We start from the raw sequence: 111,608 nt of genomic DNA on the forward strand, positions 1-111,608 counted from the left end.
CTGAATACATAGGGTGTAAGAAGCGAACGCAGGGAACTGAAACATCTAAGTACCTGCAGGAAAGGACATCAACCGAGACTCCGTAAGTAGTGGCGAGCGAACGCGGACCAGGCCAGTGGCAATGATGAATAAAGCGGAACGATTTGGAAAGGTCGGCCATAGCGGGTGATAGCCCCGTACGCGTAGAACAGTCATTGTCCTTGAGTAGGGCGGGACACGTGAAATCCTGTCTGAACATGGGGAGACCACTCTCCAAGCCTAAGTACTCGTGCATGACCGATAGCGAACAAGTACCGTGAGGGAAAGGTGAAAAGCACCCCGACGAGGGGAGTGAAATAGAACCTGAAACCGGATGCCTACAAACAGTCGGAGCCCGCAAGGGTGACGGCGTACCTTTTGTATAATGGGTCAACGACTTAGTGTAACGAGCAAGCTTAAGCCGGTAGGTGTAGGCGTAGCGAAAGCGAGTCTGAATAGGGCGTTCAGTTCGTTGCATTAGACCCGAAACCGAGTGATCTAGCCATGAGCAGGCTGAAGGTTGGGTAACACCAACTGGAGGGCCGAACCCATAACTGTTGCAATAGTTCGGGATGACTTGTGGCTAGGGGTGAAAGGCCAATCAAACTCGGAAATAGCTGGTTCTCCGCGAAATCTATTTAGGTAGAGCGTCGACCGAATACCCTCGGGGGTAGAGCACTGGATGGGCTATGGGGACTCACCGTCTTACTGATCCTAACCAAACTCCGAATACCGAGGAGTACTAGTCGGCAGACACACGGCGGGTGCTAACGTCCGTCGTGAAGAGGGCAACAACCCTGACCTCCAGCTAAGGTCCCCAAGTCATGGCTAAGTGGGAAAGGATGTGAGGATCCCAAAACAACCAGGATGTTGGCTTAGAAGCAGCCATCATTTAAAGAAAGCGTAACAGCTCACTGGTCTAAATAAGGGTCTTTGCGCCGAAAATGTAACGGGGCTAAAGCCATGCACCGAAGCTGAGGATACAACGTAAGTTGTGTGGTAGCGGAGCGTTCCGTAAGTCTGTGAAGGCGGACCCGTGAGGGCTGCTGGAGATATCGGAAGTGCGAATGTTGACATGAGTAACGATAAAGGGAGTGAGAGACTCCCTCGCCGAAAGACCAAGGGTTCCTGCTTAAAGTTAATCTGAGCAGGGTTAGCCGGCCCCTAAGACGAGGCGGACACGCGTAGTCGATGGGAACCACGTTAATATTCGTGGGCCTGGTGGTAGTGACGGATCTTGTGTGTTGTTCAACCTTATTGGATTGGTTGGGCGGCGAAGAGGTTCCAGGAAATAGCTCCACCGTATAGACCGTACCCGAAACCGACACAGGTGGTCAGGTAGAGTATACCAAGGCGCTTGAGAGAACTATGTTGAAGGAACTCGGCAAATTGCACGCGTAACTTCGGAAGAAGCGTGACCCTTTTGCACGCAAGTGTGATGGGGTGGCACAGACCAGGGGGTAGCGACTGTTTATCAAAAACACAGGGCTCTGCGAAGTAGCAATACGACGTATAGGGTCTGACGCCTGCCCGGTGCTGGAAGGTTAAAGGGAGAGGTGCAAGCTTTGAACTGAAGCCCCAGTAAACGGCGGCCGTAACTATAACGGTCCTAAGGTAGCGAAATTCCTTGTCGGGTAAGTTCCGACCTGCACGAATGGCGTAACGACTTCCCCGCTGTCTCCAACATAGACTCAGTGAAATTGAATTCCCCGTGAAGATGCGGGGTTCCTGCGGTCAGACGGAAAGACCCCGTGCACCTTTACTATAGCTTTACACTGGCATTCGCCAAGGCATGTGTAGGATAGGTGGTAGGCTTTGAAGCAGGGACGCCAGTTCCTGTGGAGCCATCCTTGAAATACCACCCTTATCTTCGTGGATGTCTAACCGCGGTCCGTTATCCGGATCCGGGACAGTGTATGGTGGGTAGTTTGACTGGGGCGGTCGCCTCCGAAAGAGTAACGGAGGCGCGCGATGGTTAGCTCAGACCGGTCGGAAATCGGTCGTCGAGTGCAATGGCATAAGCTAGCCTGACTGCGAGACTGACAAGTCGAGCAGAGACGAAAGTCGGTCATAGTGATCCGGTGGTCCCGTGTGGAAGGGCCATCGCTCAACGGATAAAAGGTACGCCGGGGATAACAGGCTGATGACCCCCAAGAGTCCATATCGACGGGGTTGTTTGGCACCTCGATGTCGACTCATCGCATCCTGGGGCTGGAGCAGGTCCCAAGGGTATGGCTGTTCGCCATTTAAAGCGGTACGTGAGTTGGGTTCAGAACGTCGTGAGACAGTTCGGTCCCTATCTGCCGTGGGTGTAGGAATATTGACAGGATCTGTCCCTAGTACGAGAGGACCGGGATGGACGTATCTCTGGTGGATCTGTTGTCCTGCCAAGGGCATAGCAGAGTAGCTATATACGGAATGGATAACCGCTGAAGGCATCTAAGCGGGAAACCAACCTGAAAACGAGTGTTCCCTATCAGAGCCGTGGAAGACGACCACGTCGATAGGACGGGTGTGGAAGTGCAGTAATGCATGAAGCTTACCGTTACTAATAGCTCGAGCGACTTCTTCGTTCCCATTGTTCATGCTCATCGAATAAAACTCGATCGCATCACGTGTTCATATCAAATAGAGCCAAAAGCTCTCCAGCTTCTCGATACAACAGCACATGCAAAAGCATGTGCCAGTTGCGTTTCGCCGACCTGGTGGTTATCGCGGGGCGGCTGCACCCGTTCCCATTCCGAACACGGCCGTGAAACGCCCCAGCGCCAATGGTACTCCGTCTTAAGACGCGGGAGAGTAGGTCGCTGCCAGGTCTGCTAAACGCAACTAATCTTCTCATTCACAAACATAACGGCCAAGGCCGATACCAAAGGCCGCACTCAAAGCGGCCTTTTGCAGTTCTAAAGCAATAACGCGGGGTGGAGCAGCCCACGCCGACCCGCAGAAGGCAAAAGCCTTCGAGGACCGGCAAAACAAAACAACCGGGCCTTTGCGCTGCGGTCGCTCATAATTAACGCGGGGTGGAGCAGCCCGGTAGCTCGTCAGGCTCATAACCTGAAGGCCGCAGGTTCAAATCCTGCCCCCGCAACCAAACATACGACGATCATCAAAAACCCCGCGGCTCAAAGCCGCGGGGTTTTGTCGTTTCTAGAGCAGAAATGCTTGCTTCACAGAGTTTGCAGAGTGAGATCGATCGCATCGTGTCGATCGGACCCATCAATGCGATGCTTGTTGAGTTATGCCTCGTGAGCGCTTTAAAGCTTGTGCAATTATTATAGTTCTCACGGCCCGCATTCTGGTGCGTCTGGGCTCATGAACGGCCGGGTCCGTAACTGCGCCAAACACGTAGATCGCATCGCGTTCTGGTAGCCAGGTCGGTGACACAGGTAACCTTCAATTCGCCCGGTAGTCTTCAAACTCCCAGTAACCGTATCGCCCGAGCTTGAGAGCAATATCCTGCCAGTCCGTCCCCATAGTTCTTTCACATAAAGCTGAAATAAGCTTGGAAACCGCCTGATAATCGTATTCGGCGACGATCAGCATGTGACGAGCAAAAATCGATCCGTCCGTTAATAGTTCTCTAGAAATCCATTTTGGCGTACAAACCTGAAACCCAAACACGTCGCCAGCATCCTCACCTTCAGGTCCTATAGTCGCCTGGACGTAGTAGCCGAAGTCGTCTTCTTCGTCCGGCCAATAGGTTTGCGGATCGATATCTGAGGTCATCAAGCTTTTTAGTTGAGCGCGCATCGTTAATCCGTGAAGTTCTAGTGCCGATTGTATGTCCGCTTATTCAACCGAACCCAAGGGCAAAATTTGCCTGAGTCCTTTAGATTAGTTGCGAATGTGCTGCCGGTCCATGACATCGCTTAAGATCGCGTTGCTGAAAGCGATGAATGAGGATTGGGGTTCGCCCTCATTGGATGCTTGGCGCTTGCGCCCGAATATGCAGCATGGCTTGGACGCCTATCGCTGCGGAAGCGGGGGAGTCACTCTCAGTCACCAGCACGTCGTCGGCATGGCGCGCGTATAGCTTGATTGCTAAGTTCTACCGACGTTAATGACGCGTCCAGCGCAGTCGCCCAACATCATAGCCTAACGATCGTGCTCTGTTCGCCAACATCTTCCGAGTCTGTTCCGAAGGCTTTGCCGTGCGGGTCAAAATCCATAAGTATCGGCCTGAAGGTTCACCCACAATCGACCAGGAGTAGTCGGCGGCGTGATCGAGGACCCAGTAGTCGCCATAGAACGGACCGAAGAAAGAGACTTTCAGTTTGGCGTTGCCGCTGTTGGGGACGATCTTGGCACGGCCTTCTACCGCCTTCTTGGCGCCATCAGGGCTGTCTTTGCGGCAGGTGTTGATGACCTTGATCATTCCATCGTCCCGCAGGGAATACTGAGCGGTTACGCCCTCGCAATCGGTTTCGAAAGAGTTCTCATAGCGGGCGAGTTCGAACCAGTTGCCGAGATATCGGTTTAGTTGAACGGTTTTCGTCGGTTGAGGAACTGATGTGTTGCCGACCGGGCCGACTGTGCTGCAGGCAGCAAGGAAGCCACTGGCGATGAGGGGGAGGAATGATCTGAGTTTCATCGGCGGTTAATGTGGTTGCGCACCAATAGTTCCCGTGGCGGGGGAGACTGTTCAGGTCATTTGCTGAACGTCAGCCTGCTGGTAACCTTATGTATCCAATTCCCAAAGGATGCGCGACTGAGATGAGACATCCGAGATCGAGGGGCGTTCCCGATCAGCGGCCGAAGGGCGACTCTTGGATTTGAATGAGCCACGTTGCTGAGACATACCCCTGCCTGGGCGAACTTGTACGGTTTGGCCCCCGAGCGGTCGTTCTTACCTCCAGGACCTTATCCATCCTATCGGCTGATTTGCCGATATTGTCATATGCCCTCCTGCAGCACGTTATTCAGCAATACCCTTAGAGAAGCCCGGCGAATTGGTGCCGAAGAGGTTGAAGCGGGATTTGTCCATGCCTTCCTGCTTGTATCTCACCTTGGCACCGGCAAGGGCGGACTCGAATTCCTGTCCGGCCGCGAGTTTTGCGGTGAGGTCCTTCATCGGGGTCCGGTCGCCGGTCAGCATATGGATGACGGACAAGGCCCTCTCGCTCAGGATTTGGCGGGAGAGGGGAGAACCGAAGTTGAGCTTCAGTCGAAAATAGGTCCACCGACCATCCTTGTTGCCGCGGATCTGGATGAAGAGCGAAGGGGTGCGTCCCGTCTCTGGAAATTCCAGCAAGGAGTTACATTCCCAATCCCCGTTGGGCATCTGGGTGAAGGTGGGGGCTGCTTTTTGCGATAGATCCGCAAGCGCCTTGCAGCGAGTGGCGTCAAAATTTCGGACCGGAATTCGGCCCGCCTTTGCCACGATCTGCTGGAGTGGAGCGGGCTCCGTCACGCGCGCGGTTCGGGTATCGTCCATCGTTATGCCGACAAAGGATAAGAGGGCGACGACGAGCATTCTCAAAGGCTCCGATTGAAGGGGTGTGCGGCGGAAGGTGGCTGAGCGGACCGAGACTGCGACCGTTCAAGCTGGTCGCACTCTTTCAGCTACGCTTCCTGCGCTTTCGCTCCAAGTTTCGTCGCATGCCTTTGTCAAAAAACCAACAGGAGTTTGACGAACAGGCTCCACTCTCGCCTGATCCATCCCGATCAGGGGCTGATTGGCAGGTTCAACCAACGACAATAGGCCTTTTCACGCCAGCGCCATCACCCGTGATGGAGGGCTCGCTGCAAATCGCCGATGCGTTTGACGCGTTGTCTGCGGTTCGAGCCGTCATTGTATGAGAGGGACTGGAGCATGAACTCGGTCATGGCGACGAGCTGGAGCATGCTGTCACTGCCGTTCTGGTTCAGCGGGATTGTCAGGCAGATGTCGGCGCTTTCTGGACCCCACTCATAGAAGCGGGTGGTGATGAGGACCGTTTTGTATCCGCCGCGTTTTGCCATCTTGGCAAGGCGCTGAAGGGCGGGGAGATTGCCGCCGCAGTCGATCAGGATCAGGAGCGTGCTGTCCGGCTCTTCATCCATCAGTTCGATATAGGTCGAGCCGTCGCTTTGCAGATAGTGGACCCGCTCGCGACATTCGAGCAGCTTCATATAGAAGTAGCGGCACAGGCCGAAGCTTTCCGCCGATGAGGCGATAAAGACGTTCCGGCTGTCCTGAATGGCATCGAGTGCGGTCTTCCACACGGACTGACCGGCGAGATCGTAAACGGCCTGTACGGCCTGGATCTGTTGCATCATCAGACCCGAAAGCGGGGTCTGCCGTGGCTCCTGGCTCTCGGCTTGAACGGCCGGTGATGCGGTGACGCGCTCCCGCAGATGTTCGCGAATGTCGCTCAGCTGCCGGTAGCCGAGAGATCGAAGAAACCGGCCAACCGTCATCGGGCTCAAACCCAGCTTTTCTGCCAGCGTCGCAGCCGTCTCGAAGGGAAGCTCGTTCATATGCTCCATGAGATATTTCGCGATGCGCCGCTCCGCCGGCGTGCCGGACTTCATCAACCGGGACAGATCGATCAGTAGCTTTTCCAATAACGCCTCGTTACGTTTCTATCGGACGACGATACAGAGCTTGGCAGGTGGCTGGTGGTCGCACGTGCTTCGCGACACACTGTACCCGCTTCGAGGGCAGAATACTATTTCTTCCCCGTTGTTTTTCATAGTTTAGGCATGGCTGCTATTCAAGCAAAAGATGATAGCTCACCACCATTTGCGAAAGGCCCGATCGACGGCGTTCTTGTGGAAGAAATACAGCCGCCTTATCTGTGCACCGCAGGTAACGTTCAGAAGAGGAATGGTGGTTTGATTCTTGATGCAGCAAAACGCGCCTTTGAGAACCTGTTTGCTTCGCAGACGCGTTCCGTCTTCTGGAAGGTTCTCGGTCTTACCATTCTTGTTTTGATCGGTCTGTGGTTCGCGATCCGCAGCCTGTTCATCTGGCTTGCTTTGCCATGGCTCGATTCGCTTGTGCCCGGCATGCCGGATTGGGCCGGTTGGATGAGCGTTGTTCTGGCCATTCTTGCCGGCATCGGGTTAGCGCTGGCGCTGGCACTCTTGATATCACCGGTCACGGCGGTGATTGCCGGCCTGTTTCTCGACGATGTGGCGGAGGTGATCGAGAAACAGGATTATGCCGGGGAGCCTGCCGGCCGCGCCATGCCGCTTGGTGAAGCGGTGTTGTCTTCGATCAAGTTTTTCGGCGTGGTCATTCTTGGCAATGCCATCGCACTTCTCCTGCTTCTGGTGCCGGGCGTAAACCTCATCGCCTTCTTCATGGTCAATGGTTATCTTTTGGGGCGGGAGTTCTTCGAATTTGCGGCCATGCGCTTCCGCACGCCAGAGGAGGCGCGGGCCTTTCGCTCGAAACACGCATCGACCGTGTTCATGGCGGGCCTGGTGATCGCAGCGTTTCTGGCGGTGCCCTTCCTCAACCTGCTGACGCCGCTCTTTGCCGCATCCTTCATGGTGCATCTGCACAAGTCGATCAGCCGGAAAGACCCATCCTTCGTGCTGCAATCGACCGCTCCCCGCTCAGGCACCAACCACCTGGGGCGGTAGCTCGACCAACGGGGCAGGAATGTCCCAGGTCTTTTCCGGCGACTTGCAGATGTCGGCAATGATACAGCGTTCGCATTCCGGCTTGCGGGCCTTGCAGCAATAGCGCCCATGCAGGATCAGCCAGTGGTGAGCGTGGAAGAGATAGGGTTCGGGAATGATCCTGACCAGCCGGTCTTCCACCTGGTCCGGGGTCTTGCCCGGTGCCAACAGGATGCGGTTGGCGATGCGAAAGACATGGGTGTCGACGGCCAGCGTCGGGATGCCGAACGCCATGGACATGACCACGTTGGCGGTCTTGCGGCCCACACCGGGCAGCATCATCAGCTCTTGGCGGGTTTTTGGCACCTCGCCACCAAAATTGTCGATCAGCATCTGCGACAGCGCGATGACGTTCTTGGCCTTGTTGCGATAAAGCCCAATGGTCTTGATGTAATCGATCAGCCGCTCTTCTCCGAGCGCCAGCATCTTTTGTGGCGTATCGGCAATTTCAAACAGCGCTCTCGTTGCCCGGTTGACGCCGACATCGGTGGCCTGGGCGGACAGTGCGACGGCCACGACGAGCGTGAAAGGATTGGAATGTTCCAGCTCGCCCTTCGGCTCCGGCCGCTGGATGGAAAAACGGCGGAAGATCTCGTTCAGCTCGTCTTGCGAGTAGGCGGTCTTCACGCGCTTTTGCCTGGGCTTCGCCGTCGAAATTGACTTTTTTGCTGTTTGGGTGCTGGATCGTTTCTTGTCGATTGTCATAACGGATCTACATGCGCGTTGATCAGCCGTATCGAGGAAGGCAGATGGAAATGCTCAACGATCAGCCGGTTTTTTCTGCCGAACTCATTCCCTATCGCTCGCTGGGGCGCAAGGGGTTTCGTGTCCTGCTCTTGATCTGCGCGCTCGTCGCAGTCCTCTATGGCGGCTTCTTCCTCGTCACCGGCGCGTGGCCGATCGGCTTCTTTCTGGGGCTCGATTTCCTGCTTCTCTACATTGCCTTTCGTGCAAACTATCGTGCCGCCAAGGTCAAGGAGCAGGTGGTGGTGTCTCGCACCAACCTCTCCATCCGTAAATTTTCGCAGAAGGGCGAGGTGGTTGAACATCGGTTCAACCCGTTCTGGGCGAGGTTTCGGGTGCGCCGTCACGAGGAATTCGGCATTCTTTCCATGCATGTGTCAGGCGAAGGCCGAGTGACGGATATCGGCACCTTCCTCAACCCGGATGATCGAGAAAGCTTTGCCACGGCATTTCGCAATGCGCTGGCGACGGTGAAGCTCAAAATCTGATAGGTCTTGGCAAGAAACGGGTGGAGGCAGACGTCAGGTCGTGGTCTTCTGATCGCCAAGGAGACATGCCATGAATGCCAATATCATGCTGAAGGAAGATATCACGCCCGTCGGCGCCGACTACGAGACGGTGCGCCAGGTGATCGAGATACTGACGGTGGATTACCGCGACCAGCCGTCGCTGGAGGAGATTGCCGCCAGGCTGAACCAGTCCCCCACCCAGTTGCAGAAGACCTTTACGCGCTGGGCTGGATTGTCGCCTAAAGCCTTTTTGCAGGCCGTAACGCTGGATCACGCCAAACGCCTTCTGCGCGAGGAAAATCTACCGCTTCTGGAAACGGCGATCGAAGTCGGCATGTCGGGCCCGAGCCGCCTTCACGATCTCTTCGTCACCCATGAGGCCATGTCGCCCGGCGAGTGGAAGGTGAAGGGCAGCGGACTGCAGATCCGCTACGGCTTTCACCCGTCGCCATTCGGTCTGGCGCTGGTGATGATCACCGATCGTGGGCTGGCCGGCTGCGCCTTTGCCGATGCGGGTGAGGAGACGGAATGTTTCGAGGATATGGCGCGGCGCTGGCCGAACGCCATCTATGTGGAAGACAGCGCCGCGACAGCACCCTATGCCGAGCGGATTTTTGACCCTAGCCGCTGGAACAGCGACCAGCCGCTGCGCGTCGTGCTGCTGGGCACGGATTTCCAGGTGCGCGTCTGGCAAAGCCTGTTGAAGATCCCGATGGGCAAGGCCGTTACCTATTCGCATGTGGCGCAGGATATCGGCCAGCCGACGGCGTCTCGCGCCGTGGGGGCGGCGATCGGCGCCAACCCCATCTCTTTCGTCGTTCCCTGCCACCGTGCGCTTGGCAAGAGCGGCGCGCTGACCGGCTATCACTGGGGCATTACCCGCAAGCGAGCGATGCTGGGCTGGGAAACGGGGCGGGTTTGATCGCGGCTTTTGCCATGCTGTCGTGGATGTGCGATAACGCAGGGTGACGAGAACATCGATCGAGACAGAGATGAAAAGCACTATTCAGCTTCCGGACGATATCGACAAGCGTATCGAAAAGGTCTCTGCACAAACGAATCTAACACGCAGCCAGATCGTAGAGGAAGCGCTGTCTTTTGGACGGTCTCTTGCATGGCAGGAGCAGTGGGTTGCGGGTGTCAAAGCTGGGCTTGCCGAGGCGGACCGTGATGAGTTCGCGTCTGATGAAGAGATTGCCGCCGTTCTGAGCCGATACGATCAGGCCTGAACGTGATAGAGGTGGTTTGGACGAAACGTTATCTTCGTGAACTCTCGGAGATTGCTGATTATCTCGCCGAGCGAAATCCTGGCGCCGCTGCCCGCATTGTTCGAGACATTCACAGCAAAACCAAAACATTGCTCTCAAGCAATCCGTTTATCGGTCGACCCGGAGAGATCGACGATACGCGAGAGCTGGTTCTTCCTACATCAGGTTACATCGTTGCCTATCGTGTTCGCGACGAGAGGGTCGAGGTCCTTTTCGTACAGCATGGCGCAAAGGAATGGCCGCGGGACATCAGCTAGAAAGCTGTCACTTTGGAGCGTCCTTTGATCTACACATCGTGCTTTCCGAAAATCGAGTCCGATTTTCATGCCGATGCTGTAGCGTCTCCCGAACTCAACTCCATCAGTGCCCGCGCTGCCGCCTCGTCGGTGATCAGCGTGTTGCAGCCGATGCGTTTGATGGTGGCGCGGATGGCGGTGGCGCGGTGGGCGCCGCCGGAGGCGAGAACGATGTGTTTGGCCTTTTTCAGCGTATCGAGATCGATCGACATGGCGTGATTGTTGATCGGGTGATCGACGGAGCGGCCTTCGGCATCGATGAAGTTGAACATGGTGTCGCAGACGCAGCCCGCCGCGACCAGCTCATCGAGCGTCTGTTTGGAAATGAAACCTTCCGACAGCGATGTGGAGTGCGGACCGATATCGCCGCAGCTGACGATGGCGAGATCGAGATTTTCGGCAAGCGCATAAAGCGTGCTCAGCCCGCATTTTTCGATCAGCGCCCGCTTGGTTTCGATGGAATCAACCAGGAGCGGGGCGAGAAACATGTAGCATTCCGCTCCGAGCGCGCTTGCCAGCCGCCAAGTGTAATCGAGCGGGTTGGTCTGGTGGACGGCAACAATGCCGCCGAGCAGCGAGACGACCTTGCAGTTTTCGCGCCGCGGCGGGCGGAAGCTGGAGAGCGAAGCGGTCATGGTGCGGCCCCAGCCGACACCGATGGTGGCGTTGTCCGGCACGACTTCGGAGAGGAACTGGCCAAGCGCAAGACCCACGCCCTTGGCGATATCTCCTACCTTATCCGAACCCGTGGGAATGATCACCGCCTCGTCCAGGCCATAGGCCTTTTCCAGATCGATCGAAAGCGCGACGAAATCCTCGATGCCCTCATTGATCCAGATCTGCACGTCGGAGCGCTTCATCGCCTCATCGAGCAGGCGGATGACGGTGGAGCGGCTGATGCCGAGTTTTTCGGCGACATCCTTCTGCGTCATGCCCTGATTGTAATAGAGCCACGCGGCGCGAAGCCTCAGAGAGGGCGCTTCGGAAAAGGCCGTATGGGTTTCTCTACGCAGTTTTGCCACTGTCTTTTGCCGTATCCTGGTCTGAGTATGCTTGAAAGAGGAGCCTGTCGCTCAAGGGTGCCGGGGTTGAAGGAGAGACTTTAGGGAAAGGCGCGTTTGATCGCTGCATTTTTCCGCCTGACGCATTGCCAAGCGGAGAGTTACCTTCTGCTTGTCCGGCATGACGGGATATGCCGTTTCGAAAAGCCCGGTCAGCGGCGCCAAACGGGCGTCGCACCAACTTGCTTCCATGCCGTCCAAGGCCAGCGCCTCCAGGCTGCCCACAATGACCAGGCCAATGTTCGAATAGACCTGATCACGACCTGCCGCCGCCTTTCGATTGCTCGAGAGCTCGGGCATTTCTGAAAACATTTTCTTGGTGATTGTGACCGCTGCACGACTGGACCAGAGTGTGGCGTCCAGACAGGCGCCAAGCTCCCTCATATTGTCGGTGATTGTCTTCTGCGATCTCGCCGTGGCAGGATCTTCGTAGATATTCATGACGACGATGAGCGCGCGTGTGTAGCCCACCACCGTCTTGTACTCATGGGGGGAGAGTTCATCCAGCTTTTCCGCTTCACCTGGATTGCAAAGTGTATCGAGGATTTTCGAAACTGCTGGATTTGTGGGCTTCATGGCCTCCCGGGAGTGGCGATTGCGGTCGGCGAAAGCCTGCAGGCGTTGTGCGGCGTCCTGCATCTCCTGCAATCGCTTTTCTGACGGTGCGTTCGGTGAAACGCCATCCACCGCTTGCGATGGCACTGGCGCAAAATTGAACCTGACTTCACCTTGGATACCCATGGCGGCCAGTTGCGGTTGGCAGCGCAGGACTGCTCTCATCGCCGCATTGGCGAAGGCCTGATCGATCGCCCCACTGCCCTTTTCAATGATGACGGGCGTTTTATCGAGCGAGCCGTCAGCTTCAAATGTCGCGGCAATAACCACCGCACCGGTTGCCCCCGGCGGCGGGGTGAAACATGCCTCCACTGCGCGCTGAAACTCGGACGGGCTGACGGCCTTTTGCGTCTCCGCCTGCGCTGTCTGGAAGACAAAAGCGGCTGAGGCCATGGCTGCAAAGATCATGTAAAGTCGTTTGGCTATCATGTTTGCATCCAAATTCGTTCCATCACCCCGACGTTAGGCAGCGCATTGGCTTGATCCGGCAGTATTGCAGACATGAAACTTATGTCAATTGCGATGGGCAAATGTCTTGACTTCCTCCCGTAAGCTGCGCGATACTCCCCGCGAACACAGTTCCCTTGTCGCCGTCTGTACGCTCACCCGTGCGGAACGAAATTCGATAGCGATGGTTTCCGAGACATTCACAAGGATTACACGGCATGACTTCCAAGCTTGATCAACTTCGCGCCATCACCACCGTGGTTGCCGATACCGGTGACATCGAGGCGGTGGCCCGTCTGAAGCCGGTGGATTGCACCACCAACCCTTCCATCGTCCTGAAGGCGCTCGGCACGCCTGCCTTTGCCGATACGGTGAAGGAAGCGGTGGCCTGGGGTCGCAAGCAGGGCGGTGCTTCCGAAGGCGTGATTGCCGCGGTTGCCGACCGTCTGGCGATCTCCGTCGGTGCAGCCCTTGTCGATCTCGTGCCCGGTCGCATCTCGACCGAAGTGGACGCCGACCTCTCCTTCGATACGAAGGCTTCGATCGACAAGGCGCACAGCATCATTGCCGCCTACAAGGAGCGCGGCATTGAGCGCGAGCGCATCCTCATCAAGCTGGCCTCCACCTGGGAAGGCATCAAGGCGGCGGAAGTGCTGCAGGCGGAAGGCATCGACTGCAATCTGACGCTTCTCTTCTCGCAGGCCCAGGCGATTGCCTGCGCCGAAGCGAAGGCTTTCCTCATCTCGCCCTTCGTCGGTCGTATTCTCGACTGGTACAAGAAGTCGACCGGTGAGACCTACACCGCCGAGACCGATCCGGGTGTGCTTTCGGTGCGCCAGATCTACAATTACTACAAGGCCAACGGCATCTCGACCGTCGTCATGGGCGCGTCCTTCCGTAATGTCGGCGAAATCGAAGCGCTGGCCGGTTGCGACCGCCTGACGATCAGCCCCGCACTTCTGGAAGAGCTGGACAAGGACACCGGCACGCTGGAGCGCAAGCTGTCTCCTGATCACGCCAAGGCAGAGCCGCTTCAGTCGCTGGACGAAAAGTCCTTCCGCTGGCAGCTCAACGAAGACGCCATGGCGACGGAAAAGCTGTCCGAAGGCATCCGCCTGTTTGCCAAGGATCTGGTGTCGCTGCGCGAGATCGTCAGAAAGGAACTTGCTGCCGCCTGACGAAAAACGACCGGGAACCGATTTCGCGTCCGGTCGTTTTATTATCATAAGATCTCCAGTCTTGAAGCGCGGCTGTTCCCCCTGGCAGTCGCGCTTTTTCTTTGCGTGTTTGGCGTGGGCTGCTGTGACAGCTGGGCGAGCCAGCACTGCACTTGCCGCAACGGGTTGTGACGGTCAGCATTGGAGCCGTCGAGTGGCGGGGCGAGCATGTTCTCGATCTCATCTCGCGTGCCGATCAGGTGCTCTATAGGCAAAGATGTACTGTCGCGTGCGAGTGGTTGCCGTGCGTCAAGACGATGTGAGTCCAGCCTTCACGTAACGGATAGTTCAGGCGCCTTACTGACCGGCCACGACTTCTGAGATCGCCTTAGCCGTCTCGCGGATCAGCTCCAGACAGTCATCTTCTTTTGGCGCCGCTTCGTTGAGCGAGCCGATGAAGGGACAGGTGACGACGGCAAGCGCCGTGCCGTCGAGGGTCAGGATCGGGGCGGAAATGTTGCGCACGCCTGCGGTCTGCAGGCTGTTCATGCTCTCATAGCCCTGGGCCTTCACCTGTTGCAGCCGTTCGCGCAGGTTTGCAGGCAGTTCTTTTTCCTCACCGCGCAGTTGTTCGGCAATCATCAACTCTCGCTGTGTCTCGTTCTGAAAGGCCAGAAGAACGTGGCCGGAGCCGGTATTGAACAGGCTCATCTGCGCGCCGACGCGAATGGAGAGCGCCCAATAGGTGGAAGAGTCCTGCTGCGCGATGACGACGACCGAGCCACGATCATAGACCGCCAGATGACAGGCCTGCTGCGCTTTCGCCGAGAAATCCCGCATCATCGGGGCGGCGAAGGAGACGAGGCGTCTCACGGGCTGGTGGAAGTGGGCGAGCCCGAACATTTTCAAAGTGAGGGTAAAGCGGTCGCCATCCTGCCGCTGCACATAGCCGCGGCGGACCAGCCGATCCAGCATGCGATAGAACTCGTTGGGGCTCTTGCCGAGCGCCTTGGCGATCTCCACCTGGGTCAGCCCGCCATCGGTGCGCGCCAGAAGCTCGAGAATATCCAGCCCCTTGTCCAGCGCCGGTGCGCGGTATCTGTCGCTATCGTCTTCCGTCATCGGGCCTCTATTGATTGCAAGCTGGCTTGACGGTCTGTGAATACACCGTTTACATATGAATTGTCGATGCATATTTGAGACATTGCGCCCGAAGGCGCCGGAGGAGAGCCATCATGGGCCAGGATTTTTCAGGACAGACCGTTGTCATTACCGCAGCGGCGCAGGGGATTGGCCGGGCAACGGCGGAACGCTTCATCGCGCTTGGTGCGCGCGTTATCGCCACAGACATCAATGAAGCTGCTCTCGCAACCCTTGAAAATGCCGAGACCCGCGTTCTCAACGTTCTCGATGGCGCTGCCGTTCAGGCCTTTGCCGCCGAGATCGGCTCTGCGGATGTGCTCTTCAACTGCGCAGGCTTCGTGCATGCCGGCACCATCCTCGACTGCGAGGAAAAGGACTGGGATTTCTCCTTCGATCTCAACGCCAAGGCCATGTACCGCACCTGCCGCGCCTTTTTGCCCGGCATGTTGGAAAAGGGCAAGGGCGCCATCGTCAACATGTCGTCAGTGGCCTCCAGCGTCAAAGGCGTGCCGAACCGGTTTGCCTATACGGCCTCGAAGGCGGCTGTCATTGGCCTGACGAAGTCCATCGCATCGGATTTCGTTACCAAGGGTGTTCGCTGCAATGCCATCTGCCCCGGCACCGTTGATAGCCCATCGCTGCATGAGCGCCTGCGCGCGACCGGCGATTACGAAAAGGCGCTCAGCGACTTCATCGCGCGCCAGCCCATGGGGCGCATCGCCAAGCCGGAAGAGATTGCAGCGCTGGTGACCTATCTGGCGTCGGACGAGGCCGGGTTCACCACGGGTCAGATCCATGTGATCGACGGTGGCTGGACGGCCTGACAGGGCCGCTTTTCAGCCCGCGCTGCGGCAGCGCAGTCACGTCCCGTCATCCCGCGGGTGACGGCGGAGGGACTTAAGCTTCTGTCGTCGACGTGGTCCGTCGTCGTTGCCAAGCAGGTCATCGATATGACCAAACAAAAACGGCCGGGGAGGCCCGACCGTTTCTGCATTCCAAGCTTCTGTAATCCTTAGAGGATCGCCTGACCCGCCATCACTGCCAGCACCAGGAAGATGAGGAAGACGACCACGGCGATGAAGAACAGGATCCGGGCAATGCCGGAGGCCGCCGCCGAAATGCCTGTAAAGCCGAAAACGCCGGCGATGATCGAGATCACGAAAAATATTAGAGCCCACTTCAGCATGGTCGGTCCTCTTGCGTCAGATTTGAAACGGGCAAACGCTTAAGGTCCTGGACCCACTCGTTTGTCTCTCAGTGTTTGTTCAGCCAAGCCCTTGGCGCGCAATAATCTTCACGCGCGCGGGCATGCAGTAATGACGCAAAAGTGAGGGAAGAGGTTCCAGGGTACCGAAAATCTTTTTCGAGACCCGGCCCTTGCGATGGGTCACGCGGTCGCGGTGGCGGAGGTTTTCCTGGCTTTCATCGTCGTGCGGAGGAAGGCCAGGATGAAGATCCCGCTCATGATGAGCACGATGGTGGGCGCCGGTGCGCTGTCGATCAGGAAGCTCAGCCAGATGCCAAGGGTGGTAGAGAAGAGCGCCACGCAGACGGCGGCAATCAGCATGGCGGAGAAGCGCCGCGTAACAAGGAAGGCGATAGCGCCAGGTGCCACCAGCATGGCGACCGACAGGATGATGCCGATTGCCTGTAGCGCGCCGACGACGGTGAGCGACAGGACGGCAAGCAGGCCGTAATGCAGGATGCGGACCGGCAGGCCGATGGCCTTGGCGTGTTGCGGATCGAAGGCGTGCACCAGCAGATCCTTGCGCAGGATGGCGAGGAAGAGCGTGGCGGCAAGCGCAATCAGGCCGGTCTGGATGACATCGGCCATCGAAACGCCGAGCATATCGCCGAAGAGGATATGATCGAGATGCACGTCGCTCTGCACCTTTACGTAAAGCACCAGCCCCAGGCCGAACATGCCGGAAAAGACGATGCCAAGCACCGTGTCTTCCTTGATGCGGCTGTTTTCCTTCAGAAAACCGGTGCCGAGCGCGCAGATCATGCCAGCGATGAAGGCGCCGATGGAGAAGGGGATGTTGACGATATAGGCGATGACGACGCCGGGCAGCACCGCATGCGAGACCGCATCGCCCATCAGCGACCAGCCTTTCAACACCAGCAGACAGGAAAGCATGGCCATCGGCACGGCGATCATCAGCGTGATGATGAAGGCATATTGCATGAAGGGAAGCTGGAAGGGCAGGAGCGCCAGTTCGAGATATTCGCTCATGCGGGCTCCTCAAGGGCGGCGCGGGCCTTGGCGCGCGAGGCGAGATAGCCGTGTTTGGGCGCAAACAGGAAAGCGGTCAGGAAGATCAGCGTTTGTAGCACGACGATGATACCGCCGGTCGCGCCATCGAGGAAATAGCTCAGGTAAGCACCGAGGAAGCTCGTTGCGGCGCCGATGCCGAAGCTCGTGCCGATCAGCCGCTCGAAACGGTCCGTCAGCAGATAGGCGGTGGCGCCGGGCGTCACCACCATGGCGACGACCAGAAAGGCGCCGACGGTCTGCAGAGCTGCGACAGTGGAGGCGGCGAGCAGGGTGAAGAAGATGACCTTCAGCACGTCCGGCTTCAGACCGATGGTGCGGGCGTGGTTCTCATCGAAGAAGACGACCATGAAGTCCCGCCATTTCAGCGAGAGGACCAGCAAGCTGATGCCGCCGATCAGCGCCAGCTGGATGGTGTCTTCGGGGGTGATGGCGAGGATGTTGCCGAGAACGATGGTCTGAATGTTGATGGAGGTGGGCGAGAGCGACACCATGAAAAGGCCGAGACCAAAGAAGGAGGTGAAGATCAGGCCGATAATGGCGTCTTCCTTCAGCCTTGTCTTCTGGTTGAGAAACAGCATCGATGCCGCCGCAAGCCCGCCGGAGAAAAACGCGCCGAGTGCGAAAGGAAGACCCAGCATATAGGCGCCCGCGACGCCCGGCACGATGGCGTGGGAGAGGGCATCGCCGATCAGCGACCAGCCCTTCAGCATCAGATAGGCGGAGAGAAAGCCGCAGACGCCGCCGACCAGTGCGCTGACCCAGATGGCATTCAGCATGTAGGAGTAGGTGAAGGGCTCAAGCAGGGTGGAGATCATCGCTCCGTGTCCCCCACCTTCGCCGCATCGCCCCGCGTCTCATGGCCATTCTGGCCGTAGATGACGAAGGGGCGCTCGTCATCGGTGATCACTTTCAGATGCCGCGGGTCGGCATCGTCATGCAGGTCGGCGCCGCCCAGGATGAAGTGGCGAAGGCTTCCGCCAAAGGCCGCCTGAAGATTGGCTTCGGTGAAGGTGTCTTTCGTCTTGCCCGAGGCAAGCACCGTGCCCTTGACGAAGACGGCGCGGTCGCAGAAATCCGGCACGCTGCCGAGATTGTGGGTGGAGACCAGCATGATGCGGCCTTCGTCGCGCAGGGACTTTAAAAGCGCAATGATCTGCTCTTCGGTCGTCACGTCGACGCCGGTAAAGGGCTCGTCGAGCAGAATGACCTTGCCCTCCTGCGCCAGCGCGCGGGCGAGAAAGACGCGTTTCTTCTGCCCGCCGGAAAGCTCGCCGATCTGGCGCTTGCGGTAATCCAGCATGTTGACGCGTGCGAGCGCCTCTTCCACCATCAGGTGGTCGCGTTTGGTGGGAATGCGAAAGAAGTTCATGTGGCCGTAACGGCCCATCATCACCACATCCTCGACGAGAACGGGAAAGCTCCAATCCACCTCTTCGGCCTGCGGCACATAGGCGACGAGGTTCTTTTTCAGCGCGGTGGAAGCCGGCTCGCCGAAGATCGAGACGGTGCCGGCCGACAGCGGCACGAAGCCCATGATGGCCTTGAAGATGGTGGATTTGCCCGCACCATTGACGCCGACAAGGGCAGTGATAGTGCCTTTGGGGATCGAGAAGCTTGCGCGGCGCAATGCCGTGTGGCCGTTGCGATAGGTGACCGTCACATCATCGACGGTCAATCCATCCTGACCAGGCTTCGGCTTCGCAGCGCTTCTCGTTTTCCCCATCATCATTGGCTGAGACCCTTCACGATCGTGGCTGTTGTGGTGCGCAGAAGATCGAGATAGGTCGGCACGGGGCCGTTCGCCTCACTCAAAGAATCCACATAGAGAATGCCGCCATAGGCAGCGCCCGTTTCCTTCGCCACCTGCTTTGCTGGATCGGGCGACACGGTGCTTTCGCTGAAGATGACGTGGACATTGTTGGCGCGCATCGCGTCGATGACGCCGCGCACCTGCTGCGGTGTGCCCTGGCTATCGGCATTGACCGGCCAGAGGAACAGTTCCTTCAGGCCGAAATCGCGCGCCAGATAGGAGAAGGCCCCTTCGCTCGTCACCAGCCAGCGCTTGTTTTCCGGCAGTGCTGCGATGGCATCGCGCATCGGCTGGATTTCCTGTCGGATCTTGTCCGAATAGGCCTTGGCATTGGCGGCATAGACATCCGCGTGGTCGGGATCGATTTGCGTGAGCGCCTTGCGGATGTTCTCGACGTAGATCAGCGCATTGTCCGGCGACATCCAGGCATGCGGGTTGGGCTTGCCGCTATAGGCGCCGCCGCTGATCGAAATCGGCGTCACGCCATCACTGACAACGACATTCGGAACGCCGGAGAGATTGGCGAGAAACTTCTGAAACCAGAGTTCGAGGTTCAGCCCGTTCCACAAGACGAGGTTGGCATCGCGGGCTTTGAGAATATCGCGCGGGGTCGGCTGGTAGTTATGGATCTCGGCCCCGGGCTTGGTGATGCTCTCGACATCAGCGGCGTCGCCCGCAACGTTGCGGGCCATATCGGCAATGATTGTGAAGGTGGTGATCACCTTGGGCTTTTCCGCAGCAAAAGCGGAGAAGGGCAGGAAGGCTGCGGCGCAGAGAGCGATAAACGTCGAGCGGGTCAACTTCATGAGAACGATAAAACCTCTTTTGCGATTAATTCGCAATAGCAATGTGGGAGACATCGGAAAGATTGTCAATGCTATTGCAAATCATTCGCATTAAGAACGGCTGCAACTGGATATTGTTCCAAATTCTCCTGTGCAACGGTGTGCTGCGTGCCTGATTGCGCGCGCGGAGGCCTGCTGTCAGCGGCAAGCCCTTCCGGCGAAGTCTTTCTTTGTGCGATAGAGAGACACCGTCCGCCCATCAGTGAGGGATCGCCCGTTGCATGTCTTGCTTGGAAAAAGCGTCGGTAATCTTACAGCGTGTTTCGCCCGGTAGCCTGGGCAAGAGCGGGGTGATGAGCCTCGGCGATCCAGCCCAAAAAACGTCCGGAAACAAACGTTTTTCCTGCCTAATTAAGTCTTCTTCAATGAGAAGCCATCAAGATCAATGGCTGCACGGATGTGGTCTATCACCATCCGGCCTTTTCCACTCCGGTTGCGCAACGAGGCGCGACGGGAGACGAAGGCGTTAGACGAGGTTGTCTATGTCGGGACGTTTGACGTGAAAGCAGTGTTCAAAAGAATACGGTTTTCCCGCAAAGTGGTATTGATTGGCGGTGGCATCCTCCTTCTGGGTGGTGCCTCCGGCGTTGCTGCCATTGTCGTCGGCAGGGATCAGCTCTTCGGTAATTCGGAGGTCGTGCAGAACGGCCTGGAATGCAAGACGGCGCAGACAGTCAAGATCAAGAAGAACGGCTCGGTCTGGATCCGCAAATTCGTCCGCACGGAAGGTGGCGATGGCCCCGAGCGCATGAAGACGGCGCTGCGCGTGGCCAAGGCCATCTACGACAAGGACCATCCCGATCTCGTCCAGGTCTCGGTGCTGGATGCCAAGGGACCGCAGATGCGCGCCGACATGCGCGGCCGATCGATCGCGGCGCAGGCAATCTACATCGCCGATCCGAGCAAGCTGCCGGAAGGCGCTGCTTCTCAGAGTTATTCCGCCTATTACTATGATGGTGCTGCTGCCGATGACGGCCAGTTTTACGGATTGCGCATCGATCTTCCTGTCGAAGACGCCAAGGCGATGACCGCTTCGCTCACCGAATTTGCCGATTGCGTCGATCCGGTCGCGGCCACTGCCGGCGACGGACATGGCGCTCCGGCGGGTGGCCATGGCGCGCCTGCCGGTCACGGTGCCGAGGCTTCGGGCGGGCACGGCGAAAGCAAGGGATCGGATGGCCACGGCGCTGAAGGCGATGGACATGGCGGTGGCGACAAGCCCGCCGAAGGCGGCCACGATGCGCCTGCCAATGCCGATGGCGGTGGTCACGGTTCTGCCGAACCGCTTTTGACTTCGACGCCGGACAAGAGCGAAAGCATGTTCAGCTTCGGCTACATCAAGTCGCTGCTGTTCGGCAAGGGCGAGACGACGGCGGTTGCGGCCGAGCAGCCAGCGGCAGAAGGCCATGGTGAGCCGGCAGCGGCTGGCGACCATGGCAGCGCCCCGGCTTCAGACGGTGGGAATGAAGCGGCGGGTCACAGCGCCCCCGCCGTGGCGGAAGAGCCTGCCGCACAGGGCAGTGCAGTATCCGGCGCGGCGGCTGGTGGACACGATGCGCCTGCGGCCGAGGCGCCGGGACATGATGCTGCTGCTGGCAGCGACCACGCCGCAGAGGCTCCGAAGCCCGAGCACTGATTGGGTTGCTTTGTGCGAGATGAGCGGCTTAGTTACCGCCTCGTGCATGTGAGTATGTCGCCAGTTCTGCACCGTCGCGAGCAGGGGCATCGAAAGTTGCCACCGAAGGCATGAACCCTTCCACGTCCCTGTGCTGATCCTCGGATCAAGGACAGGTGAGGTAGGATGATAAGGCCGAACCAATAGCCGCTTATCTCGGACCGCCGCTCGTCGCGACGGTCCTTTGCAGTTCTTAAACCTCAGTCGGCCTTCTGGCGGCGGGCTGGGAAGAGGATGACGTCGCGGATGGATGGGGCGTTGGTGAGCAGCATGACCAGGCGGTCGACGCCGATGCCGAGGCCGCCAGCGGGGGGCATGCCCTGGTCGATGGCGTCGAGGAATTCGTCGTCCAGCTGCTTGTCCTTTTCGCCACGGGCATGGGCCTGTTCCAGCTGTTCCACCATGCGGCGGCGCTGTTCTTCGGGGTCGTTCAACTCGGAGAAGGCATTGCCCACTTCCCAGGCGTTGCAGTAGCTCTCGAAGCGCTCAACCAGACGCGGCTCGCCCGGCACTTCCTTGGCGAAGGGCGAGATGTCCTTGGGGAAATGGGTCACGTGGCTTGGCTGGATCAGCGTGCCTTCGACCTTTTCCTCGAAGATGAAGGCGAGGCATTCGCCCCAGGTCCAGTCCTTCTCGACTTCGAAGCCGGCGGCCTTGGCGGCAGCGCGGGCTTCCTCGTCGGTCTTGATCGCCAGGAAGTCGATGCCGGTTGCTTCCTTGACGGCATCGGGCATCGGCACGCGCTTGAACGGACCCTTGAAGGAAATTTTCTGGCCCTGGAAATCAAGCTCGGTGGTGCCGTGGATGGCAATGGCCAGTGTTTCGAACATGCGCTCCACGAGGCTCATAATGTCCTCATAGTCGGCATAGGCCCAGTAGCATTCCAGCATGGTGAATTCGGGATTGTGCCGTGTCGACACGCCCTCATTGCGGAAGTTGCGGTTGACCTCGAAGACCTTGTCAGAAAGGCCCGACACCAGCGTGCGCTTCAAGAACAGTTCCGGCGCGATGCGCAGATACATGTCCATCTTCAGCGTGTTGTGGAAGGTCTTGAACGGATCGGCGGTGGCGCCGCCATAGACCGTCTGCAGCATCGGGGTCTCGACTTCGAGGAAGCCTTCGGCCTCCATGAAGCGGCGGATGCCGGAAATGATCTTGGAGCGCTGCTGGAAGCGCAGCTTGGATTCCTCATTGGAGAGGATGTCGAGATGGCGCTTGCGATAGCGGATTTCGACGTCAGAAATACCGTTCCACTTCTCCGGCATCGGCAGAAGCGACTTGGTGAGCATGGTGATCTCTTCGGCATTGATCGTCAGCTCGCCGCGCTTGGTGCGGCGCACCTTGCCGGTAACGCCGATGATGTCGCCGATGTCGATCATCGGCAGCATCTCGCGGGCCGCTTCCGGCGTCGTATCCTTGTGGGAAAAGATCTGCACCTTGCCGGACGCATCATGGATATCCATGAACATGCCGGAATTGCGCGAGGAGTAGACGCGACCGGCAACCGTGACCGTATCGCCCGTTTCGACATCCGGCTCGATATCGGCATATTTTTCCGCAAGCTCGGCATTGGTCAGCGTGCGGTGGAAATGCGCCGGATAGACGTCGCCGATCTTGTCGCGCAAAAGCGCCAGCTTCTGGCGGCGCACTTCGGTGGCGTCGGAGGACAGGGCAGTCGTTTCGGTCGTCTTGGTGTCGGTCATGGTCTTGAAGCCTTTTTCGGGCGAGTTGTTCTTGTGTCTGTGGCGGCTAAGGCCGCGTTCTTCCGTATCGGTAGCGCTGAAAGGCTTAACCCCTCTCGGCGTCATCCTCGGGCTTGACCCGAGGATCTATGGCGTAGCGCTTGTCCACCCGTGGCCTTCGAGGCTTTGGCGTGGATCCTCGGGTCAAGCCCGAGGGTGACGGAGGGTGGGGTGGCGTTGCCGCCTACCCTGAGCCCCTCAGACCCGGCGCGACCTTATCGACCTTAGCCCGCAGCGCCAACCATCGTCGTGACGACGGTGATGGCGGCCTTCAGGCGCTGGCGCACGACGGAGCGGCCGAGCAGCGCCATGGAATCGAAGAGCGGCAGCGAGCGCGAGGAGCCGGACATGGCGACGAAAAGCGGCGGCGTGACGACGCGCAGCTTCTTGCCTGTGCGCTCGGCCACATCGCGCAGTTCCGCTTCGATGGCTTCGACGTTCCAGTCCGGCATCTTTTCCAGATCGGTAGCAACGGTCGTCAGGATCTCGAGGATCTCTTCCGGCTTGCTCTTCAGCCCGGCAAAGGAGGCCGGTGTCAGGCCCACGTCGCCAGAGAGAAGGAAGCCTGCGAGATTAGGCAGTTCGCCAAGCTTGGAGACACGGCTCTGGGAGAGCTTCAGGCCTTCGGTCAGGCGCTGGTTCTCCATCGCCCATTCCAGCGTGCGGGCAATGAATTCTTCCGGCGAAAGCTTTTCGCGCAGCCAGCGACCGTTCAGCCAGTCGAGCTTCTGAATGTCGAAGATCGCGCCGGCCTTGGAAAGCGCGTCCGGATCGAATTTCGCAGCCAGTTCGTCCATCGACAGCAGCTCTTCGCCTTCGGCGATCTGGATGAAGAACAGGCCAAGGAAGTTCATCAGCGCTTCCGGCAGATAGCCGAGCGCGGAATAGTAGGAGATCGAGGTCGGGTTCTTGCGCTTGGAAAGCTTCGACTTGTCGGCGTTGCGCATCAGGGAGAGATGCATGAACACCGGCTCCTGCCAGCCGAAATAGCGATAGAGCAGAATGTGCTTTGGCACCGATGCCAGCCACTCTTCGCCGCGCGCCACATGGGTGATCTTCATCAGATGGTCGTCGATGACGTTTGCCATGTGATAGGTCGGCATGCCGTCGGCCTTGATTAGCACCTGCATGTCGACCGATTCCCACGGGATCGAGACATCGCCATAGACGCCGTCATGGAAATCGCAGGAGCCTTCGGTCGGGATCTTCATGCGCACGACGGAAGGCTCGCCCGCAGCCATCTTGGCGGTGACTTCTTCCGCCTTCAGGTGAAGGCAAAGACCATCATAGCCCGGCGGCTTGCCGGCAGCGCGCTGTGCCTCGCGCATTTCTTCCAGGCGCTGCGGGGTGCAGAAACAGCGGAAGGCGTGGCCCTTGTCGAGCAGCTCCTCAGCGTAGGGCCAGTACATGTCCTTGCGCTCGGACTGGCGGTAGGGGCCGTAGGGGCCACCGACATCCGGGCCTTCCGACCAGGTCAGGCCGGTCCATTTCAGCGCTTCCAGAACCTTCTCTTCATATTCGCGCGTGGAGCGCGTGGCATCGGTATCTTCGATGCGCAGAATGAACTCGCCGCCGTGTTTCTTGGCGAAGAGATAGTTGAAGAGCGCGATATAGGCCGTGCCGACATGCGGCTCGCCGGTGGGGGAAGGGGCAATACGGACGCGGACGCCGGAAGTGGTCATTGAAATTCACTCGTCGTGACGTTGCAGCGACGCAAGGCTGAAATCAGCCTGTTGTCAGCGAAATTGACGTTGGATGCGGCAGGATTGGCAAAAACAGGCGTTGGATCAAGCGCCATTTCACACCATCCCATTGGGCATGGCTTAGGCCACATTCCGCCGCAGGCGTCAAGAAAAGACTGTTGTGCTGTCTTGCCGGTGGTGCCGGGGTCAGGCCCCTCAGGACACCGGCCAGACGTACAGCAGCATGGGAATGCTGACGATGACGATGATGAAGGAGAGCGGAAGGCCAAGGCGCGGATAATCGCTGAAACGGTAACCCCCCGGTCCCATGACAAGCGTGTTGCACTGGTGGCCGATGGGGGTGAGGAAGTCGCAACCGGCACCGATGGCGACGGCCATCAGGAAGGCTTCGGGTCGAAAGCCGAGCGTGGTGGCAAAGCCTGCTGCAATCGGCGCCATCACCAGAACGGTGGCGGCATTGTTCAGGAAGGGCGTCACCGCCATTGCGGTGAGCAGGATCATGCCAAGTGCGGCAAAGGGCGGAAGACCATGGGCGACGCTGCCAAGCCAGTGGGCAATCAACTCGCTGGCGCCTGTGGTTCTCAGGCTGTCGCTGACGGGAATGAGGGCGGCGAGCATGACCAGGATCGGGCCATCCACGGACTTGTAGACTTCCGTCAGCGGGATGGCGCCGACCACGATCATCAGGAAGGCAGCGGCGAAGAAGGCAACCGAGACCGGCACCAAGCCGCTGCCGGCGGCAATCATGGCGGCGGCGAGCACGATCAGCGGCATGAAGGCGCGGCGCTTGACGCCAAGCAGGATTTCGCGCTGGGCAAGCGGCAGCAGCGAAAACTCCTGCAGCATCAGCGGCACGTTCTTGCGGCTGCCCTGCAACAACAGCACGTCTCCCGCCTTCAGCGTCAGATCGCTCAGGCGTTCGCTGACACGCTGACCGCGCCGTGACACGGCAATCAGATTGACGCCGCGCGTATAGGAAAGCGCCAGTTCGCGTGCCGACATGCCGTTCAGGTGGGAATCGTTGCTGATGACGGCTTCCATGGAGATGAGATCGACGACCTTTTCGCCCTTGTCGGTGAGCGGCTTGCCCGAGAGTATGAGGTTTGCCTGCGACACCATCCGGTCGAGGCCTTCCGGGCTGCCTTCCAGCATCACGGTGTCGCCAGCCTTCAACGTCACATCGGGAAAGGGCGAGATGCGACGGGGGCCACGCAGAATGGTTCTGGCAATCACGTCCCCGTCGCCAAGACGCAGGAGTTCGCGCAGCGGCTTGTCGACGAGCACGCTGTCGGGCGAAAGTGTGGCTTCGGCGGTGTAGCTTGCCTGGTCGAGAATATCTTCCACAGAGGCCTGCTGCTTTGCCCGCACCGGCAGAAGACGATAGCCGACGGTGAGGAAGAGAATGCCGACGACCGTCAGCGCAAGGCCGACGGGGGTGAAATCGAACATGCTGAAGCTTTGGCCGGTCATCTCCTCGCGAAGGCGCGACACGACGATGTTGGGCGAGGTGCCGATCTGCGTCATCAAGCCGCCGAGAAGGGCGGAAAAGGCCATCGGCATCAGATAGAAAGAGACGGGGCTGCCGGACTTGCGGGCAAACTGGAAGGCGACCGGCATCATGATGGCGAGCGCGCCGATGTTCTTGATGAAGGCCGACATGATGGCAACGGTCACCATGAGAAAAGCCAGTTGCAGGCCCTTGGAGCGCATTTCCGGCAAATAGCGCTTGATGATGAAATCGACGATGCCGGAACGCGCCACAGCGGAACTGACGATCAGCGCGCTGCCGACGATGATGACGATATCGTCGGAGAAGCCAGAAAAGGCCTTGTCGAAGGGAACGACACCGACGGCAACAGCCACCAGAAGCGCGCTACAGGCCACCACGTCGTAGCGGAACCTGTCCCACATGAAGGCCACCATCATCCCGGCAATCACGGTGAAGGCCAGGATCTGCTCTGTGGTCATGCGGGGGTACTTTCAGGAGGGCATTGCCATTGGACAATGCGGGGATGACCCGGGAAGGGTGCATCAAGAACGCGGGCGCTGTGCCACTTGTTCCTGCCGGTTTTGCGGGTTTTGCGGGCGTGCGGTGAACGCGGCGCCGTGCATGCTGTATCCGGGCGTGCCCTTGGACAAGTCTTTGAGGTTGCTTGTCTCTCAGCCTTGAGGCGCGAGCGCCGTGTTCAGCCTTGAGTTTAAGCTGGAGCCCGCAGCGGGTGCGGGCTCCAGGGATGTCTTCACAGCATCAATGCAGGGTGCTGCTCTTCTTGCGCTTGGAATTGCGGGAGACGATGTTGAGCACTTCCACCAGCGCCGAAAACGCCATGGCGGCATAGACGTAGCCCTTCGGCACATGGAAGCCCATGCCTTCGGCAATCAGCGTCGTGCCGATCATCAGCAGGAAGGCGAGCGCCAGCATGACGACCGTCGGGTTGCGCTCGATGAAGTTGGCAAGCGGGGTTGCGGCGAGCAGCATGACGGTGACGGCAAAGACGACGGCAACGACCATGATCGGCACGTGAGGGGTCATGCCGACTGCGGTGATGATGCTGTCCACCGAGAAAACCAGGTCGAGAAGCAGGATCTGGACGATGGCAGACGAGAAGCTGGTGATGGCAACCTTGCCGCCAACCATGTCTTCCTTGTGATCGATCGGGTCCACGTTGTGGTGGATTTCCTTGGTGGCCTTCCAGACGAGGAAGAGACCGCCGACGATGAGAATGATGTCCTTCCAGGAGAAGGGCTGGCCGAAGACTTCGAAGACCGGCTCTGTGAGCTGCACGATCCAGGCGACGGTGCCGAGCAGTCCAAGACGCATGACGAGCGCCAGACCGATACCGATGCGCCGTGCCTTTTCCCGCTGGTTTTCCGGCAGCTTGTTGGTCAGGATCGAGATGAAGATCAGGTTGTCGATACCCAGCACCACCTCCATGACGATGAGGGTGACGAGCGCCACCCATGCGGTGGGATCTGACAAGAGAGGGACGATGGACTCCATCGGGCCGGACTTCCTTTCAACTGAAGGTTATTATTCGACGGTGATAACGCAGATAATGGGCAATCTATAACGAATAAGTTGCGACGCAAGCATGTCAAAAGCGCCGTCAGGAGAGGTTCCCGGCGGCGCTTTAGACTAACTCGGAAGGATGAATGGCTTCAGGCGGCTTTTGTTCCGTAAGCGGCCATGAAGACGCGGATGGCGCTGGAGATCACGCGCTCCAACTCTTCGTCGGGAACGGGGCCTTCGAGTTCACCAAACAGGCGATATTTAAAGAACGTGCCGGTGGAAAGTTCGATGAACTGGCGCGCGGCCAATTCCACATCGTCAACCTGGAGGCTGCCGTTTTCAATATGATGGCGGATGAACTCTTCCAGAACGATCCTGATATTGTTGGGCGCGGAACTGAAGAACCGTCGCGAAAGCTTGGGCATACGGTCGATGACGCCAAGCAGTGAGCGCATGGCAGGGATCATGTCAGTGCATACCAGACGGTTCGCAAAGGCCGTTCCAAACTGCCTCAGGCCATCGCGCACCTCTTCGGTCCCGGCCAGAATGTCGCGCATGGAGTCAGCAAATTCGCTGCGATGGCGGTCGATCAAAGCGGCGAACAACTCTTCCTTATTGGCGAAGTAAACGTAGATCGTCCCCTTGGAAACGCCAGCTTCCCGGGTAATATCGTTCATGCTGGCGGCGTCGAAGCCCTTTTGCTTGAACATGCGCCACGCGCCATCGAGGATCTGTTCACGCTTGGACGGGTCTTCACCCGCAGCAAAGCGCCCACCTGAAGCGGTGGTCGAACTTGCATCCTCGATTACCTTGTCTGTCATCGTCTTTCGTCCGATTGCGGTTAACCCCCGGTTCAACATATCGAACCGGGCGGTTCGATGCCACTTGATATGTGGTGTAAAAGCGATTATGTCAATCGAACCGAACGGTTCAGTTCAATTAATTTCGTATAACCAGGTGTCTACCATGTCGTCTCAAAAGAGTGGCGCTGTCCGGGCGATCAATACGTCGGAAGAAGCAGAAGTCCAGACCGCAGCTCAGGCTGAAGCCCGCACTGAAGAAAACCGTCCGGCAGAGGCCCCCAAGGCCGCAGCGCCCGTGCAGCCGCCGGTGCAGAAGAAGAAGGGCAAGTCCTTCCTTCTGCCGATCTTCGGTATTGCGCTTCTGGCCGGTGCCGCCTGGTATGGCTACGACTACTGGACGACCGGCCGCTTCATGGTGTCGACCGACGACGCCTATGTGCATGGCGATATTGCGGTCATATCTCCCAAGGTATCCGGCTATGTGGCGAAGGTGGATGTCGTCGCCAACCAGCAGGTAAAGGCGGGCGATCCGCTGGTGACGCTGGATGACGGCGATTATCGCCTGGCGCTGGAGCAGGCCGAGGCGCAGCTTGCCACTCAGCAGCTTTCGCTGAACCGCATCGACGCGCAGATCGCAGGCGGCGAGGCGGCTCTTGCCCAGGCCTCTGCCCAGAAGGGCGCGCTCGACGCAGCCCTGCAGGGTGCCGAGATCAACAACAAGCGTGCTACCGAGCTGCAGTCCAAGGATGTCGGCACCGCCGCATCCGCCGACAATGCCCGCATTTCGCTTGAGCAGGCCAAGGCCAATCTTGCTGCCGGTCAGGCGAATGTGGTTGCGGCCGAGGCCAATATCCAGCTCCTGAAGGCGCAGCGCAAAGAGGCCGAAGGCTCGATCAAGCAGCTGGAACTGGCGCGTGACAAGGCAGCCCGCGATCTTTCCTTCACCGTTCTTCGCGCGCCCTATGATGGCGTGATCGGCAATCTTTCGGTGCAGACGGGCGATCTCGTCTCTGCGGGCAAGCGCCTGGCATCGCTCGTGCCGATGAACGAGCTCTATGTCGATGCCAACTTCAAGGAAACGCAGCTCGCACGCGTCGTGCCCGGTTCCAAGGTGAAGGTGCATGTGGATGCGTTCGATGATGACGCCATCGAAGGCACGGTGCAGTCGATCTCGCCGGCATCCGGCTCGGTCTTCTCCATGCTGCCGCCGGAAAACGCCACGGGCAACTTCACCAAGGTGATCCAGCGCGTGCCGGTGCGTGTCGTTCTTTCCAAGGAAGATATCGACAAGCATCACCTGCGTGCGGGCCTGAGCGTCGTCGTCGATGTCGACACGCGCACGGCACCAAAGCCGGCCGACACCCAGGCAGCCCAGAACCAGTCCAAGTAACCGGCAGCCCGGATCAAGGTAGGGACAAGCATTATGGCGGCTACAGCCAGCATGAGCGGCGGCACCACGGCCGCCGTCGATCCGCCGATGGACCGCAGACGCCTGATCGCGTTCTTCGCCATGGTCTTCGGCATGTTCATGTCGATCCTCGACATTCAGATCGTTTCGGCCTCGCTTGCCGAAATCCAGGCCGGCCTCGGTGCCGGTTCGGATGAAATCGCCTGGGTGCAGACATCCTACCTGATTGCGGAAGTCATCATGATTCCGCTGTCTGGGACGCTGGCGCGCATCCTCTCCACACGCGTGCTGTTTGCCACCTGTGCGGCGGGCTTTACGCTCTCCAGTGCGCTTTGCGCGACCGCGACGAATATCGACCAGATGATCGTCTATCGTGCCATTCAGGGCTTTATCGGCGGCGGCATGATCCCGTCGGTCTTTGCCGCGGCCTTTACCATCTTCCCGCCCTCCAAGCGCCCGATCGTGTCGCCGATCATCGGCCTTGTCGCAACGCTTGCGCCCACCATCGGGCCGACGGTTGGCGGTTATCTCTCCAATGCCTTTTCCTGGCACTGGCTGTTCCTCGTCAACATCATTCCCGGCATCATCGTCACCATCGTGACCTGGACGTTCATCGACTTCGACAAGCCGGAGGCCTCGCTGTGGAAGAAGTTCGACTGGTGGGGTCTGATCTCCATGGGCGTCTTCCTCGGTTCGCTGGAATATGTGCTGGAAGAGGGCAACAATAACGACTGGTTCAATGACGAGAATATCGTCATTGCGGCGATTGCCATGACGATCGGTGCGGTGGTGTTCTTCTGGCGGGCCTTCAAGGTGGATTTCCCGGTGGTGGATCTGCGCGCCTTTGCCGACCGAAACTTCTCCATCGGCTCGCTGTTTTCCTTCGTCATGGGTATCGGCCTTTACGGCTTGACCTATCTCTATCCGCTCTATCTGGGGCGCGTGCGCGGCTATGATGCGCTGATGATCGGCGAGACGATGTTCGTTTCGGGTCTGACCATGTTCTTCACCGCACCGATTGCAGGGCGGCTTTCGGCCAAGCTCGATCCGCGGGTGATGATGGCGATCGGTTTCATCAGCTTTGCGGCGGGCACCTGGATCATGACGCATGTGACGGCCGACTGGGATTTCAACGAGCTTCTGATCCCGCAAATCCTGCGCGGTTTCGGCCTCATGATGTGCATGGTGCCGATCAACAACATCGCGCTCGGCACGCTTCCGCCCGCCCGCATCAAGAACGCATCCGGTCTCTTCAACCTCACGCGTAACTTGGGCGGTGCGGTCGGTCTTGCCATCATCAATACCGTGCTCAGCCAGCGCACCGACGACCACTATGTCCGCATTGCCGAGCATGTGAATTACGGCAATCCGGCAGCCCTCGACTGGCTGAACAATGTCGGCGGCAATTACGACTCCTACGGCCTCGACGGCGCGTCGGTGGCGATCAAGAAGCTTGTCGGCGTGGTGTCGCAGCAGGCGTGGATCCTGGCCTTTGCCGATGTGTTCCTGCTTTTGACCTTCCTGTTCACCGGGCTGATCTTCCTGACGGTGCTGATCAAAAAGCCGAAGGCGGCCCCGCCGCCCGATGCCGCCCACTGAGTTTCACCTATCCACCGCAGCGCATGTGGGGTCACCGGAAACGGTGGCCCCTTTTTGTTTGGGTTGGGAGTGTTTTCTTCGGGGACAATGACACGCCTTAGATGTTGTCGCGGGTCTGTCACGACGAGCGTTCCACACTCTGCCGTGATCCTCGGGCTTGACCCGAGGATCCATGGTTCCCAACAGTTTCAATGGCTTGTGGATCCTCGGGTCAAGCACGAGGATGACGCAGAGTGTATGGCGGGCTGCCTGCAACGAACCGAAACACAGCAGAACAAAGAACGCCGACCGCTCAAGCGACCAATCCGTAACCCATTCATGAGGTACGTACATCATTTTCTGATTTACGTACCTCAGAAACTCCTCTATGACGGTGCGCGGGAGGAAACATGAAGCCGACAGTTCACGATATTGCGTCAAAGGCCGGGGTCAGTCTCGCCACCGTCGACCGGGTGATCAACCTGCGTCCGGGCGTGCATCAGCTGACCCGCGCCAAGGTGGAGGCGGCGATTTCCGAGCTTGGCTATGTGCGCGATATCGCAGCCGCCAACCTCGCCAAGGGGCGCAGCTATGCGCTGGTCTTCATTCTTCCCAACAACGACAATTCCTTCATGGCGGGGCTTCGCAACGAGGTGAGGTGTGCGGCCTCGCGCTCCTATGTGGAGCGCACCTCGATCCGCATCATCGAGGTACCGCCCTTCGATGCGGCGGCACTCACCCAGGCGCTGGATGTGGCCCGGCTGGAAAAGCCTTCGGGCGTCGCCTTTGTCGCGATCGATTCCGAGGACGTGGTCGAGGCGACGGATCGTTTGGCTGACAGCGGTATTGCCGTCGTGACGTTGGTGTCGGATCTGACGGGCTCCAAGCGCGACCATTTCGCCGGTGTCGACAATGCCGCGGCAGGCCGCACGGCGGCAAGCCTGATGGGTCGCTTCCTGCCAAGAGAGACGGCAGAGATCGCGGTTCTGGCGGGCTCCATGCTGGTGAAGGATCACCGCGAGCGTCTGACCGGCTTCGAAGGTGTGATCGAGGCGGAGTTTCCGCATCTTTCCATCCGTCCGGTTCTGGAGGGGCGCGACGATGCCGAAAGGGTGGACGCGCTGGTCGCAGACACTCTGCGCGACAATCCGAGGCTTGCCGGGCTCTATAGCCTCGGTGCCGGCAATCGTGGTCTGATCCGGGCGCTGAAGGCCCATGATGGCTTCCGGCCGTGCGTCATTGCCCATGAGCTGAACGACACGACCGCGGCAGCACTTCGCGACGGCGTGCTGGATGCCGTGCTGAACCAGGATGCCGGCCACGAGGTGCGCAGCGCGATCCGCGTGCTGAAAGCCCGCGCCGATGGGCTTACCGTCATCGAGGCGCAGGAGCGTATCCGTATCGACATATTCCTGAGGGACAATCTCCCTTGAGCACTCTTTGTTTGAACCCGTTTCGGGCGCGGCCCGGCTTCAACTGTGCCAGCCCCATCACATCCCATCTTGGAGGACGATATGTATCTCGGTCTTGATCTTGGAACATCCGGCGTCAAGGCGCTGCTGATCGATGGCGATCAGACGGTCATCGGTTCGGCCAATGGCGCGCTGGACATTTCGCGTCCGCATCACGGCTGGTCGGAGCAGGATCCGGCCCACTGGATCAAGGCGACCGAAACGGCGATCGCCGGGCTGAAGGCGAAATTTCCCGCCGAGCTTTCGGCGGTCAAGGGCATCGGTCTTTCCGGCCAGATGCATGGCGCGACGCTGATCGATGCGAGTGGTGACGTTCTTCGCCCCTCGATCCTGTGGAACGATACGCGCTCTTACGCCGAAGCTGCGAAGCTCGATGCGGACCCCCGCTTTCGCCAGATTACCGGCAATATCGTCTTTCCGGGCTTCACCGCGCCGAAGCTCGTCTGGGTGAAGAACAACGAGCCGGAGATTTTTGCCAAGGTCGCTAAGGTGCTGCTGCCGAAGGATTATCTGCGCCTGTGGCTGACGGGCGAGTACATCTCGGAAATGTCGGACTCCGCCGGCACCTCCTGGCTGGATACGGGCGCGCGCAAGTGGTCGTCCGAGCTGCTGGCGGCTACCGATCTGGATGAGAAGCATATGCCGTCTCTGGTGGAGGGCACCGATGAGGCGGGCGTGCTTCGCTCCGAGCTTGCCTCCGCCTGGGGTATTTCCGGCAAGGTCGTCGTGGCCGGTGGCGCTGGCGACAATGCCGCATCCGCCTGCGGCATGGGCACGGTTGCCGAAGGCCATGCCTTTGTGTCTCTCGGCACCTCGGGCGTGCTCTTTGCTGCCAATGCCTCCTATCTGCCGAAGCCGGAGAGCGCGGTTCACGCCTTCTGCCACGCGCTGCCCAACACCTGGCACCAGATGGGCGTGATCCTGTCGGCCACCGATGCGCTCAACTGGTACTCCGGCATTGCCGGCAAATCCGCGTCCGAACTTTCCAGCGAGTTGGGCGACGACCTGCAAGCGCCAACCGGCGTCACCTTCGCGCCCTATCTCTCGGGCGAACGCACCCCGCACAATGACGCGGCCATTCGCGGCTCCTTCATCGGCCTTTCGCATGAAAGCGACCGCAAGGCGCTGACGCAGGCCGTACTTGAAGGCGTGACCTTTGCGATCCGCGACAATCTCGAGGCGCTGAAATCGGCTGGCACCTCGATCTCGCGCGTCACCGCCATCGGCGGCGGATCGCGTTCGCGCTATTGGCTGGCCTCGATTGCCACCTCGCTCGGCGTGCCGGTCGACATTCCGGCGGAAGGCGATTTCGGCGCGGCCTTTGGCGCCGCCCGTCTCGGCCTGATTGCGGCGACGGGGGCTGATCCGGTTGCCGTCTGCACGCAGCCGGAAACGGAAGAAACCATCGAGCCGGTGGCAGCGCTGTCAGGCGCCTATGAAGAGGCTTATGCGCGGTACCGCGCGCTCTATCCGGCGATCAAGCCGCTGTCGCATTAGGCGTAGAAAGGGGGGTGAACCACACCCTTCAACGCCGCTAACCACACACCACCAAGGGAGAAGCAACGATGAGCACTGGATTTTTCGGCGATATCGCCAAGGTCAAATATGAAGGCCCGGACAGCACCAATCCGCTGGCCTTCCGCCACTACAACCCCGATGAGATCGTCGCCGGCAAGCGCATGGAAGACCATCTGCGCTTTGCGGTCGCCTACTGGCATTCCTTTGCCTGGGAGGGCAGCGATCCCTTCGGCGGACGCACCTTCGACCGCCCATGGTTTGGCGATGACATGCAGAAGGCCAAGCTGAAGGCCGATGTGGCGTTCGAAATGTTCAGCCTGCTCGGCGCGCCCTATTACTGCTTCCACGATGCGGATGCGCGTCCGGAAGGCAAGACCTTTGCGGAAAGCACCAAGAACCTCAACGAGATCGTCGACTACCTGCAGAAGAAGCAGGAAGAGACCGGCGTCAAGCTTCTCTGGGGCACGGCGAACCTCTTCTCCAACCGCCGCTTCATGTCCGGCGCCTCCACCAATCCGGATCCGGATGTGTTTGCCTATTCGGCAGCCACCATCAAGACCTGCATGGACGCCACGATGAAGCTCGGCGGCGAGAACTATGTCCTGTGGGGCGGCCGCGAAGGTTACGAGACGCTGCTCAACACCGACCTCTCCAGAGAGTTCGACCAGATGGCGCGCATGCTGCACATGGTCGTGGAATACAAGTACAAGATCGGCTTCAAGGGCACGATCCTGGTCGAGCCGAAGCCGCAGGAGCCGACCAAGCACCAGTATGATTACGACGTCGCGACCGTCTATGGCTTCCTGAAGAAGTATGGCCTCGAAAACGAAGTGAAGATGAATATCGAGCAGGGCCACGCGATCCTTGCCGGCCACACTTTCGAGCATGAGCTGGCGCTTGCAAACACGCTCGGCATCTTCGGCTCCATCGATATGAACCGCAACGACTACCAGTCCGGTTGGGATACCGACCAGTTCCCCAACAACGTCCCGGAGATGGCGCTGGCCTATTACCAGGTCCTGCAGGCCGGCGGCTTCACCACCGGCGGCACCAACTTCGACTCCAAGCTGCGTCGCCAGTCGCTCGATCCGGAAGATCTGCTGATCGGCCATATCGGCGGCATGGATTGCTGCGCGCGTGGCCTGAAGGCTGCGGCGAAGATGGTGGAAGACGGCGCGCTCTCCAAGCCGCTTGCTGAGCGCTACGCCAAGTGGGACCAGCCGGAAGCCCAGAAGATGCTGCGCGGCGAAATGAAGCTGGACGAGATTGCGGCCAAGGTGGAGCGGGAAAACATCAACCCCGAGCCGAAATCCGGCCGCCAGGAATATCTCGAAAACGTTGTCAACCGCTACGTCTGAGGCGTTGTGCCGGTGAGAGCCGGCTGTTGCGATTGTTTCACCCCGGACGTGCGTTCGGGGTGAAGCCGTTGATGCGCTTTCTCCTCCTCATTCCTGTGCTTGTCACAGGAATCCAGCCGACGCGCGTCTGCGCGGCGAAAAGAGGCCCTTCCAGACCAAAGACTTGGTCTGACTGGATTCCTGTGACAAGCACAGGAATGAGGGTCGATTCTTCAGACCAACTCTTCCGCACGCGCCTCCAATAGCGCGAGGATCTCAAACCCGCACATCCCCCCGATAGACATTCGGCGTCGTCCCCGTCAGCCGTCCGAAAATCTTGCGAAAGGCGGCGGGGTCGGTGTAGCCGACGGACCAGGCGATGGATTCGATGGAGCCGTTGGTGGTTTCGAGCAGTTGCCGCGCCTTCATGATGCGGACATTCTGGTGATACTCGGTGAGCTTCAGTTTCGTGGCGCGGAAGAAGCGGCGTTGCAGGGTGCGCTCCGAGAGGTTCACGCCGTCTGCCAGTTCGCCAACGCTCTTTTGCAATTCCGGGGTGGCGTGGAACTGGTGCTGGATCTGCAGCACCTCGCGATCGCCATGGTCGAAGCGTGGCAGGAAGGCCTTGTAGCGAGCCTGGCTGGCGCGCGGCGGATCGACGATGAGAAAGCGGGCGGTCTCCAGCATCACCGTCTGGCCGAGAAGTTTTTCGACGAGCAGCAGGCCGAGATCGGCCCAGGCGAGAATGCCGCCTGCGGTGATCACGTCGCCGTCGTCGATGATCATGTTGTCGGGCGCTACATCGATGCCGGGAAAGCGCTCTGACAGCCTGTCGGCAAAGGCCCAGTGGGTGGTGGCGCGGCGTCCATTGATGAGGCCGGTTCCGGCCAGCACAAAAGCGCCGGCACAGACCGAGCAGACCGTCACGCCTTCGGCATGTTGCGCTGACAGCCACTGCGAGGCGGGCGTCATGCTCTGCATCTTCTCCGGCATGACGATGCTGGGCGGCGCGATGACGTAGCGCAGCGCATGGGGCTCGCCCGGATGCGAGTCCCAGATGCACGAGACCGTGTCGCTTTCCATCTTCCAATGGCTGATGCGGATGCCGGTTTCACCCGCGCGACCTTCCAGCGCCATCGCCCAGCTGGAGGCGAGGCTGAAGAGATCGGTCAGCCCGTAGATCGCAGCCAGCTGACAGTCGGGATAGATGAGTAGCGCAATTTCGATAGTGCTGATATTCGTATCGACGGTCTTCGGGACGTCCGTCTCGACACCTTTTTCCAGCATTTGCACCATTGTCACTTTTGCCTTCTATAAAGTCGTTTGCGCCACGTGTTTTGTGTAGAGCAAGGCGCTAGCTTGTTCAAGTCAACAGCAACCAGACAGGCACCGACAGGAGAGCGCGATGACGGAACCAGGGACAACCAATGACGCCAACCGCTTTTTCGTGTCGAGGCGCAGTGTCTTGATCGGAGGTGCCGCCCTTGCAGGCGCCGCACTCTCGCCACTCGATTTTTCATCCGCCTCTGCAGCAACCAATTCAGCACAAGGAGATATCAACATGGGTTACGTTACCACCAAAGACGGCGTGCAGATCTTCTACAAGGACTGGGGTCCAAAGGACGCGCAGCCGGTTGTCTTCCACCACGGCTGGCCGCTGTCTTCCGACGACTGGGACGCGCAGATGCTGTTCTTTCTTGCCAACGGCTACCGCGTCGTTGCCCATGACCGCCGTGGACATGGCCGCTCGGAGCAGGTGTCCGAAGGTCACGACATGGACCATTACGCCGCCGACGCCTTTGCCGTAGTCGAGGCGCTGGACCTGAAGAATGCCATCCATATCGGCCACTCCACCGGCGGTGGCGAAGTTGCCCGCTATGTGGCCAAGCATGGCGAACCGGCAGGGCGCGTTGCCAAGGCGGTTCTGGTCTCCGCCGTTCCGCCGCTGATGCTGAAGACCGAGGCCAATCCGGAAGGTCTGCCGATCGAAGTCTTCGACGGTTTCCGTTCCGCACTTGCCGCCAACCGCGCACAGTTCTTCCGTGATGTTCCGGCTGGCCCCTTCTATGGCTTCAATCGCGATGGTGCGACGGTGTATGAAGGCGTGATCCAGAATTGGTGGCGTCAGGGCATGATGGGCGGCGCGAAGGCCCATTACGATGGCATCAAGGCGTTTTCCGAAACCGACCAAACGGACGACCTGAAGGCGATTGGCGTTCCGACGCTGGTGCTGCATGGCGAAGACGACCAGATCGTTCCGATCGCAGACTCCGCTCAGAAGTCGATCAAGCTTCTGAAGAATGGTGAGTTGAAGACCTATCCGGGCTTCTCCCACGGCATGCTGACGGTAAACGCCGACGTGCTGAACGCCGATCTTCTGGCCTTCGCCAAGAAGTAAAAACCTAAACGAAGGGCCGCTGGCGGGGCAAATGCTCTGCCAGCGGCCCTTCGTCGTTTTAACGTTGGCGCATCACGAAACTGTGATGGTGACGAGCGCTGCAATTTCTGATGTTTAGCAGTCTCTTCCATTGGAGATTGCCCATGCCCGCATATGCCATTCTCGCCCTTGCTGTGATCAGCGAAGTCGTCGCGACCATGTCGCTCAAGGCATCGAAAGGGTTCACCGTCCTCGTCCCCTCCATCGCCGTCGTCATCGGCTATGGCGCTGCCTTCTTCTTCCTGTCGATGATCCTCGATCGCATTCCGGTGGGTGTGGCTTACGCCATCTGGGCCGGTGGCGGGATCCTCTTGACGGCGACACTTGGATGGTTCGTCTTCGGCCAGCGCGTAGATTTCTGGGGCTTTGTCGGCATGGCATTCATCCTCGCCGGTGTGCTCATCCTCAATCTGCTGTCGAAATCATCCGTGCATTGAGCGGCCACAAACGCTTGTAAATTCGCATGGTTACATTTCTGTGCCTTCTTGTGTGCGGCGCAACAGACCCTATCTGTATCTGCGTTTCAAAGGGCTTCAGACCGCGCATTGACGCGCATGGCTGGCCCGCCAAGGAGTTTCTATGCTGATCGATAAACTGAACTGGCGTTATGCCACGAAGAAGATGGACCCTGCCAAGGCTGTGTCCGAGGACAAGGTGGACCGCATCATCGAGGCGGCGCGTCTGGCTCCGACGTCAAGCGGCCTTCAGCCCTTCGAAATCATCGTCGTCACCAATCCTGAGGTTCGTGCCAAGATCCAGGAGATCGCCTGGAACCAGGCACAGATCACCGATGGTTCGCATCTCCTGGTGTTCGCCGCCTGGGACAATTACACCCCAGAGCGCATCAACCACATGTTTGACCTGACGAACGAAGAACGCGGCTTCAAGAACGAGGGCTGGGAAAAGTACCGCCAGTTCCTGCTTGGCATGTACCCGGATCGTGATCCGAAAGAAAACTTCGAGCACGCCGCCCGCCAGGCCTATATCGCCTTCGGCATGGCTGTGGCTCAAGCCGCCTTCGAAGGTGTGGATGCAACGCCGATGGAAGGTTTCGAGCCTGCCAAGCTGGACGATATTCTCGGCCTTCGCGAGAAGGGCCTGCGTTCGGTGACGATCCTGCCGCTCGGCTATCGTCAGGAAGAGGGCGACTGGCTGGCCAATCTGAAGAAGATCCGCCGCCCGCTGGATCAGTTCGTTACCAAGGTCGAGTGACGACAACCGTCGCTCTTCGGGCAGATTTTTCCGTCATTCGCGGATAATTGAAATATCCTGCCTATAAATCGGTATCGCATACGGGCATGTATGCGATACACAGATGGCCGAAACGTCCTAGCAACGGCGTGAAAGCCATCGTCTTCAGAAAGTCGACCATGCTCTCAGATGTCTTTCATTGTCGAATGTGCCGGATGGCGGCATGAACGGTTGTGGCCTGACGGGCCATCCGCCGGAATGAAGAGACAATTTCCTCAAGAGCAATGGCATGAATTCCGATATCAGTAAGGGCGCAGAGCGTCCGATCCCGACCTCGACAGCCGACCCGATGGTGGCCTTCGAGGCAGTGACGAAAACCTTTGGCGGCAATGGCAAAGAGCCGGCCTTCACCGCGCTTGCCGGCGTGGATTTCGTTGTCCCACGCGGCGGCATATCCGGCATCATCGGCCGCTCGGGTGCCGGCAAATCCACCATGATCCGGCTCGTCAACGGGCTGGAGCGGCCGACATCCGGCAAGGTGGTGGTGGATGGCGTCGATGTCGGCGCGCTCGACGAGGGCGGCCTGCGCTCGCTTCGCCGCTCCGTCGGCATGATCTTTCAGCACTTCAATTTGCTGTCGTCGCGCACCGCTTACGACAATGTGGCGCTGCCGCTCGAAATCTCCGGTGTCTCCAAGGACGATATCAAGCGCAAGGTCGGGCCGCTGCTCGATCTCGTCGGTCTTGGCGACAAGGCCAAGCGCTATCCGGCAGAACTCTCCGGCGGCCAGAAGCAGCGTGTCGGCATTGCCCGTGCGCTTGCCACCGAGCCGAAGCTGCTGCTTTCCGACGAGGCGACGTCTGCGCTCGACCCGGAAACGACGCAATCGATCTTGGAACTGTTGAAGCGCATCAATGCCGAGCTTGGCCTGACCGTGCTTCTCATCACCCATGAGATGGAGGTGGTGAAGACCATCGCCTCGCAGGTTGCCGTCATCGACAAGGGCCTGATCGTCGAGCAGGGCTCCACCTTCGATATCTTTACCCATCCGCACCACGAAACGACGCGCAGCCTGTTGTCGTCTGCCGTCGGCGTCAAGCTGCCGCATTGGGTGACGTCTGGCTTGAAGAGCGAGCCGGCTGCCGGCGACCGTATTCTGGTGCGTCTCGTCTTCTTCGGCGATACGGCGTTCCAGCCTTTGACCGCACGTCTCGTCGCCGAGATCGGCCCAGATGTGAATATTCTGGCGGGCACCATCGAGGAAATTGCCGGTGCGCCCTTCGGTTCGCTGGTCGTCTCCTATCCGGCAACGCCGGAGGTGCTGGCGCGGGCGAAACGCGTCTATGACGAAACGGGTCTGACGACGGAGGTGCTTGGCTATGTCGCCTGATATGCTGTTCAACATTCTCCTCAAGGGGCTTATCCAGACGCTGCATATGGTGGCGGTCTCCGGCATCGTCGGTTCCGTGCTTGGCCTGCCGATCGGCATCTTCCTTGCCACCAGTGGCAAGGGCGAGCTGTTCGAGGCACCGGTGACGAACCGCATTATCGGCTTCATCGTCAACGCCGCGCGCTCCACGCCCTTTATCATTCTTGTGGTGGCGATCATTCCCTTCACTCGTCTTGTTGCCGGAACCTCGATCGGCACAAATGCGGCCATCGTGCCGCTGACGGTGGCGACCGTTCCCTTCATTGCAAGGCTGGTGGAAGCGGCGATCCGCGAGGTGGACAAGGGGCTGATCGAGGCCGCGCGCGCCATGGGCGCGACACCGCTTCAGATCGTCACCAAGGTGCTTCTGGCCGAAGCCAAGCCCGGCATCACGCTGGCGCTCACACTCACGCTCGTCAGCCTCATCGGCTATTCGGCGATGGTTGGTGCCGTCGGCGGCGGTGGGCTGGGAGACCTCGGCATTCGCTATGGCTATCAGCGCTTCATGCCGGATGTGATGCTGGCGGTGGTCATCGTCCTCATCGTGCTGGTGCAACTGGTGCAGAGCGCCGGTGACGCGCTGGCCCGCAGCTTCGACAAGCGCAATCGCAAGAATTGAATTCAACTGCGCGGTTTTTCCCGCGCGCAGAGATAACAACGTCAAGGAGACACCCATGAAAAAGCTCATTATCGCTGCTTCTCTCGCAGCCCTCTTTGCCGGCAGCGCGCTGGCTGAAACCATCAAGGTCGGCGTGACCCCTGCCGAACATGCGCAGATCATGGAGCAGGTGAAGAAGGTTGCCGCGACCAAGGGCCTCGATATCGAAATCCTCGATTTCTCCGATTACGTCGTGCCGAACCAGGCGCTGGCCGATGGCGAGCTGCAGGCCAACTCCTTCCAGCACCAGCCTTATCTCGACAACCAGATTGCCGACCGCAAGTTCGATATCGTCAGCGTCGGCACCACCATCACCACGCCAATGGGTGTCTACTCCAAGAAGGTGAAGAGCCTGGACGAGCTGAAGGATGGCGCAACCGTCGGCATTCCGAACGACCCCACCAATGGTGGCCGCGCGCTTCTGGTGCTGGCCTCCAAGGGCGTGCTGAAGGTGAACGAGGCTGTCGGCCTCAAGGTCACGCCAGCCGACATCACCGAGAACCCGAAGAACATCCAGATCGTCGAACTCGACGCCGCACAACTGCCGCGTTCGCTGGATGATACCGATGCGTCGGTGATCAACACCAATTATGCAACCGCGGCCGGCCTCAACCCGAAGAAGGATGCAATCGCCATTGAAAGCGAAAAGTCTCCCTATGCGAATGTGATCGCGGTTCGCACGGAAGACAAGGACAAGCCCTGGGTAAAGACGCTGGTTGAATCCTATCACAGCCCGGAAGTGAAAAACTTCATCCTCGAGAAGTATAACGGCACCGTTATCCCTTCCTGGTAACAGGCTGTGCGGTTTTGCAATCTATAGATTGTAAATGGCGCGGTCGGTCTTGCGGCTGCGTGTATAACTTTCGCCTCTTCCGCAATTGCGGGAGGGGCTTTTTCTTGCAAAAGTGGCAGAATTGTACGTTTCGTACAAAATTACCGCGTGTGTTTTTAATCTCTTCTGAATGTTTCCCCGGCACGATAGCGCTTGATAAGGGCAAGTTGCATTGAGTGTGGGGCAAGGCAGAATGAGGATGATCGGTAGGAGATCTGCGGTCGCAGGTGTTCTTTTTGCCTTTGCGCTCATTGTCACCCTGATCACCGCGCTCGTTCTCTCGGCGCTGACCAATGTGACCCAGATGGCCAACCGGCTGGATGAGGAGCGTTCTCTCCAGACTGCGCGCGGCGCGCTTTCCACCTTCCAGCATCAGCTGGGCGCGACACTGAATGACTACGCCGCCTGGGACGATGCCGCCCGTTTCGTCTATGCCGAAGATGGTGCCGGCTGGATCATCAGCAATTACGGCGACATGACCGTCAATAGCGAGCTCTTCGATACCGCCGTCGTTCTGGACGATCAGGAGGGCGTGCTGCTGGCCTATCAGAATGGCGCACCGGCACCCTGGAGCGTCGGCTCCTATTTCGGTGGTTCCATATCCGAAATGATCAACCGCATCCGCAATGCCGGACCGGAGGCCACCCCGGAAACGACCGGCTTCATCCGCACGCGTGACGGCATTGCCGCCGCGGGCGTGGCGCTGGTGCGCAAGAAATCCGGCGAGCTCGACCCCTCGCTTGGCAAGCGCTATCTGGTGTTCGTTCGCCATCTGACCGATGACAAGGTCGCCAAGCTCGGCCAGACCTATCTGGTCAATGGGCTGTCGCTCGAACCCGGCCTTGCAGCCACACCCTATTATGTCGATATCGTTGATCCGCATGGCGATATTCTTGGCAAGCTGACCTGGACCTCCACCATGCCGGGCGATGTCAGCCTCAACGAGGTGCGCCCGCGGGTGCTGACCGCCTTTTCCATTGTCGGCGTCTTTTTCCTGGTGCTCTTCATCTTCGGCCTTGCCGTCATCCGCAAGCTCAGACGTGAGGAAGCGGTCATGCGCGAAGAGCTTCTGGTCGATCGCTTGAGCGGGCTGCATAATCGTCCCGGCCTGTTTCGTGGCCTGAAGCGCATGACGGAAGCGGCGAACGCGGACGGCTCCTATGTGGAACTCATCTATCTTGATCTCGATGGCTTCAAGGATGTGAACGATTCCTTCGGCCACGAGGTGGGAGATCTGCTGATCAAGGCGGTGGCCGCGGCCCTCAAGGTTCTTGCGCCGAAGGGCGCCCTGCTGGCGCGCCTTGGCGGCGACGAATTCGCAATAGCGCTGCAGGGTCCGAACGCCCGCATTGAGGGGCGCATGTTCTGCGACGCACTGCTGGAGCTCGTCTCCGAACCCTTCATGCTGGGTGACCGCGTTGCCGCAATCGGCTGCAGCATCGGCACGGCCGTCTCCAAGGGTGGCGATATCAATGGCGAGGAACTGCTGCGGCGGGCGGATATGGCCATGTATGAGGCGAAGGAAGGGGGCGGCGGCCGCTACTTCGCCTATCAGGCCGATCTCGACGCGCGCCGTGAAGAGCGCAAGCAGCTGGAAGCCGATCTGAAATACGGCATCGACAACAACGAAATCCGCGTCGCCTTCCAGCCAGTCGTTTCTACGTTGAGCCGCCGTATCATCGGAGTGGAAGCGCTTGCCCGCTGGAACCGCCCAGGCTATGGCCCGGTTTCGCCGGATGTCTTCATTGCAGCGGCGGAATCAGGCGGGCTGATCGACAAGCTCGGCATGCAGGTCATGCGCACGGCGCTCAAGGAAGCGGCCGCATGGCCGGAGCTGAAGATCGCCATCAACATCTCGCCTGTCCAGTTCCGCAACCCAGCCTTCGCCGGACATGTGGTGCAGGTGCTGGACGAAACCGGCATTGCCCCGGAGCGGGTGATGCTGGAAATGACCGAAGGCTACTTCATTCATCATCCAGAGCGCGCCCAGGCCGTCATTGAAAAGCTGCAGCAGATCGGGCTCAGCATCGCGCTTGACGATTTCGGCTCGGGCTTTGCCAGCACCGGCTATCTGCGTCGCTTCGGTTTCGATCGGATGAAGATCGACAAGTCGCTGGTCGTGGCGCTGGAAGAGGGCGGCCGTTCACTCGAAATGCTCACCGCCACCGTGGCTCTCGCCCGCTCGCTTGGCATTCCGGTGACGGCAGAGGGTATCGAAACCGAGGACCAGGCCGTCATCCTGCAGATCTGCGGCTGCGACGAACTGCAGGGCTATCTCTTCTCCAAGCCGCTACCTGCCGCAGGCATTCACGAGTTGCTGGCGCAGCAAGATGCGCCGATGGAGCAGTTGAAGGCTTCGTAATCGAAAGCACAATGCGTCGATTCAAAAAGCATTCGTTGTGCGTCCAACAGGACGCACGGCGCTTTATCGCCCCAGATGCTTTTCGCCGCGCTTCTTGGCGATATCGATCTGCTTCTGGCGGTCGCGGAAGCGTTGGCGGTCTTCTTCGGTCCGATCATTGTAACAGCTCGGGCAGGAGACGCCTTCTTCGAAGAGCGGCGACAGCCGCACCTCCTCGGTGATCGGGTTGCGGCAGGCGTGGCAAAGCTGGTGATCGCCTTCGGCAAGGCCGTGGACCACAGAGACGCGCTCGTCGAAGACGAAGCAGGCGCCTTCCCACAGGCTCTCTTCTTCCGGCACCTCTTCCAGATATTTCAGAATGCCGCCCTTCAGGTGGAAGACATCTTCAAAGCCCTGTTCCTTCATGAAGGCCGTGGCCTTTTCGCAGCGAATGCCGCCTGTGCAATACATGGCGATCTTCGGCTTGTTGTGCAGGCCGGGATTGTTCTTCACCCAATCGGGAAATTCGCGAAACGTCTTGGTCTGCGGATCGACCGCGCCCTTGAAGAGGCCGATCGCCGTCTCATAGTCATTGCGGGTATCGATGACGATCGTATCCGGATCGGAGATCAGCGCGTTCCAGTCCTTCGGATCGACATAGGTGCCGACGATCCGGTTGGGATCGATATCCGGCACGCCCATGGTGACGATTTCCTTCTTCAGCTTCACCTTCATACGCACGAAGGGCATCTTCGACGCGCGGCTTTCCTTGTGCTCCAGGCTCGCAAATTCCGGCTGGGCGCGCAGGTAGGAGAGCACGGTCTGCACGCCTGCATCGGTTCCGGCAATCGTACCATTGATGCCCTCGGCTGCCAGAAGCAGCGTGCCCTTCACACCCTGTTCCTGGCAGAGCTTGAAGAGACTATCGCGCGTGCTCTCGAACCGCGGGAAGCGGGCGAAGTGGTACAGCGCTGCCACGAGGAAATCGCCAGCGGCACCGGAAAGGGTGGAACTGGAAGACGTCGCCTCGGCGGTGGCGTCCGGGCGGAAGGGTGTCGTGCTGTCGGTCATGGGCGCTGAAATACAGCCATCCGGACGTTGTTGCAATCCTGATTGCGTTGGATTTGCGCGGTCACAGTAGATGGTTGTGGCTTAGTCACCGCGCTTTAAAACTGCGCCAGCCTGCAAATTTCGTTTCATGGTCGCGATTCCGTTTGATGAAGCATTGAGGGTGCAGTTATCTGGTCCGCAGTGAATCACTAGCCCTAACCTAATGGCAAGCGCAGTGCAGGATTGTGAGTGTATCAAGCAGCTCTTAGTCCGAATGCATAATCTTGAGACAGTTAAGAGCAGCGATAATGAAATATGAGATGTATCGGTTTATAAACCAGCTGTTCACACGCTACTCTGGCGGACCTGAGGTGCTTGATGAAGCAATCCAGTCTCACCAGAAACTCAAGGAAATCGTTCAGAGCTTGTTCGTAGGCGAACGGGCGTCTAGCTTGCCTCAAGATCTCGTTGCAGCGATAGATCGAGTAATTGATCGTCTTAGACTTACGCATCCCAGCGGCGAGAAGTATTCAGCGGATGCTTTGTCGTTGGACGTCCTAAGTATCCTCGCTAAAAAGAACGATAGACTTTTCCTCCCATACATTGCTCCTCTGCTTGCAGGTTATCGCCGTTTTGCAGCGGACGCGGTCGGCGCTGCCCAGCCGCGCGTTCAGGAAGAATTGATGAGCCTGATAAGCTGGGAAACAATCCTTTCCGCACCAGAAGGCCTCCAGTCAATTATTGCGCCAAAGCTTCAGACGCTTGAGCAGGAGGCTGACAGAAAAGCACAAGAGCTATCGGCTGCGATGTCTGGGTACCAAAAAATTCGTGACAGCCAACAACTCTGTCAGGCGCAAGCTGCCGAAGCGATCGCTAAGGCAGAAAAGCAACTTACCGGCGCAGGCCACGCATTTGAGCAAAAGGCGACTGAATTCGAGGATCGTAACCAGGAAATCGATACCACTATCCGACAGCTTCGAGCTGACCTCGATGCTCAGGTTGCGAGATTTGGCACCGAGGCGGCTAGAAAACTATGGGGCGAACGCGAAAAGCAGAGCCGTTTTGCGCTCATCGCGTCTTCGATTGCGATATTTTGTCTGATTGCCGCGCCGATCCTCGGCGCCATCTGTTTCACGCCTGAAGTTCTGCATTACCTCGCGCAGATCGTCGCGGCATCGAGCCTGCCCACCACCGACGCGAACGGACAGGTTTTGCCCACGCCCAACGATACGCAGATCACAATCGCTGCCATCGGCAGGCTGGTCATCGTCACAGTTCCTGTCTTCCTCTACATCTGGGCCATTCGCCTGGTGGTGCGCTTCAACTCCCGGTCCCTGATGTTGCTGGATGACGCGAGGTTGAGGCTCACCATGCTCGACACCTTCTTCCATTTGATCGAGAAAGAAGGAGCCGTGAAAGAGGATCGCGCGCTTGTGCTAAATGCGCTCTTCCGTCCCGGCCCTGGACATGGCGATAATGTTGATCCGCCAAACTTCACGGAGCTTGTCACGAAGGCAATGGGCTCTACGCCCGGCAAGTGAAACTAGCCGGACCTTTGTGTTGAGCCAATTCATCGGGATGTCAGGCTCATGAGCGGGACTTCACCGGGCCGCGTGCTTCCACAAAAGCGCGACGATCTCCGCCTCGCGGGCGGCCGTCTCCGCAAAGACGTTGTCGGCGAGCGCGAGGCTTTCTTCACGCAGTGCCTGTTGACGGTCGATGATGGCGTCGAGCAGCAGGGCAAGCGTTTCGCCGCCTGCGAAGCTCTCGGGTTCGCGGTCGGCGAAGGCGGCGAGTACGGAGAGGTCGTGTTCGTGGCCGAGGAGTTTGACCAGTTGCTTGGCGTCCGCCCTTTTGGCGCGCATGGCGGACGGCCAGAGCTTTTGTAACAGCGCCAGATGCATCCAGTAGACCTGGCCGCTTTTGCGCAGGTCGTGAAAATACTCGTCATGGGCTTGCCCGTGGCAGAGACCCAAGGCGTCGAGCGCCTTGCGCCGCTGTTTTTCCCAGGTCTTGCGGATCATCTTCAGCGCGGTCTTTTCGCCATGCGAGAGCGACAGGGCCGAGAGTGCGTCCCTGCCGTCTTCGCAGGACTGGATGGCCGCTTCGATCCGCTTTGGCAGGTCGCCATCCTCGTGGGTTGCGGCATCACGGCGCCTGCTCAGCACATCATGGGCGGTTGCCAAGGCTTCGCGCTCGGCATCGGAGCGGGCGAAATCTTGAAGATAGGTGATGGTTTCCACCAAGGCTGCGGCATCGCGCGCGGCTGACAGGGAGCGGGCGGTATCGCGGAAGCGGGCGTTTTCCGTCTTGCGGAACTCCGGCGCCTCCTTTTCGAGGAAGCGGTAGAGCGCGCGAATGCGCTTGAATTTCTTGCGGGTATCATGCACCGCACGGTCCGTGCCGTCCGGCTGATCCTTCAAAAGCGCGATGGCGTCGTCGATGAGTTCTCGCCCGGTATGCTTGATCTCCTCGACGAAGGAGCGGGTGGGATCAATCCTGAAGGACATGGCACAGCTCCCCGCTCAAATCTTCCAAGGCCATATGCTGGTTGGAATAGCGCCTGTCGCCGGTGACTTCCGGGCCAAGCCATGCGGGAAGTGCCGGGCGGTCGGTTTCCTGCTTCATCTCGACTTCTGCAACGACGAGACCGCGATAGATCCCGTCGAAGACATCGACCTCCCAAACGAAGCCTTCGTGATCGACGGTATAGCGGGTCTTTTCGATGACGATGCCAAGCGCTGTGGTCATCAGTTCGCGGGCGTCTTCGACCGTGATGGGATATTCGTATTCGTCGCGCACAAGCGCACTGGTGCCGATCTTGATGGTGAGCCGGGCGTCGGCACCGTCCATGATCCTGACGCGGACCGAGCGGTCCTCCATGGAGGCGACATAGGCTTGCTGGAACGATTTCCGAGACGTCGTTTCTCGCTGCCACTCATCGCTGCGGACCAGAAACTTGCGTTCGATTTCTTTTGCCATTCAACACCCTGCGCTGTTTTGTCGGGACGGTAAACCAAGTAGTTGTCATGAAAAAGCAATAAATGAGAAATCGTTGGCTCGGCCTCGACACGGCGGAATGGTCGCGGTATTTGAAAGCGCAATTTCAATCGATACAAAAGCCGGAGATAACGCCATGGCCCAGGATTCCGAAAAGCTTCTTTCCATCCTGAAACTTCAACCTGTGGTGCCCGTGCTGATCGTGGACGATCTGGCCTCTGCCGTGCCGCTGGCCCGCGCGCTGGTGGAAGGCGGTCTGAAAGCCATCGAGATCACCATGCGCACGCCCGTCGCACTCGATGCCATCCGCGCCGTTGCCGCAGAGGTGGAAGGTGCGCATGTGGGCGCCGGCACCATCTTGAACGCCAAGGATTTCGATGCCGCCGCCAAGGCCGGCTCCACCTTCATCGTGAGCCCCGGCGTCAACAAGAGCGTTCTCGATGCGGCGGAAAGCTCCAACGTGCCGCTGCTTCCAGGTGCCGCCACTGCGAGCGAAGTCATGGTGCTGCGCGATGCAGGCTACAAGGTTCTGAAATTCTTCCCCGCCGAACAGGCCGGTGGCGCGCCTTACCTGAAGGCGCTTTCCTCTCCGCTTGCCGGCACCGTGTTCTGCCCGACCGGCAGCGTCTCGCTGAAGAACGCCAAGGATTACCTGTCGCTGCCGAACGTCGTCTGCGTCGGCGGCTCCTGGGTTGCGCCGAAGGAACTGATCGCAGCGGGTGATTGGGCGGGCATTACCAAGCTTGCAGCCGAAGCCGCAGCGCTTCGCGGCTGATCGCTTGTTCATGCCGTTCACGACGGCGTGAAGATCCCTGCCATTTGTAATCGGCCGTACACTCCCTATCTCCTGTTTCGACATTGACGCAAACAGGAGATTTTGATGTTCGACGCGAAAAAGCTTCTCGACCAGTTTTTGGGTTCGCAGGTGCCTGGGCTGTCAGGAAGCGTGCGGGACCGTGCAGGCCAGGCCGCAGAGATTGCGAAGAACAATCCGATGAAGGCCGGCGCACTGGCTGCGGCCATTTTCGGCACCAAGACGGGCCGCAAGCTTGCGGGCAATGCCGCCGCCGTCGGCGGTATCGCCGCCATCGCCGGTCTTGGCTATCTCGCCTACCGCAACTATCAGTCCGGCAAGTCGCCGCAGGCAGTGACCCAGCCGCAGCCGACGCAGGAGCTTTTGCCTCCGCCGGTCGATTCCCCGTTCCACCCCCAGTCTCCCGCGCTGTCCAACAGTTTCGCGCTGACGCTGGTGCAGGCGATGATTGCCGCTGCCAAGGCTGACGGCCATATCGACGCAGGCGAGCGCGCCCATATCATGGAGAAGGTCAAGGTCTCCGGTCTCGACCATGAGGCGGAAGCCTTCATCGAGAAAGAACTGGCCGATCCGCTCGATATCGACGCGCTGGTGGCTGCGGCAACGACCGAAGAGCAGAAGGTGGAAATCTACACCGCCTCGCGCCTTACCATCGAGCCGGATAGCCGGGCTGAGCGCGGCTATCTCGATCTTCTTGCCGGTCGTCTTGGCCTGCCGGATGCGCTGGTGGAGCATATCGAAGCGACCGTGTCGGCCGCCAAGGTCTGATCGATCAATTTATTCCATATCAGAGGCCGGTTGTCTTTGATGACCGGCTGACCTATTCCTGAGCGTCGCAACGCTCAGGAGGGAAGATGCGCGATCTCAGCCAGTTCAAAGGATGTCCAGCACCGCAGCCGGTGACGCTCGAAGGCCGGTTCGTGACCGCCGTTCCCTTTGATCGGGCGGCGCACCAGCAGGCGCTGTGGGATGCGCTTGGCGGGCTCGGCACCAATGAGCTGATCAAGTACTTCCCCAACGAGCCTTTTGCCGATGCGGCCGCCTTCAGCGACTGGATCGAGGGCATGGCAACGAGCTTGCAGTGGGTAACGCTGGTCTTCATCGAAAATGTAAGCAGCGACGTCATCGGCATGGCGACCTATATGCGACCCGATCCGAAGAATGGCGTGGTCGAGGTGGGCTCGGTTGCCCATGGGCCGAAGATGCAGCGCTCGCCACTTGCCACCGAAGCTCATTATCTGATGGCGCGGCACGTCTTCGACGATCTCGGTTACCGCCGTTACGAGTGGAAGTGCCACAATGAGAACGAGCCGTCCAAGACAACCGCCAAGCGCTACGGCTTCACCTTTGAAGGCGTCTTTCGCCAGCACATGATTTCCAAGGGCAAGAACCGCGATACCGCCTGGTTCTCGATCATCGACAGCGAGTGGCCGGTGATCCGTCAGGCCTTCGAGGCATGGCTTTCGCCGGAGAACTTCAATCAAGACGGAACGCAAAAGCGCAAGCTGGAAGACATCCGTGCCGATCTTCCCGCCGGGGCTACAGCATGAGCGGCAAGGATACGACATCGGCCGCCATTGCCGCCATCGCCATCATCCTCGGCTTCGGGTTTCTGTTCTACATCGTACCGACGGTGACGCTGTGGCTTGCCAACACCTATTCGGTGTGGCTGGCGGCAGCCTTCGATGTTGCGGCGGTGCTGGCCTTCTTCCTGGTATTCTGGCTCAGGGCGCGCCACCAGCGGCGGGGTTGACTGCCTAAAGCGATGGCAATCGCGCCTGCCCAAAAATTCTGCATTTGGCCTTTTCTTGCACCTTCTTTCGGCGCAATTCCAAATGATGTATAGCGGCGGCATTTAAGATGCTGCTCTGTATATTTTGGTGACTTCATGGACTGGAATGTGGCCGAAAGGCCGTTGGAATTGACCGTTTTTGCGCCGATTGCCCCGTCGCTTCCCGTCCGAGAGGATGAACCTTACGCCCGCGACGAGATGTTGCAGGAAATTTTTGAGCAGACGGCCAGGCGCTATCCGTCCAAACTTGCGCTTCGGCTTCTGGGAAACGATCCCGAATATAGCCGCCGGACTGAGCTGACCTACGGGCAACTGGCTGAGCGCGCCATTCGCTTTGCCCGCACGCTGCAGACCATGGGGGTAAGACGTGGCGACCGTGTCGTCATCTGCCTGCCGCGCGGGCTCGATCAGTATATGGCGATCCTCGGTACGCTCTGGGCCGGCGCCTGCTACGTGCCGGTGGACTGGACCTATCCGCAGGACCGTATCGACTTCATTGCCGAAGATAGCGGCGCCACGCTGATCGTGACCGATGCCGAACGTGCCGGTGCCATGCGGGTGCAGACTCTGGTGGTCAACGAGACGCTGGGCGATCTTGCGGCACAGGATGCGCTGCCGATCACGCGGGCCGAAATCGGCGCGTCTCCCGACGATCTCGCCTATATCATCTACACCTCCGGAACGACCGGTCGCCCCAAGGGCGTGATGATCTCGCATCGCAGCGCCTGCCATTTCCTGCGGGCCGAAGGCTCGATCCTGGCGATCGAGGACACCGACAAGGTGTTCGGCGGTTTCAGCGTTGCCTTCGACATGTCGATCGAGACCATGTGGAGCGCCTTTTCCGCCGGTGCCGAACTGTTGGTTGCCAACGAAGCGCTGCACAGAGCGGGCCCGGATGTGGCGATCACGCTGGCCGAGGAAAACGTCACCGTCTGGCACGTGGTGCCATCGCTCTTCACGCTGGTGGAAACCGAGCTTCCGACGCTGCGCATCGTCAATCTCGGCGGCGAGGCCTGCCCGCCGGATCTGGTGAACCGCTGGGCGCGCCCCGGCCTTCGCATCCTCAACACCTATGGCCCGACCGAAACGACGGTGACGGCCACATGGACGGAGGTCCAACCTGGCCGCCGCGTCACCATCGGCCGGCCATTGCCTGGCTATACCGCCTGGATCGTCGACGACAAGCTCTGGCCGGTGAATGCCGGCGCCGAAGGCGAGCTTGTGATCGGCGGGCCGGGGGTCAGTTCCGGCTATGTGAACCGTCCCGATCTCACCGCAGACAAATTCGTCATGACGCCCTTCGACGGGCCGGATGGGCTTCCCGCGCGGATCTATCGCTCCGGCGATCTCGTGCGGCTCGATGCCGTCGGCGATATCGAGTTCATGGGGCGCATCGATACGCAGGTGAAGATCCGCGGTTTCCGCGTCGAGCTTGCCGAGATCGAAGCGGTAATTGCCGAGGATTCTGCCGTGGCGCAGGCCGTGGTGCATCTCTTCCGCGATGATGACGGGTCCGAACTTCTGGCCGCCTTCCTTGTGGCGCGCGGCAGTGCGGTGATCGATATCGACGCTGCCCGCAAGCGCGTTGCTGACCGGTTGCCGAACTATATGCGGCCTGCCGCCTACCAGATACTCGATGCGCTGCCGACACTGCCCGCCTCCGGCAAGGTGGACCGCAAGGCGCTTCAGCGCCCGGTGGTGGTGGCCTCCTCGGATCGCGAAGCTATCGCACCGCAGACGCCGCTCGAAATCCAGCTTCATGCCATCTGGTCGGAGGCTTTCGCGCCCCAGAAGGTTTCCGTCGAAGACGACCTCTTCGAGGATCTGGGCGGCCATTCGCTGAAGGCCGCGCGCCTGGCGTCGGCCATGCGCAAGGCGCCCGGTCTTTCCGGTGTTTCTATCCAGGATCTCTACGCCGCGCCGACCATCCGCCGGCTCGCTGCGCGCCTGGGCGAGCACGTGATGGCCGAGAGCGCAGCACTCGAGCCCTTCCACCGTGTCAGCACGTTCCAGAAGCGCCTCTGCTGGACGCTGCAGACCATCGCGCTGGTGCCGATCTATGCGGTGGCCGGGCTGCAATGGTTTTTCCCCTATCTGGCCTATACCTATCTGGTCGAAGATTTCGGCCGCCTTTCGGCGCTGCTGTTGAGCGGCTTGAGCTTCATTCTCATTCCGCCGCTCGGCATGGTCTTTGCCATCCTCGTCAAATGGCTGGTGATCGGTCGCTACAAGGCGGGCGATTATCCGCTGTGGGGAAGCTATTATCTGCGCTGGTGGTTCGTGCGCCGCCTCTCCGATATCATCGCGACACCCTATCTCAGCGGCACGCCGATGATCCGCTTCTATTACCGGCTGCTGGGTGCCAGGATCGGTCGTCGTGCCTTTATCGGCACCGTTGCCATCGACACCGCCGACCTCGTCAGCATCGGCGATGATGCGATCGTCAGCGATTATGCCATGCTCGCCACCAGTTCGGTGGAGCGCGGCCTCTTGCGCCTCGGCTCGGTCAAGATCGGCCGCAGCGCCTCCATCGGCACCATGGCGGTGGTCGGGCGCAACTGCGTGGTGGGCGATGCCGCAGCGCTCGAGGATCTGTCTTCGCTGCCGATGAACCAGTCGATCCCGGCTGGCGAAAGCTGGAACGGCTCTCCGGCCAAATGCGCCGCCACGGGCCGCGTTGCCCGGCGTGATGACGAGGCGGGCTTCCTGCGCCGCTTTCTGGTCGGCGTTGGGCTTTTCATCGCCGCTGCCCTTCTTCCCGTGGTCGCCATCCTGCCGATTGCGCCCGGTCTGATCGCGATGATCGAAATCGACTGGAACACCGATGGCTATTCCTATCTGCTGATTTCGCCATTCCTGGCACTCACCTATATCGTGCTGATGTGCGTTCTGACCGTCTTCGCCAAGCGCCTGATCCTCGGGCCGGTGCGTCCGGGACGCTACTCGATCCATAGCTGGTTCTATCTGCGCTTCTGGTTCGTCCAGCAGGTGACGGACCTGGCGCTGGCGCTGCTTCACCCGATCTATGCCACCCTTTATGTGCTGCCCTGGTATCGCGCACTGGGTGTGCGGATCGGCAAGCGTGCCGAGATTTCCACCGCCGCAAAGATCGTGCCCGATCTCGTCGATATCGGGCCGGAGAGCTTCATTGCCGATGGCGTGGTCTTTGGTGCGGCACGCCATGAGCCGGGCATCATCGAGCTTGCGCATACCAGAATTGGCCGGCGTTCCTTCATCGGCAACTCCGCGGTGCTGCCGACCGGGGCCAAGATCGCCGATGGTACGCTGATCGGCGTGCTCTCCAAGCCGCCATCGGATGGCGGGGCCGAGAAGCCGGATGGCACATGGTTCGGTTCGCCGCCGATTTCGCTGCCCGTGCGCCAGGCCGTCGGCCTGTTCGATGAGGGCGCGCGCTTCAACCCGCGTCCACGGCTGGTCGCCATGCGCCTGTCGATCGAGGCGATCCGCGTGATCCTGCCGCTCACCCTGTTTCTCGCCTTCTTCAGCATCCTGTTCTCCATCGTCGGTGATATTCAGGATTACGATGACAGCCAGACGCTGATCGCGGCCGTCTTCCCCTTCCTCTATATCGGCTTCGCGCTGGCGTCTGGTCTCTCGGTCGTGGCGCTGAAGTGGCTGGTGATGGGCCGCTACAAGCCGACGACCAAGCCGCTGTGGAGCACCTTCGTCTGGCGCACCGAATTGGTGACGGCAACTTACGAGAACCTGGCGGTGCCGAACCTTCTGCAGCCCTTGCGCGGCACGCCGTGGATCTCGGCCTATCTGCGTCTGCTCGGCTGCAAGATCGGTCGCGACTGCTTCATCGACACGACCGATGTCACCGAGCATGATCTGGTGCGCATCGGCGACGAGGTGGCGCTAAACGAGTTCTCCGGTCTGCAGACCCATCTCTTCGAAGACAGGGTGATGAAGGTCAGCAGCGTCACGGTGGGCGACCGCGCGGTGATCGGCTCCTACGCCATCGTGCTCTACGACGCCGAAATCGGCGAAGATGCCCAGCTCGGCGACCTGTCCGTCGTGATGAAGGGCGAAACGCTGCCGGCGGGCACCTCTTGGGAAGGCTCTCCGGCGCAACCCGTGCGTAACGCATGAGCGAGATCGTCTGGCTTTCCGGCGCGGACGATCTGACGATAGCCACCGGTGAGGTGCCGGTGGTGTGGCACCTGCGCCTCGACGGGCCCGAGACGGAACGGTTGGCGGGCGGAGCAACGCTCTCCGCCGCCGATCTGCAGGATCTGGCATCCAAGCCGGAGGCGGGCATGCGGGCTCTGCGCCGACGCCTTTCAAAGCTCCTGCTGGCCCGGCTCTCTGGCCTGCACCCGGATGAGATCATCATCGGCAGAAGCGCACTCGGCGCGCCGCAGGTCCTCCATCCAGAGGGCTGGCACATAAGCCTCGCTGGCCGCTTCCCCCACTGCCTGATCGGCCTCAGCCGGATCCCCATCGGAGTGGATATCGAACCGCTTGATGCCGAACCGCCGCCGGAAGACAGCTTTACCCCAACCGAACGGCTCGCCCTTCAAGGGGCCACGGAAGGAACGCTCATCACCCGCTGGACGGCAAAAGAAGCCCACGCCAAATGCCTCGGCATCGCATCGCGTATCGATGCGGCCGAGATGGAGACGGCGGCTTTCGATGAGGGGGTGCGGGTTGTTTCAAGGGAAGGGGAAACACATGTGTGCGTGCGGGCGGAGGCAGGAACCGTGCAGGCGGTTGCCAGACTGCCCGATTCCGGTTGGCGATAGTCACCGAACCAGCGCGAAACTCTCTTAAGGCTGCGCCCGAACCACGACATTTCTGCCCTGGTCCTTTGCCGAGTACAATGCCGCGTCGGCGCGCAGGAGAAGCTCTTGCAGTCGCTCGGTCGGTCGGGCCTGGGCGACGCCGAAGCTGCCGGTGATGCGCCCTTTGGGCAAGGGCTCGACCACGCGACTTTCGACAGCGTGGCGCAAACGTTCTGCCACTGTTTCCGCCGCTGCGAGGTCGGCGCCGGGCAAGACGATGCAGAACTCTTCGCCGCCCATTCTTGCAGCGTAGTCGTAAGGGCGCAGGTGATCCTTCACGGCTTCGCCGATGGCCATCAGAACATTGTCGCCGGCATCGTGGCCGTATTCATCATTGATGCGCTTGAAGTGATCGAGATCGAAGAGGATGAGAGACACGGCTTCTTCGGGCCGTGCGGCCTTGGCGCGAATGATCGGCATCTGCTCCATCAGCGCGCGGCGGTTTCCCAGCCCGGTGAGAAAATCCGTAGTTGCCTGATGTTTCAATTGCTTGGTCAAAGTCTCGACCTGCAAGAGCGTCGCGCGCGCAATATCGGTCACCGTGCCGATCTCGTCAGGCGACTTTGGATAGAGCTTCAAAATCCCCTTGTCCTCCGGATACCGCTTCATGGCATCCGCCAGCAGGTTGAGAGGCCTGAGCAGCCGCCAGATCGCAAAAAGGCACAGCGACGTGCCGACCAAGGTAGCGACGAGAATGAGAAGGAGAACCGACAACATGCTGAGCTGAAAACCCATCGACAGATAGGCGACAAGCGCAATCAGCGGCACGTGGACGCTGACGAAGCAGACAAGAAAGGTTTTCGCGACAAAGGACGATTTGATCTTGGTCACGAGCACCTCAGGCTGCGGCTTGTATTAACGCTGCCTCATTTAGTGGCATAAACATGAGAATCCTAGACCATTTTCTGGTGGGCGACATTTCGCAGCGAGTGGCTTGCATCGACACGAGAGGCGCGTACGTCCTATTGAACGATCTCGTTCAGGATGTCAGTTTTGCAAGGCGCCGCTTGTCATGCGCCACCAGCAGAGAGCGATCTGAGCGCCGAGGACAGATAGCGTTCCGTCAGTTCGAATTTTCTCGCCTTTGCCAGATCGATCGCAGCGCCAATATGCAGTTCCAATCCTTCAGCCCCGGAACTTGCGTCGCTCTCCTGTTCGACAAGCACCACACCCGAATAGACCGAAGGCACGCCATCGAAGTCCTTGGCGCATGATCCCATGCTCAGGAGAGACTTCACCTTTCCATTGGCACAGTGAATCCGATAGGGCGACACGAACGGCGTGCCACCCAGGATGACATCATGGATACGGGCGGCAAGGCGCGGACGATCTTCCTCGACGATTTTTTCGAGTATGGACTCAACGGGAATACCCTCCGCGAGCTTGTCTTGATCAATCTCGTATATTCGCGCGAAAGCCACGTCAGCTGTCAGCAGGTTCGTTGCCAATGACCAGGAATAGAATCCCGCACCTTCCAACAGGCCTTTGATCAAACGTCTCTGCATCGTTTCCATAGTGACCCCACACATTCCCCGGCTCCTATTAAAACAATGAGATGGTCTTCGCCAATGGGTTGCGCAGGCAGTCTCCCGGATGTTGACGGTATAAATTCGATCACATTTGTGTGTTCGCTTCTGCTAAAGTAAGGCGACTGCCAATTGCTGACGGAAGGGGCCGTGATACTCTTACAAGAGAGCCAATCGAAAGTTCGGAGATGCCATGACGAAAGAGCCTGTGAAAGGTCCTGCTTCCTATTTTCCGTCCATTGAAGCCAAATACGGCCGCCCCATAGCGGAATGGAAAGACCTCATCAGAAGTCAAAGCGGCAAGAAGCACATGGAGCTGGTTTCCTGGCTGAAGCAGGAGTATGGCTTGGGCCATGGTCATGCGAATGCGCTGGTTGCGGATACGCTTCGAGAGTGATCTGAAACTTCGGTTAATTGACCCGACCAGGCGCAGGACGAAACACGCCATGTGGGTTTTGACCGTTTCGTGCTAAGAATATCCGGGTCGTCATACCCGGATGTGCCGAGCAAGCGGCATCCCAGTCCATACCAGGAGAGATTACCCCATGGCCCGAAAGAACAGGGATGAGCAGGAGTCGTGGGACGAGCCGAAGCCGGAGCCGGTGATCTGTGCGCTGTGCCAGCGCGTCATACCCGACGATCAGATGGACCAGCATCATCTCGTTCCCAAGAGCAAGGGCGGGAAGCAGACCGTGTCCCTGCACCGGATCTGCCACGACCAGATCCATTCGATCTTCACCGACGCCCAACTCGCCAAGAAGTTCTCCACGATCGAGGCCATTCTGGAGGAGCCTGCTGTGCAGACATTCGTCGCATGGGTGAAAAACAAGCCTCCGGGCTTTGCGGATTCCGCCAGGGGATCACGGCAGTCCTTCGGGCGAGGGCGCTAGTCTTAAAGCATGGTCCACGCAAAAGTGTGCAGCGGTTTTGCGATGACGACATGCGACAAAACAAGGACTTAAAAGCGTAGGGAGCGAATCTGAAAGATCGCGACACGCTTTAAAGCGCCGTGCATCCTATTGGACGCACAAAGGACGCTTGTCTTATGACGATCCTTGCCTCAGACGGATAGGTCGAAGATATCCGCCTCTTCCTGGGTCGCGAAGGTGAATGTCACCAGTTCGCTGTCGTCGCTCTGGCGGATGCCGATGGCCGTCACGATCAGCCGGGCGATCTCGTCCTGCGCTTCGCTTCCCGACCTCGATGACCCCACCGCCTTTTCGATGGCGGGGGCGAAGAGTTCGCTGATGACACCGAGGCGCATATTGTAGCGCATGATGATATCGCGGTCCTCGATGATCGCGGCCTGTTCTTCCTTCGGGATATCGGCATTGTCCATGGCGGTGATCGTCGCATTTGTTGCCAGCTTGATCGGGCCTTCGGCCAGCCAGCGATCGACCATCTCATCGAACTGGCGCATGCGCTGCGCGGGGATTGTCTTCTGTACCGTGATCGACATCTGCGTTCCTTTGTTCGCTGCCATGCTTGCTGCCCCACGCTTCCCGATCAGGGGTCGGCGATCGCCAGCATCAGATCTTTTGGGAGCAGGCTTTATGGCGTCAGGCCACAAGCTTCAATGGTTTTGTGGCGAAAGCCCGCCGCCGATCAGCGTGATCTTGAGGAATGAGCGCAGCCCCCGGACAAAGCCACGCCCTCACCGACCATCTTTCGCATCGTCATAGGTTCTCGCTGCCGCGTCGATCCTGTCGCTATTTTCAGCTGCCCAGGCGCACAGGGCTTCGAATGGCTGCCGCAGGGAGTGGCCGAGCGGCGTGATGGCATATTCAACGCCGATCGGCTGCGTCGGCAGAACCGTGCGGGTGACAAGCCCATTGCGCTCCAGCCTCTTCAACGCATCGGCCAGCGCCTTGTGCGTGATGCCATCCAGACGCCGCTTGATTTCGTTGAAACGCGATGGCTTGGGGCAGATCACCGTCAGGATCAGGATCGTCCACTTGTCGGCGATCTTGTCCAGCACCGGGCGGACCTTCGGCATATCGCAGAGCGCCTGCTGAGAGAGGGTTTCCAGGTCGGTATACTCGTCCATATCTAGGCTATCCAAGGTGCGTAATTGATATCAGATATCCACCGTATATCATGGCGGGACCATTGATTGAAAGGAATTACGATGGCTCGCATGAACAACAAGGTGGCTCTGGTCGTAGGCGGCGCGAAGGGCATCGGCCTCGCCATAGCAGAGCGGCTTTCTGCCGAAGGCGCAAAGGTTTTCCTCACCAGCCGCAAGGGTGAGGAGGCCGAAAAGGCAGCCCAGAGCATCGGCAATGGCGCGGTCGGCATTGCTGCCGATGCAAGCTCTCCGGAAGACATGCTCGCGGCTGTCGAAACCGCCCGCAAAGCCCATGGCCATATCGACGCGCTGGTCTTGAATGCCGGTCTTTCCGAATATGCACAGATTGCCGAGATCACGCCGGAGCATTTCGACCGCCACTTCGACGTCAACGTGAGAGGGATGGTCTTCGGCTTTCAGGCCGCTCTGCCTGCAATGAGAGAAGGAGGCTCAGCTGTGCTTATCGGGTCGATTGCCGGTAGCGCAGGCTACGCAGGTTACGGAACCTATTGCGCCACCAAAGCGGCCGTCCGCTCCTATGCAAGAACCTGGACGGCCGAACTCGCCCCCAAAGGCATCCGCGTCAACGTAGTCGCACCCGGCCCGACGGATACGGACATGATGGCCTCAGTCGCAGACGACGTGCGCGCGGCCATCGTCGCGCCGATCCCGATGGGCCGCATGGGACGGCCCGCGGAAGTGGCCGCGGCGGCGCTGTTTCTGCTGAGCGATGAGGCGAGCTATATCGCCGGCGCCGAGCTCTGCGTCGATGGCGGGTTGCGGCAGGCTTAAGGGCGGATGGAAGATGCTGCCCGACCTTGAAGGGGTCGGGCGGCCACGATCACCATCGCGAGCCTGCGGCTCCAAGATGGTGGCGATGTGGAGCCGTCAGGCTGTCGTGTGGACTGGACGCTGCGATGTCGTCTGCCGCCGGCTGGTCAGTGTCAGGATCAGGGCGCCGCTCAAACCGGACACGAGCGATCCCATCAAAATCCCGATCTTGACGTGATCCTGCACCGCCGGATCGTCGAATGCCAGCAAGCCGATGAACAGCGACATCGTAAACCCGATGCCACAGAGAAGTGCCGTCCCTGCCACCTGTCCCCAGCTTGCCTGGGCGGGAAGTTGCGCCAGACCGAGCTTCACGAGCACGGCGACGACGCCAAATACGCCGATGAGCTTGCCGAAGAAAAGGCCTCCCGCCACACCCATTGTCAGCGGCTCGGTAAACACCGACAGGCTCAGACCCGAAAGGGAAACGCCTGCATTGGCGAAGCCGAAGATTGGCACGATGATGAAGGCAACGGGTTTGTGCAGCGCATGCTCGAGGCGATGAAGCGGCGACTCGTCCGGCGTCGCTTCCGGTGTGCCGGGCGTCAACTTGAGCGGGATCGTCAGCGCCAGCATCACGCCAGCCAGTGTTGCGTGAACGCCGGACGCAAATACGAGCACCCAGAGCACGGCGCCAAGGACGAGATAGGGCCACAGCACCTTCACCTTCATCTTGCTGAAGATGAAGAGATTGCCCCAAACGAGAGCGGCGCCGATAAGAGCGACCAGGTTCAGGTCTGCCGTATAGAACAGAGCGATGACGATGACCGCACCGAGATCGTCGATGATGGCCAGCGCTGCAAGAAAGATCTTCAGCGAGGTCGGGACGCGCGATCCGAACAGGGAGAGCACGCCAAGGGCAAAAGCGATGTCCGTCGCTGTCGGTATGGCCCATCCTTGCAAGGCGGCTGGATTGTCGCGGTTCAGCAGGACGTAGAAGAGTGCCGGAAACACCATGCCGCCCGCTGCGGCGGCACCCGGCAGAACCCTGCGGCTCCAGCTGGAGAGTTGACCGTCAAGCATTTCGCGTTTGATTTCCAAACCCACCATCAGGAAGAACACCGCCATCAGGGCGTCGTTGATCCAGTGCTGGATGCTCAGCGGTCCGATATAGACGTGGAGGATATGGAAATAGTCTTCAGCCAGAGGCGAGTTGGCCGTGATGATGGCTAGAAGTGCGACGGCCATGAGCACGAGGCCACCCGAGGCCCCGTTGTCGAGAAACTTGCGAAGTGTGGAATTGATGCGACCTGGATTTGATGTCGAAGACACAGGCTCACCCTCCCTTTGTTGGAAGTTGATCTTAGTCTCCGTCGATTTCGGGGGAACCCGCAGCGCACGCAGCACGCGCTTTCAGGTTCAATCATAGCCCAGTTTGGTGCGTTTTTCCACCAAAACCGGCATCTTGCGCGTGCGGTTTAAGGTTTTTTGCCGGGCAAGTCGACGTTTCAGCGCCGCGCTTGTTCGTCCTCCACCCGTCCGGCAAACCAGTTGGCGAGAAGTGCGCCGGATATGTTGTGCCACACGCTGAAGATGGCGCTGGGCACGGCGGCAAGTGGCGAGAAATAAGCCGTTGCAAGGGCGGCACCGAGGCCGGAATTCTGCATGCCGACCTCGATGGCAATGGCTTTGCGCTTGGCAAGCGTCAGGCCGAAGGCCTTCGCCGCAAAGAAGCCCAGCAGGTAGCCGAGGCCGTTGTGAAGGATAACGACGGCGAAGATCATCAGGCCGGATTGGACGATGGACGCCTTGGACGCGCCGACAACTGCCGAGACGATGAGGACGATGCCGATAACGCTGACGAGCGGCAGAGCAGGGACGGCGGCCTTGACGAAAGCGGGCAGAAGTTTCTGCAGGATTGCGCCGAGCGCCAGCGGTATCAGCACCACCTTGATGATGCTCATGAACATCGCCCAACCGTCGACGGGCAGGTACTGGCTGGCAAACAGCCAGACGAGGAAGGGCGTGACGATGGGAGCCACAAGCGTGGTGACCGACGTGCAGGCAACAGAGAGCGCCACGTCTCCCTTGGACAGATAGGTCATGACGTTAGAGGACGTGCCACCTGGGCAGCAGCCCACCAGGATCACGCCTGCCGCCACTTCCGGCGGCATCGGAATGAACTTGGTCAAAAGAACAGCCAGAAGCGGCATGATCAGGAATTGGCCAAGAACGCCGATCGTCACATCGAAGGGCCGCTTCACCACCTCGCGGAAGTCATCAAGCGAAAGGGTAAGACCCATGCCGAACATGATGATGGACAGCAACGTCACGATCCATGGACCGATCTGCTTGAACGTGTCGGGAAAGAAGAAGCCGAGGACCGCAAACAGCACCACCCAGGCCGCGAATGTCTTGCCAACGAACGACGATATCTGCGCCAGTGCCTTCATGATCTGTCCCTCCAAAGAAATGCAAGCGGGACGTCTAGATGCGTCAGCTTGACTGTCAAGGTCAGTTTGGCTGGGTTGTTGCGTGTCTGCTAATATTGCCGTTGCCTGCTTTCAGAAGGCATGTGGACGACAGCTGCAATCGGGGACGATGCGCTTGCACCCATCGGCGAGTTCATCCGTCGCCCAGCAGAAGACATCAAGGGCGCGCTTTTGTCAGCCTGATTTGATCGCCCTCAACCTTGATCTCGTCGCTCCAGCCAAGGTGCCGGTAGAAGCCAGCGGCGCGGCTATTTTCAGCGGTTTCCAGCCAGATTTCAGAATGGTGCCGAAACAGCTCATTCTCAGCGGCATCCACCAGCTTTGCCCCTATGCCCATCCCCTCATGTGAGGGAAGAACGAAGGCAGCGAAGAGAGATCCTTCGGCAATATCGATCATCGAGAACCCGACGACCTCATCGCCCGAAACCGCGGCCCAGGCGCAGGGTGCAGCAGAAATCATCTCGGCAATCGACGCCTCGGTGATGCCGAGACCGGCAAGTTGTTCGCGGCTCAGGTGGTTCTCACGAACGGAGGTGCGAATGTGAAACAGGGCTGGAACATCGGCGGGATTGGCGGGTCTGATCTTCGTCTTCATGTGCTCCTGCATGTTGAAGTGTTCGTTTTGACAAATACGGCTTCATGCTGACAAGGCTTTAATTGCGACGCCGATTGGATTGGCGTAGAATTGGCGATCATCTGGGGGATGTCCATGCCAAAATTGGCCCGGTTCGTACAATTCTCGAGCGGCGTCTTTGCGCTGGCCCTCATCACCTTGTTGAGAACATACGCCGCAGCCGCCGATGATCCTGGTGATCGGCCAATGAATTTTATCCTCGTCTCTGACGGGGATTGCAGCAACTCATGCGTGCAGTGGGTTTCGGCAGAGGGAGCGATAACGTACGCCACACCGACGCGGTTTGCCGCTTTTCTGTCGACGCTGAAGAACCGTAAACTTCCCATCGTCATCCAATCTGTCGGAGGTGACGTCGACGCCGCTTTGGCAATTGGCCAGATGATCCGCAACCGCAAGCTCGATACCGCTATCGGACGCACCCAACTGAACGATTGTCCAATGCTTGATCCGCGGTGCAAGGAGAAAATGGTCAAGGGCGGCTGGTCCTCTGGCACAGTGCGCAGCGGCGGGGCCTATTGCTTTTCTGCTTGTCCATTAGTCGTTGCGGGCGGCGTCAACCGTGCGGCAGCGCCTAACACATCGATCGGTCTCCACCAGATTACAAACGGCAAGAAAGACCGAAACTATGGACCTGTGAACAAGCGCAATCTCGATGCCATCTCCACCCGCAAGGACGACCGCATTAAAGAGAAGTTGGGTACTTATCTTGACGCCATGGGTGTTCAATCCAAAGACGTTTTCGCCATGATGGGACTGGCCACGCCGCATGGTCTTTACCACGTGCTGGATGAAGAGGCACTCAAAACTGGATTGATCACCAAGGTTTACTCGCTTGAGGAGGAGCCGGGGCTCGCTTTCACGCCTGAGGTGCCTAAAACGCTCGCAAAGAAGCCGAAGGCGAAGGGATAGCCTTCGCTGCAGTAATACAACGCAGTAGTTCACAACATCCAATGCGCGCTAAAAGCGTAAGAGCAGTTCTCAGGCGACAGAAGCTGTTGAGTTGAAGGAATGTCAAAAATTAAACTTTCACGCATCTTGCCCGCGGATGCGGATGCACTCATCGATGCAAACCGAAGAAGCGCTGCTTTCCATTCGCCATGGGTTAAACCCTTCGTCGATCGCGAAGGTTTTGATGCTTGGTACGGAAGAACTCTGACCGGGCCGAATCTAGGTTACGTGGTTCGAGAGGCCGAGAGCGACGCAATCGTCGGTGTCGTGAACATCAGTGAGATCGTTTGGGGCGTATTTCGAAGCGCGTATCTAAGCTATTACGGCATGGTGGATTGGTCACGCAAAGGCTTCATGACTGAGGGCGTCCGCAATGCTTGTTGTCATGTTTTTGATGATCTCGGCCTGCACAGGCTGGAGGCGAACATTCAGCCCGAAAACATTGCCTCTCTGTCGTTGATAAAACAGGTGGGCTTCAAGAAGGAAGGATTTTCAACTCAGTATTTGAAAGTCGAGGGATCGTGGCGTGACCACGAGAGGTGGGCGCTGCTCGCCAACGGTCGGCCGATGACGCCCCCGCCTGAGAATGGAAGCCTTGGCTGAGGCGCGCGGGACCGTTACGAGCTGCACCCCCCTTAACGCTATCAGAAGGTTTCTCCATTAGCATCAGCACATAATTCCGGGCAGCTTCTTTAAGGGTCTGATGGCCTCTCTGCTTTTGGTGACGGCGGCACTCCTTAGCGCTACCGTTACCGCTGCTGCCGATTCCGCCAATATCCGTGTCACCTGTTGGACTACCGCCTCGTTTTCGGAAGACCTCGTGGCGGTTGCTCGGGATGAGCAGAGGTGCTGTGCTTCAGCGCACGGAAGAAACTTTCGATCGACGCCGAGCGGGTGCTGCTTCGGTTCTATATCACAGCGGATCGTGTGCTTCCTCAATATCTGTTGTCGCGCAGAAGTGCGCTGGAGGCGGTGCATCTGCTCATGTCTATTTCCGGCGACGGAGACCTAGCCTCCCTCTATGAACGCGCCGACAGGCTGCTTTACGAGGCCAAGGATAACGGACGTAACAAGACAGAAAGTGCAGTCAGCGCCACAGCTTCACCGAAAGCTGTGAAAATCAATAAGGCGAGCAGAGCCTAGCGGGCTGCTGTCCGGCAAAGCCTCACGCCTGCAACGACGCCCCCAACAAAGCCAGTCCCATCAACAGCACCACCAGCGCGCCCGCAATCTCGATCCCATTGGCGATCCTTGAGGCGCGGCGGCTGCCGGTTCCGGCGTAGCGGATGGCGGCGTCCTTGGCGGTGACGGCGAGGATGGCGAGGAGTGAGACGGTGATGGCGGTGCCGATGGACATGGCAAGCACCGAGAGCATGCCGCCGAGCAGCAGGCCGTTCAGCATGGAAAAGCTCATGACGATGATGGCGCCGGAGCAGGGGCGCAGGCCCACCGCCACAATGGCCGACCAGGCTTCGGTGAGGCTGAAGGTGCGGGACTGGAAGAGCAGGGGGTCGGGCGCATGCGCCTTGCCGCAGGCATCGCAGAGATCGCCGCTGCCGCTTTGGGCGTGATCGGCAAAGACCGGCTGGCCCTGGAAGCGCAAGCCGCTGCCCATGCCGGTGCGGCGGGGCGCTGAGCTTGCGGTCTCCCCGAAGCCGGTCGTTCCGTTTTCGGCTGCCTTGAACGAGAGCACGGGGCTGGCGGACAGGCTGGCGCTTGTAAGAGGTGAGGCCGATGACGATGCGGCAAGGGCCGGTGCGGGCGTTTGCGGGGATGCGAGCGCGTGATGGTCAGCGCGCCGATGCAGCATGCTCCAGATCTTGCGCGCCAAGAGCCAGGCGCCGAAGAGCGCGACCATGGCAAAGCTGGCAATTTCCATCGCCTGCGTCGCCTTGGTCATTGTGATGGAGGTGCCGCGCAGCACGAAATAGGCCGCGACGACGAGGCCGATGGCGACGACGCCTTGGATCAGCGCCGAGACGAAGGAGATCAGGATGCCGCGTTTCAGCTGCGTCTCGTTGGCGATCATGTAGGAGGAGATCACCGCCTTGCCATGGCCGGGGCCGGCCGCATGGAATACGCCATAGGCAAAGGAGAGGCCGATCAGCGAGGTCAGCGCCCAGGGGTCTTCGCGCATGGCTTTCAGCGCGCCGGTCAGCGCGCGGTAGAAGCTCTGCTGGTGGACGTTGATCCACTGGAAGAAGGGTGCCAGCGGCCCGCCGACGGAAATGGAAGGTTCGGCCGAGCCGATGCCGAGCGGCGATTGGGCGTGGGCGATGCTGAGGGAGGCGAAGAGAAGGGTGAGGGTGGTGAGCGCGAGGAGAAGCTTGCTTCCCTCATTCCTGTCCTTGTGAGAGGAATCCAGTCGTCGCGCGTCTGCGCGGCGGGAGGAGTCTTGCCAACCCAATGACCTCTCCGGCGTCATGGTCACTCCCCAGGGTGACCTGACCATCCATGAGCCGTTGAAAACATGGATCCTCGGGTCAAGCCCGAGGATGACCCAAAGCGAGCGTTTCAGGGTAATCATCAATCCCTCAGCCTGCCGGGCTCCCTGTGGTGAAACGCCATCCTCTAGCATTGCAGTTCCAGTCTTGTCGCAAAGAGCTTGGTCATGTCGGTGCCGGTCGGGTCGTTGAAGAAGGCGTCGGTGAGACTGCTCTGGTTCTGGGCGATGATTTCATCCGGGTCCGGGCGCACCACCTTGTGTTTGCAGGCGGCCAGATGCGGACCCTTCACCACGATGTCGGTGTCCTTGGCAAAATCGATGGCCGTATACATGGTCGGGTCCCAGGCGCCGAAGGAGAGCTTGCCCTTCACCGGCAGCGGGTTTTTCGGCTTGACCGAGAAGAACATCAGGATCTGGCCATCCTTGTAATCCACATGGATGACGTCCGGCTTGTTGAAGTCGATGTTCTTTCCGTTCACCGCGATGAAGGTGTAATAGGAATATTCCGCCAGCGATTCATGCACCGTGTTGCCGATTTCGGCGAGCTCTTCCTTGTCGAGCTTGGCGTCGCTGTTCTTGTCGTAATCCAGCACCACGCTTGCGGAAAACATCTCGTCGAAGCGCCAGATGTTGCGCACTTCCTGCACATTGCCATCCGCGCCTTCGATGATTTCCATGCGGGCTTCGGCAAAAATATGCGGATGGGCGAAGGCGGTGAGCGGCGCAAGACAGGCGGCGGCGCAGGCGGCCATTGGCAGAAGACGTTTTTTCATGGGCCGCGTTTATCCTCGGGCGAATCTGCGGTTACTCTATAACAAATTGGGTCTGAATTTCGGCGGCCAGCCGATCAACCGTTCTTTCGGAACCAGTTGGACAGATAATCGACGAAGCTGCGCACCTTGGCCGGCAGATAGCGCCGGTGCGGATAGACCGCGTAAATGCCGCGATCGCGGGAAATATAATCATCGAAAAGCGTCACAAGCTCGCCCGACTGGATATGTGGGCGGGCGATGAAGTCCGGCACGATGGCGACGCCTAACCCAGAGCGCGCGGCGCGCAGCGTGGCCTGCGGGCTGTTAACCTCGATCGGCCCGCGCGTTGCCACCGAGTTGGTGCCGCCGCCCGGCTCGAAATAGCGGATGTGGTTCTGGAAGCGGGAATTGGTATCGATGATGCAGGGGACTTTTCCGAGATCCTGCGGGTTTTCCAGTGGCCCATGGCGGGCGACGAAATCCGGTGTCGCCACCGCGTGAACGCGAAAATCCGACAGCTTGCGGGCAATCAGGCCGGAATCCTCCAGCTTGGTGATGCGGATGGCGAGGTCGAATCCTTCTTCGATCAGATCGACGAAGCGGTCGTCGGCGACGATCTCCATGGAAAGCTCGGGGTTTTCGCGGGCGAAATCGATGAGGCTCTGGCCGACATCGGCATCGATGAAGGTGCGCGGCACCGAAAGCCTCAGCTTGCCCTTCAGATCGGAATTCTTCTCGCGTACCAGGTCGGCAAGATTGTCGATCTCTTTCAGAATGTCGGAGGCGGTGCGGTAATAGGTATGGCCGGCTTCCGTCAGCGAAAACTGCCGTGTGGTGCGGTTGAGAAGCAGCGCGCCGAGATCGTCTTCCAGCTCCCGGACATATTTGGACAGCAGCGCCTTGGAGCGTCCGGTCTTGCGTGCGGCGGCCGAAAAACCTTCCGCTTCGACCACGTCGATAAAGGCGCGAATGCGCGTCAGCGTGTCCATTCATAAACTCCTGTTCGTTCCATATAATTGAACGATTGGAATCCACTGTCCAACAGGAAAAGCACTGCCGAAAAAATTCGCGACATGCTGAAAAAATCCTCTTGATTATGACGGCGAATATTCTTATCTCCCTGTCTGCCCAAAGTCGCACGTGCCCATGTGTGTCCGCCGACCCTCGATGTGGTGAGGAGTTCGGTAAGGTACCTGGAATTAACCCCTCCAGTCGCTGTTCCGGCCAACCGGATATGCGAGGACATACGAAGCAACGACGGTGCGGGCCTTTCTGGTTCTCTGCCGGCTTTCCATCAGCCGGGGTACTGAAGAGGCACACCATCATTGCCGTAAGTGCGGTTGGGTATGATTCCCTCCAATCCCATGGCAGACAAAGCCGAATAATGCTCCTGGCAGGGCGTTGTTCATATTTGCGCCTTGAGCGTATGCGAATGAATCTGCGCCTCCACCGGCTGATTCGTCTTGCATATCTCGAGCGTTCTTTGTCCTCCGGAATTTTCCGGAGCCGGATCAAGTTAGGGAACACAACGATGACGACTGCTCGCATCCTCGACTTCATCAATACCCGCCGTCCCGAAGGTCCCTGCCTTGTGGTCGATCTCGACGTCGTGCGTGACAACTTCCATGCGTTCCGGCATGCCCTGCCGAACAGCGCGATCTATTACGCCGTCAAGGCCAACCCGGCTCCTGAAATTCTGTCGCTGCTCGCCTCCATGGGCTCCAACTTCGATTGCGCCTCCGTGGCTGAAATCCAGATGGCGCTCGATGCCGGTGCGACCTCCGACCGCATCTCCTTCGGCAACACCATCAAGAAGGAACGCGATGTTGCACGCGCTCACGCGCTCGGCATCGATCTCTTCGCCGTGGACAGCCATGAGGAAGTCGAGAAGGTTGCCCGTGCCGCTCCCGGTGCGCGCGTATTCTGCCGCGTTCTGACCGATGGCGAAGGTGCCGAATGGCCGCTGTCTCGCAAGTTCGGCTGCGTGCCGCAGATGGCTGTCGATGTTCTGGTCTATGCACACCAGCTGGGTCTGGAATCCTACGGCGTGTCCTTCCATGTCGGTTCGCAGATGATGAACCTCGACGCATGGGATGCAGCCGTTGGCGATGCCAAGCGCGTCTTCGCCTCTCTTGCCAAGCAGGGCATCCACCTGCAGATGGTCAATATGGGCGGCGGTTTTCCGACCAAGTATCTTCGCGACGTTCCCGCCGCTGAAGAATACGGCCAGGCAATCGACACGGCGCTGCGCAAGCACTTCGGCAACCAGATCCCGAAGACCATCATCGAGCCGGGCCGTGGCATGGTTGGCAATGCGGGCGTGATCAAGGCGGAAGTCGTTCTCGTCTCACGCAAGTCCGACAATGACAACCATCGCTGGGTGTTCCTGGACATCGGCAAGTTCGGCGGTCTGGCCGAAACCATGGACGAAGCCATCCGCTACCCCATCCGCACCACGCGCGATGAGGACACGATGGAGCCTTGCGTTCTGGCCGGTCCGACCTGCGACAGCGCCGATGTGCTCTACGAGAAGAACATGTACCCGCTGCCGGTCTCGCTGACCATCGGCGACGAAGTTCTGATCGAAGGAACGGGCGCCTACACGACCACCTATTCGGCGGTCGCTTTCAACGGCTTCGAGCCCTTGAAGGCCTATGTGATCTAAACCCGTCTCAGGGTTTTCTCGATCCAAAGCAATGTGATCTGCGCGAGACGCCGCCCGTTGGGGCGGATGGCGTTCTCCCGGATCTTCCCGTTCCGGCCCGGCTGACGCCCGGGCCTGGCGCACACCCTGCTTGCCAATCCTCTGTCCAGTCGAGGGATAAGCTTGCGGCGCGCGCCGGGCCGGAACGGTTCATTCCTTGTCGTTGCAAGATGGTTGCGCGACATGTTTCTGGCAGGTGCCGCTTTCGTGGGCGGCTTGGTAACGGGAGGCCGGGATGGCCGCTGTTCTCAATTCGGTTCGTGCATTCTTCACGCCGCAGACATTCTTCATCGAGACCGAAAACGCCGGCGACATCGTCGCGCGCGAAAACCTGCTGGACCGCGCCATGGGTCCCGGCCGCCGCCGCAAGTCTTCCGAGAAGCTGCGCGCCGGCCGTGTGCCTGCCGAAGGTCTGGCGCTGGTTGCCCGTGATGAGGATGCCCATGTCATCGGCACCGTGCGCCTGTGGAACGTCGAGGCGGGCGTGACCCGCGAAGGCCGCCCGGTTGCCGCCCTGCTGCTCGGACCGCTCGCCGTCGATGCCGCCCATGAGGGCAAGGGTATCGGCTCGGGGCTGATGCGCGCGGCAATCGCTGAAGCTGCCCGCCGCGGCCACGGCGCAATCCTGCTTGTGGGTGACGCGCCGTACTACGAACGCTTCGGCTTCTTCGCGAACAAGACCCAGCACCTCGTCATGCCTGGCCCCTTCGAGCGCAACCGCTTTCTGGCGCTGGAACTGAAGGCGGGTTGGCTGGATGGTGCCGCCGGCATGCTGGTGGCGAGCGGTCGTCGCTTTTCCTGATCGACAAACAGTCCCTGAGGTCTGCCATTTGACTGTGTGAAATGAGAGAGCCGTTCCCGGTATGGGGGCGGCTCTTCTTATTTGCGGGTGGGCTGCTGCTTCCCGGCCAATCCTGCAATCCACTCACGAGACGATCGGTATCCAGATTTCCACCTCGCCGCGACCGGTGCGCCCATCGGAGCGGTGATCGTAGCGTTCGAAGTCCGGGGCCTGTGCGCTCTTCAGGCCAGCGTCGGGCAGTGCCTTGTTCCAGATCGTATAGACTGTCTTGGCAAAGTCCGAGATATGGCCGCTATGGGTGAAGACGGCATATCGGTGTGCGGGGATATCGATATGCTCCATCCCGGATGTCGAGCCTTTTGCCTCTACTCCCGCGATATAGCGGAAATTGCCGGCGCCGTCCCCCATGCAGCAGACCCCGTATAAGGCTCCCGGCACGGCGTTTTCCACCTCGTTTTCGCGGGCGTTGAAGGCCTGCCAGAGTGCCGGTATCGCGCCGGTGTTGCCAAAGGCGCAGTCGATGCCAAGTCCCACCACCCGCAACGCGCCGCGTTCTTCCTGGCGGGGGGCAGCAACCGGAACAATCATATCCTTGTTCATTTCAAAAGGCTCCATGAGATCGAGAGTGGCGATGGATCGATGGCTTCGCAGAGCGCTTGGCGTGATGCCGAAGCAATGTGCGAAGGCACGTGTGAATGCCTCGTGAGAACCATAGCCAGCATCGAGTGCGATGGCGATGATGTTGTCCTGACCATGAGCGACGGCGCGTGCCGCCTTGGATAATCTGCGGGCGCGCGCGTAGCTCATGATCGACATGCCTGTGGCCAGTTGAAAGATCCGGCACATGTGATGGACATTGACCGCGCAACGCTCAGACAGCGAGGTCAGGGACAGGTCTGTGTGCAAATCCGTTTCTAACTGCCAGATCAGTCTTTCAACAACGGCCATGGGCTCTCCCGTGCTTCACCCGGTCCTTATCGCGGATCGGAGGCTGGTGCGCTTGATCGTATTTGACTTTGCGATGACGGCAAGGGTGCGTCGAGAGCGTGCTTTATGGGACGCAGAAAAGGCTGAAGCGTGTTGCGGTGTTTCAAAACCGCTCCACGCTTCAGGTCGATATCTCACTTGTGGGGGCAGGGCGGAGGGTGCCGCCATGCCATCATACCATCCGGATTACGCGGCGCGCTGGACCTGCGCCTGGTCGTTGCCGGCGATCTGGAACCGGCCTGCGAGCGAGGCGAGCGTGTGGGCGGCATCTGCCAGCGTCTGGGTGGCGGCGTTGGTTTCTTCCACCATGGCGGCATTGTGCTGCGTCATCTGGTCCAGCGTGTTGACGCTGGTGTTGATCTCGGCAAGACCGACGGATTGTTCGCGAGCGGCGGTTGCGATGGCGTCGATGTTGAGATCGATGCGCGATACCACGGCCTGGATTTCGGCCAGAACCGAACCGGTCGACTGAACGAGATCGACGCCGCCTGCCACTTCCTGGCTGGATCTGGCGACCAGCTGCTTGATTTCCTTGGCGGCGGCGGCAGCGCGTTGCGCCAGATCGCGCACCTCCTGCGCCACGACGGCAAAGCCCTTTCCGGCATCGCCCGCACGCGCCGCTTCAACACCGGCATTCAGCGCCAGAAGATTGGTCTGGAAGGCAATGCCTTCGATGACGCCGATGATGGAGCCTATTTCACCCGATGCCGTCTCGATGCGGCTCATGGCCGAAATCGCCTCACCAACGACAGCGGAGGAATGGACGGCGGAGTTGCGCGCATCCTTGACCAGATTGCGCATGTCTTCCACGCGCGATACCGAGGCCTTGCCGGTAGAGGTGACCTGCTCCAGGGCTGCGGCGGTTTCTTCCAGCGCGGCTGCCTGCTGCTCGGTGCGGCGCGCCAGATTGTCGGCGCCGCCACGCAGTTCCTGCCCCTGTCGGTTCAATTGGACGGTCTCCGACAGAACCTCCCGAAGCGTCGAGCGCAACGTTGCGACCGACTCGTTGAAATTCTGTCGCAGGGTTTCGAAGCGCGGATGGAAGGGCTGTTCGAGATTGCGGCTCAGATCGCCATTTGCGAGCTGGCTCAAGCCACCGCCCAGTTGCTCGACAGCAAAACGAAGCGCGTCGGCATCGGCAAGACGCTCACGTTCGCGCTCCTGGCGTTCGGCATCGCTTGCCTGGCGCGCCTCCTCGGCTTGCGCTTCCAGCCGTCTTTTCTCCAACCCCGCATCGCGGAAGATGGCAAGCGCCTTTGCAATGGCGCCGATCTCGTCCTTGCGGCCAAGGTGCGGCGGAGCGTTCGTCAGGTCGCCACCTGCCATCGTCGTCATGGCGTGGGTCATGTCGCCCAGCGGGCGGATGGCGCGGCGTCTGGTAAAGAGCGTGGAGGCGATGCACAGAAGAATGAGGAAGAACCCAAGGCCATAGCTTGCGCCCTGTAGCAGGGTGGTCTGCGAAGCAGCATAGGCCTCCTTCTCCGTGCCGAAGACATTGCCCATCTCCACCAGTTGGTTGACGGCAGCTTCATGCAGATGGAATTTCGCCCGCAGCGCGCTCAAGGATGCGGTAATGGCCGCACGATCATTGGCAAAAAGGGCAGGGAGCGTTGTGGTTTCCATTTCGCGCCAGAAATCGTCGCCCTTGACCAGCACATCATCGAAAAGCTTGGCCTTCAGGGCATCTGGCAGGGTGGTCGTCTTCCAGTATTGGCGACGGTCTTCATATTGGTCTTTCAGAACCTTCATTCGTGCTGCGTTGGTGTTCAGCGTATCGGTATGCAAGGCGCTTTCATTGGCAAGCGCATAGCTTTCGATGACATACAGCGGCGGCGGCAGAATATCGGCGATCAGGTCCTTGCTGTAGATGATGTCCTGATAGATCGGGCCATTCACCTTCAACCTGTTTAGCGCCTCAGCGCCTGTCAGAAGTGTCAGAAGCACGCCTGCAATCAGGGCAATGCCTGTGGCTGTGATGGCCGCTGAAATGGAAACTCGCATGGTTGTCTTTCTCCGGGCCCTCGATCGCCAGATGCGGCATTAGGGTCATAGCTTGAGTCCGGGAAATAACGTCGCGAAGATAGGTTTAGATCGAACTAATTATAGTTAATAATAATAATCTGTTTTAGCGTGGTTAAAGGTTTCTTAAATCTCTGGCCTCCCAGAGCAAAAGGCGCCAGGGCTTGCGCCTTCCCATGCGATTTGATCCACCTCAAATGCCTCAGTCGTTCGAAGAGATAGGAAAGGCGCGACACACCTTCTCCGCTCTTTTGCGCCGAGTCCAAGCTTTGCGGGCGCGAAGCGAAGACGCGTGTTCATCGATCTGATCAAGGAGAGAAAACGTGTTTGCGACCATCCGAAAAGCCATCCTTCCGCTTTTGTGCTGCGCTCTGCCCGGCATTGCCTTCGCGGCGGACCTGGCACAAATTGCGCCGGCCCCCACGGCTGAAGAAGCGATCGCTGCGGCAAGCCCGTGGATGATCCGCGTTCGGGCGCTCGGTGTTCTCACCCATGACAGCGGCACGATCAACGGCGTGCCGGGTGCTGGGCTCTCCTATTCGGACACGGTGATCCCGGAATTCGATATCAGCTACTTCTTCACCGACAACATCGCTGCCGAACTCATTCTCGGCACGACCTTTTCCAGGATCAACACGACAGGCGCGCTCGGCGAAATCGATGTCGGCAAGACCTGGCTTCTGCCGCCGACCTTGACGCTGCAATATCACTTCACCGATTTCGGCGCCTTCAAGCCCTATGTGGGTGCGGGCGTGAACTACTCGCTCTTCTATCACCAGAGCGAAAAGCCGGGCTTCAGCAATCTCGACGTCAAGAACGACTTCGGCGCAGCACTTCAGGTGGGCTTCGACTATATGGTGACGAAGAACTGGGGCGTGAACTTCGACGTGAAGAAGATTTTTCTCGATACCAAGTGGACGGCGACGAGCGACGCCTTCGGTGACATCAGCGGCAAGGCGAAGATTGATCCATGGCTGGTGGGTGCGGGTGTGACCTATCGGTTCTGAGGCCTGGGAGGGCTGGGGGTGCCGCGCAAGTTCTGCGGCGCCCCTTCGTCATTCGGGTGCTCGACCAGACGCAAATTGACCGCTCCTCACAAATCCGCTAAACACTGCGGCAGGTTGAGAGTGCCTGCCGTCCGCGAGCATCCATGCTTTGGTGAAACTCTCTGTGTCAAACCTCCGATACGGTCATTCCTTTTTCAGGCATGCAGACGGTAGCAATGCGGACCCCTCCTCGACACTGTATGCCGATGCAGGAGAACCGCCATGCGGAACAAGATACCACCTCTACCCAGTCTCGATACGCTGAAGGATCAGGCGAAGCGTCTTCGCGCCAGCCTTGCTGACGAAGGCACGGCCATCGGCCATTCACGCGCGCTGGAACTGATCGCGGCGCAATATGGCTATCGCGACTGGAACACGCTGCATGCCGCCGTCGGCAATCGCCCGCCCTTCAATCCCTATATGCTGGGCTCACGGGTCAGCGGCTACTATCTCGGCCAGCCTTTCACCGGCGCAATCCTTGGCGTGCAATCGCTTGGCGGCGATCCGGAGCGCTATCGTCTGACGATGCATTTCGACGATCCGGTCGATGTCGTCACCTTCGACAGCTTCTCGGCCTTTCGCCAGCGGGTTCATTGCAATGTGGATGCGAGCGGTCGCACCACGGAGCGGACCTCCGATGGACGGGCGCAGGTCGAGCTCACCTGGTGAAGGTTGAAGCGGGCGCATCCGGTGCTGATCTCAGCACCGGATGCGCTACCGCTGCAGACGTCTTTTGTTACGCCGAAATATCGACGATGCCGCAATCGCCAGCCTCTGAAGCGAAGGCGAGCAGCTTGCCGGTGGCGCTCCAGGACAGGCCGGAGATCGCGCCCTTGCCGGGGCGGCGCAGCAGCGCTTCCTTGCCATCGGCCATGCGAACGCCGAGGATCATGCCATCGATAAAGCCGATGGCGAGCACGTCGTCGCTGGGGTGGAAGGCCACCTGCGTGGCCATGATGTTGCCGCGTGTGCCGAGCTCTTCCGGCGGCTTTCCCATCGGGCCATCCTTGCCGGAGAAGGGCCAGACGATGGCGGCCGGTGCGCCGGAAGAGGCAAGCCATTTGCCCTTGGGCGACCAGGAGAGCGATTTGACCTTGGCCGGATAGCCGGTCATGCGCATATGGCGGGCGTCAGCGCCCTTCGGCGCCTCGAGCTTCCAGCCATGCAGCGCATTTTCCTGCATGGTGGTGACGAGGAAGCGGCCATCGGGAGAATAGGTGACGCCGGTATGGGCACCCTTCCATTCCAGATCGACGGGATCGCCGGCGGTCGCCACCCAGTGCAGAGTCACGCCGTTGTAGCGGGCAGCGGCGATACGCAGACCCTTTGGCGCAAAGGCAATCGCCTCGACCGTGCGCTCTTCCTTGAATTCCTTGGTGGTGCCGTCCGCAAGCTTGACGAAGCTTGATTTTCCAACGGCATAGGCCACGGCATTTTGCGGGCCACCTGCCACCACGCTGATCCACTTGCGCGGCACATGGGCAAGCTCGGTCACCGCGCCATCATGACCGATGCGCAGCACCTTGCCGTCTTCGCCGCCCGTCAGAAGCGTTGCGCTATAGGGATCACGAATGCAGGTGAGCAAGCCTTCATGGGCCTGCGTTACCTTTTCCCCGCCATCGAGACGGTGAATGGTACCAGCCGCGGTAGCAAACAGCGGGATATCGCCCAGAAAATGCGCCGCGACGACGTGGCCTTCAAGGTCAAGAGGAGCAACGGTTGGCATGGGCGATGAGTCTTTCGTCTGTATGGGTTTTGGCTGCGGTATGGGGTGGTTGGTTTTCGTCCACCCTGTGTGGCGTGGATCCTCGGGTTACCCTCGGGCTTGACCCGAGGGCCGAGGATGACGCGCAGGAGAGGGCGGAGCCCAAGCTTCCCTTTGGTCGGCCCAGGTGGAACTGGACCGGCCCGGAAGGGGGATGCTTACGCCTTCGCTTCACACGCGTGGAAGCTCGCTTCCAGTTTTTCGCGGTCGAGTTCACGGCCGATGAAGACGAGGCGGCTTTCGCGCTTTTCGCCGTCCTTCCACGGGCGCTGGTGATCGCCCTCGATGATCATGTGCACGCCCTGCACCACATAACGCTCGGCATCGCCCTTGAAGGCGATGATGCCCTTGAGGCGCAGAATGTTCGGGCCATCGGTCTGCGTCACCTTCTGGATCCAGGGGAAGAAGCGCTCCGGGTTCATCTCGCCGCCGCGCAGCGAAATGGACTGAACCGTCACGTCATGGATGGGAGACGGTGCCGCATGGTGATGGTCATGATCGTGATGATCATGGTCATGATGGTGGTGATCGTGGCCGTGATCATGCCCATGATGGTGGTGGTCGTGATCGTGGTGGTGATGATCGCAATCCGGGCCGCAGGCATGGTCTTCATGGCCGTGCTCGAGGAAATGCGGATCGTTTTCCAGCGCGCGCTCCAGGTTGAAGGCGCCCTGGTCCAGCACGCGGGCAAGATCGACGCCGGAGCGTTCGGTCTTGTAGATGCGGGCGGACGGGTTGATGGCGCGCACGATGTCTTCGATGCGGGCCAGCTCTTCCTTGGTGACGAGGTCGCTCTTGTTGATGACGACGACATCGGCAAAGGCGATCTGGTCTTCGGCCTCGCGGCTGTCCTTCAGGCGCAGCGGCAGGTGCTTGGCATCGACCAGTGCGACGACGGCGTCGAGCTCGGTCTTGGCGCGCACATCGTCATCCATGAAGAAGGTCTGGGCAACGGGAACCGGATCGGCAAGGCCGGTGGTTTCGACAATGATGCCATCGAAGCGGCCCGGACGGCGCATCAGGCCTTCCACGACGCGGATGAGGTCACCGCGCACCGTGCAGCAGATGCAGCCATTGTTCATCTCGTAGATTTCCTCGTCGGATTCCACGATCAGGTCGTTGTCGATGCCGATTTCGCCGAACTCGTTGACGATGACCGCATATTTCTTGCCGTGGTTCTCGGTCAGGATGCGATTGAGCAAGGTGGTCTTGCCGGCACCCAGATAGCCGGTCAGCACGGTGACGGGAATGGGCTTTGCAGCAGCAGCGGTGTTTGCTTCGGTCATTGTTTCGGTCATGGGAAACCTCGATATGCGGCAGAGTGCCGCGACAGACAAAAATGTTGCCGTTCATATAGGCTTGCGAAGAAGGCAGTTCAAAGAAATTCTGTTCAAGAATTTTGATGATGGGGCCTTAAGACCGATCGAAGTCGCTTACATCGAAGGCGCGCACGTCGTCCAGAAGCGCAATCAGACCGCGCACCGAATGGGCGATGATATGCTCGCCCTTTTCGGCGGTGGCGGCGGCCGCGTTTCCGGCGACGCCCAGTGGGTTGAGATCGCTCATCATCCAGCCGAAGGCGTGCGGGCCATAGGCGCGCAGATGGGTGAAGCGGCTCGCAAATTCGCTTTGGCGGGAGGAAAAGCTCGCTGCCTTATCCATAGCGACTTCATCGGGGTTGAGCGCCAGCATGACCGATGTTTCAATATCGCCGCCGTGAATATCGATCGCCTTGTCGTCCGGCGCAATCAGCCCTTCCGGCAGGCCAAAGCGCGTCCAGCTGGTGGCAACCGCCAGCATGGAAAAGCGCTTGCGCGCCTCGGTGGCAACGATCGTCATCAGCGGCGCATTGCCGCCATGGGCGTTCAGCATGACGAATTTGCGGATGCCCTTCTCATGCTGGGCGCGGACGATCTCCAGCCAGCGATTGACCGCCTCATCGAAGGCAAGCGTCTTGGTGCCGGCCACATCCATGTGCTCGATGGAGTAGCCGACCGGCTCTACGGGTAGGAAGGTGACGGGGAAATCCTGCGGCAGGGCTGCCTTCAGGCGCGCGACGATGCCTTTGGCAATCAGCGTATCGGTCTCAAAGGGCAGATGCGGGCCATGCTGCTCATGTGCGCCGAGCGGCAGAACTGCGATTATCTCCGAGGGTTGAAATCCGGCTGTTATCGTTTCGTCGTCAAATTGCGTGTATGTGTTTGGCATATGGCGATCCGCGCCTGTATTCGTTAGAAGTTACAATATCATATAGTCGTTTCGCGATCTGGCAAAAGGCACGGGCTGAATGAGCAAGGACAAGGCCTCGAAAAAGGACAAGGCGTCCAAGAAGGACAAGTCGCAGAAGAAGAAGGATATTGCCTTCAGCCCGGAAGAGCTGGCGCAATCCATCACGCAAGCAGCACGCTCCATGCGCACGGCGCTCAGCCACAATCTTGCGACGAGCGGCCTTTATGCGGGCCAGGATGGCGTAATCCTGGCGCTTGCCCAGGAAGGCAGCATGACGCCCGGCCAGATTGCCCAGAAGCTTGGCGTCAAGGCGCCGACCATGACCCGCACCATCGGTCGCATGGAAGCGCAGGGCTTTGTGGAGCGTAGTGCAGGCGAAGGCGATGGTCGCCTGACCATGGTGAAACTGACCGAAGCCGGCGAGAAAAGCGTCGATCACATCAACACGTCGCTTGCAGCCTGCGGTGCGCGCGCGGTGGAGGGATTGTCCGCCAAGGACGTGAAAAACGTTGTCAAGCTCTTGCGCGCCATCGACGCCAATCTGCAGTCTCTCGATTTAATCGATTAAAGAATTGAAGCGAAAGCTTTCAACAGTTCGCAAAACCCTTAAACCAGTTGCGCGTGTTGTTTAAATTGTTTAATCACGATTTAAACGTCGCGGGGTGCGACGCGCGATCTCGGGGAGGGGACATGGCGCAGAAGGTGAAGCTTTCAACGATTGCCGAGAGCCTGGGGCTTTCGACGGCAACCATTTCCTTAGCGCTGCGTGACAGCCCGTTGGTGGCATCCGACACCCGCGAGAAGATCAAGGATCAGGCCCGCGCGCTGGGCTATATCTATAATCGCCGCGCTGCCAGCCTTCGCACATCCCGCTCCGGCATTATCGGCGTCGTCTTTCACGACGTGATGAACCCCTTCTATGGCGAAATTCTCAAAGCCATCGAGAGCGAACTCGATCGCAGCCGCCAGACCTTCATTCTGTCCAACCACTACGACTCGGTGGAAAAGCAGCGCACCTTTCTGGAAACGCTGCTGCAGCTTGGTAGCGATGGCGTGATCATGTCTCCGGCGATCGGCACGCCGACGGAAGATCTGAAGCTTGCGGAAGAAAATGGCATGCCGGCCATTCTGGTGGCGCGCTCCATGGACGGCGTCGACATGCCGACCTTCCGTGGCGACGACAGCTATGGCATCTCGCTTGCCACCAACCATCTGATCAGCCTTGGCCACCGCACCATCGCCATGGTGGGGGGGACCGACCAGACGTCTACCGGGCGCGACCGCTATCAGGGCTATGTGAATGCGCTGCGCAAGGCCGGTATCGAGGTCGATCCGAACCTGCGCATTCCCGGTGCCCGCTCCAAGCAGGGCGGCTTCGAGGCGGCGGTGAATTTCCTGTCGCTGCCGCAGAAACCGACCGCCGCCGTCTGCTGGAACGACCTCGTCGCCATCGGCCTGATGAACGGCGTTTCGCGCGCGGGCTTCGTGCCGGGCAAGGATATTTCCGTCACCGGCTATGACGATCTGGAAGAAGCGTCGATTTCCACGCCTTCGCTGACAACCGTGTCCAACGGTCAGGCGGAAGTGGGGCGGCTTGCGGCCCGCGCGTTGCTCGACAGGCTGGCGGGCAGCCATGAGCCGGACGGCATCCACCTGATCAAGCCGGAAATGCGCATCCGCCAGTCCACCGGGCCGTGCATTCCGCGTCATTGATTACACTGAGGCCACCAAGCCGTAAGCTCGCCCCGAGCTGGAGGCTTCATTCCGTAGTGGTAGGCGTGAATTCTCCCGTTGCCCGCAACGGCGCGAGGATCAAAGAACCTGCAACCTTCTGCTATTTTGTGTTCAAGGATCGTCCAGTTCGCGCAAAGAATATCCTTGACCCTCTATGTTTTCAAAGATCTCGCGGTTTCGCCACAGAACCGTGCCAAGGTATTTGCCTTTGTCGCGGCTAGTAATTCTTATTCCGCGGGCCTCAAGACGCTCTAGTATTTCTCCCCTTTTCAACGGTCGACCAGCTTCGCGAATCAAATCAGCAGAAACCTTGGCAATCTTGGCTGGACTGGGCAAAATGATCCGTCTTTTGATTCCCGTTGTTGATAAAACGGAAGAATTTTGAGATTCATCGGGTTCTGAAATCATTTCGTCTTGAATTACCGTTGTTCCAGTAAGTTCCTCATAAGTTTCGATGAAGGTCCGGATCCTACGAAGTTCAGACTCCAATTCCCTTTTCTTTTTCAATGCTTTGCGTATCGCATCATCCATTTTTTAGCCTCATGAGTCGCTCTACACTACATACGGATACACTTAGAACAAAACAAGAACTCAAAAGACGACACAGTTAATCCCGACTTGTTGCGTCTCTTGTGTCTTCGGTGTATATAAGGAATTGCGTTTCCTGGCAAAGAAAAAGCCCCGGTGTCCTACCACCGAGGCTTCGGGTATTGTCAGCGACCCTCGGCGACCTGTGAGTGCCAAGCTGAGGGCGAAGACAATTCGCGTGTTTGTATTTCACAAATAATACAGCGATTTGTCGGAGAACGCAACTGGCACGTCAGACGGACAAGGAGAAATTCATGTCTGACCGTGTATGCCATTGGGTGCGTCCTTACACTCGCATTCGCTACGGAACTCAAGAAAACGTATCCGGCTATTGGCGTTGCTGTGGCTAATAATCCGTTGAAGCGTGTTTAAATCCAGAACGCGCTGTACGCCTTGGTTACGCCGCCACCCTTGGCGGCGTAACCATATTCAGCGTCGGTGAATCTACACAGCAAAGCGCACGCAATGTCTCCTTTACGATGCCGAGACGATCTGAGATATACGGGTGGGTGTAGCTCGAAGCATATCGTGTGGTTATTTGAGGTGTCATCGCATACACTGTATCCTTAGGTAGTCATTTTGATGATCGCGCTGAAGCTTCCATTTAGTAAGGAAAGGCTCTAACCTCCTCATGTGCAATTGCAGGAGGAATTACAGCGCATGTCAGATCAAAAGCCCGTCGTTCTCATTCCGGGGAAAATCCATCCGCGCGTTCTTGAGCGCTTTGAAGGCAAGGTGGAGATCGTTTCCGCACCTGTGGGGGCAAAGCCTGCCATCTCCGCCGAGGTGGCGGAGCGCGTTCGCGCCGTCGCCGTCTCCGGTAGCGTCAATGCGGACTGGATCGATGGATTGCCGAACCTTGAGATCATCTCCAATTTCGGTGTGGGTTATGATGGTGTCGATGCCAAGCATGCGGCCAAGCGTGGCATCATCGTCACCAACACGCCGGACGTGCTGAATGACGAAGTGGCCGATACGACGATTGCGCTTCTGATCAACACGGTGCGCCGCCTCTATCAGGCCGAGAGCTATCTGCGAGACGGCAAGTGGGTGAAGGAGGGGCCATTTGCGCTCTCGCCCTTTTCGCTGCGCGGCCGCAAGGTCGGCCTCTTCGGCATGGGGCGCATCGGCCAGGAAATCGCCAAGCGTCTCGAGCCCTTCAAGGTTGAGATCGGCTATCACACGCGCAGCAAGCGCGACGAGCTTTCCTACACCTATTATGCCTCGCTGAAGGAGATGGCGAGCGCGGTGGATATTCTGATCTGCATCGTGCCCGGCACGCCGGAAACCCACAAGGCCATCAATGGCGAGATCTTCTCCGCACTTGGTGCGAATGGCGTCTTCATCAATGTCGGCCGTGGCTCGAGCGTGGATGAGGATGCGCTGATCAAGGCGCTTGAAGACGGCACGCTGGGTGGTGCCGGTCTCGATGTGTTCTATTCGGAGCCGAATGTGCCCGAAGCGTTGTTGGCATTCGACAATGTTTCGCTCCTGCCGCACGTCGCCTCCGCCTCGGTGCCGACGCGCAATGCCATGGCGGATCTGGTGGCGGACAATATTCTCGGCTGGTTTGCGGAGCGGAAGGTGCTGACACCGGTGCCGGAAACCCCGGTGAAGGGATAACCGACAAGGAGAGCGAGGCGTTTTACGCCTTGCTCGCCTGATACTCCCGCACCGCCTTGCCGAAGGCTTCGAACAGAGCGCGTGAGGGACCATCGGTTTCGGCCCAATATTCCGGGTGCCACTGGACGCCGATGGCAAAGCCCTTGGCGTCGATGACGGAGACGGCCTCGATGGTGCCGTCTTCGGCGGTTGCTTCCACCTGCAGCCGGGGCGCGGTTTGCGCGATTGCCTGGCGGTGGACCGAGTTGATCTGGATTTCGCCGGACAGGCCAAGATGCTCCGCAATGCACGAGCCTTCGCGCACATGCACGGGCTGGCGGATGCTGAACATCACGTCGCGCTCGGTGGTCTCCGGCTTGCGGTGGTCCCAGCGGCCCGGCAGTTCCTGAATTTCGCTGGCGAGCGTGCCGCCAAGGGCCACGTTCAACTCCTGAATGCCGCGGCAGATGGCGAGCATAGGAATGCCGCGATCGATTGCGCGGCGGATGAGTTCGAGGCTCGTCGCATCACGCCCGGCATCGAAGGGGCCATCGGCGTCGGTGGCCTGCTTGCCATAGAGCGAGGGGTGGACATTGCTGGCGGAGCCCGAGACGAGCAGGCCATCCACTCGGTCAAGAATGGCGTCAACCTCATTGCCGGTCTCGAAGGCGGGGACGATCAAGGACATGACGCCGGCCACCTTCAGCGCGGCGTTGAGATATTGCGTTTGCGCCGCGTGCCACTCGGCACCATCCACCTGTTTGATATCGGCAGGGATCGCGATGATGGGCTTCGACATGATGGCTCCGAATGTGATGCGGTCTTGAAATAAAGCATGTTGCGCAAAACTGTGCAGCGGTTTTGCGATAACGACATGCGAAAAAGCAAGGGCCGAAAGTGGGTGCGCGAATCTGAAAGATCGCAACACGCTTAAGGCTGCCGTCAGTGAAGCCGAAGGGGCGGGTTCGTCAAGCATTCTCTTTGCGTAAGTGACGAAATTTATTGGTCTAAAGTATAAGACAATGCCGCTTGGACGATCGACTTTCGCACGAGGCGATCAATTTTATCGCTCCCAAGCATGTCATGAGATTTATTCTTCCATGGGCCGCTTGTCAGTTGCCATGGCCCATGCTTTTCTCAGTTGATGTCGTGTGCGTGGAGGGATGCGACACGATGACAGGTTCGTATCTGGGAGGATAATATGGATCGACGTTCATTCATTAAAAAAGGTGCGCTTGCGGGCACGGGTGCTGCGGCAGCAACCGTTCTGGCGGCACCGGCAATCGCGCAGGAAAATGCCAAGATCACATGGAGGTTGACCTCCTCGTTCCCCAAATCGCTCGATACGATCTTTGGCGGCGCGCAGGATATCGCCAACCACGTGAAGAGCGCGACCGACGGCAATTTCAACATTCAGGTGTTTGCAGCCGGCGAAATCGTTCCCGGCCTGCAGGCGGCGGATGCCGTCTCCTCTGGCACGGTGGAAATGTGCCATACCTGCTCTTATTACTATGTCGGCAAGGATCCGACCTTTGCGATCGGCACCGCGATCCCCTTCGGGCTGAATGCGCGCCTGACCAATTCCTGGTTCTATGAGGGCAATGGCAACACGCTGCTGAACGAGTTTTACGCCAAGCACAAGCTCTATGGCATGATTTCCGGCAATACCGGCGTGCAGATGGGCGGCTGGTTCCGCAAGGAAATCAACACCGTCGACGATTTCAAGGGCGTGAAGATGCGCATCGCCGGTCTGGCCGGCAAGGTGGTTGAAAAGCTTGGCGTCGTGCCGCAGCAGATCGCCGGCGGCGATATCTATCCGGCGCTGGAAAAGGGCACGATCGACGCGGCCGAATGGGTCGGCCCCTATGACGACCACAAGCTCGGCTTCCAGAAGGTGGCGAAATATTACTACTACCCGGCTTTCTGGGAAGGTGGCCCGGTCATCCACTCCTTCGTCAATCTGGACAAGTGGAACGACCTGCCAAAAAATTACCAGGCCGTGCTGCAGGACGCCTGCTCGTTCGCCAACACCAACATGCTGGCGAAATATGACGCCAAGAACCCCAAGGCGATCAAGCAGATCGTCTCCGAAGGTGCAACGCTTCGTCCCTTCAGCCAGGATATTCTGGACGCCTGCTACAAGGCCGCTCTCGAAGTCTACGCGGAAATCTCTGCCGTCAACCCGGATTTCAAAAAGGTCTATGACGACCAGGTCGCCTTCAAGCGCGAAGGCTATCTGTGGATGCAGCTCGCCGAGTACACCTATGACACGTTCATGATGATACAGCAGCGCAACGGCAAGCTCTGACGTTATAAGCAGGATTAATAGGACGCCCGGATCGAAAGGTCCGGGCTTTTTCGTTTGAGCTTAAACAGGGCTTTCGCGCGTTTATGGACAAGTAACGACGCGGGATTATGATCGGCAGCGTTGAGCAGCGAAGCAGCACATTTCGGAGACCAGCCGGAATATCGGCGAGGATCGGCCACGCCGACCTTGGCAAAGGCCTTGCTGTTCAACTGTGGAGGTACAGCATCGGCCCGAAAATCGAAGTCGATTTTCGGAAAAGCACGATGCGTACATTCAAAAACCTCGAGCGTCCTTTGCGCGTCCTAGAGGACGCGCGGCGCTCTAGTGTGATGCGCAAGCCGCTGAGCATTACGTTTATCGTGAAGAAAAACCGGACAGGCTGGTCAATGACTGTCCGGTTCACATTCTTCAGGAAGTAAATAAACGGAAGGTAGGTGTGCAACCCTACCTTCCACTCCACCAATATAACGCTTTCATCCTGATCAAACAAGCGTTCGCCGTCAAGGATTGATCTTCGGCGGTTCGTTGAGGTTCGGCATTCCGGGCAGGCCGTTGCCGCCGCCCTGGCCGGGTGCGCCGTCCATGGGGGGCAGGCCGAAGTTGGGCATGGTGTTTCCACCCTGGTTGCCGAAGGCGGGGACCTCGATCTTGATAGTGTTGAGATCGACTTCCGGGGTCTTGTCCAGCCAGTAGGTGACGGATTCCGGCCAGAAGATGACGATGGCGACGAGGATAAGCTGCATGCCGAGCCAGGGGATTGCGCCCATGTAAATATCCGAGGTCTTCACCGTGCGTGGCGCGATGGAGCGCAGATAGAAGAGCGCAAAGCCGAAGGGCGGGTGCATGAAGCTCGTCTGCATGTTGATGCACAGCAGCACGCCGAACCAGATCAGATCGATGCCGAGCGACTGGGCGATCGGCGCCAGCATCGGCACGACGATGAAGGCGATCTCGAAGAAATCGAGGAAGAAGGCGAGGAAGAAGATGAAGATGTTGACGAAGATCAGGAAGCCGATCGGGCCGCCTGGAATGCCCGACAGCATGTGCTCGATCCACAGCGAGCCATCCATGCCCTGAAACACCAGCGAGAAGCAGGTGGCGCCGACCAGAATGAACACTACCATGGAGGTGATGTGCATGGTGGAATGCATGCCCTGCTTGACCAGATCCCAGGTCAGGCGGCGGTGGGCTGCGGCAAGCGCCATGGCGCCGACAACGCCAAGTGCGCCGGCTTCCGTCGGTGTCGCAAGGCCGAGGAAGATGGTGCCGAGAACGAGGAAGATCAGCACGATGGACGGGATCATGCCGCCCAGAACCTTCAGCACCAGCGCCCGGTTCAGCTCTCCACGGGCTTCCGGCGGAAGTGCGGGAACATCCTTCGGCCGGAAGACCGAGAGAAAGAGGATGAAGAGCATGAAGATCGCGACCTGCAGGAAGGACGGGCCGATGGCGCCGAGATACATATCGCCGACGGAGCGGCCGAGCTGGTCGGCGAGAACGATGAGAACGAGAGAGGGCGGAATAACCTGCGTGATGGTGCCGGATGCGGCAATCACGCCCGTGGCGACGCGCGGATTATAGCCGTATTTCAGCATGATCGGCAGCGAGATGACGCCCATGGTGATGACGGACGCTGCCACAGTGCCGGTGATGGCGCCGAGAATGGCGCCGACCAGAATGACCGCATAGGCAAGGCCGCCCGGGATCGCGCCGAAGAGCTTGCCCGTGCCCTCCAGCAGATCCTCCGCAAGGCCGCATCGTTCCAGGATTGCCCCCATGAAGGTGAAAAAGGGAATGGCGAGCAGCAGATCGTTGGAGATGATGCCGAAGATGCGCAGCGGCAGCGCCTGCATGAAGGCGGGCGAGAAATGCTCGGTGAAGATGCCGATGACGCCGAACAGAAGACCGACGGTGGCAAGCGAGAAAGCGACCGGAAAGCCGTAGAGCATGAAGATGATCATGCCCAGGAACATGGCCGGCGGAAGAATACCGTATTCGAACATCAGAATATCCTTGAAATGGCGCCGGCGTTACTGGAGCGGTTTTTCATATTTGGTGTCGAGCTGATAGAGCCCGTTCAGCGCACCGATGCGCTTCACCAGTTCGGATATTCCCTGAAGGACGAGGAGGGCAAAGCCCGCAAAGATGATGAACTTGACCGGCCAGCGGATGAGGCCGCCGGCATTGGAGGAGACCTCGTTTTGTTGCCATGAGAGCAGGAACACCGGCCAGCTGAGCCAGGCGAGATAGAAGCAGGCGGGAAGCAGGAAGAGAACGAGGCCGACAATATCCACCCAGATGCGGGTGCGCGGTGCAATCGCGCCATAGATGATATCGACGCGCACATGCTCGTTCATCCGCAGCGTATAGGACGCGCCGATGAGCACGATGAAGCCGAACATGTACCACTGGATTTCCAAGAGGCCGTTCGAACTGTAATTGAACAGGTAACGCACGATGGCGTTGCCGGCGCTGACGAGGCAGCAGATGAGAACCAGATAGCCTGAGAATTTTCCCAGCGCCTCGCTCAACATGTCGATGGCGCGGCTCAGTTTCAAAAGCGCGTGCATTGTTTTCCCCTTTCGATCCCTTTGCGGGTTTTCGAGGAGGAATGTTTATGGCGGAAACCCCTCAGGCGAATCGTCCTCCCACGCCTGTTGTCCCCACCAGAAATCCTCCCTGCGTCCATCGTTATGGGCAGGATTTACCAAATGCAACTAGGAAGAAGGTCGACCATGCGCCATCCTGGTCTTTCCTGCGCGCCGGTGGCGTCGATGTGACAAATGCTAAGGTTTTCCAGCGGCGTGAGCCCGGGATAAATTGCCCAAATTCGGAGCGATTTTGCCGGGCAAACAGCGCGTTACCCGCGTTGCGTCGGCTTCAAATTTTGTGTAGGTCTTGACGCGGAGCGTTCTGTCGCTTGCTTCGTTATCAGGGAAGACATCCATCGGATGATGGGACGATGACGGCGAGCGCAGATCAATAGAGGGGAAACAAGCATGAGCGAACACCATAGCGGTCCAGTCGAAGTCGGTGCGAAGATGGACCTTGCCGAGCATCAGAAGACCTACAATCATTTTCTGTTGGCTTCGAAATATGGCACGATGCTGGTGTGCATGCTGATGATCGCCATGGCCGTCGGTTTCTTCACGACGGGCGGATTCTTCGGCGGATTGCTGGTTTTCATCATCCTCTCGGCTGCGGGTTTCTTTATTCTGTAAGCCGCTTTGCCGTCATCCACGACAGCGCGGCACCCGTCGCGCTCATCTCGCTCAACGTCATAAGACCGATGAGAGGCGCGTGTCATGAAGGCTATTTTCCTGTCGCTGTGTCTGGCTGTCTGCTTCTGGCAGGGTGCGACGGCGCGTGAATTCACCGCCGAGGAAAAGGCTGACCTTCAGGCGCAGATCGTGCGCTTCGAAACCGCGCTGAAGCAGGGCGACTTCGCTGTCGTCGCCGAGTCCGTTCCACCCAAGGTTCTTCAGCATATTGCCAGCAAGGCCGGTGTGGATATGGCAACGCTTCGAAGCGCGATGCAGGCGCAGATGCAGATTGCGCTCGCCTCGGTCAAATTTCTCGATTTCGAAATGGATGTCGACAAGGCCGCTTACAAGCAAGCCCCCGATGGCACCCCCTATGTGCTGGTGCCTTCGCGCAGTCTGATGGAAACCAAGGGCCAGAAGATCGAGGCGAAGACCGCGACGCTGGCGCTGATCGATGGCGGAAAGTGGTATCTGGTCAGGATCGATGACGCGCAGCAGATCAATATCGTTCGCGAGGTCTATCCGTCGCTTTCCTCTGTCGCGTTCCCGACGGGTACGATGACGCCGGTGGAGTGAACCGCCCCTGCTGATACGGTGAAAGCAATGCTGACATTTCGCCGGTGGATTGTGGTTCGGCCACAGCAGCCTCCTTGTGACAGCTTTGTAAGCTCTTTCACCCTCTTTCGCATGAAAGATGGCAAGGTGACCTCCGTCCATCGCGACCGCCGCATCCATCATGATGCAGCAACTGGGGCTCACGGGCTCTAAGCCTTGATGATGCAGCCGCATCGGGCAGTCGCACAGGCTTCAATCAAACATTCACCTTCGTTCTTCATGAGATATCAAAACCTCTCATGCAAAAGTTCGACCCGGTCGGGGGCGACTAGAGCATCGGCTAAGCCGCTGCGTCAATTTTAAGAAGAGCGTCCTTTGTGCGTCCAGAGGGATGCACGGCGCTCTATCGCTCTAACAAGGGACCTGAAGGTCGATGCTTGCATTTGTTGAACGTCATATAAAGCAGGCATGCGCCACGGACCGCTTTGAAACGAAGAGCAAGGTCCTGTCCTTTGCTCTTCGCACGGCTTTTGTCGTGACACTGATTGCCGACATATTGAATATCGTCGCCCATCATCTGATGAACGCGGTTGGCTTGCTGCCCTATGACGTCTGGCAGGGGGCAACCGTTGGCGTGATCATATCGACCGTGGTGGCGTCGTCGTTGACGTTTTCCATCGTGTATCTCGTGGGTCTCGCCATCCATCATCTGTCCATCTCGCGCGCCACATTCGAACGGCTGAGCCGCACCGACATGCTGTCTGGGCTCCTCAATCGTCGTGCCTTCATGGAAGAGGTGGCGAAGGCGGACGAGAATGCGTCGCTCATCCTGTTCGATATCGATCGCTTCAAGCGCATCAATGACGAGTTCGGCCACGATGTCGGAGACCATGCGATCGTGACGGTGGCACGGCATTTGATGTCTGCCTTCCCGCAACCCCATGTCGTCGCCAGGATCGGCGGCGAGGAATTTGCCGTTCTGGCGGTTCAACTCACCGCCCAGAAACGTCTGACGCTTGCACAGCGGTGCAACGAAATGCTGGCGGCCCGGCCTGTGAACCTCAAGGACAGGCTTGTTCATATCACGCTGTCGGGCGGTGTGGCCGATAAGGAATCCTACGCGTCCTTCGAGGATCTGTTCAACGCCTGCGACAGGGCGCTCTATCTGGCGAAATCATCCGGCCGCAACCAGATCCTTCATAGCGACCTCCTGCCGGAAGACTTCAAAGCAAAAGCCAGCGTGGCTGTGTAGGTTTGTTTTATTGCGTGTTGCTATCGCAAAGCCGCTGCACATTTTTGCTTGGACCATGCTTCTGGTGACTGCTATTGGCCCATTGAGGGCATTCGCCGTCGCAAAATCGGGCGCGTAACCGTGGTTTTCTGACAAGGTTTCGCAACAGACATTCTGGCTTGCTTCAGGGGCGGCCGATCTGTGGGGAAAATTAGGATTTCTGCGTTTGCTGATCCTGTTTCGCCGACGGTGATGCTCGTTCTGACCGCCTTCCATAAACGTTGATGCCGATCGCCGCAGATATAATTCCACTGGCGAGCAAGAAGGTAAGTTGCATGCCGCTGGCAATCGCCGGAGGTTCGGCATTGGCAAGCGTTTCCGTCCCGACGCCGAATGCAAAAACTGCACCCATGACAGAAGCGCCCCCGATCAACCCAATGTTGCGCGATAGGCTGAGGAGTCCAGAAACCGTGCCGCGCCGGTCCGCTGAAACATCCGCCAGCGCGGCGGTGTTGTTTGCCGACTGAAAGAGTTGGTAGCCCGGCGTCAGGACGATGATGGAAAGTATGTAGCCAACGACTCCTGTCATATTTGGCAAGACCGCCAGAAGGAAGGCACCAGCTGCCATGAGGACAAGCCCAGTCGCCAGCACTCGGCTGCTTCCGCAAACATCCACCAGACGCCCTGATGGAACGCCGCTGAAGATGGAGATCACCGGACCAATCGCCATGAGCAGCCCCACCGACGTTTCCTTCAGGCCGAGTCCGAGGCCGAGATAAAAAGGGCCGACTACGAGCGTCGTCATCATAACAGTGGCCACCAGCAGGTTGATGGCGAGATTGGGTAGAAGGGCCATGTTTAGTGCGGAGCGCACGCTTGCCGATGATGTCTTCCCAGTGCCGACTGCGTTCGGCAGCATGATGAACGCCAGAAGGAAAGCGATGGCCGCCAGTGGCAGTTGGACCCAGAAGATACCGCGCCATCCCGTCACTGGGATTAGTAGCCCCCCAAGCGAAGGACCGAGCGCCGTGCCCAGAGCGGAAACCGTTCCAAGCAGGCCCATTGCTCGTCCTAGGCTACCCTCGCTCGCCGTATGACGCATCAGCGCCATGGAAAGCGTCATGAGGAAGGCCGCGCCGATGCCCTGAAGCGCGCGCGCACCGATTAGCAACCATAGGCTCGGCGCGAGACCGCAAACGAGCGAGCCAAGGAAAAAGAGGCCGAGACCCGCAAGCAATCCAGGCTTCAGACCATGATTGTCGCCGAGCCGGCCTGCGATGACGACCGCAACGGTTAAAGCGACGAGATAGGCGACGACGACTGCCTGCACCTCGGCAAAGGGTGCGGAGAACGCCTCGGACAACGCCGGCAGTGCGATGTTGGCGATACTGGTACCGAGCGAGGCCAGCAGCATTGTCAGAGCCAGTGTGATCGTGATCCCCGATTGCTTTCTATTCCGCTTAAGCGTTTCAGCCTGTTCCATTGTCTCGTCCTCTTGCTCGAATGCTGGTTCGAGAGTAGCCTGCCACTTCAAGTCGACTTGAGGTCAAGCATGAAATTACTGGATATTGGAGAGGTGTCGGCGCAGAGCGGGGTCAAACCTTCGGCGTTGCGTTACTATGAGGAAGCGGGACTGATTTCCTCCGTTTCACGGCATGGGCTGCGCAGGCAGTTTCCGCCTGAAGTTCTCTTGCAACTCAAGCTGATCGTGATGGGCAAGTCGGCGGGGTTCTCGCTGGAAGAGATCGCAGGCATGTTCAGCAGCAACGGCATCCCTGACCTGCCGCGCGACGTGCTTCATCAGAAGGCCGATGAAATCGACAAGCAAATCTGCGAGTTGACGAAGCTCCGTGACACGCTCCGGCACGTCGCCGAGTGCCCTGCGCCATCGCATATGGAATGCGCCACCTTCAAGCGACTCATGGGAGCCGCAGGAAAGCGGATCGCAGTAAGGAAGAATATCACTCGCACGCGGGGGTAGGTTTCAGAGACTATCATTCGTCAGGTGAGACCGTTGCCAATCCAAATTATTGCGACGCTTGTTCTCCCGACTTTTGCGACGTCACAGAATAGGAGTCTTGCGGAAATCGCAATGACGGCTTTTGGCGCAAAGCCGCAGACAACTCGCTGTCGGCCGGTGCAAACCGAGCTGACTGCCCCTCAACCGCAGGCCATGGAAGACGCTTTGGTCTCATATGGGGTGCAAGTCGAGCGGGCATTGGCGAGACACCAGACGGAGGTGGAAAAAACCTTGCGCGATCGCGCACGATCCGTGCTGCGCTTCACCCATTTCGACTATCTGATGCTGTCGACGAAGTGGCGAAGTGTCCAATATCTCAGGAACAGCTACTGGAAATTTGCGGGGCGATTCCCCCGCAGTGCGGCCTGGTTTTTCACCCTCATTTCCGGGGTGTGGTGAAGCGGTTAGTGTGTCGTAAGGAGAGGGCACCTAAGCAACCGATCTCATGAAGCGCGTCATCCATCCATGATGTCACGTTCGTTGAACGCGTCGTATTTTCGGATCTCGCCGCGCATCTTGCCGCTCCAGCGGCGGACGAAGGCGATAGTGTCGGCTGCCTGCAAATGCGCGCTGAGTGCTGCCTGATCGGCCCAGCGTTCCGATATCAGCAATCGCCCCGCGTGCGGATCATCCACCGCCGCATCATAGCTGATGCATCCTGATCGCTTTCGTGTTTCGGTTGCCAAAGCTTGGAGGTCTGCGGTGAATGGCGCCAGATCGGCCGGATCGACATGCATGTGGCCGGTTATGATCAACATTGATATTGCTTTCCATAGGTGCCCCGACAGCATGGTTGCGGCGGCCGGGGGCTTGACTGGTGACGCGTGTGATCAGGCGGCGACCAGCACGATCTTGCCCTGGATGCTGCCTTCGGACGCACGGCGATGCGCAGCGGCAGCCTCGGCCAGGGGATAGGTGCTGTCGATCACCACCCGAACGGTGCCATCATCGAGCAGCCGGCCAGCCTCTGCCAATTGCGCGCCGTTCGAGCGCACCTGCGTCGTCGAGACGGTGATGTTGCGCCGGGCGGCTTCCTCGTGGCCTGAAAAGCCAAGCGGGTTGGCGAGGAACAATGCGCCATTCGGCTTGATCAAGGGGACGAAGCGTTCCATGTTCGCGCCGCCCACGGCATCGAGCACCAGATCGACATCCTGCACGATGGTTTCGACACCCGTCTTCCTGTAGTCGATGAAGAGATCCGCACCGAGGTCTTTGAGACGCGCCTCGTGCTTGCCGGAAGCAACGGCAATCACCCTCGCGCCTTGCAATTTGGCGATCTGGACTGCGAGATGCCCCACGCCTCCGCCCGCGCCGTTCACCATCACCGTCTTGCCGCCAAGCGGAATGGGTGCGTGCGGGAAGGTCTGGAAGGGGTTCGGCACATCATGCCCGAGGTTTATCAGAAATTGCCAGGCGGTCAGCAGCGACATGGGTGCGCTGGCGGCCTGGATATGGTCGATGCCCGCAGGTTTCAGCGCCAGGTCTGACGCGGGAACCCGGACATATTCGGCATAGGCGCCGCTTCCGGTCATCAAATCATGCGGGAAGCGGACCATGGCGAAGACGGCATCGCCAACCTTGAACTGCGAGACCTTTTCACCCACCGCCGAGACGGTGCCGGAGATATCCGTGCCAAGGATCAGCGGAAAGCTTGGATCGGGCTGCCATTCCGGCGGGAGCGCGCGATAACCGTCGCGCAAATAGAGATCCGGCGGGTTGAGGCTTGCGGCATGGACCCGGACAAGCACCTCATCCGCAGAGATTTGCGGCCGTGGCGCATCCTCGTAGAGAAGGACATCCGGTCCACCGAATTCGTGCAATCGCACGGCTTTCATCATCTCAGTCATCACTGCCTCACTTGGATTGTCGTTCTGTGAGGGGAAGATAGGATTGCTGGTTTCATTTGAAAATCAGGCGGCAATTCGCTTTAATAGTGCCATGAAGGAACAAATCGGAATTGACCGGCTGACGGGGCTGATTGCATTCGCGCGCGCCGCTTCGCTTGGAAGCTACACCGCCGCCGCCCGCTCCCTGGGCATCTCACCGTCCGCGGTCAGCAAAAGCATCCAGCGGCTGGAACAGCAGCTCGGCGTTTCGCTGTTTGCGCGCACGACGCGTTCGTTGACGCTGACGAGCGAAGGGCGTGATCTGCATGATCGGGCGCTGAGGCTGCTGCACGCTGCCGAAGAGATCGAGCAGGCGGCAAAAGCAGCGCGCACCGAGCCAGCCGGCACATTGCGCATCGCTGCATCCCTGCCAATCGGCCTGCATGTCATCGCGCCGGTGTTGCAGCAGTTTCGCGCGCTCCACCCGAAGGTGACCATCGATCTGCGTTTGAGCGATCACATGGTGGATCTTATCGACGGCGGCTTCGACCTTGCGGTTCGCATCGGCGACCTGTCGGATTCGCGCCTGCTTTCCCGCCGCCTGATGCCACACCGGCTATGCTGCTATGCCTCGCCCGACTATCTGGCGAGGCGCAGTCCGCCAACCCATCCGAACCAGTTGGAGGATCACGAGACCGTCAGTCTGCGCTATCAAAGCAGCGGCCAGCTGTTTGGCTGGCCTTTCCGCATCGGGGAGAAGGAAGTGGAGATCGTGCCATCCTCCGGCATCATCGTCGATGCCAGCGAAGCCGTACTCGCGGCAATATCAGCCGGTGCGGGCATCGGAATGGCGACGAGTTTCATGGCCAACGCCTGGGTGAAGCGTGGCGCGCTCGTGCCGGTTCTTTCCGATTACGCGGTGGACCGGCACAATATCACGGCCCTATGGCCCGAAAGCCGCCGGTCCAACCCCGCCATGCGCGCCTTCCTGAACGCGCTGGTGGAGCTGTCTTGACGGGGGCAGGAGCCCCGCAACTTGCGGAGGCTCCGCGTTCTATCAGCGATATCAGCCAGCCACCTTCTCCAGCTCCGACAGTGCCTCCGAGGGAAGCTCGATCGTCGCTGCCGCGAGATTTTCCCGCAGATGGCCGCGTGACGAGGTGCCGGGGATCAGGAGAATGTTCGGCGATCGCTGAAGCAGCCAGGCAAGCGCCACCTGCATCGGCGTGGCGTTGAGCTTTGCGGCCACGTCGGACAGGGCGGAAGATTGCAGTGGCGAGAAGCCGCCGAGCGGGAAGAACGGCACATAGGCGATGCCGCGGGAAGCGAGCGTGTCGATCAGGGCGTCGTCGTGGCGATGCGCAAGATTGTACTGGTTCTGCACGCAGACGATGTCGGTGATCTTTCCGGCATCCTCGATCTGCTTTGCCGTGACATTGGAAAGGCCGATATGCCGGATCAGGCCCTGTTGCTTCAGATCCGCCAGCACATCGAGTGCTTCGTCCAACGACCCTTCCGCAGGACCGTGCACGTCGAACATGGCGCGCAGATTGACGACATCGACCACATCGAGCCCGAGATTGCGCAGGTTGTCATGAACGGCCTGTGTCAGCTCCGCGCGTGAGAAGGCCGGCTTCCAGGATGCGTCCGCGCCTCTGCTCGCGCCGACCTTGGTGACGATCAGAAGGTCGCTGGGGTAGGGATGCAAGGCCTCGCGGATGATTTCGTTCGTGACATGCGGGCCATAGAAATCGCTGGTGTCGATGTGGTTGACGCCGCTTTCCACCGCTTCGCGCAGCACGGCTACGGCCTCTGCACGATCGCGCGGCGGCCCGAAAACGCCCTTGCCCGCAAGCTGCATCGCGCCATATCCCAAACGGCGCACCGTGTGGTCGCCAAGCTTGAATGTTGCTGAATTTGTCATCGTGCTCATCGCCCTATCTCCTTTGTGTTGCTGAAAAATAGGCAGGTGGCATATGTGCGACAAGGCGCTATAATCAGGACAGGTTGTCCGTCATCGCGGACAATGGCGACGGGCGTTGGGAGAGCAAGAGTGGCGGATTTAACGGATCTGAATGCGTTTCTGCTGGTGGCGCGATCCCAGGGGTTTCGGCAGGCGGCGCGCGAAACCGGCATCAGTTCCTCGGCGTTGAGCGATGCGGTGAAGCGGCTGGAAGACGAGCTCGGGGTACGCCTGTTCAATCGCACCACAAGGAGCGTGCTGATGACGGATGCAGGACGTCTCCTCATGGAGCGCACCGCACCCGCATTCGCAGAGGTGGCCTCGGCGCTGAACGAGGTCAAAAGCAGCCGCGGCCGCACCTCGGGCGAGCTTCGGCTGAATGTGCCGATGAGTGCGGCAAAGCTGGTCCTGCCCGCCATCGTGCCACCGTTTCTCGCGGCCTATCCGGATATCAGCCTGGAAATCGTGACCGATGAGAATTTCGTCGACATCATCAAGAGCGGCTGCGACGCCGGCATCCGTTATGACGAAAGGCTGGAGCAGGATATGCTGGCCTTGCCGATCGGCCCACGCCAGCAGCGCTTCGCCCTTGCCGCATCGCCGGACTACCTGGCACGAAGGGGCATGCCGCAACATCCCCAAGACCTGCTTTTGCATGATTGCATTCTCGGCCGGTTTTCAGGGCGCGCCATTCCGCCCTGGGAGTTCGAACGAAACGGGGAGGAGGTCGTCATCAATCCGAAAGGCAACCTCATCGTCCAATTCGGCGGCGGCACCGATCTCGGCATAGACGCCGCCGTTGCCGGCTGCGGCATGTCTTACATTTTCGAGGATTGGCTGAAGCCGCATTTCGATCGGGGGGACTTGGTGCCGGTAATGGAAGATTGGTGGCTGCGGTTTCCCGGCCCGTTTCTTTATTACTCCGGACGGCGGCTTGTGCCTGCGCCCTTGCGTGCGTTTATCGATTTCGTGCGGCAAATGAACAGAGATGCAGGGAAAGGTTTGGGGGCAGGCTTGTGAAGATCGGGCAGGCTTGTGACTATTGGAGACAGAGGCGTTCACACCATTCTCGGTCGTCTCTGGCGGATAAGAAAGTGTTGGGAGCCCTTCATTCCAAGTGGACTGTAAACAACGCGGCCTTGAGGGGGTGTTGTCTTTGCTTCGAGGCAGTGCGCTCACTGAGGGGGTCGTTGCCTGCGCCCGGAAGCAGACTTAGCTGCACAGAGCGTGACTAACCTACTCGCGGTTAGGTAGATATGAAGGAAGATCAAAGTGTTACCGCGAACATGCTCAGGATCTGCTTTGTGAATGCCAAAGTTATAACCCGATGCATAGAAATTCTCTATTAATTCGCTAGCCGCAGAATGTTGGTGCCGTGTGGTTTTTTGTGGGGAATTATCCAAGAAGGTTACAGAGGCTTACTTCTTCTGCTACCTATGATTTATATCCGGTTCGGGAACACGTTTTATGGATGACGTCCATTTTTCGGTTAATACACGACTGACAAGACTTCTAGGTGAAACCTATAGATCGAGCGAAGCAGCGCTAAAGGAACTTGTCGATAACGCATGGGATGCGGACGCAAGGAATGTCTGGATCACATTGCCGACGCCTATGTCGTCTGATCCGATTATCGTCAGCGACGACGGTTCGGGGATGACATCTCTGGAAATGAGGAACGAATACCTGAACATTGCCAGCGATAAGCGGGCCCGTACGGGCGAACGGACCCCTTTACTCAAGCGAAAGGTCAAGGGTCGAAAGGGCATCGGTAAGTTCGCTGGCCTGTCACTGGCAAGCCGGATGGATGTTTCAGCGGTCGCCCGAGGTCGGAAATGCAGCCTGACGATCGATAAGCTCATCCTGGCCGAGAATGAGAATGACCTGGAATCTGTGCCTTTACCATTCATCGAGGAGGATGCAGGCGAAGCTCATGTAGGCACGACGATCATCCTGTCCGGTCTTGATAGCCGATTGAATTTTCCTACGCCTGAGCGTTTTCGAGAAGTCCTCGTGCACGAATACGGCCGCGAGGATGCCTTCAAGGTATTCGTAAATGAGGCGCAGTTGTCGGTCGATGATGTTCCGGGCGTATCAAGGGAGGTCGAGAAGACCTTTATGGAGAGCGGCTCAGTTCGCTTGAGGTTTACGATTGCAGACGGCAAGAAAGCACCAAAATCACCGGGTATAGTGCTGAAGGTGGACGGGAAGGTCGTCGGGAAGCCGATGATGTTCGGCCTAGATGACGACGAGGAAATTCCCTTCAAGCTGTCGAAACGAGTCTACGGAGAGGTGGAGCTTGAGGGTAACGATCATTTCGTAACTGCTGATTGGGGCGGGGTGGTCGAGAACAGCAAGGCATTCCAAGAAATCCAATCCTATGTGAAATCGATCGTCAAAGAAGGGCTTAGGGAGAGCCACTCTCGCGATATGAGCCTTCAGCTCGCTCGATTGAAGAAGCAGTTGGACGCTAGGCTGAGAGATCTCCCAGAACATCGCCGACGCTACGCTGAAGAAGCCCTCCACAGGATCCTGCAGCGATTCTATCGGGAAAGCGAAGACCGCATTGCGACGATCGCAGAGGTCGCGCTCGACGCCATGGAGCATGACGCCTACTGGGCCGTACTCGAGCGGATAAATGCCACCGACCGCACAGATGTCAGTTCCTTTGCAGCGGCGCTTGAAGATTTTGGTATGGTGGAACTCTCTGGGATCGCTGCTCAAGCGACCAGACGGATGAGATTTCTGGACTACCTCGAGGAGCTTATCGACAACGAAGCGACCCTCGAAAAGGACGTCCATAAGGCCTTCGAGACGAATTTGTGGCTTCTTGGTCGCCAATACGCTCTGATGTCATCGAACATCACCCTGAAACGGGTCATCGCGAACTATAGTGATAAGAAATTTACGGGCGAGCGGGCCTCGAAACGGCCTGATCTTCTGTTATCGCAGGATCTAGCTGACAGCTATCTGTTGATTGAGTTCAAGCGGCCCAATCATCCGATTTCTCGGGAGGACATAGCTCAAGCCGAGCAATATCGTGATGACTTGTCAGGTACCATCATCTCAAGCAGCCCGTTGAGGATATTGATGATCGGTAAGGGCTCCGCAGCCTCTATTGACAAGAGATATGGGACCGACATGACGACCGTCAGTTCCTATGCAAGCGTGCTCTCGTCCGCTCGCACGGAACTCGACTGGCTGGTTTCATCGCTAACCCGTCCGTAGATCGCCCGTTCGCCGAAGGCCGAAGGTCAGTATGTTGGTAAACCTTATATAATACGGACGAGCCGTTGATCGACAGGGTCTAGCGTATCCTTTCTGCGCAACTGCAAGCCCAGTCCGACGTTGTTGGAGGTTCTGGCTGCAATCTGAGGGTGCATTCTGTCTTAATAGTGTGCGCTCATGTTCTTAGCTCAAGTCGGGATCCCAATGCCATCACAAGCACGTTTGAATTTTGAAAGAAACCTGTCGCGCGACGTGGAGAGACTGGAAGAAATGCATCGAGCGCAGTTTCCAGGCCCCGGACGTCCTCACTCCATCCTAACACGCAGTGGCATTTTCCTTCTCTGCGCAGCATGGGAGCTTTACTGTGAGGAAGTCGTGAAGGAAGGATTTGAGCATGTCGTCTTACATACCGACAGCCCGCTCCAATTGCCTGAGCATCCGCGCCGAACACTCGCCAACGCGATCAAGGCTGACAAGCACGACCTTGCCGTTCTGCGGATGGCGGGCGAAGGATGGAAGCAGTACCTCCGAGAGCATGCTGAGAAGAAGCTAGAGGAGCTAAATACACCCAACTGCGCAAATGTCACGGATCTCTTCAAGAAGTTTGTGGGCATCGACGTCGAACCTATACTTAGCCCACATGATCAGGCACTACTGACCTTCATTGGCAAGCGCGGGGATATTGCCCATCGCGGAGCTCAAGCCGCCCACGTCAGCATTAACGATCTGGAAAACGACCACAATTACATTCAGACGCTTGTAGTACAGCTCGATAACGAGATCATCCCATCGATTCAAGACGTTACTGGAGCGCGGCCTTGGAACCGGCGAAATCAATAAGGTTAGCAATGTAGGTCAGTTTTGCGCGCCGGTTTCTTGCACGTCTTAATGACCACTTGTGGTGTTTGCTTGCCTCGAGAACATAGAGGTCAACTGGTCAATCACGTTAGCTCTCTGATCGCCTTCGACCGGTCTTTCGTCATCGCGACCGTCCGCTGACCAACCCACCCTCAACCTTCCCCGGTCTTCCTCGCCAGAAGCCCGTTCAGGAGCAGATCGAGATGGGCGGCGCGGTAGCCTTTTATGTCGATGTCCATGGCTTCTTCGAAGATGATCCTCAGAACGGTGAGCGTCATCAGCGGTGCGATGACGAGTTCGGGGAAGGCGATGTAGTCGCTTTTCAGCTCGCCGGCCGCGGCACCTTCCTTGATGAGTTCGATGATCCTGTCGATCAGGGGCTGGAAGACACATTGCTCATGCCGGGCGACGATGTCGGGGAACTTCTGGCCCTCGGCGATGATCAGCTTGAGGATTTCGCGGTTCTGGCGGTCTTGGTCGAGATGATCGTAGAGTGCGCCCAGAAGCGCCCTGATCTTTTCGGAGGCGGTGCCGGTGCGGGTGTCCTCGCTCTTGACGATGTCGGCGAAGGAGGTCGAGGCGTGGCGGATGGTGGCTTCGAAGAGAATTTCCTTGGTCTCGAAGTACACATAAATGGTGCCCTTGGTGACGCCCACATGTTTGGCGATGTCCTCAACCCGTGTTGCGGCGTATCCGTTCTTGACGAACTCGGTGAAGGCCGCGTCCAGGATCTGCGCGGGGCGGAGCTCTTTCTGCTCGGCGCGCGTCAGTTTCTTTCCCGCCTTGGAGTGGCACAGCTTAAACATCGGTGATCGGCATCCCATTCATTCGGCATCGATAGTGCTGAAGCAAGTCGCAATCTCTAGATTCGCGTCGCCGCTTCGTTCTTTGTTTTATCGCATATCGTTATCGCAAAACCGCTGCATAGTTTTTCGTGCAGCAGGCTTCAGAAGTTATCATTGACTTTCCAGTCAGTCAAATATACGCAATCACGATATCTCGATGATAAGGCCCAGCCATGAAGCAGCCACCCATGAAGCAGATTTTGAGCGTGCTCCTGATTGCGAGCGCCGGTTTTTTGACCGCGTGCAGTCCAAAGGAAGGCGAAGGAGAACCGGACTTGCGCCAGGTCCGGGTGGTGACGGTTGAGAACAGCCAGGTGGTGTCCGGCGGAGCCGTGACCGGTGAAATCCGCGCGCGTATCGAGACCGATCTGTCCTTCCGTGTGGGCGGCAAGATCATCGATCGTCAGGTCGATGTCGGAGACCATGTGAGAGCGGGCCAGGTTCTGGCGCGCATCGATGCGGAAGAGCAGCAGGCGGATCTCGCGGTTGCCGAGGCCAACCTCGAGGCCGCTGTGGCGCAGCGCATCCAGGCGGAGCTGGCTTTTGCCCGCCAGCAGAAACTTTTCGAAACGCAGGTGACGCCACGCTCGGCGCTCGATCAGGCGCAGGAAGCGCTCTCCACCGCGCAGGGCAGCGAGCGGTCGGCGCAGGCGCAGCTTGGCAGCGCTAAGGAAGCGCTCTCCTATACCGAACTGAAAGCCGACCAGGATGGGTTGATCACCGCGCGCAATGCCGAAGTGGGGCAGGTGGCGCAGGCGGCTTCCCCCATCTTCACGCTGGCGCAGGATGGCCCGCGCGATGCGATCTTCGAAGTGGTGGAAACGCTCTTCCTCGGCCGTGAGATTCAGCCGGAGGTGAAGATCACGCTTCTGACCGATCCCGACCGGCAGGTGATGGCCAAGGTCCGAGAGATTTCCCCCACCATCGATTCCTCCACCGGAACGGTGAAGGTGAAGGTCGGGCTTGGTGTGGACGTTCCCATGCCGCTTGGTGCAGCCGTGCAGGGCAATTTCCTCTATGAGCCACAGGCCGCCATGGTGCTGCCCTGGTCGGCGATTTCCTCCAAGGATGGAAAGCCGGCTGTCTGGGTCGTCGATCCCGCCTCGTCGAAAGTGGCGCTGCGCGTCATCGAGGTCGAAGATTATGAAACGGGTCATTTCATCGTCAAGCAGGGGCTGAAGCCCGGTGAGAGCGTGGTGGCCGAGGGTGGCAAGTTCCTGCGCCCGGATGAGAAGGTCGCTTTCGAGAAGGTGGCAGCACAATGATGAGAACCCCTATTGCGACCCTCCTTCTGTCGGGACTGCTGCTTTCCGCCTGCAGTGAGGATAAGTCCGAGGCCCCGCCGCCGCCGCCGCGCCCCGTGCTTTCGGTTGTGGCGAAGGAGGTTCCCGTGCAGTCTCTCAGCTTTGCGGGAACGGTGTCTCCGCGCTTCGAGGCCGAGCTTGGTTTTCGCACGCTGGGGCGTCTCACGTCTCGCACCGTCAGCGTCGGCGATCTCGTGGAGAAGGGGCAGGTCATTGCCACCATCGATCCGACATCGCTGGAGCTTGCCGTGCGCAGCGCCCAATCGGATCTTTCCAATGCGCAGGCGCAGCTTCGCAATGCGCAGAGCACGCAGCAGCGCCAGTTGCAGCTTGCCGAAACGCGCTCCGGCACCCGGGCCGCATTGGAAGAGGCGGAACAAGGGCTGAAGACCGCAAGCGCCTCCGTGGCGCGGGCGCAGGCCAATCTCAACAAGGCGAATGAGCAGCTGAGCTATGCGCAGCTTGCCGCCGAATTCGACGGCGTGGTGACGGCAACCTCGGCAGAACTCGGCCAGGTGGTGACCGTCGGCCAGGTGGTGGTGACGATTGCCAAGCCGGACGAGCGCGATGCGGTGATCGACGTGCCGCAGTCCATTGCCGAGCAGCTGAAACTTGGCACGCCCTTCGACGTGGCGCTGCAGCTCGATCCGCAGGTGCGGGTGGCGGGCACGGTGCGCGAGATCGCGCCGCAGGCCGATACGGCCACACGAACGCGCCGCACGAAGATCGCGCTTGACCACCCGGGTGATGCCTTCCGGCTGGGTGCGGTGATCCGCGCTTCGGCCAGCATCGCCTCCAAACCCAATCTGATGCTGCCGGCCACCGCCATCCGCACGCGCGACAGCCAAACCGCCGTGTGGATTGTCGATGAGGCCGCCGCAAAGGTTACGCTTCGCCCGGTCGTGCTGGAGGGTCCGCCGAACGCCTATGGCTATGTGGTTGTCAAAGAGGGCGTGAAGCCGGGGGAGCGTGTCGTTATTGCAGGCGTCAACTCGCTTGAGGACGGGCAGTCCATTCGCATCGATCAGGAGCGCGTACAGTGAAAAAGTTCAATCTCTCCGAATGGGCATTGGCGCACCGCTCGCTCGTCTCCTATTTCATGATCGTCTTCCTCATTGCAGGCGTGTTTTCCTATCTCAATCTCGGGCGTGAAGAAGATCCGAACTTCACCATCAAGACGATGGTGATTTCCGCCGCCTGGCCGGGGGCGACGGCCGAAGAGGTCAGCCGTCAGGTAACGGACCGCATCGAGAAGAAGCTGCAGGAGCTGGAATCGCTCGATTATACCCGCAGCGAAACGACCGCCGGCAAGACCACCGTCTTCCTCGAGCTTCTGCCCACCACCAAGGCGCGGGATGTGGAGCCGACCTGGCGCCGCGTCCGCAACATGATCAGCGATATCAAGGGCGAGTTTCCCTCGGGCGTGCAGGGGCCCTTCTTCAACGATCGCTTCGGCGACGTCTTCGGCAATATCTTTGCCTTTACCAGCGACGGGCTGTCTCAGCGCCAGCTGCGCGATCTCGTCGAAGATGCGCGCTCCAAAATCCTGACCATCGAGAATGTCGGCAAGGTCGATATTATCGGGGCGCAGGACGAGGCGATCTATCTGGAGTTTTCCACCCGCAAGATTGCAGCGCTCGGCATCGATCGCCAGTCGATCATCGCCACGCTGCAGGCGCAGAATGCGGTGACGCAATCCGGCTTCGTGACCGCTGGGCCGGAGCGCATCGCCATCCGTGTGGGCGGACAGTTCGCCTCGGAAAACGCGCTGGAATCCATCAATCTGCGCGTCAATGACCGCTTCTTCCCGTTAACCGATGTGGCGACGATCCATCGCGGCTATGTCGATCCGCCGACGGCACTCTTCCGCTACAATGGCAAGCCGGCCATCGGTCTTGCCATCGGCATGCGGGCCGGTGCCAACCTGCTGGAGTTCGGTGAAGCCGTCGATGAACACATCAAGGCGGTCGTCGCAGACCTACCGATCGGCGTCGAGGTCAACCGCGTGTCCGATCAGCCCGCAGTGGTGGAGGAGGCTGTGTCCGGCTTCACCCGTGCGCTGTTCGAAGCGGTTGCCATCGTTCTTGTCATCAGCTTCATCAGCCTTGGTCTTCGCGCCGGTCTGGTGGTTGCGGTGTCCATTCCGCTCGTGCTCGCCATCACCTTCGTCTACATGGAATATACCGGCATTTCGTTGCAGCGCATCTCGCTTGGTGCGCTGATCATTGCGCTCGGTCTTCTGGTCGATGACGCGATGATTGCGGTGGAGATGATGGTGGCGCGGCTGGAGGAGGGCGACGATCTGCGCAAGGCCGCGACCTATGTTTACACGTCCACCGCCTTCCCGATGCTGACCGGCACACTCGTGACCGTCGCGGGCTTCATCCCGATCGGCCTCAACAGCAGTGCGGCGGGTGAGTTCACCTTCACGCTGTTTGTCGTCATTGCGGTTTCGCTGCTGGTCTCCTGGATCGTCGCGGTTCTCTTCACCCCGCTTCTCGGCGTGTTGATGCTGCCCAAGACGATGAAGCAGCATCACGACAAGAAGGGCCGGGTTGCGACGATCTTCTCGCGTCTATTGACGACAGCCATGCGCTGGCGCTGGGTGACCATTCTGTTGACCATCGGTGTCTTCGGCGTCTCCGTCGCCGGCATGGGTCTGGTGCAGCAGCAGTTCTTCCCAAGCTCCGACCGGCCGGAACTGATCATCGACTGGAACCTGCCGCAGAACAGCTCGATTGCCGAGACCAACCGGCAGATGGCAAAGTTCGAGCAGGACAAGCTCGCCAACAATCCTGATATCGACCACTGGACGACCTATGTGGGGCAGGGCGCGCCGCGCTTCATTTTGTCCTTCGACGTGCAGAACCAGAACGTCTTCTTCGGCCAGACGGTGATCGTGCCGAAAAGCCTGGAAGCGCGTGACCGGGTGCGCGGCGATTTCCAGAAATATCTGAACGAGACGTTTCCCGGCACCGATGCCTTCGTAAAACTGCTCGATATCGGCCCGCCGGTCGGCAAGCCGGTGCAGTATCGCATCAGCGGTCCGGACGTCCAGAAGGTGCGCGACATCTCCATGCGCTTTGCCGGTGTCGTCGGCCAGCATCCGCTGCTCACCAACATGATCTTCGACTGGAACGAGCCATCGCGCGTGGTCAAGGTCGATGTGTTGCAGGACAAGGCCCGGCAGCTTGGCGTGAGCTCGGAAGATATTGCCACCGTGCTGAACAGCATCGTCGAAGGCGCGAGCGCCACGCAGGTGCGCGACAATATCTACCTCATCGATGTGATCGGACGTGCTGACGCTCAGGAGCGCGGCTCGATCGAGACGTTGCAGAACCTGCAGATTGCAGGCTCCGACGGAAAGCTCATCCCGCTCTCGGCCGTGGCGAACCTGCGCTATGATGTGGAACAAGCCATGATCGCATCGCGCGACCGCATCCCGACCATCACGCTGAAAGCGGCGATCAAGGGGCCGACCCAGCCGGCGACGATCGTCACCCAGCTTCAGCCGCAGGTGGATGCCTTCATCAAGACGCTGCCGGTCGGCTACAAGGTCGAGATCGGCGGCGCCGTGGAATCGAGCGCCGAAGCGCAAGGACCGATTGCCGCCGTCGCACCGATGATGCTCTTTGCCATGGCGACGATCCTGATGATCCAGCTGCAGAGCTTCAGCCGCCTGTTCCTGGTCTTTGCGGTGGCTCCAACAGCGCTGATCGGCGTGGTGGCGGCACTGCTTCTCAGCAACGCGCCGATGGGCTTCGTGGCGATCCTCGGCATTCTGGCGCTGATCGGCATCCTTATCCGAAACTCGGTCATCCTGGTGGTGCAGATCGAGCATCTGCGCATGGAGGGCGTGCCTGCCTGGCAAGCCGTGATCGAGGCGACCGAGCACCGCATGCGCCCGATCATGCTGACGGCGGCGGCTGCGACACTGGCACTTATCCCGATTTCGCGCGAAGTCTTCTGGGGGCCGATGGCCTATGCGATGATGGGCGGTATCGTGGTCGGCACGGTGCTGACACTGCTCTTTTTGCCGGCGCTTTACGTGACCTGGTTCCGCATCAAGCCGGAGGAGAAGACGGCCGAGCCAGAGGCGAAAGCCGAAGGCGACGCCAAGCCTGCTTGAAAAAACAAGCTGGAGGCGATCCCGTTTAAGTTCTGAATCTGGGGCTCACCCCCCTCTGTCCTGCCGGACATCTCCCCCTCAAGGGGGGAGATCGACTCGTGGCGAACTCTCGCACTTCGTCGACGTTGATGATGAAATGGGGGAGCATCCCTCTTGCCATTCTCCCCCCTTGAGGGGGAGATGTCCGGCAGGACAGAGGGGGGTGCGGCACCCCTCGGGCATGCCCGCCAGAAAGAACAGAAGTGGGGCGACCGAAATAGAACGCCTCTCGCTCGTCATCCTCAAGCTTGACCTGAGGATCCATGTTTTTCGATCACTTGAGGATTGGGTCGTGGATCCTCGCCTCAAGGGCGAGGATGACGGGGAGGAGGGGTTTAGCGTTACATCAACGTCGCGCGGAAGGAAACCCGCCTACCTCTTATCACAGAGTACACAGAAGAAGAGCCATTGGCGTATTTTACTGTGGTGTCCGGAAGGACGGACGGCGTTCGGAAGAACGCTTACGACGCGCCAGCGCCGCGCATGCGGGCGAGGCCGTCGACGGCGGGCTTGTATTTGGGGTCGAGGCGGGCGGCGTGGTTGTAGGATTTCAGCGCCTTGTCGCGTTCGCCGCGGCGCTCATAGACCAGTGCCTGGTTGGCCCAGGATTCCGCGCGGCTGTCATCCAGCGCGATGGCGTGGTTGAAATCGGCAAAGGCGTTTTCGTCGTCGTTCAGCGCCACATAGGAAATGCCGCGACCGTTGTATGGCTCGGGCGAGTTGGGCGAAAGCGAGATGGCCTTGGAGAAATCTTCGATGGCCTGGCTGTGCTGGCTGCGCAGCTGGTAGATCAGGCCGCGATTGTGATAGGCGCGGCCATCGGTGGTGTCGGTGTTGATGGCGGCGGTGAAGTCGTTGAAGGCTTCGTTGGTGCGGCCCGTCTGGCGGTAGAGGTTGCCGCGACCGATCAGCGCCACGTCGTAATTCGGGTTGATCTGCAGCGCGCTGTTATAATCCTGCAGCGCCTGCTGCTGCTGGCCCATGTTGCGGTAGACGAGCGCGCGGTTGGCGTAAGCCTGATAGAAGCGTGGATTGAGCTGCAGGGCCTGATTGAAGTCGGCAATGGCGCGCTTGGAGTCACCGGCGCGGCCGTAAGCCGAGCCACGGACGTTATAGCCTTCCGGATCCTGCGGGTTGGCGTTGATGACCGAGGTCAGCGAGGCGATGTTCTGTTCAGACCCTTGAGCGCGGTCGATCTGGAACACGTCGTTTGTCGTGTTGGTGGTGGCGCAGCCGGCAAGAGCCGCAACCATGCCGCAGAGGATGAGGGTGGAAGAAAGCCGCATGGTTTTTCTCTGAGATACGCCGTGGAACAGGGCGATAGGACGTCTGGATTCACCGGTATCAACAGCGTTCATGCGGTATGGGTTCCCTCTCAAGGCTGATCATGCAGAGCCAATTATGCAGGCCCGATCGTGCAAAGCGAATTCAGACATGCTAAACCGTGTCGCGATCTTTCAGATCCGCTCCTTCACGCTTTAGGCCTTCTTCTCTCGCATGTCGTTATCGCAAAACCGGTCACCGCTTTTGCGCGACATGCTTTAGAGCGCCGTGCGTCCTATTGGACGCACAAAGGACGCTCCATCTTCTTTGAGCCACGCATCGTGCTTTCCGAAAACCCTATCCGATTTTTGGGCCGATGCTGTAAAACTCAAAGAGCGGCGGCGAAATAATCGCCCCCGCCCCATAAGCATTCAAAAACGTCGAAAAGACGGCCTATTAGCGGCTCGCAGCACGTGGAGCAGCAATCAGACCTTCGCGCTGCATGCGCTTGCGAGCAAGCTTGCGAACGCGGCGAACGGCTTCAGCCTTTTCGCGAGCGCGCTTCTGCGAAGGCTTCTCGTAATAATCACGCATCTTCATTTCGCGGAAGATACCTTCGCGCTGCATTTTCTTCTTGAGAGCGCGAAGCGCCTGATCAACGTTGTTATCGCGGACTAGTACCTGCACGTGAATCCCGTTCCTTTAGGTTGGTTATCTTGCCATGCGAATAAAGGCATTCGCAGGCAAACAAAAAAGCGTTCGTGTGGCCGGGTTGGCCGCGCGATTGGTGTGGTGCAATATCAGATCGTTTCCTTGAAGTCCAGCCGTTAACTGTGTCTCTCGGTGAAAATACAAGGGGTGCCGAGAAAGTTATGACGCATGTCAAAACAATCATGTCGCGGCGTCGCAAAATGAACACTGAACACTGCGCATATTTGCCATTCATAGGTCTCAGCCGGAATAATCCAGCGTGTCTTCAGGGAGTTGCTTGCGAATGCGCAAATTTTCTGTTTTTGCCGTGGCTCGCGAGGCAATGCGGGCCCACAAGGGATGGGATGCCCAGTGGGCTTCTCCCGAGCCGCGCAAGGAATATGACGTCATCATCATCGGTGGCGGCGGCCATGGTCTCGGTGCCGCTTATTATCTGGCCAAGGAACATGGCATCACGAATATTGCCGTTCTGGAAAAGGGCTGGCTCGGCGGCGGCAATACCGGCCGCAACACCACCATCATCCGCTCGAACTATCTCTATGAAGAGAGCATGGATATGTACGAGCACTCCCTCAAATTGTGGGAAGGCTTGAGCCAGGATCTGAACTACAACGTCATGTATTCGGCACGCGGCGTGATGATGCTGTCGCACAATGTGCATGACCAGCAGTCCTTCAAGCGCCATATCAATGCCAACCGCCTCTATGGCATCGACAATGAATGGCTGACGCCGGAAGAGGCCAAGGCCTACTGTCCGCCACTCGATATTTCTGCGAACGCGCGCTACGCCATCAATGGTGCTGCCCTGCAGCGTCGCGGTGGTACCGCCCGTCACGATGCTGTTGCCTGGGGCTATGCCCGTGCGGCGTCCGATCGCGGCGTCCACATCATCCAGAACTGCGAAGTCACCGCGATCCGTCGTGGGCCGGATGGCGCAGTGACGGGTGTGGAAACCAATCGTGGCTTCATTGGCGCCAAGAAGATCGGCGTATCGGCGGCCGGTCACTCCTCCGTCATCATGAAAATGGCCGATGTGCGCGTGCCGCTTGCTTCCAACCCGTTGCAGGCTCTGGTCTCCGAGCCGCTGAAACCCATCTTCCCCTGCGTGGTGATGTCCAACACCGTGCATGCCTATATCTCGCAGTCCGACAAGGGCGAGCTGGTCATCGGTGCCGGTACCGACCAGTACAACTCTTATTCGCAGACCGGCGGCCTGCAGATCATCACGCATACGCTGGACGCCATCTGCGAACTCTTCCCGATCTTCCGTCGTGTGAAGATGATGCGCCAGTGGGGCGGCATTACCGACAACACACCGGATCGTTCGGCGATCCAGAGCGTGACGCCGGTTCCAAACCTCTTTGTCAATTGCGGCTGGGGTACGGGCGGCTTCAAGGCCACGCCAGGCTCTGCGCATCTCTTCGCGCATCTGATTGCGCGCGGCGAGCCGCACCGGCTGGCGGCAGGGCTGAACCTCGACCGGTTCCGCACTGGACGGTTGATCGACGAGGCGGCAGCCGCGGCGGTTGCCCATTGAAGATGCCGGCTGCTCTCCTTGCAGCCATGTGTATGGCCTCTGCGGCCGATGCCGGTCCGGTTGTTCCCGAGGCTGGCGATTTTCGAGTGCAGGCCATCCGCAAGGTGCAGGGAGAGGACAACTGGCCGTTTCTGGCGGAAGAGGGCTTCCTGATGTGCGCTCCAAGCCTTGGCCAGAAGCTCGTCTATTTCGTGCCGAAGGGTGCAGATGGCGAGAATGAATATCCCGTCGCCCTCGACAGCAATCTGATGTCGATGGCGGTGGTCAATATCGGGCGCGGCAACGCGTTTCGGCCCTATACGAATTTTGAAGATCTGACGAACAGGCTCTCCCCCTACATCACCATGGGAAAGCGCCTGTGTGACCAACCCGCCGGAACGGTGATTCCGGAAAGCTCTCTTTGAGGGAACATCATGCTGCTGATCCGTTGTCCATATTGCGAAGAAGAACGCTCCGAGCTGGAGTTCCGCTGGGCTGGCGAGGCGCATATTGCCCGCCCTGAAAACATTGCCGGGATCTCCGACGAGGAGTTTGCCGAGTATTTCTTCATGCGCGATAACGACAAGGGCATGGTCTATGAGCGCTGGCGCCATATCCATGGCTGCGGCCGCTTCTTCAACGCGGCGCGCCATTCCGTGACCGACAAGTTTTACCTGACATACAAGGCGGGCGAGCCGAAGCCGGATGAGGCTTCGCTTCTCTCCTCCAGCGAAGGAGCAGCCCGATGAGTGGCGCTTACCGTATCAAGGGTGCCGGCCGCCTGACGCCTGCCCGCACCGCCCGCTTCAACTTCGACGGCAAGAGCTATACTGCGCTTCAGGGAGACACGGTTGCCTCCGCATTGCTGGCAAATGGCGTGCACCTGATCGGCCGCTCGTTCAAATATCACCGTCCGCGCGGCTTTCTGTCTGCCGGTCCGGAAGAGCCGAATGCGCTGATCGACGTGTCGCGCGATGCCTCCCGCCGCCAGCCGAACGTGCGCGCCACGGTGCAGGAAGTCTTCGACGGGGCGATC

Annotated in this window: 105 protein-coding genes, 1 tRNA gene and 2 rRNA genes (1 of these 108 running past the window's edge); 60 read left to right on the forward strand and 48 right to left on the reverse strand. The window is 59.2% G+C overall.

The genetic code is table 11. The features are described from left to right. From ACTJKV_RS04355 to ACTJKV_RS04365, 3 genes are all read left to right on the forward strand, one after another. Positions 1-2,591: ribosomal RNA gene (locus ACTJKV_RS04355) — 23S ribosomal RNA — on the forward strand; the annotation flags it as partial. 128 nt (positions 2,592-2,719) lie between these two features. After that, a 5S ribosomal RNA gene (gene rrf / locus ACTJKV_RS04360) occupies positions 2,720-2,834 on the forward strand. Between the two features lie 201 nt (positions 2,835-3,035). Continuing rightward, positions 3,036-3,112 (forward strand) — tRNA-Met (locus tag ACTJKV_RS04365). A gap of 302 nt (positions 3,113-3,414) precedes the next feature. Here ACTJKV_RS04365 and ACTJKV_RS04370 read toward each other — a convergent pair. From ACTJKV_RS04370 to ACTJKV_RS04385, 4 genes are all read right to left on the reverse strand, one after another. Continuing rightward, positions 3,415-3,771, reverse strand: a complete 357-nt coding sequence (locus ACTJKV_RS04370; protein WP_274102955.1) for an immunity 8 family protein — start codon at positions 3,769-3,771, stop codon at positions 3,415-3,417. A gap of 307 nt (positions 3,772-4,078) precedes the next feature. Further along, positions 4,079-4,612, reverse strand: coding sequence for a lipocalin family protein (locus ACTJKV_RS04375; protein WP_274102956.1), 534 nt, complete (start codon positions 4,610-4,612; stop codon positions 4,079-4,081). Between the two features lie 324 nt (positions 4,613-4,936). Then, positions 4,937-5,494: a DUF6030 family protein gene (locus ACTJKV_RS04380; protein WP_274102957.1), complete on the reverse strand. Its 558-nt coding sequence runs from the start codon at positions 5,492-5,494 to the stop codon at positions 4,937-4,939. Between the two features lie 248 nt (positions 5,495-5,742). Next, on the reverse strand, positions 5,743-6,567 hold the full coding sequence (locus ACTJKV_RS04385) for a MurR/RpiR family transcriptional regulator (protein ID WP_246666378.1): 825 nt from the start codon (positions 6,565-6,567) through the stop codon (positions 5,743-5,745). 270 nt (positions 6,568-6,837) lie between these two features. Here ACTJKV_RS04385 and ACTJKV_RS04390 point away from each other — a divergent pair, with 270 nt between their 5' ends. Next, positions 6,838-7,593, forward strand: a complete 756-nt coding sequence (locus ACTJKV_RS04390; RefSeq protein WP_440598486.1) for a sulfate transporter family protein — start codon at positions 6,838-6,840, stop codon at positions 7,591-7,593. Here the strand turns inward: ACTJKV_RS04390 and nth are convergent. Continuing rightward, positions 7,567-8,337, reverse strand: a complete 771-nt coding sequence (nth, locus tag ACTJKV_RS04395) for an endonuclease III (RefSeq protein WP_440598487.1) — start codon at positions 8,335-8,337, stop codon at positions 7,567-7,569. The genes ACTJKV_RS04390 and nth overlap by 27 nt on opposite strands. A gap of 44 nt (positions 8,338-8,381) precedes the next feature. Between nth and ACTJKV_RS04400 the strand changes: the two genes are divergently transcribed. The 4 genes from ACTJKV_RS04400 to ACTJKV_RS04415 all read left to right on the forward strand — a co-directional run bounded on the left by ACTJKV_RS04400 (position 8,382) and on the right by ACTJKV_RS04415 (position 10,410). Further along, complete coding sequence (locus ACTJKV_RS04400; protein WP_440598488.1) at positions 8,382-8,864, forward strand: DUF2244 domain-containing protein; 483 nt, start codon at positions 8,382-8,384, stop codon at positions 8,862-8,864. A gap of 70 nt (positions 8,865-8,934) precedes the next feature. Then, a complete protein-coding gene (locus ACTJKV_RS04405) occupies positions 8,935-9,807 on the forward strand; it encodes a bifunctional helix-turn-helix domain-containing protein/methylated-DNA--[protein]-cysteine S-methyltransferase (RefSeq protein ID WP_274102961.1) in 873 nt (290 codons plus the stop codon). Positions 9,808-9,877: 70 nt separating this feature from the next. Then, entirely contained in the window at positions 9,878-10,114 is a 237-nt protein-coding gene (locus tag ACTJKV_RS04410) for a CopG family ribbon-helix-helix protein (RefSeq protein WP_062598970.1), read from the forward strand. 11 nt (positions 10,115-10,125) lie between these two features. Beyond that, positions 10,126-10,410, forward strand: coding sequence for a type II toxin-antitoxin system RelE/ParE family toxin (locus tag ACTJKV_RS04415; RefSeq protein WP_337993155.1), 285 nt, complete (start codon positions 10,126-10,128; stop codon positions 10,408-10,410). Positions 10,411-10,475: 65 nt separating this feature from the next. On the opposite strand, the gene ACTJKV_RS04420 is transcribed toward ACTJKV_RS04415, so the two are convergent. Both ACTJKV_RS04420 and ACTJKV_RS04425 read right to left on the reverse strand, forming a co-directional pair. After that, the gene (locus ACTJKV_RS04420; protein WP_111850495.1) at positions 10,476-11,471 is read right to left on the reverse strand and encodes a sugar-binding transcriptional regulator; all 996 of its coding nucleotides are present in this window, start codon (positions 11,469-11,471) and stop codon (positions 10,476-10,478) included. A gap of 51 nt (positions 11,472-11,522) precedes the next feature. Next, positions 11,523-12,554 (reverse strand): hypothetical protein, encoded by a 1,032-nt coding sequence (locus tag ACTJKV_RS04425; RefSeq protein ID WP_274102962.1) that lies wholly within the window; start codon positions 12,552-12,554, stop codon positions 11,523-11,525. A gap of 236 nt (positions 12,555-12,790) precedes the next feature. Here ACTJKV_RS04425 and tal point away from each other — a divergent pair, with 236 nt between their 5' ends. Further along, positions 12,791-13,750 carry a transaldolase gene (tal, locus tag ACTJKV_RS04430; protein ID WP_274102963.1) on the forward strand — a complete coding sequence of 320 codons (960 nt, stop codon included), beginning with the start codon at positions 12,791-12,793 and terminating at the stop codon, positions 13,748-13,750. Between the two features lie 336 nt (positions 13,751-14,086). Here the strand turns inward: tal and ACTJKV_RS04435 are convergent, their stop codons facing one another. After that, on the reverse strand, positions 14,087-14,851 hold the full coding sequence (locus ACTJKV_RS04435; protein ID WP_062424983.1) for an IclR family transcriptional regulator: 765 nt from the start codon (positions 14,849-14,851) through the stop codon (positions 14,087-14,089). A 113-nt stretch (positions 14,852-14,964) separates the two neighbouring features. Here ACTJKV_RS04435 and ACTJKV_RS04440 point away from each other — a divergent pair, with 113 nt between their 5' ends. Next, the gene (locus tag ACTJKV_RS04440; protein ID WP_062439287.1) at positions 14,965-15,696 is read left to right on the forward strand and encodes an SDR family oxidoreductase; all 732 of its coding nucleotides are present in this window, start codon (positions 14,965-14,967) and stop codon (positions 15,694-15,696) included. Positions 15,697-15,884: 188 nt separating this feature from the next. On the opposite strand, the gene ACTJKV_RS04445 is transcribed toward ACTJKV_RS04440, so the two are convergent. The 5 genes from ACTJKV_RS04445 to ACTJKV_RS04465 form a co-directional block, all read right to left on the reverse strand. Continuing rightward, positions 15,885-16,058: a DUF1328 domain-containing protein gene (locus tag ACTJKV_RS04445; protein WP_082447294.1), complete on the reverse strand. Its 174-nt coding sequence runs from the start codon at positions 16,056-16,058 to the stop codon at positions 15,885-15,887. A gap of 201 nt (positions 16,059-16,259) precedes the next feature. Further along, complete coding sequence (locus ACTJKV_RS04450) at positions 16,260-17,108, reverse strand: metal ABC transporter permease (protein WP_274102965.1); 849 nt, start codon at positions 17,106-17,108, stop codon at positions 16,260-16,262. Further along, positions 17,105-17,965 (reverse strand): metal ABC transporter permease, encoded by an 861-nt coding sequence (locus ACTJKV_RS04455; RefSeq protein ID WP_274102967.1) that lies wholly within the window; start codon positions 17,963-17,965, stop codon positions 17,105-17,107. Before ACTJKV_RS04455 ends, ACTJKV_RS04450 begins: the two co-directional genes overlap by 4 nt. Beyond that, on the reverse strand, positions 17,962-18,873 hold the full coding sequence (locus ACTJKV_RS04460) for a manganese/iron ABC transporter ATP-binding protein (protein WP_440598599.1): 912 nt from the start codon (positions 18,871-18,873) through the stop codon (positions 17,962-17,964). The genes ACTJKV_RS04455 and ACTJKV_RS04460 overlap by 4 nt, the downstream gene beginning before the upstream one ends. A 2-nt stretch (positions 18,874-18,875) precedes the next feature. Beyond that, a complete protein-coding gene (locus ACTJKV_RS04465) occupies positions 18,876-19,766 on the reverse strand; it encodes a metal ABC transporter substrate-binding protein (RefSeq protein WP_274102969.1) in 891 nt (296 codons plus the stop codon). 577 nt (positions 19,767-20,343) lie between these two features. On the opposite strand from ACTJKV_RS04465, the gene ACTJKV_RS04470 reads away from it, so the two are divergent. After that, on the forward strand, positions 20,344-21,441 hold the full coding sequence (locus ACTJKV_RS04470) for a hypothetical protein (RefSeq protein ID WP_440598489.1): 1,098 nt from the start codon (positions 20,344-20,346) through the stop codon (positions 21,439-21,441). Between the two features lie 239 nt (positions 21,442-21,680). On the opposite strand, the gene lysS is transcribed toward ACTJKV_RS04470, so the two are convergent. The 5 genes from lysS to ACTJKV_RS04495 form a co-directional block, all read right to left on the reverse strand. After that, on the reverse strand, positions 21,681-23,183 hold the full coding sequence (gene lysS, locus ACTJKV_RS04475; protein WP_062424978.1) for a lysine--tRNA ligase: 1,503 nt from the start codon (positions 23,181-23,183) through the stop codon (positions 21,681-21,683). A 263-nt stretch (positions 23,184-23,446) separates the two neighbouring features. Beyond that, positions 23,447-24,904, reverse strand: a complete 1,458-nt coding sequence (gene gltX / locus ACTJKV_RS04480) for a glutamate--tRNA ligase (RefSeq protein ID WP_153311618.1) — start codon at positions 24,902-24,904, stop codon at positions 23,447-23,449. A gap of 216 nt (positions 24,905-25,120) precedes the next feature. Further along, positions 25,121-26,893, reverse strand: a complete 1,773-nt coding sequence (locus ACTJKV_RS04485) for an SLC13 family permease (protein ID WP_111850502.1) — start codon at positions 26,891-26,893, stop codon at positions 25,121-25,123. Between the two features lie 280 nt (positions 26,894-27,173). Then, entirely contained in the window at positions 27,174-27,926 is a 753-nt protein-coding gene (locus tag ACTJKV_RS04490; protein ID WP_062424975.1) for a TerC family protein, read from the reverse strand. Between the two features lie 158 nt (positions 27,927-28,084). Beyond that, positions 28,085-28,756 (reverse strand): TetR/AcrR family transcriptional regulator, encoded by a 672-nt coding sequence (locus ACTJKV_RS04495; RefSeq protein WP_062439304.1) that lies wholly within the window; start codon positions 28,754-28,756, stop codon positions 28,085-28,087. Between the two features lie 145 nt (positions 28,757-28,901). On the opposite strand from ACTJKV_RS04495, the gene ACTJKV_RS04500 reads away from it, so the two are divergent. The 5 genes from ACTJKV_RS04500 (at position 28,902) to xylA (ending at position 36,072) form a co-directional block, all read left to right on the forward strand. Beyond that, positions 28,902-30,128 (forward strand): HlyD family secretion protein, encoded by a 1,227-nt coding sequence (locus ACTJKV_RS04500; RefSeq protein ID WP_274102971.1) that lies wholly within the window; start codon positions 28,902-28,904, stop codon positions 30,126-30,128. A 33-nt stretch (positions 30,129-30,161) separates the two neighbouring features. Continuing rightward, the gene (locus ACTJKV_RS04505) at positions 30,162-31,745 is read left to right on the forward strand and encodes a DHA2 family efflux MFS transporter permease subunit (RefSeq protein WP_062598958.1); all 1,584 of its coding nucleotides are present in this window, start codon (positions 30,162-30,164) and stop codon (positions 31,743-31,745) included. A 389-nt stretch (positions 31,746-32,134) separates the two neighbouring features. Further along, complete coding sequence (locus ACTJKV_RS04510) at positions 32,135-33,157, forward strand: LacI family DNA-binding transcriptional regulator (protein ID WP_062426197.1); 1,023 nt, start codon at positions 32,135-32,137, stop codon at positions 33,155-33,157. Positions 33,158-33,238: 81 nt separating this feature from the next. Continuing rightward, the gene (gene xylB, locus ACTJKV_RS04515; protein ID WP_062426196.1) at positions 33,239-34,693 is read left to right on the forward strand and encodes a xylulokinase; all 1,455 of its coding nucleotides are present in this window, start codon (positions 33,239-33,241) and stop codon (positions 34,691-34,693) included. A gap of 68 nt (positions 34,694-34,761) precedes the next feature. Then, positions 34,762-36,072 (forward strand): xylose isomerase, encoded by a 1,311-nt coding sequence (xylA, locus tag ACTJKV_RS04520; RefSeq protein WP_113176467.1) that lies wholly within the window; start codon positions 34,762-34,764, stop codon positions 36,070-36,072. A gap of 255 nt (positions 36,073-36,327) precedes the next feature. Here xylA and ACTJKV_RS04525 read toward each other — a convergent pair whose 3' ends face one another. After that, positions 36,328-37,347, reverse strand: a complete 1,020-nt coding sequence (locus ACTJKV_RS04525) for a GlxA family transcriptional regulator (RefSeq protein WP_274103304.1) — start codon at positions 37,345-37,347, stop codon at positions 36,328-36,330. 265 nt (positions 37,348-37,612) lie between these two features. Between ACTJKV_RS04525 and ACTJKV_RS04530 the strand changes: the two genes are divergently transcribed. The 7 genes from ACTJKV_RS04530 to ACTJKV_RS04560 all read left to right on the forward strand — a co-directional run bounded on the left by ACTJKV_RS04530 (position 37,613) and on the right by ACTJKV_RS04560 (position 44,960). Next, entirely contained in the window at positions 37,613-38,449 is an 837-nt protein-coding gene (locus ACTJKV_RS04530) for an alpha/beta fold hydrolase (RefSeq protein ID WP_337993157.1), read from the forward strand. A gap of 143 nt (positions 38,450-38,592) precedes the next feature. Beyond that, complete coding sequence (locus tag ACTJKV_RS04535) at positions 38,593-38,925, forward strand: DMT family transporter (protein ID WP_062427774.1); 333 nt, start codon at positions 38,593-38,595, stop codon at positions 38,923-38,925. Positions 38,926-39,067: 142 nt separating this feature from the next. Beyond that, the gene (locus ACTJKV_RS04540; protein ID WP_274102973.1) at positions 39,068-39,700 is read left to right on the forward strand and encodes an NAD(P)H-dependent oxidoreductase; all 633 of its coding nucleotides are present in this window, start codon (positions 39,068-39,070) and stop codon (positions 39,698-39,700) included. Between the two features lie 328 nt (positions 39,701-40,028). Next, a complete protein-coding gene (locus ACTJKV_RS04545; RefSeq protein ID WP_113180948.1) occupies positions 40,029-41,069 on the forward strand; it encodes a methionine ABC transporter ATP-binding protein in 1,041 nt (346 codons plus the stop codon). After that, positions 41,059-41,727 (forward strand): methionine ABC transporter permease, encoded by a 669-nt coding sequence (locus tag ACTJKV_RS04550; RefSeq protein ID WP_113180931.1) that lies wholly within the window; start codon positions 41,059-41,061, stop codon positions 41,725-41,727. The genes ACTJKV_RS04545 and ACTJKV_RS04550 overlap by 11 nt, the downstream gene beginning before the upstream one ends. Before the next feature lie 55 nt (positions 41,728-41,782). Then, positions 41,783-42,559 carry a MetQ/NlpA family ABC transporter substrate-binding protein gene (locus ACTJKV_RS04555; protein WP_112520894.1) on the forward strand — a complete coding sequence of 259 codons (777 nt, stop codon included), beginning with the start codon at positions 41,783-41,785 and terminating at the stop codon, positions 42,557-42,559. 238 nt (positions 42,560-42,797) lie between these two features. Continuing rightward, a complete protein-coding gene (locus ACTJKV_RS04560) occupies positions 42,798-44,960 on the forward strand; it encodes a bifunctional diguanylate cyclase/phosphodiesterase (RefSeq protein WP_274102974.1) in 2,163 nt (720 codons plus the stop codon). A 63-nt stretch (positions 44,961-45,023) separates the two neighbouring features. Here ACTJKV_RS04560 and trhO read toward each other — a convergent pair whose 3' ends face one another. Beyond that, a complete protein-coding gene (gene trhO / locus ACTJKV_RS04565) occupies positions 45,024-46,010 on the reverse strand; it encodes an oxygen-dependent tRNA uridine(34) hydroxylase TrhO (RefSeq protein WP_274102975.1) in 987 nt (328 codons plus the stop codon). Between the two features lie 287 nt (positions 46,011-46,297). On the opposite strand from trhO, the gene ACTJKV_RS04570 reads away from it, so the two are divergent. Further along, positions 46,298-47,530, forward strand: coding sequence for a hypothetical protein (locus ACTJKV_RS04570; RefSeq protein ID WP_274102976.1), 1,233 nt, complete (start codon positions 46,298-46,300; stop codon positions 47,528-47,530). Between the two features lie 60 nt (positions 47,531-47,590). On the opposite strand, the gene ACTJKV_RS04575 is transcribed toward ACTJKV_RS04570, so the two are convergent. Both ACTJKV_RS04575 and ACTJKV_RS04580 read right to left on the reverse strand, forming a co-directional pair. After that, positions 47,591-48,499: a CHAD domain-containing protein gene (locus tag ACTJKV_RS04575; protein ID WP_274102977.1), complete on the reverse strand. Its 909-nt coding sequence runs from the start codon at positions 48,497-48,499 to the stop codon at positions 47,591-47,593. Continuing rightward, positions 48,483-48,971 carry a CYTH domain-containing protein gene (locus tag ACTJKV_RS04580; RefSeq protein WP_274102978.1) on the reverse strand — a complete coding sequence of 163 codons (489 nt, stop codon included), beginning with the start codon at positions 48,969-48,971 and terminating at the stop codon, positions 48,483-48,485. Before ACTJKV_RS04580 ends, ACTJKV_RS04575 begins: the two co-directional genes overlap by 17 nt. A gap of 154 nt (positions 48,972-49,125) precedes the next feature. Between ACTJKV_RS04580 and ACTJKV_RS04585 the strand changes: the two genes are divergently transcribed. The 6 genes from ACTJKV_RS04585 to ACTJKV_RS04610 all read left to right on the forward strand — a co-directional run bounded on the left by ACTJKV_RS04585 (position 49,126) and on the right by ACTJKV_RS04610 (position 56,361). Further along, positions 49,126-49,764, forward strand: coding sequence for a 2-dehydro-3-deoxy-phosphogluconate aldolase (locus ACTJKV_RS04585; protein WP_062427961.1), 639 nt, complete (start codon positions 49,126-49,128; stop codon positions 49,762-49,764). 105 nt (positions 49,765-49,869) lie between these two features. Continuing rightward, positions 49,870-50,571: a tellurite resistance TerB family protein gene (locus ACTJKV_RS04590; protein ID WP_062427782.1), complete on the forward strand. Its 702-nt coding sequence runs from the start codon at positions 49,870-49,872 to the stop codon at positions 50,569-50,571. An 86-nt stretch (positions 50,572-50,657) separates the two neighbouring features. Then, positions 50,658-51,353, forward strand: coding sequence for a GNAT family N-acetyltransferase (locus ACTJKV_RS04595; protein ID WP_274102979.1), 696 nt, complete (start codon positions 50,658-50,660; stop codon positions 51,351-51,353). Continuing rightward, the gene (locus ACTJKV_RS04600; protein WP_274102980.1) at positions 51,350-51,556 is read left to right on the forward strand and encodes a hypothetical protein; all 207 of its coding nucleotides are present in this window, start codon (positions 51,350-51,352) and stop codon (positions 51,554-51,556) included. The genes ACTJKV_RS04595 and ACTJKV_RS04600 overlap by 4 nt, the downstream gene beginning before the upstream one ends. A 135-nt stretch (positions 51,557-51,691) precedes the next feature. Further along, a complete protein-coding gene (locus tag ACTJKV_RS04605; protein ID WP_274102981.1) occupies positions 51,692-55,708 on the forward strand; it encodes a Pls/PosA family non-ribosomal peptide synthetase in 4,017 nt (1,338 codons plus the stop codon). Next, positions 55,705-56,361 carry a 4'-phosphopantetheinyl transferase family protein gene (locus ACTJKV_RS04610; protein WP_274102982.1) on the forward strand — a complete coding sequence of 219 codons (657 nt, stop codon included), beginning with the start codon at positions 55,705-55,707 and terminating at the stop codon, positions 56,359-56,361. Before ACTJKV_RS04605 ends, ACTJKV_RS04610 begins: the two co-directional genes overlap by 4 nt. A gap of 24 nt (positions 56,362-56,385) precedes the next feature. Here ACTJKV_RS04610 and ACTJKV_RS04615 read toward each other — a convergent pair whose 3' ends face one another. Together ACTJKV_RS04615 and ACTJKV_RS04620 are read right to left on the reverse strand one after the other, a co-directional pair. Beyond that, on the reverse strand, positions 56,386-57,231 hold the full coding sequence (locus ACTJKV_RS04615) for a diguanylate cyclase (RefSeq protein ID WP_274102983.1): 846 nt from the start codon (positions 57,229-57,231) through the stop codon (positions 56,386-56,388). A 179-nt stretch (positions 57,232-57,410) separates the two neighbouring features. Beyond that, entirely contained in the window at positions 57,411-57,929 is a 519-nt protein-coding gene (locus tag ACTJKV_RS04620) for a PAS domain-containing protein (protein ID WP_274102984.1), read from the reverse strand. Positions 57,930-58,119: 190 nt separating this feature from the next. Here ACTJKV_RS04620 and ACTJKV_RS04625 point away from each other — a divergent pair, with 190 nt between their 5' ends. Both ACTJKV_RS04625 and ACTJKV_RS04630 read left to right on the forward strand, forming a co-directional pair. Further along, positions 58,120-58,323, forward strand: a complete 204-nt coding sequence (locus tag ACTJKV_RS04625; RefSeq protein WP_144621504.1) for a DUF4287 domain-containing protein — start codon at positions 58,120-58,122, stop codon at positions 58,321-58,323. A 148-nt stretch (positions 58,324-58,471) separates the two neighbouring features. Beyond that, entirely contained in the window at positions 58,472-58,816 is a 345-nt protein-coding gene (locus tag ACTJKV_RS04630) for an HNH endonuclease (RefSeq protein WP_111849333.1), read from the forward strand. Between the two features lie 170 nt (positions 58,817-58,986). On the opposite strand, the gene ACTJKV_RS04635 is transcribed toward ACTJKV_RS04630, so the two are convergent. Then, positions 58,987-59,409, reverse strand: coding sequence for a hypothetical protein (locus ACTJKV_RS04635; protein WP_112956484.1), 423 nt, complete (start codon positions 59,407-59,409; stop codon positions 58,987-58,989). A 171-nt stretch (positions 59,410-59,580) separates the two neighbouring features. After that, on the reverse strand, positions 59,581-59,973 hold the full coding sequence (locus ACTJKV_RS04640; protein ID WP_062439374.1) for a winged helix-turn-helix transcriptional regulator: 393 nt from the start codon (positions 59,971-59,973) through the stop codon (positions 59,581-59,583). 81 nt (positions 59,974-60,054) lie between these two features. Between ACTJKV_RS04640 and ACTJKV_RS04645 the strand changes: the two genes are divergently transcribed. Then, complete coding sequence (locus ACTJKV_RS04645; RefSeq protein WP_440598490.1) at positions 60,055-60,786, forward strand: SDR family NAD(P)-dependent oxidoreductase; 732 nt, start codon at positions 60,055-60,057, stop codon at positions 60,784-60,786. 96 nt (positions 60,787-60,882) lie between these two features. On the opposite strand, the gene nhaA is transcribed toward ACTJKV_RS04645, so the two are convergent. From nhaA to ACTJKV_RS04660, 3 genes are all read right to left on the reverse strand, one after another. Further along, the gene (gene nhaA / locus ACTJKV_RS04650; protein ID WP_274102990.1) at positions 60,883-62,097 is read right to left on the reverse strand and encodes a Na+/H+ antiporter NhaA; all 1,215 of its coding nucleotides are present in this window, start codon (positions 62,095-62,097) and stop codon (positions 60,883-60,885) included. Between the two features lie 176 nt (positions 62,098-62,273). After that, entirely contained in the window at positions 62,274-63,218 is a 945-nt protein-coding gene (locus ACTJKV_RS04655; protein WP_113327430.1) for a bile acid:sodium symporter family protein, read from the reverse strand. 196 nt (positions 63,219-63,414) lie between these two features. Beyond that, entirely contained in the window at positions 63,415-63,852 is a 438-nt protein-coding gene (locus ACTJKV_RS04660; RefSeq protein WP_274102991.1) for a GNAT family N-acetyltransferase, read from the reverse strand. Positions 63,853-63,966: 114 nt separating this feature from the next. Between ACTJKV_RS04660 and ACTJKV_RS04665 the strand changes: the two genes are divergently transcribed. The 3 genes from ACTJKV_RS04665 to ACTJKV_RS04675 all read left to right on the forward strand — a co-directional run bounded on the left by ACTJKV_RS04665 (position 63,967) and on the right by ACTJKV_RS04675 (position 65,982). Next, on the forward strand, positions 63,967-64,800 hold the full coding sequence (locus ACTJKV_RS04665) for a hypothetical protein (protein WP_274102993.1): 834 nt from the start codon (positions 63,967-63,969) through the stop codon (positions 64,798-64,800). 99 nt (positions 64,801-64,899) lie between these two features. Further along, positions 64,900-65,442, forward strand: coding sequence for a GNAT family N-acetyltransferase (locus ACTJKV_RS04670; protein WP_113180916.1), 543 nt, complete (start codon positions 64,900-64,902; stop codon positions 65,440-65,442). Between the two features lie 243 nt (positions 65,443-65,685). Beyond that, positions 65,686-65,982: a hypothetical protein gene (locus ACTJKV_RS04675; protein ID WP_062427797.1), complete on the forward strand. Its 297-nt coding sequence runs from the start codon at positions 65,686-65,688 to the stop codon at positions 65,980-65,982. 22 nt (positions 65,983-66,004) lie between these two features. On the opposite strand, the gene ACTJKV_RS04680 is transcribed toward ACTJKV_RS04675, so the two are convergent. The 3 genes from ACTJKV_RS04680 to ACTJKV_RS04690 form a co-directional block, all read right to left on the reverse strand. After that, a complete protein-coding gene (locus ACTJKV_RS04680) occupies positions 66,005-67,117 on the reverse strand; it encodes a nickel/cobalt transporter (protein ID WP_274103307.1) in 1,113 nt (370 codons plus the stop codon). 293 nt (positions 67,118-67,410) lie between these two features. After that, positions 67,411-68,058, reverse strand: coding sequence for a DUF1007 family protein (locus ACTJKV_RS04685; RefSeq protein ID WP_111849346.1), 648 nt, complete (start codon positions 68,056-68,058; stop codon positions 67,411-67,413). A 74-nt stretch (positions 68,059-68,132) separates the two neighbouring features. After that, complete coding sequence (locus tag ACTJKV_RS04690) at positions 68,133-69,026, reverse strand: LysR family transcriptional regulator (RefSeq protein WP_062427799.1); 894 nt, start codon at positions 69,024-69,026, stop codon at positions 68,133-68,135. 542 nt (positions 69,027-69,568) lie between these two features. Between ACTJKV_RS04690 and odc2 the strand changes: the two genes are divergently transcribed. Both odc2 and ACTJKV_RS04700 read left to right on the forward strand, forming a co-directional pair. Further along, positions 69,569-70,702, forward strand: a complete 1,134-nt coding sequence (gene odc2 / locus ACTJKV_RS04695) for an ornithine/lysine decarboxylase (RefSeq protein WP_062439396.1) — start codon at positions 69,569-69,571, stop codon at positions 70,700-70,702. A 274-nt stretch (positions 70,703-70,976) separates the two neighbouring features. Then, the gene (locus ACTJKV_RS04700; RefSeq protein ID WP_062427800.1) at positions 70,977-71,543 is read left to right on the forward strand and encodes a GNAT family N-acetyltransferase; all 567 of its coding nucleotides are present in this window, start codon (positions 70,977-70,979) and stop codon (positions 71,541-71,543) included. A 123-nt stretch (positions 71,544-71,666) separates the two neighbouring features. Here the strand turns inward: ACTJKV_RS04700 and ACTJKV_RS04705 are convergent, their stop codons facing one another. Both ACTJKV_RS04705 and ACTJKV_RS04710 read right to left on the reverse strand, forming a co-directional pair. Beyond that, on the reverse strand, positions 71,667-72,491 hold the full coding sequence (locus tag ACTJKV_RS04705; RefSeq protein ID WP_062427801.1) for an AraC family transcriptional regulator: 825 nt from the start codon (positions 72,489-72,491) through the stop codon (positions 71,667-71,669). A gap of 225 nt (positions 72,492-72,716) precedes the next feature. Further along, complete coding sequence (locus ACTJKV_RS04710) at positions 72,717-74,531, reverse strand: methyl-accepting chemotaxis protein (RefSeq protein WP_062427802.1); 1,815 nt, start codon at positions 74,529-74,531, stop codon at positions 72,717-72,719. A gap of 341 nt (positions 74,532-74,872) precedes the next feature. Here ACTJKV_RS04710 and ACTJKV_RS04715 point away from each other — a divergent pair, with 341 nt between their 5' ends. Together ACTJKV_RS04715 and ACTJKV_RS04720 are read left to right on the forward strand one after the other, a co-directional pair. After that, entirely contained in the window at positions 74,873-75,556 is a 684-nt protein-coding gene (locus ACTJKV_RS04715) for an OmpW/AlkL family protein (protein WP_062427803.1), read from the forward strand. Between the two features lie 261 nt (positions 75,557-75,817). Further along, positions 75,818-76,264, forward strand: coding sequence for a glyoxalase superfamily protein (locus ACTJKV_RS04720; RefSeq protein ID WP_440598491.1), 447 nt, complete (start codon positions 75,818-75,820; stop codon positions 76,262-76,264). 67 nt (positions 76,265-76,331) lie between these two features. On the opposite strand, the gene ACTJKV_RS04725 is transcribed toward ACTJKV_RS04720, so the two are convergent. From ACTJKV_RS04725 to ACTJKV_RS04735, 3 genes are all read right to left on the reverse strand, one after another. After that, positions 76,332-77,321, reverse strand: a complete 990-nt coding sequence (locus ACTJKV_RS04725; protein WP_313592669.1) for a WD40 repeat domain-containing protein — start codon at positions 77,319-77,321, stop codon at positions 76,332-76,334. A 197-nt stretch (positions 77,322-77,518) separates the two neighbouring features. Then, positions 77,519-78,658 carry a CobW family GTP-binding protein gene (locus tag ACTJKV_RS04730; RefSeq protein ID WP_440598492.1) on the reverse strand — a complete coding sequence of 380 codons (1,140 nt, stop codon included), beginning with the start codon at positions 78,656-78,658 and terminating at the stop codon, positions 77,519-77,521. A 115-nt stretch (positions 78,659-78,773) separates the two neighbouring features. Continuing rightward, positions 78,774-79,568 (reverse strand): creatininase family protein, encoded by a 795-nt coding sequence (locus ACTJKV_RS04735; protein WP_440598493.1) that lies wholly within the window; start codon positions 79,566-79,568, stop codon positions 78,774-78,776. Between the two features lie 79 nt (positions 79,569-79,647). Here ACTJKV_RS04735 and ACTJKV_RS04740 point away from each other — a divergent pair, with 79 nt between their 5' ends. Both ACTJKV_RS04740 and ACTJKV_RS04745 read left to right on the forward strand, forming a co-directional pair. Further along, a complete protein-coding gene (locus ACTJKV_RS04740; RefSeq protein ID WP_062427809.1) occupies positions 79,648-80,157 on the forward strand; it encodes a MarR family winged helix-turn-helix transcriptional regulator in 510 nt (169 codons plus the stop codon). A 122-nt stretch (positions 80,158-80,279) separates the two neighbouring features. Then, on the forward strand, positions 80,280-81,302 hold the full coding sequence (locus ACTJKV_RS04745; RefSeq protein ID WP_440598494.1) for a LacI family DNA-binding transcriptional regulator: 1,023 nt from the start codon (positions 80,280-80,282) through the stop codon (positions 81,300-81,302). A 132-nt stretch (positions 81,303-81,434) separates the two neighbouring features. Here ACTJKV_RS04745 and ACTJKV_RS04750 read toward each other — a convergent pair whose 3' ends face one another. Continuing rightward, a complete protein-coding gene (locus ACTJKV_RS04750; RefSeq protein ID WP_440598495.1) occupies positions 81,435-81,854 on the reverse strand; it encodes a hypothetical protein in 420 nt (139 codons plus the stop codon). 717 nt (positions 81,855-82,571) lie between these two features. Between ACTJKV_RS04750 and ACTJKV_RS04755 the strand changes: the two genes are divergently transcribed. Then, on the forward strand, positions 82,572-83,534 hold the full coding sequence (locus ACTJKV_RS04755; protein ID WP_440598496.1) for a 2-hydroxyacid dehydrogenase: 963 nt from the start codon (positions 82,572-82,574) through the stop codon (positions 83,532-83,534). A gap of 22 nt (positions 83,535-83,556) precedes the next feature. On the opposite strand, the gene ACTJKV_RS04760 is transcribed toward ACTJKV_RS04755, so the two are convergent. After that, positions 83,557-84,312 carry a gamma-glutamyl-gamma-aminobutyrate hydrolase family protein gene (locus ACTJKV_RS04760; RefSeq protein WP_062599063.1) on the reverse strand — a complete coding sequence of 252 codons (756 nt, stop codon included), beginning with the start codon at positions 84,310-84,312 and terminating at the stop codon, positions 83,557-83,559. A 402-nt stretch (positions 84,313-84,714) separates the two neighbouring features. Here ACTJKV_RS04760 and ACTJKV_RS04765 point away from each other — a divergent pair, with 402 nt between their 5' ends. Continuing rightward, a complete protein-coding gene (locus tag ACTJKV_RS04765; protein WP_440598497.1) occupies positions 84,715-85,821 on the forward strand; it encodes a TRAP transporter substrate-binding protein in 1,107 nt (368 codons plus the stop codon). A 500-nt stretch (positions 85,822-86,321) separates the two neighbouring features. On the opposite strand, the gene ACTJKV_RS04770 is transcribed toward ACTJKV_RS04765, so the two are convergent. Together ACTJKV_RS04770 and ACTJKV_RS04775 are read right to left on the reverse strand one after the other, a co-directional pair. After that, the gene (locus tag ACTJKV_RS04770) at positions 86,322-87,824 is read right to left on the reverse strand and encodes a TRAP transporter large permease (RefSeq protein WP_113261836.1); all 1,503 of its coding nucleotides are present in this window, start codon (positions 87,822-87,824) and stop codon (positions 86,322-86,324) included. A 27-nt stretch (positions 87,825-87,851) separates the two neighbouring features. Continuing rightward, complete coding sequence (locus tag ACTJKV_RS04775) at positions 87,852-88,391, reverse strand: TRAP transporter small permease subunit (RefSeq protein WP_440598498.1); 540 nt, start codon at positions 88,389-88,391, stop codon at positions 87,852-87,854. A gap of 429 nt (positions 88,392-88,820) precedes the next feature. Here ACTJKV_RS04775 and ACTJKV_RS04780 point away from each other — a divergent pair, with 429 nt between their 5' ends. The 3 genes from ACTJKV_RS04780 (at position 88,821) to ACTJKV_RS04790 (ending at position 90,891) form a co-directional block, all read left to right on the forward strand. Next, a complete protein-coding gene (locus ACTJKV_RS04780) occupies positions 88,821-89,042 on the forward strand; it encodes an aa3-type cytochrome c oxidase subunit IV (protein ID WP_062427815.1) in 222 nt (73 codons plus the stop codon). Positions 89,043-89,126: 84 nt separating this feature from the next. Then, on the forward strand, positions 89,127-89,660 hold the full coding sequence (locus ACTJKV_RS04785; protein WP_440598499.1) for a hypothetical protein: 534 nt from the start codon (positions 89,127-89,129) through the stop codon (positions 89,658-89,660). Positions 89,661-90,072: 412 nt separating this feature from the next. After that, complete coding sequence (locus ACTJKV_RS04790) at positions 90,073-90,891, forward strand: GGDEF domain-containing protein (RefSeq protein WP_440598500.1); 819 nt, start codon at positions 90,073-90,075, stop codon at positions 90,889-90,891. A gap of 190 nt (positions 90,892-91,081) precedes the next feature. Here the strand turns inward: ACTJKV_RS04790 and ACTJKV_RS04795 are convergent, their stop codons facing one another. After that, positions 91,082-92,353, reverse strand: coding sequence for an MFS transporter (locus ACTJKV_RS04795; protein WP_274102997.1), 1,272 nt, complete (start codon positions 92,351-92,353; stop codon positions 91,082-91,084). A gap of 69 nt (positions 92,354-92,422) precedes the next feature. Here ACTJKV_RS04795 and ACTJKV_RS04800 point away from each other — a divergent pair, with 69 nt between their 5' ends. Beyond that, positions 92,423-92,851 carry a helix-turn-helix domain-containing protein gene (locus tag ACTJKV_RS04800; protein ID WP_274102998.1) on the forward strand — a complete coding sequence of 143 codons (429 nt, stop codon included), beginning with the start codon at positions 92,423-92,425 and terminating at the stop codon, positions 92,849-92,851. A gap of 111 nt (positions 92,852-92,962) precedes the next feature. After that, entirely contained in the window at positions 92,963-93,289 is a 327-nt protein-coding gene (locus ACTJKV_RS04805; RefSeq protein WP_274102999.1) for a hypothetical protein, read from the forward strand. Positions 93,290-93,345: 56 nt separating this feature from the next. Here the strand turns inward: ACTJKV_RS04805 and ACTJKV_RS04810 are convergent, their stop codons facing one another. Both ACTJKV_RS04810 and ACTJKV_RS04815 read right to left on the reverse strand, forming a co-directional pair. Beyond that, positions 93,346-93,648, reverse strand: coding sequence for a putative quinol monooxygenase (locus ACTJKV_RS04810; protein WP_274103000.1), 303 nt, complete (start codon positions 93,646-93,648; stop codon positions 93,346-93,348). Positions 93,649-93,720: 72 nt separating this feature from the next. Beyond that, the gene (locus ACTJKV_RS04815; RefSeq protein ID WP_440598501.1) at positions 93,721-94,737 is read right to left on the reverse strand and encodes an NADP-dependent oxidoreductase; all 1,017 of its coding nucleotides are present in this window, start codon (positions 94,735-94,737) and stop codon (positions 93,721-93,723) included. A gap of 91 nt (positions 94,738-94,828) precedes the next feature. On the opposite strand from ACTJKV_RS04815, the gene ACTJKV_RS04820 reads away from it, so the two are divergent. After that, positions 94,829-95,731, forward strand: a complete 903-nt coding sequence (locus tag ACTJKV_RS04820) for a LysR family transcriptional regulator (RefSeq protein ID WP_440598502.1) — start codon at positions 94,829-94,831, stop codon at positions 95,729-95,731. 51 nt (positions 95,732-95,782) lie between these two features. Here ACTJKV_RS04820 and ACTJKV_RS04825 read toward each other — a convergent pair whose 3' ends face one another. Next, positions 95,783-96,649: an aldo/keto reductase family oxidoreductase gene (locus ACTJKV_RS04825; protein ID WP_440598503.1), complete on the reverse strand. Its 867-nt coding sequence runs from the start codon at positions 96,647-96,649 to the stop codon at positions 95,783-95,785. A 93-nt stretch (positions 96,650-96,742) separates the two neighbouring features. On the opposite strand from ACTJKV_RS04825, the gene ACTJKV_RS04830 reads away from it, so the two are divergent. The 3 genes from ACTJKV_RS04830 to ACTJKV_RS04840 all read left to right on the forward strand — a co-directional run bounded on the left by ACTJKV_RS04830 (position 96,743) and on the right by ACTJKV_RS04840 (position 100,747). Then, positions 96,743-97,699 (forward strand): LysR substrate-binding domain-containing protein, encoded by a 957-nt coding sequence (locus tag ACTJKV_RS04830; RefSeq protein ID WP_440598504.1) that lies wholly within the window; start codon positions 96,743-96,745, stop codon positions 97,697-97,699. Between the two features lie 447 nt (positions 97,700-98,146). Continuing rightward, complete coding sequence (locus tag ACTJKV_RS04835) at positions 98,147-99,907, forward strand: ATP-binding protein (RefSeq protein WP_112956132.1); 1,761 nt, start codon at positions 98,147-98,149, stop codon at positions 99,905-99,907. A gap of 204 nt (positions 99,908-100,111) precedes the next feature. Next, entirely contained in the window at positions 100,112-100,747 is a 636-nt protein-coding gene (locus ACTJKV_RS04840; RefSeq protein WP_440598505.1) for a HEPN domain-containing protein, read from the forward strand. A 170-nt stretch (positions 100,748-100,917) separates the two neighbouring features. On the opposite strand, the gene ACTJKV_RS04845 is transcribed toward ACTJKV_RS04840, so the two are convergent. Beyond that, positions 100,918-101,571 carry a TetR/AcrR family transcriptional regulator gene (locus tag ACTJKV_RS04845; RefSeq protein WP_113180890.1) on the reverse strand — a complete coding sequence of 218 codons (654 nt, stop codon included), beginning with the start codon at positions 101,569-101,571 and terminating at the stop codon, positions 100,918-100,920. Between the two features lie 227 nt (positions 101,572-101,798). Here ACTJKV_RS04845 and ACTJKV_RS04850 point away from each other — a divergent pair, with 227 nt between their 5' ends. From ACTJKV_RS04850 to ACTJKV_RS04860, 3 genes are read left to right on the forward strand one after another with little or no spacing between them, the layout of a single operon-like run. Further along, positions 101,799-102,875 (forward strand): efflux RND transporter periplasmic adaptor subunit, encoded by a 1,077-nt coding sequence (locus tag ACTJKV_RS04850; RefSeq protein WP_144621470.1) that lies wholly within the window; start codon positions 101,799-101,801, stop codon positions 102,873-102,875. Next, complete coding sequence (locus ACTJKV_RS04855; RefSeq protein ID WP_440598506.1) at positions 102,872-103,957, forward strand: efflux RND transporter periplasmic adaptor subunit; 1,086 nt, start codon at positions 102,872-102,874, stop codon at positions 103,955-103,957. The genes ACTJKV_RS04850 and ACTJKV_RS04855 overlap by 4 nt, the downstream gene beginning before the upstream one ends. Beyond that, entirely contained in the window at positions 103,954-107,043 is a 3,090-nt protein-coding gene (locus tag ACTJKV_RS04860) for an efflux RND transporter permease subunit (RefSeq protein ID WP_274103012.1), read from the forward strand. The genes ACTJKV_RS04855 and ACTJKV_RS04860 overlap by 4 nt, the downstream gene beginning before the upstream one ends. Before the next feature lie 500 nt (positions 107,044-107,543). Here the strand turns inward: ACTJKV_RS04860 and ACTJKV_RS04865 are convergent, their stop codons facing one another. Next, positions 107,544-108,368 (reverse strand): tetratricopeptide repeat protein, encoded by an 825-nt coding sequence (locus tag ACTJKV_RS04865; protein ID WP_274103311.1) that lies wholly within the window; start codon positions 108,366-108,368, stop codon positions 107,544-107,546. Positions 108,369-108,801: 433 nt separating this feature from the next. Then, positions 108,802-109,032: a 30S ribosomal protein S21 gene (rpsU, locus tag ACTJKV_RS04870; protein ID WP_062427830.1), complete on the reverse strand. Its 231-nt coding sequence runs from the start codon at positions 109,030-109,032 to the stop codon at positions 108,802-108,804. Positions 109,033-109,339: 307 nt separating this feature from the next. Between rpsU and ACTJKV_RS04875 the strand changes: the two genes are divergently transcribed. The 4 genes in view from ACTJKV_RS04875 to ACTJKV_RS04890 are tightly spaced (at most 9 nt apart) and all read left to right on the forward strand, a layout consistent with a single transcriptional unit that may run on beyond the window. Further along, complete coding sequence (locus ACTJKV_RS04875) at positions 109,340-110,593, forward strand: sarcosine oxidase subunit beta family protein (protein ID WP_062427831.1); 1,254 nt, start codon at positions 109,340-109,342, stop codon at positions 110,591-110,593. Positions 110,594-110,595: 2 nt separating this feature from the next. Next, on the forward strand, positions 110,596-110,997 hold the full coding sequence (locus ACTJKV_RS04880) for a hypothetical protein (RefSeq protein ID WP_274103014.1): 402 nt from the start codon (positions 110,596-110,598) through the stop codon (positions 110,995-110,997). A gap of 9 nt (positions 110,998-111,006) precedes the next feature. Beyond that, positions 111,007-111,321: a sarcosine oxidase subunit delta gene (locus tag ACTJKV_RS04885; RefSeq protein ID WP_274103015.1), complete on the forward strand. Its 315-nt coding sequence runs from the start codon at positions 111,007-111,009 to the stop codon at positions 111,319-111,321. Then, a protein-coding gene (locus tag ACTJKV_RS04890) for a sarcosine oxidase subunit alpha (protein ID WP_274103016.1) crosses the window boundary here: on the forward strand, positions 111,318-111,608 show its 5' portion. 2,670 nt of this gene lie beyond the right edge of the window; the window shows 291 of its 2,961 coding nt (coding positions 1-291); its start codon is at positions 111,318-111,320; the stop codon falls past the right edge of the window. The genes ACTJKV_RS04885 and ACTJKV_RS04890 overlap by 4 nt, the downstream gene beginning before the upstream one ends.

The organism is Agrobacterium sp. 22117 (genome assembly GCF_052045735.1).
Taxonomy (GTDB): domain Bacteria; phylum Pseudomonadota; class Alphaproteobacteria; order Rhizobiales; family Rhizobiaceae; genus Agrobacterium; species Agrobacterium cavarae.

Excerpts from the sequence above, each read along its gene's own strand:
- ACTJKV_RS04400 (WP_440598488.1), top strand. The coding sequence starts at position 8,382 with ATGGAAATGCTCAACGATCAGCCGGTTTTTTCTGCCGAACTCATTCCC.
- ACTJKV_RS04810 (WP_274103000.1), bottom strand. The coding sequence starts at position 93,648 with ATGTTGATCATAACCGGCCACATGCATGTCGATCCGGCCGATCTGGCG.
- ACTJKV_RS04700 (WP_062427800.1), top strand. The coding sequence starts at position 70,977 with ATGGCCGCTGTTCTCAATTCGGTTCGTGCATTCTTCACGCCGCAGACA.
- ACTJKV_RS04805 (WP_274102999.1), top strand. The coding sequence starts at position 92,963 with ATGACGGCTTTTGGCGCAAAGCCGCAGACAACTCGCTGTCGGCCGGTG.
- ACTJKV_RS04595 (WP_274102979.1), top strand. The coding sequence starts at position 50,658 with ATGCGCGATCTCAGCCAGTTCAAAGGATGTCCAGCACCGCAGCCGGTG.
- ACTJKV_RS04575 (WP_274102977.1), bottom strand. The coding sequence starts at position 48,499 with ATGTCCTTCAGGATTGATCCCACCCGCTCCTTCGTCGAGGAGATCAAG.
- ACTJKV_RS04485 (WP_111850502.1), bottom strand. The coding sequence starts at position 26,893 with ATGACCACAGAGCAGATCCTGGCCTTCACCGTGATTGCCGGGATGATG.
- ACTJKV_RS04445 (WP_082447294.1), bottom strand. The coding sequence starts at position 16,058 with ATGCTGAAGTGGGCTCTAATATTTTTCGTGATCTCGATCATCGCCGGC.
- ACTJKV_RS04795 (WP_274102997.1), bottom strand. The coding sequence starts at position 92,353 with ATGGAACAGGCTGAAACGCTTAAGCGGAATAGAAAGCAATCGGGGATC.
- ACTJKV_RS04665 (WP_274102993.1), top strand. The coding sequence starts at position 63,967 with ATGCCAAAATTGGCCCGGTTCGTACAATTCTCGAGCGGCGTCTTTGCG.
- ACTJKV_RS04440 (WP_062439287.1), top strand. The coding sequence starts at position 14,965 with ATGGGCCAGGATTTTTCAGGACAGACCGTTGTCATTACCGCAGCGGCG.
- ACTJKV_RS04800 (WP_274102998.1), top strand. The coding sequence starts at position 92,423 with ATGAAATTACTGGATATTGGAGAGGTGTCGGCGCAGAGCGGGGTCAAA.
- ACTJKV_RS04630 (WP_111849333.1), top strand. The coding sequence starts at position 58,472 with ATGGCCCGAAAGAACAGGGATGAGCAGGAGTCGTGGGACGAGCCGAAG.
- ACTJKV_RS04845 (WP_113180890.1), bottom strand. The coding sequence starts at position 101,571 with ATGTTTAAGCTGTGCCACTCCAAGGCGGGAAAGAAACTGACGCGCGCC.
- ACTJKV_RS04435 (WP_062424983.1), bottom strand. The coding sequence starts at position 14,851 with ATGACGGAAGACGATAGCGACAGATACCGCGCACCGGCGCTGGACAAG.
- ACTJKV_RS04500 (WP_274102971.1), top strand. The coding sequence starts at position 28,902 with ATGTCGTCTCAAAAGAGTGGCGCTGTCCGGGCGATCAATACGTCGGAA.
- ACTJKV_RS04460 (WP_440598599.1), bottom strand. The coding sequence starts at position 18,873 with ATGGGGAAAACGAGAAGCGCTGCGAAGCCGAAGCCTGGTCAGGATGGA.
- odc2 (WP_062439396.1), top strand. The coding sequence starts at position 69,569 with ATGACGACTGCTCGCATCCTCGACTTCATCAATACCCGCCGTCCCGAA.
- ACTJKV_RS04660 (WP_274102991.1), bottom strand. The coding sequence starts at position 63,852 with ATGAAGACGAAGATCAGACCCGCCAATCCCGCCGATGTTCCAGCCCTG.
- ACTJKV_RS04865 (WP_274103311.1), bottom strand. The coding sequence starts at position 108,368 with ATGCGGCTTTCTTCCACCCTCATCCTCTGCGGCATGGTTGCGGCTCTT.
- ACTJKV_RS04610 (WP_274102982.1), top strand. The coding sequence starts at position 55,705 with ATGAGCGAGATCGTCTGGCTTTCCGGCGCGGACGATCTGACGATAGCC.
- ACTJKV_RS04600 (WP_274102980.1), top strand. The coding sequence starts at position 51,350 with ATGAGCGGCAAGGATACGACATCGGCCGCCATTGCCGCCATCGCCATC.
- lysS (WP_062424978.1), bottom strand. The coding sequence starts at position 23,183 with ATGACCGACACCAAGACGACCGAAACGACTGCCCTGTCCTCCGACGCC.
- ACTJKV_RS04620 (WP_274102984.1), bottom strand. The coding sequence starts at position 57,929 with ATGTGTGGGGTCACTATGGAAACGATGCAGAGACGTTTGATCAAAGGC.
- ACTJKV_RS04770 (WP_113261836.1), bottom strand. The coding sequence starts at position 87,824 with ATGTTCGAATACGGTATTCTTCCGCCGGCCATGTTCCTGGGCATGATC.
- ACTJKV_RS04825 (WP_440598503.1), bottom strand. The coding sequence starts at position 96,649 with ATGAGCACGATGACAAATTCAGCAACATTCAAGCTTGGCGACCACACG.
- ACTJKV_RS04745 (WP_440598494.1), top strand. The coding sequence starts at position 80,280 with ATGGCGCAGAAGGTGAAGCTTTCAACGATTGCCGAGAGCCTGGGGCTT.
- ACTJKV_RS04580 (WP_274102978.1), bottom strand. The coding sequence starts at position 48,971 with ATGGCAAAAGAAATCGAACGCAAGTTTCTGGTCCGCAGCGATGAGTGG.
- ACTJKV_RS04510 (WP_062426197.1), top strand. The coding sequence starts at position 32,135 with ATGAAGCCGACAGTTCACGATATTGCGTCAAAGGCCGGGGTCAGTCTC.
- ACTJKV_RS04540 (WP_274102973.1), top strand. The coding sequence starts at position 39,068 with ATGCTGATCGATAAACTGAACTGGCGTTATGCCACGAAGAAGATGGAC.
- ACTJKV_RS04855 (WP_440598506.1), top strand. The coding sequence starts at position 102,872 with ATGATGAGAACCCCTATTGCGACCCTCCTTCTGTCGGGACTGCTGCTT.
- ACTJKV_RS04705 (WP_062427801.1), bottom strand. The coding sequence starts at position 72,491 with ATGGCCGTTGTTGAAAGACTGATCTGGCAGTTAGAAACGGATTTGCAC.
- ACTJKV_RS04555 (WP_112520894.1), top strand. The coding sequence starts at position 41,783 with ATGAAAAAGCTCATTATCGCTGCTTCTCTCGCAGCCCTCTTTGCCGGC.
- ACTJKV_RS04635 (WP_112956484.1), bottom strand. The coding sequence starts at position 59,409 with ATGGCAGCGAACAAAGGAACGCAGATGTCGATCACGGTACAGAAGACA.
- ACTJKV_RS04505 (WP_062598958.1), top strand. The coding sequence starts at position 30,162 with ATGGCGGCTACAGCCAGCATGAGCGGCGGCACCACGGCCGCCGTCGAT.
- ACTJKV_RS04720 (WP_440598491.1), top strand. The coding sequence starts at position 75,818 with ATGCGGAACAAGATACCACCTCTACCCAGTCTCGATACGCTGAAGGAT.
- ACTJKV_RS04655 (WP_113327430.1), bottom strand. The coding sequence starts at position 63,218 with ATGAAGGCACTGGCGCAGATATCGTCGTTCGTTGGCAAGACATTCGCG.
- ACTJKV_RS04550 (WP_113180931.1), top strand. The coding sequence starts at position 41,059 with ATGTCGCCTGATATGCTGTTCAACATTCTCCTCAAGGGGCTTATCCAG.
- gltX (WP_153311618.1), bottom strand. The coding sequence starts at position 24,904 with ATGACCACTTCCGGCGTCCGCGTCCGTATTGCCCCTTCCCCCACCGGC.
- tal (WP_274102963.1), top strand. The coding sequence starts at position 12,791 with ATGACTTCCAAGCTTGATCAACTTCGCGCCATCACCACCGTGGTTGCC.
- ACTJKV_RS04495 (WP_062439304.1), bottom strand. The coding sequence starts at position 28,756 with ATGACAGACAAGGTAATCGAGGATGCAAGTTCGACCACCGCTTCAGGT.
- ACTJKV_RS04625 (WP_144621504.1), top strand. The coding sequence starts at position 58,120 with ATGACGAAAGAGCCTGTGAAAGGTCCTGCTTCCTATTTTCCGTCCATT.
- ACTJKV_RS04785 (WP_440598499.1), top strand. The coding sequence starts at position 89,127 with ATGAAGGCTATTTTCCTGTCGCTGTGTCTGGCTGTCTGCTTCTGGCAG.
- ACTJKV_RS04760 (WP_062599063.1), bottom strand. The coding sequence starts at position 84,312 with ATGTCGAAGCCCATCATCGCGATCCCTGCCGATATCAAACAGGTGGAT.
- xylB (WP_062426196.1), top strand. The coding sequence starts at position 33,239 with ATGTATCTCGGTCTTGATCTTGGAACATCCGGCGTCAAGGCGCTGCTG.
- ACTJKV_RS04570 (WP_274102976.1), top strand. The coding sequence starts at position 46,298 with ATGAAATATGAGATGTATCGGTTTATAAACCAGCTGTTCACACGCTAC.
- ACTJKV_RS04560 (WP_274102974.1), top strand. The coding sequence starts at position 42,798 with ATGATCGGTAGGAGATCTGCGGTCGCAGGTGTTCTTTTTGCCTTTGCG.
- ACTJKV_RS04490 (WP_062424975.1), bottom strand. The coding sequence starts at position 27,926 with ATGGAGTCCATCGTCCCTCTCTTGTCAGATCCCACCGCATGGGTGGCG.
- ACTJKV_RS04740 (WP_062427809.1), top strand. The coding sequence starts at position 79,648 with ATGAGCAAGGACAAGGCCTCGAAAAAGGACAAGGCGTCCAAGAAGGAC.
- trhO (WP_274102975.1), bottom strand. The coding sequence starts at position 46,010 with ATGACCGACAGCACGACACCCTTCCGCCCGGACGCCACCGCCGAGGCG.
- ACTJKV_RS04530 (WP_337993157.1), top strand. The coding sequence starts at position 37,613 with ATGGGTTACGTTACCACCAAAGACGGCGTGCAGATCTTCTACAAGGAC.
- ACTJKV_RS04590 (WP_062427782.1), top strand. The coding sequence starts at position 49,870 with ATGTTCGACGCGAAAAAGCTTCTCGACCAGTTTTTGGGTTCGCAGGTG.
- ACTJKV_RS04775 (WP_440598498.1), bottom strand. The coding sequence starts at position 88,391 with ATGCACGCGCTTTTGAAACTGAGCCGCGCCATCGACATGTTGAGCGAG.
- ACTJKV_RS04730 (WP_440598492.1), bottom strand. The coding sequence starts at position 78,658 with ATGACCGAAACAATGACCGAAGCAAACACCGCTGCTGCTGCAAAGCCC.
- ACTJKV_RS04820 (WP_440598502.1), top strand. The coding sequence starts at position 94,829 with ATGAAGGAACAAATCGGAATTGACCGGCTGACGGGGCTGATTGCATTC.
- ACTJKV_RS04875 (WP_062427831.1), top strand. The coding sequence starts at position 109,340 with ATGCGCAAATTTTCTGTTTTTGCCGTGGCTCGCGAGGCAATGCGGGCC.
- ACTJKV_RS04535 (WP_062427774.1), top strand. The coding sequence starts at position 38,593 with ATGCCCGCATATGCCATTCTCGCCCTTGCTGTGATCAGCGAAGTCGTC.
- ACTJKV_RS04710 (WP_062427802.1), bottom strand. The coding sequence starts at position 74,531 with ATGCGAGTTTCCATTTCAGCGGCCATCACAGCCACAGGCATTGCCCTG.
- ACTJKV_RS04690 (WP_062427799.1), bottom strand. The coding sequence starts at position 69,026 with ATGGACACGCTGACGCGCATTCGCGCCTTTATCGACGTGGTCGAAGCG.
- ACTJKV_RS04670 (WP_113180916.1), top strand. The coding sequence starts at position 64,900 with ATGTCAAAAATTAAACTTTCACGCATCTTGCCCGCGGATGCGGATGCA.
- ACTJKV_RS04645 (WP_440598490.1), top strand. The coding sequence starts at position 60,055 with ATGGCTCGCATGAACAACAAGGTGGCTCTGGTCGTAGGCGGCGCGAAG.
- ACTJKV_RS04425 (WP_274102962.1), bottom strand. The coding sequence starts at position 12,554 with ATGATAGCCAAACGACTTTACATGATCTTTGCAGCCATGGCCTCAGCC.
- ACTJKV_RS04525 (WP_274103304.1), bottom strand. The coding sequence starts at position 37,347 with ATGGTGCAAATGCTGGAAAAAGGTGTCGAGACGGACGTCCCGAAGACC.
- ACTJKV_RS04815 (WP_440598501.1), bottom strand. The coding sequence starts at position 94,737 with ATGACTGAGATGATGAAAGCCGTGCGATTGCACGAATTCGGTGGACCG.
- ACTJKV_RS04450 (WP_274102965.1), bottom strand. The coding sequence starts at position 17,108 with ATGAGCGAATATCTCGAACTGGCGCTCCTGCCCTTCCAGCTTCCCTTC.
- ACTJKV_RS04605 (WP_274102981.1), top strand. The coding sequence starts at position 51,692 with ATGGACTGGAATGTGGCCGAAAGGCCGTTGGAATTGACCGTTTTTGCG.
- ACTJKV_RS04840 (WP_440598505.1), top strand. The coding sequence starts at position 100,112 with ATGCCATCACAAGCACGTTTGAATTTTGAAAGAAACCTGTCGCGCGAC.
- ACTJKV_RS04850 (WP_144621470.1), top strand. The coding sequence starts at position 101,799 with ATGAAGCAGATTTTGAGCGTGCTCCTGATTGCGAGCGCCGGTTTTTTG.
- ACTJKV_RS04405 (WP_274102961.1), top strand. The coding sequence starts at position 8,935 with ATGAATGCCAATATCATGCTGAAGGAAGATATCACGCCCGTCGGCGCC.
- ACTJKV_RS04585 (WP_062427961.1), top strand. The coding sequence starts at position 49,126 with ATGGCCCAGGATTCCGAAAAGCTTCTTTCCATCCTGAAACTTCAACCT.
- ACTJKV_RS04465 (WP_274102969.1), bottom strand. The coding sequence starts at position 19,766 with ATGAAGTTGACCCGCTCGACGTTTATCGCTCTCTGCGCCGCAGCCTTC.
- ACTJKV_RS04545 (WP_113180948.1), top strand. The coding sequence starts at position 40,029 with ATGGTGGCCTTCGAGGCAGTGACGAAAACCTTTGGCGGCAATGGCAAA.
- ACTJKV_RS04685 (WP_111849346.1), bottom strand. The coding sequence starts at position 68,058 with ATGAAAAAACGTCTTCTGCCAATGGCCGCCTGCGCCGCCGCCTGTCTT.
- ACTJKV_RS04885 (WP_274103015.1), top strand. The coding sequence starts at position 111,007 with ATGCTGCTGATCCGTTGTCCATATTGCGAAGAAGAACGCTCCGAGCTG.
- ACTJKV_RS04835 (WP_112956132.1), top strand. The coding sequence starts at position 98,147 with ATGGATGACGTCCATTTTTCGGTTAATACACGACTGACAAGACTTCTA.
- ACTJKV_RS04725 (WP_313592669.1), bottom strand. The coding sequence starts at position 77,321 with ATGCCAACCGTTGCTCCTCTTGACCTTGAAGGCCACGTCGTCGCGGCG.
- ACTJKV_RS04640 (WP_062439374.1), bottom strand. The coding sequence starts at position 59,973 with ATGGACGAGTATACCGACCTGGAAACCCTCTCTCAGCAGGCGCTCTGC.
- ACTJKV_RS04790 (WP_440598500.1), top strand. The coding sequence starts at position 90,073 with ATGCTTGCATTTGTTGAACGTCATATAAAGCAGGCATGCGCCACGGAC.
- ACTJKV_RS04370 (WP_274102955.1), bottom strand. The coding sequence starts at position 3,771 with ATGCGCGCTCAACTAAAAAGCTTGATGACCTCAGATATCGATCCGCAA.
- xylA (WP_113176467.1), top strand. The coding sequence starts at position 34,762 with ATGAGCACTGGATTTTTCGGCGATATCGCCAAGGTCAAATATGAAGGC.
- ACTJKV_RS04755 (WP_440598496.1), top strand. The coding sequence starts at position 82,572 with ATGTCAGATCAAAAGCCCGTCGTTCTCATTCCGGGGAAAATCCATCCG.
- nth (WP_440598487.1), bottom strand. The coding sequence starts at position 8,337 with ATGACAATCGACAAGAAACGATCCAGCACCCAAACAGCAAAAAAGTCA.
- ACTJKV_RS04735 (WP_440598493.1), bottom strand. The coding sequence starts at position 79,568 with ATGCCAAACACATACACGCAATTTGACGACGAAACGATAACAGCCGGA.
- ACTJKV_RS04455 (WP_274102967.1), bottom strand. The coding sequence starts at position 17,965 with ATGATCTCCACCCTGCTTGAGCCCTTCACCTACTCCTACATGCTGAAT.
- ACTJKV_RS04380 (WP_274102957.1), bottom strand. The coding sequence starts at position 5,494 with ATGCTCGTCGTCGCCCTCTTATCCTTTGTCGGCATAACGATGGACGAT.
- ACTJKV_RS04830 (WP_440598504.1), top strand. The coding sequence starts at position 96,743 with ATGGCGACGGGCGTTGGGAGAGCAAGAGTGGCGGATTTAACGGATCTG.
- ACTJKV_RS04765 (WP_440598497.1), top strand. The coding sequence starts at position 84,715 with ATGGATCGACGTTCATTCATTAAAAAAGGTGCGCTTGCGGGCACGGGT.
- ACTJKV_RS04410 (WP_062598970.1), top strand. The coding sequence starts at position 9,878 with ATGAAAAGCACTATTCAGCTTCCGGACGATATCGACAAGCGTATCGAA.
- ACTJKV_RS04780 (WP_062427815.1), top strand. The coding sequence starts at position 88,821 with ATGAGCGAACACCATAGCGGTCCAGTCGAAGTCGGTGCGAAGATGGAC.
- ACTJKV_RS04750 (WP_440598495.1), bottom strand. The coding sequence starts at position 81,854 with ATGGATGATGCGATACGCAAAGCATTGAAAAAGAAAAGGGAATTGGAG.
- ACTJKV_RS04880 (WP_274103014.1), top strand. The coding sequence starts at position 110,596 with ATGCCGGCTGCTCTCCTTGCAGCCATGTGTATGGCCTCTGCGGCCGAT.
- ACTJKV_RS04375 (WP_274102956.1), bottom strand. The coding sequence starts at position 4,612 with ATGAAACTCAGATCATTCCTCCCCCTCATCGCCAGTGGCTTCCTTGCT.